Source organism: Pseudomonas sp. P5_B3, from assembly GCF_056400405.1.
In genome coordinates, this window is record NZ_JBFULI010000003.1 from 1 (window position 1) to 115,343 (window position 115,343).

The following is a 115,343-nucleotide window of genomic DNA, read 5'->3' on the forward strand; positions in this document are numbered from 1 at the left end:
GCTGCGAGCTGCGAGATGCGAAGAGCTGTCCGAGCTTGTATTAATCCGAGATTGTTCATTAGCGATTTGCCCGCGAGAGGTCGACGGGCTCACCGRCATTGCCCCACAAGCCCTCAAACCTGAAATGGCTTTTAGATTTCTGTGCCTGCCTCTCAACTCAAAAATCATCGATTTTTTGAAATCACACCACTCATGTATTGATTTAAATCGCGCAGATCTTTAATCCTCCATGAGTACGGCGATAGCTTTACACCATTCTCTCGCAAAGTTTTTGGAATCAAGTCTCCATTTGGACGAAGTATTATCGATGATACAATCACGCCCGGATAATCATTTAATCGTTTTTTGAAAGCGGATGTTGTTAGATCAGGTGTAGGAGGATTGCTTTTATTAGCCAATGGTCCTGTTGCTTTGAGATCTATTCCGTGGCACATGGTGCATCGCTGTAAATAGAGACTTTTTCCATTAACATTATCCGCGAAGGATAGTGATGTTTGAATTAGCGATAAAATTCCTAGCGAAGCGATGAATAATATTTTCATTATTTTTATCTTCCTTGATGGGTCAGCGTCGATTGGAGGCGATTTGGTGCGCGGGAAAAATATCAGCCATCGTATCGGCGCACACAGTCATTTCTGAGCCCATTGAATCAACTCGTTTTCCAGGCGCATCCCATTGCTTCTGGCCGATTTCTACCTGTCATGACGGACCGCAATCGACCGTAGCTGTGTAAAAACGTAGCCACTGCTTTGAAGTCTGAGTCGCTATGTAAAATCTATCCAATCGTCGCCGCTCAGATGTGCCGTTTGCATATGCCCGTTTGGAGATTAGGTCAAGCGCGCCGGCGCGATTCAGGGTGTAGCTGAGTCGCTCGACTTCGGCGTCAGAACTATCGCGCCGTCGATCACTTCAATGGTCAGCACGTCGCCGATGCTCAATCCTAAACTGGCGAGTAGGTCAGGCGGCAAGTCAATGATGACGTCGTTGCTTCCATCCKCAGGATCTTGGCATTTCACTGTCCAGCGCTGGGCTTCGGTCATGATGTTACTCACACTTTGGTCTTGGCGGGGATGATTCATTATGATCGCAATGTATTCGCCAGTTGAAGCGTGATGCTGACTGCTAATGACTTCTTCTGGTCGGTTGTGGCCATTGGCGACAGGCAGAAACCGGCCAAAAGCGGACCATGGACACGCTACGAATGAATCAGTAATGTACGTAGAGGTTGTCGTTTCTCATCCTCGTCTGATGTCGCGTTTGTGGCGCGCCTCTCAAGCCGAGTGAGGAGTGACCCGTGGGGCAGAGAGCGTTATTAGGTACATCCGGCGAAAAATATTAGTTTCGCATGTGTCTTCTACTAATGGTTAGCCGCAGGAACTATGCATGGAGTCTACGTGGAATACATTGCAAAATCGCCACGACTACGACTGTCGGTGACGCTACTGTTAACAGTGGCAATTGGTGTGTTATCAAGCATCATGGCAAGTCAAATAATGCCACAAGGTGTACTAACTTGGTCGCTACTACCTAAAGTTTCTTCTTTTTGGTTGTTAGCGCTATTTTCCGGGGGGTGGATTTTTATCCATGTAAAATTTCTGAATTACGATGAAGATATCATGAGATATGCAGATGACCAGCACTGTATTGCCCTCATCCGGAAAGCAAAACTTGAAGGGCTTGCTGCTCTCATACAGAGAAATCCAGAGCAGGCCTCTTTAGTTGATGCAAAGACATTCCTAAAAAATCTGGGGATAAAATGAGCATACTCCTCTCTAAGCCAGCGCAAGAAAAACTACAGCGAAGTGAAGTGCGCGATCAGGTTTCGTTACGTCAACTAATGTCTAAGCTTGAAGCTTTAAACGTATCAAGACTAGAAAGTGACCCATCAGTTCGACGGGTGACAGGTACGACCGAAGAGATTTATGTAATGCGGATAGGTGGCAATCTCSGTGCTTTTCTCACGAAGAAAGGAAAAGATATTGTTCTGCTTAGCATTGAGAACGGTTAGTCATTCGCTCAACTGTAGCTCACTGGACGTCTAAAAGCTGTGCTTTTTAATGTTCGGCGGTTTAATCATTAGGTTTCATATGCATTTACCATCTAGCCATGTATTTGATGTTCTTGCGGCAAAGGGCGTTGACCAATTGCACCACGCAAACAGCGTCGCGACCGCATGCCAGTTTTTAAGATCGCGCGCGCTATTATCCAGGGGCACGATTGAGCGTCTTGGTATAACTCAAACGCCTCAGGACTCTGATGATATTGATCGCCGGTACAGTATTTGGTTTGATGTATTCATGGACTCTGTTGACATCCATCATCGTGCGCGCCGTGCAAATGCATACGGTCCCGTGCTTTTGGTTTTCAGTATAGATTTAATAGATCGAACCGGTACTGGACGGCTATGGGTAACCAAACTAAATCCAACGAAGTGGGCTGGCAAATCAGAAAAACAGCGCTGGTTTCAAGATAGGGATGATCTAGAAGAAAATTTCATGCTGGGGCAATTTGATCAAATGGTCCTAGCCCGCCACAGTGGGGGAGAGCTTCCGTTCAAAGGGCATTTGATAAAAATAGTAATAGATGACCCCCGCCATGAGGACGACGATGGAGTAGACACCTACAGTATGGCTGTAGGCGCCCTTCGACTGGCAATGCAAGACGCGGGGCTTGATATCCCTATCGAACGACGAACTTGTAGGCAAGGTTGTACGTGCAGGCGATACTGGACGGAAAACGATGATCGAATCCTTAAAATGTTCAGCCCTAAAATTTAACAGGTGATACAAGCCTTCTCTGCTCTTATTGGAACGGTCTAAAGCCCCTTCACCAAACGTAAGGCTCTACCGATAATACGCAACCCAGTTAACAACAGATGATACCCGCAGGTGGGACTAATCTGTACATTGAGCGGACGACCGCTTCTGGCCGATTACGCCCCTTCGTGGCAGGAAACAACCAGCAAAAAACGGTTTCGTTGACTCCAAAAACCAAGAGTGAATTCAGCTAGCCAACCCATCTGTAACAGATATGATCGCACTGAATGGGTTCTTCAAATTTGCGAGATCTTGGAATGCCGCAACTACGTAAAGACAATCACTACGTACCGAAGCTTTACCTGAAACAATGGGCAAACAACGGCAAAATCCCCACTTATCGCTTGCTGGTACAGAATGAAAACGTTCCCCTCTGGAGGGAGCAATCCCTGAAAGGAATCGCCTACMATCAACATCTCTACACCTACTTGGCAGGGCAAGAAGAGACGGATGAGTTCGAACGTTGGCTCGACAGTGAATTTGAAAATCCTGCTGAAGAAGCCATCCGCCGAGTTGTCCGTGAAGAGCGCCTTTTTCCTGAACATTGGAGACGGCTTGTACGTTTCGCGGCTGCTTTAGATGTCCGCACTCCCGCTCGCCTTAGGCAGTTCATTCGTAACCAGAACGAGACATTGGAAGCGTTGATGGATGAGACCATGCAACGTTCAGTCCGCGATATGGAAGAGGCAGTTGGAAGGAACGAGCGGCTTGCATGTGGCTCAGAGGATGACGATGCTCTCTCCCTCTTCAAGATATCTATCGAGCCTCTACAGGATGGCGGCGGACAGGTAAAAGCCGAGACCATCATCKGCAGACGAATGTGGATATGGCAAATGAGGCATTTGTTAACAAAAACTTTAGGTCGTGTACCGGCCCACAAATGGACAATTTTGCATGCTCCGCCTGGCATGTCATGGCCGACATCAGACAACCCACTGATACGTCTTAATTTCCAAGACTCAGAAAACTATGACTTTGGTGGAGGCTGGGGTGTCAAGAACGGAGACATACTCCTGCCTTTGAGCCCGAAACACCTTCTTCACACGTCCATCGGTAACCGACCATGGCGTCGAGGTACAACACCCAATTTTGAGATCTATCGGTTGATGCGGAAGATCATAATCGAGCACGCTGATCGATATGTCTTCGCTCAAGACCCTAGTGATATCCACTTGATTAGACCCAGACTGGTCTGCCCGAAGGCCTATGAAAATGAACTGGAATCCTGGCAGAACTGGCATCGCTCGCAGTGCCAAGCCGAGATAGAGCTACAGCGGTAAAGTGTCGGTCTCGTCAAGCGCGTGACCGCTTTTGGCCGAGAGCTGCCCGCCGTGAACGGCTGCTTCTGGCCAGAAGCGGCTCGTAGTCTGTTCAAGATGAACCACAGCTCTAAAGCTATACGCATCTGATTGGTCAACTCATCAATTCGGCCAGGGAAGCGATCCTAAGCTATATAAGCCTCAAGTTTGGAGAGCCCTTCTTAACTGCAGACCCATTAGTTACATTTCCTGAAACCACTGACAACCTTGTCAACTGGAAGGTTAAAGCATTAATTTCATCTATGCTTACACTCAAGCTTTCTGCAATTTCACGACGACCTTGCTTTCGGCTTTGCAAAGCGTCTAACACTTTAGTGAGTAACTGCGATGTCTCTCGCTCCATCGGCTCTGGTTCATTAGCCCGATATCCACTTTTAGCGATATCTATACAAAGACTGCGGTAATTCCACTCACTGACCAACCCCAATGAATTAAAACGGTATGCCATAGCTGCAAGCGACACACCCCAATAATGCTTGAGTTTCATCAGATACTTAATAGAGTAAGTGGGTGGCTGATTAGCAGCCACACTCTCCTTAGGCATTAGAAAGGCTGCAGCAAATGCATCAGCCTGGCGTTCCATTTCAGGTCCATGGGCTTGGCCGTGCTGCATGGTGTAAACGTCGCGCACCAAATGGCCTAGCTCATGTGCCGCGTCAAAGCGGCTCCGCTCCGCGGACTTGATGGTGTTAAGGAAAACAAATGGCTTGCCCTCATACCACGTACAGAAAGCATCAACCTCTCGGGTTTCTTCGGCCAGCGAAAAGACACGAATACCTTTCGACTCAAGCAAGTGAATCATATTGGGAATGGGTGCATTACCTAGTCCCCATACGCGGCGGAGCGTGGCAGCTGCCTCTTCAGGCGCTAGATCGCTCAGGTCGGGTAACCCTGCCGAGGGAAGATTAAACCTTTCCTCTATCCAATGGTTGACTCTAAACGCGATGGCACCTGCTGCAAATGTGCAAGCTTTTAACGCATCAGTCATTTTTGAAAGTTTACGAAAACTTACCGAATGCTCCCTCAATTCTGGCATATCTTCATCAATGAAAAAAAACTGCTGAGGGAAGTTCAATAGTTTCGCGATTTTTTCCAAGGCCGCTGGCTCAGGACAAGAAGCACCACTTTCGTAGTTCTGTAGACTACGACTAGTGATACCTAACTCCTTTGCCAGCTGAGCTTTAGTGAAGCGTCTTCTCACCCTGGCAAATGTGATTTGCTTGGGATTTACTTCGGACATAGCAATTTACTCACAACATGCCTATTTTAGGCTCTACTTCCACCGAAATCTGAGAATTTGATTCATCTTTACGAATGGTGAAATCATCGGGATTATTAGAAACACTTCCTAAGAGTATACGGACACCCCAGTTAGTAATTTTTTTATTACCGAACCCGGTCGGCAAAGACAACTCATATCGAACTTCCTTAAGCACCTTATCATAGTGATAAAGCAACGCCCAGACTTGGGTCTCTTTCTGATGTTCCTTGGCGAACTGGAACGAGACACTATTGAATAGCTCTAACTGACGATTATTTTTATAAACAAAGCCCTCAGCAACCGCTCCTTTCTCAGCCTGGTTCGTCGGCTCATCAATTCCATTCTTGCCGGTTTCGCTGTTGCCAGTCATGACCACGATGGAAATGCTCCGATCAGGCGAGCTGATGAAAGGGCAGTTCTGCTGTTCATGGATATGCCAGTGAGCTGTCGCCAATAAAGTGCGTAGGTCTTCAACGGTCTTCAACCATTGCTGAACGCCAGCCGCAGTCGGCGCGGACGCACGATTGGTCTCATTGCGTCCTCGGAGACCGCCAGTAATGGCATCACGGAGCAGGACTGGGCCCAAGTCAGAATGCAGCTCCCGCAAACGTACATCCACGTCCGCGGGCTCATCAATAATCGTCGCTCGCCGAGTGAAAGCGTTTGAGGCCGTCAGTTCAAATGTGCTCATCGCCGCTCCGTACCTGTTTCCGAAAATGGTCCCTCATGTTGAGGTATAAAAAGCGGAAACACAAGGACCGCTAGCCTAGAATACTTGGTAGTCCGCTCAAGGCCATTTACTGGCAAGCGACCATCGTCCTCGTCCGCGATTGCTGCCTATCGGCGGCTCTCCCTCTGGCCAGTTTGGAGCGATCAATAGCCGTCGATTGCGCACAGCAATCTATGGGTAAAAATTGCTCTCCAGCCCATATCAGTCCCATACGGCCATTTTTCGGACGCCAAAAACCAAAACACCAAACATTCTATTTTAAAATCAGTTACTTGCGTTTTCAGAGTGTGGCGATGCAGGAGAAATTCGAACCCCATGCAACCTTAACAATCGGTTTATCGGCACTCTGATGCAACAGGCCGCTATTGGCCGTTTTCGGCCTGTCACGACTAATCAGTTTGGGTTGTTTTTTGCCATTGCGGCGGTGTTTTTCGAGCAGGTTTATCCGCAAGAGAATATCCACGCTGAGATAGATGAAGGCGGGCAAGTGAGACTGGGGGGCTGCCTAGCTACGACTAGTCGAGCTACCAATCAGCAATTGCCAGTCATTCCCTAATCGCTTCCAGACCAATAGAGCGGTGAGCCGATAGTAATACTGGGTGGCCTCGGAGTGATCTCTCAGGTGCTGAGTAAGAAACCAGCGCACATGCTTGAGCTGCCAGGTCCAGGGATTGTCTCGCTGCCATCGCTGTTGAATGGCCGCTTGCATGATTCGGGCTTGCCGTAGGTGTCGTTGCTGCGTGACCTGCGAGCCGGTCAGTACGCCGCTCAGGAACAGCGCTATATCGAATGGTTTGGTCACTCTCGACCTCCAATGTAGGCCGAAACCACATCGATCCGGTTATGCCCGAGCTCTAGGCTGATTTGTTGGCGCGCCTGTTGATCAAGGTCGCGGTCAATGCGATAGCAGTGGCCACCATTGACTGGTGCGGCGTGCCCCGTGAGCTGTTCGTAGCGCTCGCAGGCGTAGGCTGCTCGCAGTTCATGGAAACCCTTCAGCCCTTGTTCATGCAGCGTTTCTCGGGCGGGGAGCAGGGTCTGTTGCAGAAACGCGGAGTAGCTTTCGTCGCGGGCCAGTAAGTTGCGGCTGCGGGGCGGCGATGCCTTACGAGCAAACTGCAGCGCCGCCTTCACCTCTTCATTTACCGCGACCCATCGCGGCGCTGATGCGCCTGAGCGGCCGCCTTTGGTGCCGTCCTGGATGTTGATGCGGCCTAAGTGTTCGGCTTCGCGCTGCAAGCGTGGCAGGTCGGCCAGGATCGCTTCGCGCAGGCGCATGCCGGTTGTTCGGGCCAACAGGACAATCGCGGCCACCCGCTCGTGTTGCTGTTCGCCAAGCGCCTCGAGTACTCGCCGCACCTGTTGGTGGTCTTGGCCATCCGGCGCACGGGTGCGTACGCTCGAGCGCTGTTGTCCCAACGCCTGACTCGGGCTGGCGATCCTCACGTCCTGATCACCGCGCAGCGCCGCGAGGGCACGGTTGACGCTGCTCAGGCGGTTCTGCGCGGTCGCGATGCAGAGTTCACCTTGCTGGATCTGCTGGCGCAGATACGCGGCGTAGTCTTGCAGCGTCCGGCGATCGATCTGGCGCGCATCGTTGTAACCGGGGCCGTTCTCTGACCGACACCAACGCACAAACGCTTGCCAGCGATCGCTATGCGCTTTGACCGTGGCGAAGTGGCCGCCGCCAAACAGATCCTTGAGCGCTTGTGGGCCGGCGTAGCTCAGCTGGCGGCCATAGCCAAAGTTGCGACCCTCACGCCGACCGACCAGTGCCATCGTCATCACCGTTTTCGTTTGTTTGCAGAAAGAGCAGTAGGGCTTTCCAGTGAGGGCTGAGCCTGTCCAGCTGCCGCCAGTGCGTCGGGCGGATCAGGAGGGTGTTCTCGTGGTGTTGCAGCAGTGCCCCTTCCTCGCGCAATTGCTCGATCAGCCGGGCGAGGTGAGCAGGCTCCAAGGGTGGTGTGGCGACAGCGGCGACAGTGGCGACAACCCGCGTCGTTTCTGGCCTGGCGCGTGGCGACAGGGTGGCGACAGAGGCGGCGACACACCGCAATTCTGGCTGTGGTTGATGTTGCGCCTGGTAGCGGCGCACCGAGTCATTGAGGCGGAACATGGCGGACCTTGAAGGTTCTTCCATCGCGACTGCTCAGCCAGCGATGAGTGATCAGTACGACCAATAAAGAGGCGGTATGGTCAGCGCTCTTGCGGGCAAAACGAGGGCCGTTGCGATTGACGTCTCGGATGCTGAAGTGGGTCCAGCCTTTCTGCACCAGCCAGCGCAACAGCCGATCCGCCTCTTCGCGTCGGCTATTGACTGGCTCCAGTTCTGTCAGGCGCTGGATCTCGGCCAGGTAGTAATCCATCAACGTGGAGGCGCGCTGGATGTGTGCTTCATCCAACTGACTGGCCTCTTCAACCATGGCTAGCACGCCTGCGATGCGCAGCACATTCGCCGGGGCTTTGCCCGCGAAAGGCTGGACGCCGGCTAGCTCGCCGAACTCGCCAGACTGGCACTCAATGGTGTCGTGAATATCAATCCAGGCACGACGGGCACGGGCAGTCAGCTCCAGCGTGACAGGATTGAGTGAGCCATCCTTGTGAAGCGACCAGGGCTTTTGCAGCAGGGCGGTGATCCGCTGTTGGTAGCGCTGGACTTTGGCATCTCGGGTTAGGTCGATCGCCTTGTAAAGTCGCTGGCCGGCCAGGCGCTCGGGCCAACTGATCAGGCATCGGCCGAGGATGCCTTGGCCATTGATCACCGGGTCTTTGAACAGCTGGTTGGCTAGGTAGGGCTGCAGCATCAGATGCAGGCTGAGGCGGCGGTCATAGGCCCGCAGACTTTCCCCTGTCATGGAGCGCGCCCGGTCGATCGGGCTGCCATCCCACAGTGTCGACAAGGTGGTGATCGCCTTGAGCAGATTCTCTTTGCTCATGGTGCTGCTGCCCAAGAACTGGCCACCTTCATCATTGAACAAGCCCATGCTGGGCAAGCCATTGCACAGACTTTTGACCAGGGCCTCAATGGTGGGCTCGGCAATGATCAGTCTCGGCGGTACGGGCTCGGACAGCTCACCGCCTTTCGCCTCTGCACGCTCCGTTGAGGTTTTGGGTTTGGCCATGATGCTGGTAGCGGCGCGATAGGCTTTGAGCTTTTCCGCATACAGGGTCCACTGTTGCCGCTCCCATTCGCGCGCCGCCCTTAATGCCAGGTGATCCACCGCGCTTTTGCGATCCCCCGAGGACGCCACCGTCAGTAGGTAGAGGGACAGCGGATAGGTTCGACCATCGAGTTGGGCATTGGCGTGGCCCTGGCTCACCAAGGCAGTGGTAGCCAGCACCGACTGTGCAGCCATGGCGCAGGGCACGCCGATCACCTCGGCCAATCGCTCGACCGCAGGGCCCAACAGATCCCCGAGTGCTTCGACCGGGTAGGGCAGTGGCGCCTGTTGGTATTCCAGCAACGGTTGTGGTGGCTCGAACGCTTCGCACAGTTGCATCGCTATTCTCCTGAAATTATCGACTTCGTCCTCACTCATCCCGCCACGGTTGTTGAGTGTTATCAGGGATCAAGGCCCCTGCGACCTGTGAGGGTTGTCCACTGACGCGGGACTGACGGCTCCTTACGGCCGGGAGCTTGGGCATCTCATGATCTGGCCTCCTGAGCACCGATAGCGGTGGGCGGGTGGAGGCTGCACTGGCTGACGAGACCGGTGCCGCGAGATCCTGAGTCAGGTGAAGGCAGTGATGTGATGACTGGGGCATGCCTGACTGTCAGTCAGGTGCAGTCCATTCCGTGGGCTGCGGCACCATCATCGGCATCGCTGTGGCGAGTGAGCATTCGGTGTTTGTCACGCCGATTGTCACGAGGAGGAAAGCCGCAAAGGCCCGTGCGAGCAGGGCTGCAGCAGGGCGAGATGCGCTAAGGGAGGAGGTTGCTGCAGGGCAGTTGGTGATGAGGCAGGTAGTCTGCTGCACAGACGCATTGGAGTAGTCGGCATCCATCACAACGGCGTTGTGACCGTGCGAGCCACCGGACGCTGATCGCACTTAGGGAGAACCACCACACTGTGGCGTAGCCTTGAAGGTTCGGGTTACCTGGGCTGGTGCTGTCAGCGACAGCTATCCTCAGGGCTTGGTTTAAGCCATGTCTCGCTGTGGGTCAACCGCTGTTTTGGGAGGCGCGTTGCGCCAGTTGAGACCACTGGAAGGTCTTGGGAATCTGTGGACTTCGGTGGCGATGTAGCCATTCGTCGTGTTTGTCGTGTGAGCCTTCATCGCTGGGAATGCGGAGCCTTCCCAGCGATGAAGGCTTGGCCGGAAGAGCGAAGCAGCGAACCTGAAAGTGGCGACTGTCGCCAACACTGTCGCCACCTTCCAGCCCAGCGCCGACGCGGATTGTCGCCGCTGTCGCCAGTAGGTAAAGGAGCTATTTGCTACCGATTGGCACTTCGACTGAGAGGTGTGATGTTGCTTTCGCCGAGAATCCATACATCAAGCATGTCTGCCCACTGCTGCATCATCTTCGTACGATCCGCCAGGTACGCCGCATGGTTATAGGTACGCCGTACCGCATTGGGCTCGGCGTGGGCGAGTTGCCGCTCGATCCAGTCGGCGGGATAGCCCATCTCGTTGAGCCGGGTACTTCCCGTGGTTCTGGTGGCGTGGGGGCTGTATTCTGAGCCAGAGTTGCCAATGGATCAGGGTTTGGCTGAAGTTCATAACGTGCGGGCTGTCGCGTCCTGATGGATATGGGAAAACATCCAGTCGATAAAGACCTGCGTTTCAGCCACCGCCTCCTGGGAGACGCCGTAGTAATAGCGGGTCAATGGCAGGCGCAAGGAGGGAAACGGGCAGATCAGGCGTCTAGTGGACAAGTCCTTGCCCAGCAGTGACGCCGGGCACAGGGCCACGCCGAGGCCATCGACGGCGGCCTGCAACACCAGGTGCATGTGATCGAATTGCAGGATCGGCTGATTGCGCAATTGAGCGATGCCAGCGTGCTCGACCCAGTTTTGCCAGTCGCTGCTGCGGGTTCTGCCCGACAACAGTGTGTGGTGGACCAGATCGTGGGCGCTGTTTAATGGCACGCTTTGCAGCAGCGACGGTGCTGCGACCAGCACCAAGTCATCTTCCAGCAATATTTGTGGTTGAACATTGGACGACCATCCGGACTGTCCACGGCGGATTACCACGTCGAATGTCTCCCGCGATTGATCCGGTGGCAGGGTGCTGGTGACCACTTCGGGCTGGATATCCGGATACAGCGCCATGAAGTTCGGCAGCCGCGGGATCAGCCATCGCACCGCAAAGGATGGGCGCACGTTGATGGTCACCTTGCGCAGCGAAGCGCCCCGGGTCAGGGCGGTGGCGGCGTTGGCGATCTGCGCCAGGGCCACGCTGACTTGCTCATAAAACGTCTGGCCGGCCGGCGTGAGCAAGGATTGCCGGGTTCGACGCTCGAAAAGCAACACCCCCAGGTGTTCTTCGAGCAGCTTTATATGACGGCTGACGGCGCTGTGGCTGACATGCAGTTCTTCGGCCGCACGGCTGAAGCTCTGATGACGAGCGGCAGCGGCGAAGGCCCGGACGGCGTTCAAGGGGGGGAGGTCGGAAATCATGTGTCTAATTTAGTCACATCCGAGGTGCAATTAAAGCGTTTGTCAGCGTTCTCGCTTCACGCCAATCTGAAGGCCGCACTTTGTCTCGCCGGCCGTTGATCCAATGTCAGTCAAAAACACCCATACTGCTGATCGGGCCTCGATGCGAGCCGCGTCAATATTAGGCCTTTGTCTGCCCGCAGATACCTTGCTGTATTTGCTGTTGCCCATGCAGCCAGAGGCGTTCGGCATCAGTTTGCCGCAGGCGGGCCTGTTGCTGGCGGCCAACCGACTGGTGAGGATTTTCGGTTACCGCTACGTAATGAGTTTTTATGCCAGCAAGGGCGATCGTCCGGCCTCATTGCTGGCCGCCGGGACCGCTGCGTTGTGTGCCTTGGGTTACGCGACGCTTTCGGGGTTCTGGGCCTTGCTGCTTTTGCGCCTGGGCTGGGGCTTGTCTTATGCGGCGTTGAACTTGTCCACGCAAGTCATGGCAACCGCCGCGCCTACGGACGCCGCGCGTCGCACCGGCCGTTCGCGGGCGTTGATTGCCACCGGCCCCATGCTGGCGTTGCCGCTGGGGGCGATGCTTTGCCTGGCCTATGGGCCGCGAGTGATTTTTTTCCTGATGGTCGTGACTTCGTTGCTTGGCATGTGGCTGGCAAACGGTCTGCCGTCGGCGCCGCATCCGATGTCGGCGTCGACGAGGCGATTCCAGCGTCCCGACAGCGTGGCGGTCTGGTCGTTTATCGAAGGGCTGACCCTAGACGGGCTCTTTATCATCGGCCTTTCGTTACAGGCTCAGCAGTTGATGGCGGGCGATGCGGTGATGGTGGCCGGGACGCTGCTGGCCTTGCGTTACGTATCGGAGATGCTGCTCAGCCCGCTGGGCGGGGTGGTGGCGCAGCGCTGGGGAGCGACGCGCATGCTGATTGTTTTCTCGTTGATGACCTCGATTGCACTCGTGGGGTTTGGCAATCACTGTTTGGTAGTGGGCGGGGCCCTGGTGTTGCTGTTGCGCGCGCTGCAATTGCCGCTGGTGGTGACAGTCGTTGCGCAACGCCACCCCGGTGCCGGGCGTGTCCGGGCGCTGGCGGCGAATGCGGTCTGGCGTGACATCGGGGCGGGTGTCGGACCCTTGCTGGCCGGTTTGCTGCTACCAGTGGCGGCATCGGTGTGGGTGTATTCGATGGCAGCACTGTGTCTTGCCGTCAGCGCATTGGCCTGCGCACAACGAAACAGGGTGGCGGTAGAGATAACGCAGTAGTCAGGGCGCGACTTTGCGGGTTTAGCCATTTTTGCCCTCGCCATTATTCAAGTTGAGAAAGAGGGTGGCGACGCAAACTCAGCAAGACCCTCGTAAGTCGTGAGGCGTGGCATGAACAAACAGTCGGATTGAAGAAAATAATAAGTAAACGAATCTATGCTTGAGAGGTGCATCATGTATTCGGGTCTTCAAGAAACGTTAATCAAAATGTAAGAATTTATTGCGTTCGAATGGCGGCTGTGTTTTTTTACGCTTGCGTTCAGCGCACTTTTAAAGGGTATGGCCAGTGATGAAGGGAATCATGTGAGTATGTGTTCTAGTTATTAGCCAGGCTTGTACTAAGTAAAACAATCGCACTCTCTGATCGTCGAACTTTAGATTTTGACGTAACAGCCAACTATTGCCTGGGGAAAAGTAATGAGCCGTGAAACCGTATCCAAGTTTATTTCTGCCGATCGCCGCGGAGCGACACTAAGGAACTTGCTGGCCGAAAAGCGTTGCCTGCGCTTTCTTGAAGCGCATAACCCGATATCCGCGATATTGGCCGAGAACGCATCGCAAACGGTCGGCGGGCAAAAGCGCGAATACGACGGTTTCTGGTCCAGTTCCCTGACAGACTCCACTGCTCGCGGAAAACCGGATATCGAAGTGCTGGATATCAAGGAGCGCCTGGGAAATGTAAACGATATTTTCGAAGTGACCCGCAAGCCGTTGATCATGGACGGCGACACCGGCGGCAAGCCCGAACACTTTGCCTATGACGTCCGTTCGCTGGAGCGTCTGGGGGTCTCGGCGGTGATCATCGAAGACAAGACCGGATTGAAGAAGAACTCGTTGTTCGGCAATGACGTATTCCAGCAACAAGAAAGTATCGAAGACTTCTGTAATAAGATTCATATCGGTAAACAGGCGCAGATATCCACTGACTTCATGATTATTGCGCGCATCGAAAGTTTGATTCTCGATGCCGGCATCGAAGATGCACTGACTCGCGCCGATGCCTATGTTGGCGCCGGTGCCGACGGCGTGATGATTCATAGTCGCAAAGAATCACCCGATGAAATATTTGAATTCGCCAAGCGCTTCCGTCAACAACATCCAACGGTTCCATTGGTCTGTGTGCCGACCAGTTATTCAAGTATATCGTTCGAGGCGTTAGAGGCTGAAGGCTTTAATGTGGTTATTTATGCGAACCATATGTTGCGTTCGGCTTATATGGCGATGAAAACCGTTGCCGATAGCATCTTGTTTTCGGGCCGAACACTGGAAGTTGAGCCCGCCTGCCTGTCGATCAAAGAAATCCTCGAACTCATTCCGGGAACAAAATAATGACCAGACCAACCTTGGCCGATCGCAACGCTCAGGTGGTTGCGCCTAGCACTTCTCGCATGCGCAGCATAGCCAACGAGCTGAAAGAAAAGGGTGAGTCGATCATCAACTTCGCCGCTGGCGAACTCGACTTCGACACCCTCGATAGCTTGAAAAAAGCTGCGATCGAGGCCATTCAGGGCAAGTGCAACACCTACACACCAGCGCTGGGCGAGAAGAAGATTCGCGAGCAACTGGCCGCCTATATCTCGGCGGAACTGGGTGTCAATTACGCCTGGAACGAAGTGGGCATGACCGCTGGTGCCAAACAGGCGTTGTACAACACTGCCATGGTGCTGATCAATCCGGGTGATGAAGTCATCATTCCGATCCCTTACTGGGTGACGTTCCCTACTCAAATCGAGCTGGCGGGCGGTAAACCGGTACTGGTCGATACCAAACCGGACAGCTACAAGTTGACGGCCGATCTGATCAGCACCGCGATTACGCCGAGCACCAAAGCGATCCTGATCAACACACCGAATAACCCGACCGGCGCCGTTTATGACGAGGCCGAACTGCGCAAGATCGGCGAACTGGCGATCCGGCACGACCTGTGGATTATCTACGACGAATGCTATTCCCGACTGATTCGTAACGGCGGGCAGCACCACAACATCGTCTCGCTCATTCCACAGCTGAAAGAACGCACCGTCATCATCAATTCGTTCTCCAAGAGCATGGCCTTGACCGGCTGGCGACTGGGTTACGCCAGCGGTCCGGTGGACGTGATCAAGGCCATGGAAAACCTTCAGGGCCATACCACGTCCAACCCGAACGTGGTTGCCCAAGTGGCTGTGTCCAAGGCTTTGGACCAGTCCACGGATTTCATCACTACCGCTAACGCGATCCTCGATCGGCGCTTGCAGGTCATTCAAAAAAACCTGACCCACATCGAGCATCTCAGCGCTGCCCGAGCGGACGGTGCGTTCTACGTGTTCGCCAATATCCAGTGGTTTATCGGGCGGCAGTACAACGGCAAGGTTGTTCAGACCACCGATGCCCTGGTCGAGTTGATCCTGGCTGAAGCCAAGGTGGCGGTAGTGTCCGGCGCAGGGTTTGGCGACTCCAGCGGCATTCGGATTTCCTACGCCGTGAGCGATGCCGATGTTGAAACCGGTATGCAGCGTCTGACTGAGTTTTTCGGAAAATTTAACTAAGGAGAGCCCTAAAATGAAAAAGGAAAACCCTGTTTCTGTGATTGTCCTGGCGGCGGGTCTGGGTTCTCGCCTGGAAGATCAGACGCTGTCGAAAAACAAATGCCTGATTGAAGTGGCCGGCAAAACCATCATTACCCGTTTGCTGACTCAACTGCAGTCGCAAAACGTGGCGAACGTCATTATGGGCGTCGGCTACTTGAGTGACGTGCTGGAAAGTTACATCCGCAGCAACCATCCAGAGATCAAGAGCGTGTTCGTCCATAACCCGATCTACGCGCGGTCGGGTTCGGTTTACTCCCTGAGCCTGTGCCTGGACGCGGTGCCGGAAGGTCACGATGTCGTGGTGTTCGAGGGCGATGTGGTGGTCGAGGACTCGCTGGTGGCGCGCTCATTGGCGTCATTGAAAACCTTGGGCGAACAGGAGTTTTCCACGGTGCTGGCGCCTTATTCGAGCGAACTGACCGGCACCTTCGCCTTGATCAACAGTGAGAAAGTGACGGCGTGGCGGCATGAGTCGGTGCGCGATGCCGACTTCCCGCTGTTGTCGTCATTCAAGACCGTAAACATTACGGCGATGACCGCCCCGGCGGTCGCGACCTTGCAGGAGCATATCAAGATCACGGTTCATCTCAATGGGGTCAAGGCTCCGCTGGAGTATGCAATGGACAGTCTGATCAAGAACGACTACGTGATCCGGCCGGTGGTGGTTACCCATGAGAAATGGTTCGAAGTCGATACGGCCGAGGACCTGGAAATCGCCAACGAAATTTTCAGCACCTCGGCGTTGGTTCTTTCCTGAGGTGAGCCATGTTTGTTGTTCTCTATGAGGTCTTGATCCTGCCCATCGCCCATTGTTTTCAATGGGTGCTGGACACCAGCTACACACGAACCCAGAGCTTCGGGACGTCAATTGTCGTCCTCAGCCTGGTGTTCAACTTTGTGTTGCTGCCGGTCTACCACTTTGCTGAAAAGGTGCAGAACAAAGAGCGCGCGGCCCGGGCAAAAATGGAGCCGAAAGTTCAAGAGTTCAAACGCTGCTTCAGCGGTTATGAACGGCACATGATGATCTCGGCCCTGTACCGGCAACATCATTACCACCCGGTCTTCGCACTGCGAGGCCTGGTGCCGTTGTTGATTCAGGTGCCGGTGTTCATCGCCGCCTATGGCTTGCTGAGCCATTACCCACCGATCTGGGAAAAGAGCTTTCTGGGCATCGCCAATCTCGGCGCGCCGGATGGTTTGTTGGACGGCGTCAACCTGTTGCCCATCGTCATGACCGTGATCAATCTGATCTCGGCCTACATTTACAGCCGAGATCTTTCGTCCCAGGAGCGGATGCAAACGTGGATCGTGGCGATGGTGTTTTTTGTGTTGCTGTACACCTCTCCATCGGGGCTGGTGCTGTATTGGATCTGCAACAACCTCTTCTCGCTAATAAAAAATATTGTCTATCGAGTTGCCCGATCTGGCTCGACACTTCGAAGGATTTCCAATGCTTAATTCGACGAGCCCCGCGTATGCCGTGGGGGCGAATGCCGTGGCGCAGACCCGGGAAAAACCACTCAAGCTGTTTCTCCTGGCTTTCGCGGGGCTTTATCTACTKCTGTTTCTGGCCACGCCTTTGGCGCTGACCAGTTTCGAGGATGATGTCACTGGCCTCGGTGGTTACTTGACGATCTATGCCGCGACTCATGCGGTGGTGTTTGTTGCGTACCTGGCGCTGATCTTTGTCATCGGCGCGGTTTCACACCGCCATGTGCTTTCTGTCCTGACGGTGATTGGGTTGTGGGCGTTGATCGTCGGTATCGTCTATAGCTTCTTCCTGCCGCTGGATGCGGGGATGATCGACAACTTCAAGTTCTCTGACCCCAAGGCCCTGGTGGTTTCCCGGGAGCACTTGATTGTCGATGTTGCCGTGTGTGTCGGTGCATTGCTGGCCGCGTTGATCGTGCTGAAAAGTTTCGCCGTGCAGGCAGGTAAGTTCCTCACGCTATTTGTGTTGATCTGCGCGGCATATGCCTTGTTCTCGGGTTACACGCTGGCCTCGAAAATCGCTGCAATACCTCCGCCCGGTAACGACGGCAAAGAAACGATCTCGTTCTCGAAAACTGAGAAAAACATCGTCGTGTTGATGATTGACGGCTCCATGGCCGGTTACATCCCCAAGTTGCTGAAAAGTGATGCAAGCATGGCCGAACGCCTGAGTGGTTTCACCTGGTATTCCAACGTGGTGTCCACCGGCAACCGGACTTTCAACGCATTACCGGCGGTGTTTGGCGGGTTCGATTACACCGCGGCCAACATCAACGATCGACCGGGCAACCTGGAAGACAAGGTCAACCAGGCTTACATGCTCTATCCGGAAAACTTTGCCGCCAAGGGCTATGGCGTTAAATACGTCGACCCGTTCTGGTATGGCTTCGCCCGTCGTGGTGACTGCAACAAATTCGTTGAGGGGCGTGCCGGCGATTGCATTCACGTCATCGACACCATCGGTCGGCAGGAAACCAACAAACATATGTCCGGCAAACACACCGAGTACTTGTGGGGAGTGTTCAAGCAGTACCTGGCGATTTCGATTTACAAGGCGGTGCCCAACGCCATGAAGGGGCAGGTGTATGACGCCGGAAACTGGCAAGGTGCCTCGCTGTCCTGGTGGAAGCGTGAAGACAAGTTTCTCGAGAACTACTTCTCGCTATTGGCACTTCCGAGCATTTCCGATACCGCAGCACCTGGCCCGACCTTTACCTTCATGGCCAACAACATCACCCGCGCGGTGCTCAAGCTGGACGAGAGCTGCGTGCCGAACAAGAGCCTGAAAACCACCCCTCAGGAACTTGAGTTCTTCAAGAGCGAAGACACCGCCGAGATCTACGACACCTTTTATTGCGCCATGAGCGGTGTGACCAAATACCTGGACTGGTTCAAACAGCAGGGCATCTACGACAACACCATGTTTGTGCTGGTCTCGGACCATGGCTGGCCTTCGCGCAACCCACTGCTGGATGGCTTCCATGACGCCGAAAAACAGGAAGTGTATTCGCAGTTCCAGAACCTGTTGCTGATCAAACCGTTCGGCGCCCACGGAGTGCCACAAGAAAGCCGCGAGTTCATTTCCAATGCCAGCGTGCCGGGCATTGTCTGTCAGGTGATCGGCGGTTGTGTGGACCGTAACACCGGCAACCGCATCACCTACAAACCGCTGACGGAACCGGTGAAGTTGTACGAAACCCCGTGGCAACCCCAAGGGCAGAACGCCGACTCTTACAAGATTCTCAACACGTATGAAGTGAAGGACGACGTCTCGATTCCGGCCAACTGGAGCAAGTTGCAATGACCATCCTGCTTGAACACGCCGTGGCGATTCCTTATGTCGGTCTTTACCTTGATCCGGGCACTGGCAGCCTGCTGTTCTCGCTGATTGCCGGGGTGGTCACGACGGTTTTTTATTCTGCCAAAGGCCTCTACTACAAGTTGAGCGGCTCGGCCAAAGGCGCGGAAGGCACCGCCGAACGAAGCGTGCTGGACACCTGGTCGGTGGTGATTTACTCCGAGGGCGCGCGGTATTACGGCACCTTCAAACCCCTGTTGGCGCAACTGGCTAAGGCTCGTATAAAAACGCTGTACCTGACCTCGGACAGCAACGACCCCGGGCTGACCGCCCATGCCGACCTGACCACGTGCTTTATCGGCGATGGCCATAAAGCCTGGGCGCTGCTCGGACGGATCAAGGCTGACGTGTGCATCTCGACCACGCCGGGGCTGGACGTGATGCAGTTCAAACGCTCAAAACAGGTGAAGCACTACATGCACCTGGTTCACGCACCGACCGACAAGGCCTTCAACCGGCCTTACTCCTTCGATTACTTCGACTCTGTCGTCATCAACGGTCCTCACCAGGAGCGCACCTTGCGTTTCCTGGAGAACTTGCGTGGCTCCAAGCCCAAGCAACTGATCATGGGCGGGTGCCTTTATTACGATGATCTGGTCAACCAGTTACGCAACCTGACCCCGGAGCGCGTCAGCCCTGTCAAAACGGTCCTGCTGGCGCCAACCTGGGGACGCAATGGTCTGTTGAGCCTGCACGGCAGCAAGTTTCTCCATGGGCTGACGCAGCAAGACATCAACCTGATCATCCGTCCTCATCCGCAAAGCCTGGTGTCGGAGCCGGCATTGATCCAGGAGTTGCAAGCGTTGTTCCCCGGCAACCTGCGCCTGGAGTGGGACTTTTCGCCGATTCCGTTCGAGGCCATGGCCAAAAGCGACGTGATGATTTCCGATATCTCCGGGGTGATTTTCGACTACGCGTTTCTGTTCGAGAAACCGGTGATCACTGTGGGCATCGAGCCGGTACGCGAAGGCACCGAAGCCAGCGATCTGCCCTACGATCCCTGGGAATTAACGGTGTTGAACGACATCGGTCTGCGGCTGACCGAGCAGGACATCGACCGGTTAACTGACTATCTGCCGACACTTACCCAGGACGAACGGTTCAAGCGCAACATCCGCGCCTTGCGCGCCGAGTACGTGGTGAACTTCGGCTGCGCGGTCCAGCCGATCATGAAGGCTATCAAGCCACTGATTGAGGATCACGCAAACGTGACTCAGCCGTTTGCCGCCCTTGAGCAGCGTGCGGAGTAGGGAGGGGAGGTCATGGCTAATCTGCTCGCTGGACTGTCGATATTGATCCCGGCGCTGGTCCTGGCCGTGACGGTGCACGAGGCTGCCCATGCGCTGACGGCCGCGCTGTTTGGTGACAGGGCGGCGGTGGCGGGCGGGCGTGTTTCCCTCAATCCACTCAAGCATTGCTCGTTGCTGGGCACGGCGGTGGTGCCGTTTTCGCTATTCATCCTGACGTCGCTGATGACCCTGCCCGGGATGTTGGTGGGTTGGGGCAAAGCGGTGCCGATCAGCGAGCATTTGTCCTCTCGCAAGGCCGGGCTATTGTGCACCGCACTGGCCGGGCCGGTGGCAAACCTGCTGCTGGCCGCACTCTGCATCGGTGTGCGCAACCAGGTGCAGGAACACGCCTGGTTGGTCGCGTTTCTGGAGACCTGCGCGTCTCTCAATCTATTCCTCTGTGTGGTCAACATGCTGCCCGTGATGCCACTGGATGGCGCGACGTGCATTCAGGCCCTGAGCAGTGAGCGCGTGTGGAATTACTACAAGCACATTCAGCCCTGCCTCTATGTCACCGGCGCCGGGTTGTTGTTCACGGGTTTGTTAAGCAAGTACATCGTTTGGGCTACACAGAGTCTTCTGAGTTCCCTGCCTAGTGGAGTGATTCATGGCTAGTTACGGACTGTTTCTAATTCTGGCAACCCTGACCGTGCTCAGCCCCGGTCCTGGGGTGGTGCTGACGATTTCCAACTCGCTGCGTCACGGCTGGACCGGTTCGCTGCCCGGCATCTTCGGTATCGCGTTGGGCGCTTTTGTCGTGGCGGGTATTTCCGCCAGTAGCGTAGGGTTGATCCTGGCCGCCTCGGCCACTGCGTTCACCATTCTCAAATACATCGGCGCACTGTACTTGTTGTACCTGGGGATCAAGATGTGGCGTACAAAGAGTTTTATCCCCGAACTCAAAGTCACTTCGTCGCGTCCGTGGCGTCGATTCGTCGAGGCGTTGTCGATCCAGTTGCTGAACCCCAAGGCCGGTTTCTTCTTTCTCGCAGTATTCCCTCAGTTCATCAAACCGGAGGGTAACTACTACAGCCAGTTCTTCTTGCTGGTGTCGTCCTATAGCTTGCTCGTCGTACTGGTTCATACCGGATATGCCCTCATGGCCAACGGCGCAAGAGGCTGGCTCTCCACGAACAAGGGCGCCAGGATTGTCGGTAAACTGTCGGGTATCACCTTCTTTTGCTTTGGCGTGCTGATGGCTTCAGCCAGCAAATAAACAGACTTGAATGATTTAACCAAGGAGGCTTCATGGCCAGAAAGGCAATCAACTTTTTACTATTGGACGAAGACCGCGAGCGACTGAAGAAAATCGCCCGTTCCGGACTTCTGCCGTATAGAAGTGTCACCCGGGCTTCGATTCTGCTGTTACTGGAAAGCGGACTCTCCCCCAAGGAAATCAGCTTCCGGCTGAACATCTCGGCACCGGTAGTGTTCAAGTGGCGTAGCCGTTACTTGGCGTCCGGTATCGATGGGTTGGAGGATCTTCCTCGCAGCGGATTGCCGAAGGTGTTGCCGATGGTCGTGGGTGGATAACGCGCTTCGGTATCGCTCAGACGGGCTCTTGAGGCGCAATCATTCGGGTTTTTGGTGAGCCGTTTGAGTTGTGCTGGAAGATGTCCTGTGGCTGTCCCTTGTCATTGAAAAACACTGCCCGATCCCCGCCGAGTGCCTTTTCCCAGACGCTTGTAGATCAGTTTTACAGTGAGCAGATAGTAGTACCGAGTGGATGGGGTGTGATTTTCCAGATGCCGATCTATAAACCATTTCACGTGTTTGATATTCCAGTTCCAAGGGGTGTCTCGTTTCCAGCGTTTTTGAATCGCCATTTGCATGGTCCTGGCTTGTCTGATATGGCGCCGCCGAGTGGCATATGAGCCGCTGAACACTCCGCTGAGGAATAACTTCATGTCGAAGGGGTTGGTAACTTTCGGCCTCCGATGTAAGCAGAGACCACTTCAATTCGGTTGGCACGCCCATCACCTCGGCCATGCGTTCGACGGCTGGTCCCAGCAGATCACCGATTGCGGCCACCGGATAATCCAATGGCGCCTGGCTGGCCTCCAGCAACGGTTGCGGCGGTAGTCGCCATGTTGATTGCAGCATCACCTGTCTCCTGTTCTCCCAGTGTTGTCCTCACGTTCCCGCCACGGATGTTGAGTGTTATCAGGGATAGAGGCCCCTGCGGCCTGTGAGGGTGTTCACTGACGCGGAACGGACGGCTCCTTACGACCAAGAGCACGGGCATTCCCCATCGATCTGGCCTCCTGAACGCATCTGAGGATGCGGGCGGGTGAAGGCTGCACCGGCTGACGAGTCCGGTACCGCGAGACCATGGGCGGGAAAAGGCATCAACGTTGCGAGCGGGGCATGCCTGACTGTCAGTCAGGTGCAGCCTGTCCTGGGCTGCGGCACCGTTGCCAGCGTTAATGCGAGAGGTGTCGAATCGGTTTTGTCATGCCGATTGTCACGCGGTGAAGTGCCACAGAGCCCGATCAGGCGTGGGTTGCAGCAGTGGGATGAGCGCCCGTCTCTTTAGGGGGCAAAGAGACGGGCAATAGGTTGGCGCAAGAAATGGCCAAGCGAATAAGTTGCTGCAGAGCAGCCAGGAGGGGGCATGAGTTGCCGCAGTGGGCATTCTGGAAGAAGTGGCATCCATCACATCGCTGTGACCGTGCGAGCCGCCGGACGCTAATCGCACTTCGGGGAGAACCACCACGATGCGGCGTAGCCTTAAAGGTTCTGGCTACCTGGGTGCTGTCGAGGACAGCGCTTGTACGGTTCTGGTTTAGTGCTCGTTTTGCTCGCGGTCAACAGCATTTTGGGGGCGACTCTTGCGCCAATCGGTAGCGCTGGAAGACCTTGGAGGCCGGTGGTTTTCCATGGCCAGGTGGTCGTTCGTCGGTTTTTAATGTGAGCCCATGCGAGTGGGAATGCGGAGCCTTGCCGCTCGCGTGGGCTTGGCCGAAAAAGCCCCACGAGCGAGGCTTGCAACGGCGACAGTCGCCACCGCTGTCGCCATGCTGCAGGCCAGGTATTACGCGGGTTGTCACCGGTGTCGCCGCTGTCGCCAAATCAACCATCACTCCATCTAGGGAGTCATTCTCGGTTACCGGCGGCGTCCGGTGAGCGCTCACCGTATCGGCACGACATTGTGGTCCCTGGTTTGATTGATCGCAGATGCCGACAGGTTGCCAGTGGCCGCTTTCTGAATGTGCTCACTCCACCAAGCCATCATCGGACGCCGGCGTTCGATGTAGTCCGCTCGGTTGTAAGCGCTTCGGACTTCGTCCTTGTCGACATGCGCCAGCGCGACTTCGATCAGCTCCGGATCCCAGCCATGCTCGTTCAGGATGGTGCTGGCCATGGAGCGCATGCCGTGGCTGACCAAGCGGTCCTGGAACCCCATGCGTTTCAACGCCATGTTGGCGGTCTGGCTATTGGCGTGGGTGCGCGGGTTTCTATCTGCCGGGAACACGTACTCCCTGTGGCCGCTGTGGGGCTTGAGCGTCTCCAGTAACGCGAGTGCCTGTTCGGTCAGCGGGATGGTGTGCGGACGACGCTTTTTCATGCGCTCCGGCGGGATGGTCCAGATGCGTTTGTCGAAGTCGATGTCTGCCCATCGGGTGGTAGCCGCTTCAGCAGGACGGGTCATGGTGTGCAGTTGCCATTCGATCAGGCAGCGGGTGATCCGCTTGATGCTGGCGTTCGCGATTTCCACCATGAGCTCGGAAAGCTCATCGGGTCGTAGCGCGGCCATGTTCTCTTTCTTGGGCTTCTTGAATACCGCTCGAATGCCGCTGAGAGGGTTAGCGAAAATCAGCCCGGAGTTCACCCCGTAAGTCATGATCTCGTTGAGCCGTTGGCTCAACCGCTTCACTGTCTCGAGACTGCCTTTGGCTTCGATTGGGCGAAGCAGTTCGATGATCAACGGTGCGGTAATTTTCGAGAGCGGCGTTGTTTTCATGTCTGGGAATACGTGCAGCGTGAGCGATCGCCAAATGTCCTCTGCGTACGCCGGCGTGACGGAGTCCTTCTTCAGCTCGAACCAAGCGGTGGCCACGTTCTCGAACGTGTGTTCCGTCTCCGCTCGTTTGGCTTCGTCCTGTGCATTGCGTTGCACCTTGGGGTCAATGCCTTGTGCCAGCAGCTCGCGCGCTTCAACCACTTTTTTCCTGGCGTTCGCTAATGAGAGCTCTGGGTACGTGCCCAGCCCCATATTGATACGGTTTTTGGTTACCGGCTCGCGGTAGTTGAAGTTCCACAGCATCGAGCCATTGCTCCTGACTCGGAGCTGAAGGCCGTCACCATCGCTAAGGACGTAATCCTTGTCTTTTGCCTTGACTGCCTTGAGCTGGCGGTCGGAGAGGCGAAGGGCTGGAGCAGGCATGAGAGCTTCCTCTGACACCGTTTTGGTATTCCAAAAAATAGCACCGGATGGCTTGGAATACCATTTGGAATACCCAAACGGCTGGAACTCAGAAAACCTCTACGGAGCCCAATAGCGCTTAAACCCTTGATTTTGCTGAATTTCAGGCACAAAAAAAGACGTCCGTGGACGTCTTTAGATGATGAAGTGGTGGAGCCGGGGGGATTTGAACCCCCGTCCGCCAGTACTCCGCTGTCGGTACTACATGCGTAGCCGTGTCTATTAAGTTAACCCTCAGCGACCCGACGGGCAGGGTGCTTTGGGCGAGTTGTGTAAGTTTTAGCCGCTTCGTCCACAACGTACTGCACGGCGATTCTGTTCTATATGACAATCACTTTGGGTTTACAGACATCCCCTGGTGATTGCTGGACCCGAAGGTACCAGAAGCTCAGGGCTAAGGCTGCTTACGCAGCGAGAGCGAATTCCTGGCCGTAGTTTTCGTCATTGGCAACTATAAGTAGTTGCAACAGTGGATTTACGAGTTCTGTTACCAACTCGGCATGCACCTAAAGTTTCGCAACCGGCGTCGAATCCTAAACGGCCCCGAGCCTGATGCTCTGTGAATCAAGTGAGCAGCAGGCATGTACAGTGTACGTCATCACGCCCCGGAAGGCCAACCCGAAGGTTGACCACCACAGATCATGGGTTTGGCTCGTTGCTCTGTTTGTCAGCGAGTGCCAATGCCTGGGTGGCCTCGGTGACGCATTTTTTGTCGTCTCCGGAGGCTTGTGAGGCCTCGGCGCTGGACATCAGTCTTTTGATCTCCATTGAGGTGTTTCCGGAGGTCGCCGGCAGCGCATTCACTTTGCCTTTGAGCTCTTGCAACTTGCTCGTACAAAGGTTGTTGTCCGCAGCAAATACAGGAGAGGCGAGCATTGCAGCAGAAATGAACAGACCAGCGAGTGTGCTGCGTTTCATGGATATCTCCTTGAACTGATGGTCTCGGTGCTGCCGTATGAGTGGACGGCCAGGCCGAGCCGGAAAAATCAGCCACGATCGGATGGGGCTTACTTCAAAGACTACGATTCAACGCAAGAATTCGGTTTTTTCAGAAAACGTGTCGAGCTTTTTCCAGCGATGCGGACGGTTACACATTTCCAGGCCCCAAATGCAACAAAACCCGCAACTGGCGGGTTTTGGTTTGCTTCGTGTCGGACGCAGCCGGGCTTTGAACTCCCGGCTGGCAGTACTCCGTTGTTGATGTACGCCGACAAGGCCAACCCGAAGGTTGGCCTTGAACTGAGTTACTTCGCGCCTTTGTGCGCGTTCGTGACGTCCATGATGGTTTGGTTGGTCTCGGCGATGCAATCATCAATACCTGCCTTGGTGCCTTTTGCCTGGTCGGCTTTGGCTTTCTTGATGGAGGCATCCACCTGGTCAAGCATTTCCCCGGGAATCTGTGCCTTGCCGTTTTCGATGGTTTGCAGGTTGACCGCGCATTGGTCTTTTTCGGCCGCAAACGAAGTGGAAGCCATCATGGAAGCAACAACGAAAAAACCTAACAGCACAGAACGATTCATGTGTATCTCCTTGGACTGAAGGGCCAGGCTTTGCTGGCCATCAAATCGGACTACCGAGTGTAGGGAAGGTCCCGCATTAGCGGGACTTGATCAGTGAACTGCGGCGGCACGTCAGGGTTCTGTTTGTCTACTGTAGAGCTGTCGATTCCGGCAAATAGCGTTAAGGAATGCACCTCTATGCACCTTCCTGTAGATCCTGCTATCAGGGCACCCTAGCCTGGGTAACGCGGTCCACGAGATAGACTAGTCCGTGGTAGTCAATGCCGCCATGTTGCGTCAGACCGATCTCACAGGTGCGGCTGGTAGATATCCCCTCGCTGCACTGTTGCACCGCGTCCTTGAGCGTGCGCAGCGAATGGGCGTTCAACTCCGGCGTGGTGAAACCCTTGTCGCCGGCGAAGCCGCAGCAGTGAATGCCTTCGGGAATGACCACGTTTTTGCTGCATTTGCGCGCCAGATCGATCAGCGCCTGACTTTCGCCAAGGTGCTGAGTGCTGCAAGTGACGTGCACCGCAATCGGCGCTTCCTGCGGTGTGAAGTCGAGGCGATCCATCAAGTGCGTGCGAATGAAGCGCACCGGGTCATACAGGTCCAGACGGTTTTCGCTCATATCCTGAACCAGGCGCAAGGTGCAGGGGCTGGTGTCGCAGTAGATCGGGTCGAGCCCGCCGCGGCTGGCGTGCAGCAACGCGCCAATCAGCTCCTGGCGTTTGTGTTCGGCTTGTTTGGCGTAGCCTTTGGACGCGAACGGCTGACCGCAGCACAGGTTGTCGAGGTTGGCCGGGAAAACTACCTGATAACCGGCCTTTTCCAGCAGGCTTCGGGTCTTGTCGTGCAGCGACATTTGTTCCGTGTCGCCCGCCGCCGGCCCCATGGCCCTTGATACGCAGGCGGCGAGATACACCACACGCGGGCGTTCATCGGTGATCGCCGGGCTGAAGCGAATTGGCCGTTCAGGCTGGGGCATGGCGTTGGTCCACAACGGGACCTGCCCCTTGGACAGCTTGCTGACGGCAGCGGAAAGTTTTGTCAGTCTTGGCGTCCCCAGCAACATCCGCGCACCATTGGCCACGTGCAGGGTGAAGCGCGCACCTTGCAGTGCCGTGGCGAAATTTCCTTCAAGCCAGTTGGCGGTTTTCGTATGCGTCGCCTTCCGGCTGCGCAGCTTTTTCACCAGTTCGCCGGTATTGATGCCGACCGGGCAACGTTGCGCGCACAGGCCGGTGGCGGCACAGGTATCGATGCCCTGGTATTCGTACGCGGCTTCGAGTTCGGTGGTGTCGATGCCGGCGCGTTTTCGCGCCTGAATGTCGCGCCAGATCACGATGCGTTGGCGTGGGCTCAGGGTCAGACCTTTTGACGGGCAGACCGGTTCGCAGAAGCCGCATTCGATGCACTTGTCTACAATCTCGTCGGCGGCCGGCAATGGCTTGAGGTGCTTGAGGTGGATCTGTGGATCTTCGCTGAGCACCACGTCCGGGTTGAGTATGCCGTTGGGGTCGAGCAGACGCTTGAGTTGCCACATCAACTGGTAGGCATCGCTGCCCCATTCCAGTTCGACGAACGGCGCCATGTTGCGCCCGGTGCCGTGTTCGGCTTTCAGCGAGCCACCAAATTCCACCGCCACCAGTTGCGCCACGTCGTCCATGAACGCCTGATAGCGTGCGACTTCTTCCGGGTTGTTGAAGCCCTGGGTGAAGACAAAGTGCAGATTGCCTTCCAGGGCGTGTCCGAAAAGGATCGCTTCGTCGTAGTGATGTTTGTCGAACAGTTCGATCAGGCGGTTAACGCCGATGGCCAGTTGTTCGACCGGGAAGGTGACGTCTTCGATGATCACCGTGGTGCCGGTCTTGCGTACCGCGCCGACGGCAGGGAAGGTGTCTTTGCGGATGGCCCAGAGACGGGCGTTTTCCTGTGGATCCTCAGTGAAATCGACTTGTTTTTCCACGGGGAACGTTTTCAGCGACGCCATGATCTGCACCAGTTGTTCGTGCAGCAAGGTGGACGATGCGGCGCGTGACTCGATCAGCAAGGCGCAGGCATTGTTCGACAGATGCTGTACGAAAGGCGGCATGCCGGGTTTGTCCTGCACTGAACGCAGGCTGCGCCGGTCCAGCAGTTCCACGGCCGACACCGGTTGGCTCTTCAGCACGGTGACCGCGTTGCAGCAGGTCTCGACATCGGGGAACACAATCAGGGCCGAGGCCTTGTTCGGGTGGTCGATCACCGTGTCGTAGGTCACGGCACTGATGAACCCGAGCGTGCCCTCGGAGCCCACCAGCAAGTGGCTCAAGATATCCACAGGCTCGTCGAAATCCACCAGGGCATTGAGCGACAGGCCGGTGGTATTTTTCAGACGGTATTTGTGGCGGATTCTCGCAGCCAGCTCGGAGTTGGCGCGAGTCTCGCGACCCAGGGTCGCCAAGCGCTCCAGCAGGGCGGCGTGGCTTTGGCGAAACGCCGTGACGCTTGCTGCATCCTCGGTGTCGAGACGGCTGCCGTCGGCCAGCACCAGGCGAATGCCAGCCAGGGTGTGATAGGTATTTTGCGCCGTGCCGCAGCACATGCCGCTGGCATTGTTGGCGACGATACCGCCGATCTTGCAGGCGTTGATCGAGGCCGGGTCCGGGCCGATCTTGCGTCCGAAAGGCGCCAGCCAGGCGTTTGCCTGGGCGCCGATCACGCCCGGTTGCAAGCGAATCTGTGTGCCTTGCCCGCGAATCTCGCGCGCGTTCCAGTTATCCCCAAGCACGATCAAAACCGAATCGCTGATGGCCTGACCAGAGAGGCTGGTGCCGGCGGCGCGGAAAGTCACCGGGACTTGATCGCGTTGCGCCAGTTGCAACAGTGCCACCACTTCGTCTTCGGACTCGACGCGGATCACCAATTGCGGAATCAAACGATAGAAGCTGGCGTCGGTGCCGAAGGCCAGGGTCGACAGCGGGTCGTCGAAACGTCGCTCTTGGGGAATCAGTTGTTGTGCATCACGCAGGAAAGCCGCCGGTAGACTCATTGGTCCTCCAGGATCAGTACCACCAGGTCTTTCGGTCCGTGGGCGCCGTACGCCAGCACTTGCTCGATGTCGGCAGTCTTCGACGGGCCGGACACCAGCAACGCGTTGGTCGGCATGCCCTGGGCCCATTCGAATTCCTGTTGCACCTGATAGAAGTTGTCGCGGATTTCGCTGGCCTTGAGCAGGGCGAAATGCACCGGTGGCGCCAGGCTCATCAGACGCGGTTCTTCCCGGGTCGGCCAGAGAATCAGGCTGCCGGTCGCCGCGATGGCACCGAGGGTGGTGGTCAGACTCGCCGGGGTGTCGTTGAACAGCTCGGCTTTCCATTCTTCAACCGGGCGGTCGTAGGCTTTTAGCATCGGCAAATCGGGACTGTTCGCCCAGTGCTGCGTGATCCGTTGACCGTGGGGCGTTGTCGGTGCAATCAGCAGACTCGGCAATTGGCGGTCCCGCAGCAATTGCGCCAGCAGCGCCGGCCACTCTTCGCCGGACGTCAGATGGATTTCCGTGTGCACCGCTTCCATCAATTTGCACAGTTGCGCAATGCGTTGTTCAGGTGCGTACGTGTAAGGCTGAGTCACCAAATCGACATCAAAGTTGTCGGCCACTGGCGTGGTACCTGTCAGGCTTTTACGCAGTTTGGCGAGGATATTTTGCTTGGCGCTCATCAGCGGTCTCCCTGTTTTGCCAAATGCTCGCGGGCCATGTCATGCAGTGAGCGGGCGGCGGGTTTGGGGGCGCTGTGGTTTTGCGTCCACGGGCCGACATTGCTCGGCGTGAGGGCGCGCAAACGGGTGGCGAAGAAACCGAACAGACGGTACAGCGTCGGCGAACTGTTGAGCTTCGCCCAGGCGTTCCAGATGAACCGCTCCTTGCGCGAATACTTGCTGCCTTGGCCACGCATCACTTGGTGGGGGCTGTCGGGAGCCTTGACGTTTTCTTCCCGCAGGCGCCGCAACAGAGCAGGGATCGGGATTTTCACCGGGCAAACTTCACCACAGGCACCACACAGCGACGAGGCGCTCGGGTGATCCGGGACTTTCGCCAGGCCAACCATGTGCGGGGTGATGATTTTTCCGATAGGGCCGGGGTAAACCTCCCCATAGGCATGGCCGCCGATTCGGGTATAGACCGGGCAATGATTCATACAGGCGCCACAGCGAATGCAGTTCAGGGTCTGGCGCAATTCGCTGTCGGCAAACGCCTGGCTGCGGCCGTTGTCGAGCAGTACCAGGTGCACTTCCTGCGGGCCGTCTAGCTCATGTTTCTTGCGCGGGCCGGAGATCATGTTGACGTAAGTGGTGATCGGGATGCCCAGGGCCGAACGAGTCAGCAGCGACAACAGCGGTACCACATCGCGCAGGTTTTCCACGACTTTTTCGATACCGGTGACGGCGATGTGCACGGGCGGCACGGTGGTGGTCATGCGGCCGTTGCCTTCGTTTTCCACCAGCAGCAGGGTGCCGGTTTCGGCCACGGCGAAGTTGACACCGGAGACGCCAATGTCCGCTTCGAAGAATTTCTGCCGCAAGACCTTGCGACCGATCTGAATGAGTTGGTCAACGTCCTTGGTGTATTCCACGCCAAGTTTGTCGTGGAACAAGGACGCGACCTGACCGGCATTCTTGTGGATCGCCGGCATGATTATGTGTGAAGGCTTCTCGTGGTCGAGCTGGACGATGTACTCGCCCATGTCCGATTCCAGGCATTCAATGCCCCGATCAGCGAGGAAATGGTTCATCTCCATCTCTTCGCTGACCATCGATTTGCCCTTGATCACTTGCCGCCCCTCGTGAGTGCGGATGATCGAGAGGACGATGCCATTGGCCTCGTCCACCGTTTCCGCCCAGTGCACTGTCACACCGTTGCGGGTCAGGTTCTGTTCCAGTTGCTCGAGCAGGTCGGGCAACCTGGAGAGCGCACGGGCACGGATTGCATTGCCCAGTGAGCGCAAGTGTTCTCTTTCATGGGCATCGCTGAACGCCGCTGCCCGTTTGCTCATCAGTGAATCCATCGCCTTGCGAAAGTTGCCTCGCAATTGCGCGTCACCCAACGCCTTGTGGGCGCGGGTGCGGAAATCTTCTTCTACGGCAACCGTAGGAATAATCGTGGAAGTGCTCATTGGGCACCTCCGGTACGCTGCCAGAGGAAGCTGGCCAGATGCTGTCCGCGCAACGCTTCCTKCTGTTTTTCCAGCGAGCCGTTGATGTTCATCAAGCAGCCGCAGTCGGCACTCAATATCTTGTGCGCGCCGGATTCCTTCAACGCCCGGGTCTTGTCAGCCACCATCGCGCCGGAAATGTCTGGCATACGGACGCTGAATGTCCCGCCAAAGCCACAGCATTCACTTTCGTGATCGTGATTGACCCGTTCCACATTGCTCAGTTGCGCCAACAACTCGCGGCCGTGCAGATGGGTGTTCATTTCACGGCGTGCCGAGCACGAGGTGTGCAGCGCCACTTTTACCGGCTCGCCGCTGTCCTTGAGCTGCACCTTGCAGACAAACAACAGGAACTCGGCCAGTTCATAGGTTCTGGCAGCCAGCGCCTGAACCTGCTTCAACGTTTCCGGCTCGTCCTTGAACAAGTCGGCATAGTGTTCGCGCAACATCCCGGCGCAAGAGCCCGACGGCACCACCACCGGATAATCCCCGGCAAACAACGCCAGTTGCGAGCGCGCCACGGTCCGTGCCTGTTCGGTGTAACCCGAGGTGTAGGCCGGTTGTCCGCAGCAACTTTGCCCTTGCGGGTACTCGACTCGAATGCCTTCGCGCTCGAGCAGGTGGATCGCATCCATTCCGGCTTCGGGGTAGAACAAATCCACCACGCAGGTTCCGAACAGGTAGACCCGTGACGGTTTCTCGCTGGGGTATTGCCGAGGCTCGGGCAGTGGCGGGGCGACACGGGTCGCATTCGGCACAGCGTTGTAAAAAAGCTCGCTCATCAGGCGTGTCTCCGGGTGGTCCCGGTTATTCGTCTGTTGAGGCCGCTGAATATAGAGAGGGAAGCTTTCAGCAGCCTTACAGACCGGGGTGTGAATAGCGGACGCCGGGGGCATGGCCCGGCATCGGTTTTTACTGTACTGCGTGTAGCTTTTAGTGCACCAGCATGCCGGTGAACCAGTAAGCCTGAGCCAGAGTGATCAAGCCGACAATCGTTGCAAAGAATAGGCTGTGCTTGAGGGTGAAGCGGAACAGATCCGATTCCTTGCCCACCAGGCCGGTCGCGGCACAGGCCACGGCGATCGATTGTGGCGAGATCATCTTGCCGGTCACGCCACCGCTGGTGTTCGCCGCCACCAGCAAGGTGTCGTTGACACCGATCTGGTGTGCGGTGGTCGCTTGCAGCGAGCTGAACAGGGCGTTGGACGAGGTATCGGAACCGGTGAGGAACACGCCCAGCCAGCCAAGGAATGGCGAGAAGAACGGGAAGGCCGCACCCGTCGCCGCTAGTACCAGGGCCATGGTCGAGGACATGCCCGAGTAGTTGGTGACGAAGGCAAACGCCAGCACCATGCCGATGGACAGGATTGGCCAACGCAGTTCGTAGAAGGTCTCTCTTAAAGTGGTAAGACCAGTTTTGAAATTGACCTTCAGCACCAGCATCGAGATCAGGGCCGAGAAGAAAATCGCCGTGCCGGTGGCGGAAATCGGGTCCAGTTTGAACACGGCTGGAAGGGCGGTTGGCGCGGCCACGATGGGTGCGACCTTGATCACCATTTGATCCAGGTGCGGGATGGCGAAGTTGAATACGAAGCTGTACATCGAACCACCGGCGGCGAACATCGCCTTGAACGGCTTCAGGGTCCAGATGGTCACCAGTACGGTCAGGATCAGGAACGGCGACCAGGCCTTGAAGATTTCCCCAAGGCTGTAGGGCGAAGCCACGGTGGTGCGCTTCTGGCCGAAACCACCGACGCTGGCGCTCACCACGGAGGCCGAGACAGCGCCGACGATGTGTTGGCCGGCGGCGCGTTTTGGCTGCCAGACTTTCAGGAACAGGGTCAGGGAAATCAGGCTGGCCAGGGCCGAGGTGATGTCCGGCAGTTCCGGGCCGATGAAGTTCGAGGTGAAGTACTGGGTCACGGCAAAGCTCAAGCCGGCCACCAGGGCGGCGGGCCAGGTTTCCCGCACGCCGCGCAGGCCATCCATCATGAACACCAGCCAGAACGGCACGAACATCGACAGCAGCGGTAGTTGGCGACCGGTCATGGCGCCGATCTTGAAAGCGTCGATACCGGTCACTTGCCCGGCAACGATGATCGGAATACCCAAGGCACCGAAGGCTACCGGCGCGGTATTGGCGATCAGGCACAAGCCGGCTGCGTACAACGGGTTGAAGCCCAGTCCTACCAGCAGCGCGGCGGTAATCGCCACCGGAGCGCCGAAACCGGCCGCCCCTTCGAGGAAGGCACCGAAGCAAAAGCCGATCAGCAGGACCTGCAGGCGCTGGTCATCGGTGATCGACAGGACCGAACTGCGGATGACTTCAAACTGGCCACTCTTGACCGTCAGTTTGTAGAGGAACACCGCTGCCACAATGATCCAGGCAATCGGCCACAGGCCATAAGCGAAGCCATACCCGGCGGCGGCGAACGCCATATCGACCGGCATCTGGAACGCGAAGATCGCCACCAGAATCGACAAAGCGAGGGTGATGCTGCCGGCCACATGCCCTTTGAGGCGGAACACGGCCAAAGCCAGGAAGAAAAACACGATGGGGATAACGGCTGCGAGTGCGGACAGGCCGAGGCTGCCGAGCGGGGTATAGAGCTGTTGCCAGGTTTGCATATGGGGTGGCCCCTAATTGTTGTTGGTCAGGCACTGATCAGCGTTCTTGGATAATTGGTAAGACCAATTTACAATCGCTGTTGGCTAGGGTAAAAGCCTTGTAGGCGGTGTGTCAATTTGCCGCCCTAAAACTTTTGTCGAATGGAAAGTGCGCAGGTCGTCTGTCTGGTATGACCAAATGCGCTATGGCAGGTGCTGGCGCGGCGCCGATAGGCCAGAATAGAGCCCCGGCGAGCCGTCGGATCGTGGAGAAATCGAGTTATGGGGTTTGATCAGATTCGTCAGCGCCGTTTGTCTGACGATATTGTCGAGCAGCTTGAGGGCATGATCCTCGAGGGCACGCTGAAGGCGGGTGAGCGCTTGCCGGCCGAGCGCGCGTTGGCCGAACAATTTGGCGTGTCACGCCCTTCGTTGCGCGAAGCCATTCAGAAGCTGACCGCCAAGGGCCTGCTGGTCAGTCGCCAGGGCGGCGGAAACTATGTGGTGGAATCACTGGGTAGCACCTTCAGTGATCCCTTGTTGCATCTGCTGGAAAGCAATCCTGAGGCGCAGCGCGATCTGCTGGAGTTTCGCCATACGCTGGAAGCGTCTTGCGCCTACTACGCGGCGCTGCGTGCCACTGATGTGGATCGCGAGCGGCTGACTGCTGCGTTCAACGAATTGCAGGACTGCTATTCCCGTCACGAAGAGGTGAGTCGTGCCGAAGAGGGGGCTGCGGACGCAAAGTTTCACCTTGCGATCGCCGAGGCCAGCCACAATGCCGTGTTGCTGCACACCATTCGCGGGCTGTTTGACCTGCTCAAGCGCAACGTGGTGACCAACATTGGTGGTATGTACAAGCAGCGCACTGAAACCCGCGACATGTTGATCGCGCAGCACCGGGAGTTGTATCAGGCGATTATCGAGGGGCGGGGGGAGCAGGCGCGGGAAGTTTCCAGCCGGCACATTCTGTATGTGCAGGAGGTGCTGGAAGAAGTGCGTCAGGAAGTGCAGCGAATGGCCCGGGCGGAGCGGCGCAAGGGGATGTAGTCAGTCGGTTTTGTAAGGCTTGTGGGATTGCTTTCGTCGGATCGCCGCCCGGACCAAGCCCGCTCCCACAGTTACACCGAAACCCTGTGGGAGCGGGCTTGCCCGCGAAGGGGCCTCAAGGCGAAAGAATTACTCTTCCTTGCCCTTGTTGCGCACCGCACGCTGCAACTCGCGACCGGCGTCGCGTTCGCGCTCGGTATCGCGCTTGTCGTATTCCTTCTTGCCCTTGCCCAGCGCGATCTCGCACTTGACCATGTGCTTGCTCCAGTACCAGGACAGGCACACGCAGGCGTAACCCTTTTGCTGCACGGCGGCGGCCAGCTTTTCCAGTTCGCGCCGGTTGAGCAGCAATTTACGGGTCCGCACCGGGTCAGCGATGACGTGGGTACTGGCGGTCGTCAGGGGCGTAATGTGGCTGCCGAGCAGCCAGGCTTCGCCATCCTTGAGCAGCACGTAACTGTCAACCAGCTGCAGCTTGCTTGCCCGCAGACTTTTTACTTCCCAGCCGGCCAGGACCAGACCAGCCTCGAACCGATGTTCGATGAAGTAATCGTGTCGCGCCTTTTTATTTTGCGCGATGGTCCCTGTTGGGTGTTTCTTCTGTTTAGCCATAGGGGCGGCATTATAGGGAGTTGCACGCGAGTCGGCTACGGTGTTGCTACGTGCTTGAGCAGGTTGATTGAATCCCGGACAATGCGGCCTCTTTTTTGAACGCTTGGGCGTGATAACGATGTCGACAGACAAGGTTTCTGTCCACGGCAGTTGGGCTAGCCGCTGGGTCTTCATACTCGCCGCGACTGGTTCGGCCGTGGGGCTGGGTAGTATCTGGAAATTCCCGTACATGGTCGGCGTCTATGGCGGCGGCGCCTTCGTGCTGATGTTTCTGGCCTGCATCGCGCTGATTGGCGTACCGGTCATGCTGGCCGAAACCCTGATCGGCCGGCGTGCCCGGCAGAGCCCGGCCAATGCCTTGAAGACGCTGGCGGTCGAGGCGGGGCACTCGACGAAATGGTCCTGGGGCGCATTTGCCGGGATGATCACAGCGTTGTTGATCCTGTCTTTCTATAGCGTTGTCGGCGGCTGGTCGCTGGATTACATCATCGACATGGGGCGTGGCGACTTTCAGGGGGTAACGGCGGATCAGGTGGGGGCCTACTTCGGCAATGTGATCGCCGATCCATGGCGCCTGACACTTTGGCACACGATTTTCATGCTGTTATCAGCGGTGGTGATTGCCAGGGGCGTGGTCGCCGGGCTTGAGCGCAGCCTGCGCATCATGATGCCGCTGCTGTTTGTGATGGTCCTGGTGCTGTTGGGCTACAGCATGACCACCGGGCATTTCATGGAGGGCGTGCATTTCATGTTCGACTTCCACCCGGAAAAGGTCCTGGACGGCTTGTTGCCCGCGATGGGGCATGCGTTCTTTTCCCTGAGCGTGGGCGTCGGCTCGATCATGATCTACGGCGCCTACATGCCAAAGAACTCGTCGATTTCAGGGACGGTCGTTGGCGTGGCGCTGCTCGATACTTTCGTTTCCCTGGTGGCCGGCCTGGCATTGTTTCCGATTGTTTTCGCGGCGGGTCTGAATCCGAGCGAAGGGCCGGGGCTGATGTTCGTCAGCCTGCCGTTTGCCTTTGGTAACGTGGCTTTCGGGCAGTTGATGGGTGTGGTGTTTTTCGTGCTGGTGGCGGTCGCTGCCTGGAGTTCGGCGATTTCCCTGCTTGAGCCGATGGTGGCCTACCTGGTCGAACGCACTAAGGTGAGCCGTGCATGGGTCACCTTCTGGTTGGCTTTCAGCTGCTGGTTTGTCGGTCTGGGCACGGTGTTCTCCTTCAATATCTGGAAGGAGGCCAAGTTCTTCGTGAACGAAGGCGGGATGTTCCACCTTTACCAATGGGGAGCAGCCGGTGGTCTCGACTTCTTTGGCGTGATCGATTTCTTCACCTCGCGACTCATGTTGCCGCTTGGCGGTTTGTGTTTCGTGGTATTTGCGGGCTGGATCATGGGGCGTAAAGCGGTGCGCGACGAGTTGTCGATCCGCAACCCTGCGCTGTTTGGCCTGTCCTTGTTCTTGATGCGCTATGTGGCGCCCATCGGCATCCTCGTAGTGTTTGCCGCCCAGCTGTGGAAGTGACGCTGACATGACGACACACATTTCACGTTCGGCCTTGCTGCCTTACCCGGCACAAGCGCTGTATGACCTGGTCAACGACGTGGCGCGCTATCCGGAGTTTCTGCCGTGGTGTTCGTCGGCCGAAGTCCTGGAAAGCTCCCCTGAGCATATGCGCGCGAGCGTTGGTGTGGCGAAGGGCGGCCTCAGTCAGCACTTCGTGACGCGAAACGCTCTGGTTCCCGGTCAATCGATCGAAATGAATCTTGAAGAAGGCCCGTTCAATCAATTGCATGGTGTGTGGGTGTTCAAGCCGCTGGGCGAGAAGGCCTGCAAGATCAGTCTTGATCTGTCGTTCGATTATGCCGGGCCGCTGGTTCGTGCCACGTTGGGGCCATTGTTCAATCAGGCCGCCAATACGCTGGTGGATGCGTTCTGTCAGCGCGCCAAGCAGATTCATGGTTGAAGCCGTGATCGATATCGAAGTGGTGTACGCCGCTGTGGACAGGCAGGTGCTGCTTTCACTCGCGGTGCCGGTCGGCACTACGGTTCGGGCGGCCGTGCTCAAGTCTGGTGTAGGGGCAGAGTTTCCTGAACTGGATCTTGCCGCCTGCCCGGTGGGTATCTTTGGCAAGGTAATCACCGACCCGGACACTCGAACGATTCAGGCGGGGGACCGAATCGAAATCTACCGGCCGCTGCTGGCGGATCCGAAAGAGGTCCGTCGCCTGCGTGCAGCAAAAGCGGCCGAGGCCAAGGCGCGGAATCAATGATTGAATTGCGCGCCAGGCACTAAAATTTCCGCCCACAGGTGGTTAAATCCCTGAGTGTAAATATGCCTTGTAGGCTTTTTATCGGGGAAATGTAGGATTGGTTTGAGTATTGAAGAGAATTTTCTCTTTGTTTCAATCTTGATTGAATGTGGTTCCGATTAAGCCTAAATCAAGTCTTGCCCTCGTTATGTGAGGGGCAAATAAACTCATTTAGGGATAAATCTGAAATGGACTTGATCAAGTCGTTGAAGCATACAAGTGTGCTGGCAGCAATGGGTGCGGCTTTCACTGTCATGCCGGCCAGCGCAGCCTCCAATGTGTTAACCGCCACGATAAGCGCACAAGGCAAGGTGGTGGCTCAGGCGCCCGAGTGGATCTCTGCGGTAGAGTACTTCTCCCAGCCTGATTATTTTGCGAACTATAAGGTTAACTTCAAGCCGGATGTCTTCATCCAGGCTCCACGGTTCTGCTCTGTATCCCTTACGAACAGCCGTTCCGAAGATGATATTTATTATGGGCGGGCGCGACTTGGGTCTACACCCAAGCAGGATAATTTGAGTGTGATCACTCAACTGGCAGGAATGAAGGGCCCTTCCGGTGATGGTTCCCAAGACTTTATGCTGATGTGTATTAAATAAGCGGGAATCATCGATAGTGATTCCGGCAAGCGATCCGGATCGATCACTATTGCCGGTACATAAAAAAATCCGCCGCCAGAGGTCTGGCAGCGGATTTTCAGAGCAGCCTTGCTGGAGCTTGATGCCCAGGCAAGCGGCATCATTCGCCAATTACTGCGGCGAGGTGTCCAGCGGTTCAGGCGTCGGGACTGGAGCGGTTTCTACACCGTCGACGTCCTTCTGGATCTGATCCAGCAACGAACCTGGCTTGACCGGTTTTTCCGGTTTTGGTTTTTCGACGTTTTCTGCCGGGGCAGCCACTGTCGTGCCGCTGTCCTTGCCAAGGATGGCTTCGTCACGGCTCACGCCTGGCATGAAATCACCAGAGAGGCTGACAAGCTGATCATTTGGGTTGAAGATAACGCTGATGCGTTCCTGTTGGCGTTCACCGCCACCGGGTTGCAGGCTGTACAGATAATCCCAGCGATCGGCATGGAACGTGTCAGTCAGCAGAGGGTTGCCCATGATAAACCGTACTTGCTTACGGGTCATTCCCGGGCGTAACTGGTCTATCATGTCCTGCGTGACGACATTGCCCTGCTGGATGTCGATTTTGTAAACCCCGGGGAATGAACAACCGGCGAGTGCGAGCAGTCCCACAAAGGTGAAACTGGTTAGCAAGAGCTTGGTGTTTTGCATCGGTGGGCGACTTCCACTATCTTGGCTGGGACAACGTAAACGCCGATCATACCCGCATTAAGAGAAGCTGCGAAGCAGCATCGCGAGAAAGCTGACCATGGTTGAAAATAGCGAACTACGCAAAGCCGGCCTCAAAGTGACCCTGCCACGGGTCAAAATTCTGCAAATGCTCGACTCCGCCGAGCAGCGCCACATGAGTGCCGAGGATGTCTACAAGGCCCTTATGGAGGCTGGTGAGGACGTCGGTCTGGCCACGGTTTACCGTGTTCTGACCCAGTTCGAGGCAGCTGGCCTTGTGGTGCGGCACAACTTCGACGGAGGCCATGCGGTCTTCGAACTGGACGACGGCAAGCATCACGACCATATGGTCAACGTCGAAACCAGCGAAGTGATCGAATTCTTCGACGAAGAAATCGAGCGGCTTCAGAAAGCAATCGTCGACAAGTATGGCTTCGAGATGGTTGATCACAATCTGGTGCTGTACGTGCGCAAGAAAAAGTAAGCATGTCGCGCGAACGCAAGGTTCGCGAAACGAACGAAGGCGACCCCAGGGTCGCCTTCGTGCTTTCTGCCTTTATTTATTCAAGCTTTTGCGGCCACCACCATTTTTTTGGCATGCGCCAGGGATTCCTTGGTGAGATCGATGCCGCCCAGCATTCGTGCGACTTCTTCGACGCGGTCGTTTTTGCTCAGTTTGGAAACGGCCGTGCGGGTGGCATCTTCGCCGCGCACTTTATGTACAAACAGATGTTGATGACCTTGCGCCGCCACCTGCGGCAAGTGGGTCACGGTCAGTACCTGCCCGCGCTCGCCAAGCCTGCGCAGCAACTGGCCGACGATTTCCGCGGTCGGGCCGCCAATGCCGACATCGACTTCGTCGAACACCAGGGTCGGGACACGAGAGGTCTGTGCGGTGATCACCTGGATCGCCAGGCTGATCCGTGACAGCTCGCCACCGGATGCGACTTTTGCCAAGGCTTTTAATGGTTGTCCCGGGTTGGCGCTGACCAGCAGTTCAACTTGTTCAAGTCCGTTAGGCATCAGTTCGTCGCTGCTGTTTGGACGCAGTTCGATGGTGAAGCGCCCGCCAGGCATGCCCAGGCGCTGGATTTCCTGTTCCACTGCGCTGGCCAGGCTGCTCGAGGCTTGATGACGCAGGTCGCTCAGTTCCCGGGCCTTTTCCTGATAATGGCGAGCGTATGAAGACAGCTCATCACTCAGCCGCTCGATGGATTCGTCGTTGGCGTTGAGGGTTTCGATTTCATCCAGCAGTTTCTGCTGCATCTCGGCGACTTCGGTCGGCTGGATGCGGTGTTTGCGCGCCAGGGTGTAGATCGCGTCGAGGCGTTCCTCAAGGTATTGAAGGCGCGACGGATCGGCGTCGAAGTTATCGAGGAAGCGGTTCAGTTCACCGACAGCCTCTTCAACCTGGATCTGTGCACTGGTCAACAAGCTGCTGGCTTCGCCCAGTGCACCGATCGAGCTGTTCACGCTCGACAGGCGATTGAGGCTGGCGGTGAGGGCGTTCAGTACATTTCCGGAATCACTTTCACTGCATTGCTCGACGACTTGCCGGCAGATGCCGAGCAAGGTCTCGGCGTTGGTCAGGTTCTTGTGTTCCTGCTCTAGCTGCTCGAGTTCGTTGTCGCCAAGGCCGAGGTTTTCCAGCTCTTCGAGTTGGTAGCTGAGCAATTGGTGACGAGCGCGTTGTTCGTCGCCGGAGTTGGAGAGTCGATCCAGCTCCTGGCGAGTCTGGCGCCAGCGCTGTGCGGCAAGCTGCACCTGGCGGGCAAGGTCCGTGGCCCCGGCGTACTCGTCGAGCAGGCGGCGATGGGTGTCGGTCTTGAGCAGGGATTGGTGTTCGTGCTGGCTGTGAATGTCGATCAGCAGCTCGCCCAGCGCCTTGAGATCGCCAAGCGGGCAGGGCGTGCCGTTGATGTAGCCGCGGGAGCGTCCTTCGGATGTGATCACCCGGCGCAGGATGCACGGGCCGTCGTTTTCGAGGTCGCGTTCGGCCAGCCAGGCGCTGGCTTCCGGAATGTCGGCCAGATCGAAGGTGGCCAGGATGTCGGCCTTGTCGGTGCCGGGGCGAACCACGCCGCTGTCGGCGCGATCACCCAGGGTAAGGCCCAGCGCGTCGAGCATGATCGACTTGCCCGCGCCGGTTTCCCCGGTGATCACGCTCATCCCGCGATCGAGTTCGAGATCGAGATGTTCAACGATGGCGTAGTTGTGTACGGACAGGTGCACCAGCATATGGGCCGCTCCCAGGTGTTAGGTCTGGTTATTTATACAGTGTTTTGTTTCTGGCTGACAATGCCCCTCGTTAGCTCGATTCGCTCGGTCCGACGAAAGCCTTATCGCAACCGGGAATGACAAAGCAGTTGTTTTTTGTAGGGTTAATCGTCGGTGCCCCTTGAAGCCGGATTTTGCGGCCCCATATAGCTGGGCAGAAGCGCGAGTTGAGCTCGCGGACGATATTGAAAGGAGAAATCTATGGCTGACGAACAGACAGTGGATACGCAAAACCCAGACGCCAACCAGGCGCCCGAGGCTTCGGGTGAAGACCTGGCGGCTCGTGTACAAGTGCTCGAAGAGCAACTGGCAGGCGCTCAGGATCAGGCTTTGCGTGTAGCCGCCGATCTGCAGAACGTCCGCCGTCGCGCCGAGCAGGATGTGGAGAAGGCTCACAAGTTCGCGCTGGAAAAATTCGCCGGCGACCTGCTGCCGATCGTCGACAGCCTGGAGCGCGGCCTGGAGCTGTCCAGCCCGGACGACGAAAGCATCCGTCCGATGCGCGAAGGCATCGAGCTGACCCTGAAAATGTTCCAGGACACCCTCAAGCGTTATCAGCTTGAAGCGATCGATCCGCATGGCGAGCCGTTCAACGCCGTTCAACATCAGGCGATGGCCATGCAGGAAAGCGCCGATGTCGAGCCGAACAGCGTTCTGAAGGTGTTTCAGAAGGGCTATCAGCTCAATGGTCGCTTGCTGCGCCCGGCGATGGTCGTGGTCAGCAAGGCGCCTGCGCCGGTTTCGCCTTCGATTGACGAGCAGGCTTGAAATCCGCCGCAAGGCCCCCATTTATAAGTCAAGCGTTTAAGTGCTACCGCAGTTAGCCACCACTGCTGCGGCAACCAAATCCAAAGTTTCGGGAGAGTGAACATGGGCAAAATTATCGGTATCGACCTGGGGACTACCAACTCCTGCGTCTCCGTGCTGGAAAACGGCAAGGCAAAAGTTATTGAAAACGCTGAAGGCGCGCGTACCACGCCGTCGATCATCGCTTACGCCAACGATGGCGAAATTCTGGTTGGCCAATCGGCCAAGCGTCAGGCTGTGACCAATCCGCACAACACCCTGTATGCGGTGAAGCGTCTGATCGGTCGTCGTTTCGACGAAGAAGTCGTGCAGAAAGACATCCAGATGGTCCCTTACAAGATCGTCAAGGCTGACAACAGCGACGCCTGGGTTGAAGTGAACGGCCAGAAAATGGCACCGCCACAAATCTCGGCTGAAATCCTGAAGAAAATGAAGAAGACCGCCGAAGACTACCTCGGCGAGACCGTGACTGAAGCGGTGATCACCGTTCCGGCCTACTTCAACGATAGCCAGCGTCAGGCGACCAAAGACGCCGGCCGCATCGCCGGTCTGGACGTAAAACGTATCATCAACGAACCAACCGCAGCTGCTCTGGCTTACGGTATGGACAAGGCGAAGGGCGATCACACCGTGATCGTTTACGACCTGGGCGGCGGTACTTTCGACGTTTCCGTGATCGAGATCGCTGAAGTCGATGGCGAGCACCAGTTCGAAGTGCTGGCCACCAACGGTGACACGTTCCTGGGCGGTGAAGACTTTGACATTCGTCTGATCGACTACCTCGTCGACGAATTCAAGAAAGAAAGCGGCATGAACCTCAAGGGCGACCCGCTGGCCATGCAGCGCCTGAAAGAAGCTGCTGAAAAAGCCAAGATCGAACTCTCCTCGAGCCAGTCGACCGACGTGAACCTGCCGTACATCACTGCAGACGCCACCGGTCCAAAGCACCTGAACGTGAAGATCTCCCGCGCCAAGCTCGAAGCGCTGGTGGAAGACCTGGTTCAGCGCACCATCGAACCTTGCCGCATCGCAATGAAAGATGCCGGTATCGACGTTGGCGCGATCAACGACGTGATCCTGGTGGGCGGTCAGACCCGCATGCCGCTGGTTCAGAAGCTGGTGACCGAGTTCTTCGGCAAAGAAGCTCGTAAAGACGTCAACCCGGACGAAGCGGTTGCCATGGGTGCTGCTATCCAGGGCGCGGTACTGGCCGGTGACGTGAAAGACGTTCTGCTGCTCGACGTCAGCCCGCTGACCTTGGGTATCGAAACCATGGGTGGCGTGATGACCGCGCTGATCGAGAAAAACACCACGATTCCTACCAAGAAATCGCAAGTGTTCTCGACTGCCGACGACAACCAGGGCGCCGTGACCATCCACGTGCTGCAAGGCGAGCGTAAGCAAGCCGCACAGAACAAGTCCCTGGGCAAGTTCGACCTGGCCGACATTCCACCGGCTCCACGTGGTGTGCCGCAGATCGAAGTGACCTTCGACATCGACGCCAACGGCATCCTGCACGTAGGTGCGAAGGACAAGGCTACCGGCAAGACTCAGTCGATCGTGATCAAGGCCAACTCCGGTCTGTCCGACGAAGAAATCGAGCGCATGGTGCGTGATGCCGAGGCTAACGCCGAGGAAGACCGCAAGTTCGAAGAGCTGGCCACTGCCCGCAACCAGGGCGACGCACTGGTTCACTCGACGCGCAAAATGGTTACCGATGCCGGCGATAAAGTGACCGCGGAAGAGAAGACTGCAATCGAAGCTGCCGTAGTTGCCCTGGAAGCCGCCGTCAAAGGCGACGACAAGGCTGCTATCGACGCCAAGGTTGAAGAGCTGTCGAAAGTCTCCGCTCCAGTGGCGCAGAAGATGTACGCCGAACAGGCTCAGCCTGCTGAAGGCGCGGCACCGCACGACGACAAGGCGGAAAAGGCTGATGACGTTGTCGACGCCGAGTTCGAAGAAGTCAAAGACCACAAGTAAGTTGTTGGTCGGCCGGTTGACTGCCTTCAGGCGGTGACTGGTAGGATGTCGCCGCGCGGGAGCTTGCTCCCGCGTTGGCGTATCTGGAATACGCGAATTTTTACAGCATGCGACAGCGTTTGTGTGTTGTTGGTATGGTCGGAAATGCTCCTGCTTTTCGCGCCGCAAGTACCGCAAGAATCAAAGACCAGGATCGTTGAATTGACGTGAGTTGGGTCCGGGCCTGTATTGGGGCTCAACGAGTTCGGCAGACTCAGGAGGGTTGTGCCGGACGTCCTTAAGAGTGCAAAGACTTATGGCAAAGCGTGACTATTACGAAGTGTTGGGTGTTGAGCGTGGCTCAAGCGAAGCAGACCTGAAGAAGGCCTACCGTCGCCTGGCGATGAAGCATCACCCGGACCGTAATCCCGATGACAAGGCGTCGGAAGAGATGTTCAAGGAGGCCAACGAGGCCTACGAAGTGCTGTCCGATTCCAGCAAGCGCGCGGCATACGACCAGTACGGTCATGCCGGTGTCGACCCGAGCATGGGGGGTGGCGGTGCCGGTTTCGGCGGTCAGAACTTCTCCGACATCTTTGGCGATGTCTTCAGTGACTTCTTCGGTGGCGGTCGCGGCGGTTCCCGTGGTGGCGCTCAGCGCGGCAGTGACTTGCGCTACACCCTGGAGCTGGACCTCGAAGAGGCAGTACGCGGTACGACCGTGAATATCCGCGTTCCGACGCTGGTCAACTGCAAGCCTTGCGACGGTTCCGGCGCCAAGAAGGGTTCTGCTCCGGTGACCTGCCCGACTTGCGGCGGTATCGGCCAGGTGCGCATGCAACAAGGCTTCTTCTCGGTGCAGCAGACCTGCCCGCGCTGCCATGGCCAGGGCAAGATCATTTCCGATCCGTGCGACTCCTGCCACGGCGAAGGTCGTGTCGAAGAGTACAAGACCCTGTCGGTGAAAGTGCCGGCCGGTGTCGATACCGGTGACCGCATTCGTCTGTCCGGCGAAGGCGAGGCGGGTGCCCAGGGTGGGCCAACTGGCGATCTGTACGTGGTGATCAACGTGCGCGAGCACTCGATTTTCCAGCGCGATGGCAAGCACCTGTTCTGCGAAGTGCCGATCAGCTTCGTCGATGCGGCGCTGGGTGGCGAGCTGGAGATTCCGACCCTTGATGGTCGAGTCAAACTGAAGATCCCTGAGGGGACCCAGACCGGCAAGCAGTTCCGCGTTCGCGGCAAGGGCGTTGCGCCTGTGCGCGGCGGTGGTGCCGGTGATTTGATGTGTCGTGTGGCGGTCGAGACTCCGGTCAACCTGAGCCGTCGCCAGCGTGAAATGCTTGAGGAGTTCCGTAGCTCCCTGGCGGACGACAACAGCCATTCGCCGAAAACCACCGGTTGGTTCGAAGGCGTGAAGCGCTTCTTCGGTGATTTGTAAGGAGACAGGCATGCGACGTATTGCTGTGATGGGTGCCGCCGGGCGCATGGGTAAAATCCTGGTCGAGGCGGTGCAGCAGCGTGCACCGCTGACCGGTCTGACGGCCGCCATCATCCGACCGGGCAGCACGCTGATTGGTGTGGATGCGGGTGAGTTGGCGTCCTTGGGGCGTATCGGTGTGCCGTTGTCCGGCAACCTGGATTCAGTGGCGGAGGAGTTCGATGTGTTGATCGACTTCACGCTGCCGGAAGTCATGCTGAAAAACCTGGCGTTCTGCCGCAAGGCAGGTAAAGCCATGGTCATCGGCACCACCGGGCTGGATGCTGCACAAAAGCAGTTGCTGGCCGAGGCGGGCAAGGATATTCCGATCGTGTTCGCGGCCAATTTCAGCGTAGGTGTGAACCTGTCGCTGAAGTTGCTCGACATGGCGGCGCGCGTGCTGGGTGATGAGGCGGATATCGAAATCATCGAAGCGCATCACCGGCACAAGATCGACGCGCCTTCAGGCACCGCGCTGCGTATGGGCGAGGTGATCGCCAGCGCCCTGGATCGTGATCTGCAAAAGGTCGCGGTCTATGGTCGTGAAGGTCATACCGGCGCGCGTGAGCGTGAAACGATCGGTTTTGCCACCGTTCGTGGTGGCGATGTGGTCGGCGATCACACTGTGCTGTTCGCCTGTGAGGGGGAGCGTCTGGAAATCACGCATAAAGCGTCCAGTCGCATGACGTTCGCCAAGGGCGCGGTACGTGCTGCATTGTGGCTGGACGGGCGCGAACCTGGCCTTTACGACATGCAAGACGTGCTCGATCTGCGTTAAGATGCACCCGAAATCGGGCTCGCGCACAGCGTTTGAGCCCGGTTTTGTTCCGTCAAGCGACGTCCTGTCGCATTCTCCAGCCTTTAAGGCTCATTGGCGGTAGACCAAAAAAGCCTTTTTCTGTAAGCTACAGCTTTAGTGTGTCCACTAAAAGCGCGCAGAATAATTCGGTGAAGAAGCGGGGTGACGTGTCCATACGTCACTCCGCTTTTTTACAACCTGCGATCGCCCTTTCAGGCTTTATTTACGGGAGGTCTTCTTGACTAAGCCAGCCATACTCGCCCTTGCTGATGGCAGCATTTTTCGCGGCGAAGCCATTGGAGCCGACGGTCAAACCGTTGGTGAGGTGGTGTTCAACACCGCAATGACCGGCTATCAGGAAATCCTTACCGATCCTTCCTACGCCCAACAGATCGTTACCCTGACTTACCCGCACATCGGCAACACCGGCACCACGCCGGAAGACGCCGAGTCCAACCGCGTCTGGTCTGCCGGCCTGGTCATCCGTGACCTGCCACTGGTGGCAAGCAACTGGCGTAACACGATGTCCCTGTCCGACTACCTGAAGGCCAACAATGTTGTGGCCATCGCCGGTATCGACACCCGCCGCCTGACGCGCATCCTGCGTGAAAAAGGCGCGCAGAACGGCTGCATCATGGCCGGCGACAACATTTCCGAAGCCGCCGCCATCGCCGCCGCCCAGGGTTTCCCTGGTCTCAAGGGCATGGACCTGGCGAAAGTCGTCAGCACCAAGGAAAGCTACGAGTGGCGCTCGACTGTCTGGGATCTGAAAACCGACAGCCACGCGACCATCGAAGCCTCCGAGCTGCCGTACCACGTGGTTGCCTACGACTACGGCGTCAAGGTGAACATCCTGCGCATGCTGGTCGAGCGCGGTTGCCGCGTGACTGTCGTGCCTGCGCAAACCCCTGCCGCCGATGTGCTGGCGCTGAAGCCGGACGGCGTGTTCTTGTCCAACGGCCCTGGTGATCCGGAGCCTTGCGACTACGCGATCCAGGCGATCAAGGACGTGCTGGAAACCGAGATTCCGGTCTTCGGTATCTGCCTCGGTCACCAGCTGCTGGCCCTGGCCTCCGGCGCCAAGACCCTGAAAATGGGTCACGGCCACCACGGTGCCAACCACCCCGTCCAGGACCTGGACAGCGGCGTGGTGATGATCACCAGCCAGAACCACGGTTTTGCCGTAGACGAAGAGACCCTGCCAGCCAACGTTCGCGCGATCCACAAATCGCTGTTCGACGGCACCCTGCAAGGTATCGAGCGTACCGACAAGAGCGCCTTCAGCTTCCAGGGTCACCCGGAAGCCAGCCCTGGCCCGAACGACGTAGCGCCATTGTTCGATCGCTTCATCACCGAGATGGCCAAGCGACGCTGATCGCTCGCCCTGATGTAGCAAAGCTTGAGGGTGGCCCCGCACCGGCGGCCCCCTCAACTCTTCAGAGATTGAACAAGACGGCTTGCCGACTGACCTGCGGATTTGAGTGACAAACCCATGCCAAAACGTACAGACATTAAAAGCATCCTGATTCTTGGCGCTGGCCCGATCGTGATCGGCCAGGCCTGCGAATTCGACTACTCCGGCGCCCAGGCCTGCAAAGCCCTGCGCGAAGAGGGTTACCGCGTCATCCTGGTGAACTCCAACCCGGCCACTATCATGACCGACCCGGCCATGGCCGACGCCACCTACATCGAGCCGATCAAGTGGCAGACCGTTGCCAAGATCATCGAGAAAGAGCGTCCGGACGCGCTGCTGCCAACCATGGGTGGCCAGACCGCTCTGAACTGCGCCCTGGACCTGGAGCGCGAAGGCGTTCTGGAGAAGTTCGGCGTAGAAATGATCGGTGCCAACGCCGACACCATCGACAAGGCTGAAGACCGTTCGCGTTTCGACAAGGCGATGAAGTCCATCGGCCTGGCGTGCCCGCGTTCCGGTATCGCCCACAGCATGGAAGAGGCCAATGCGGTCCTCGAGAAGCTCGGCTTCCCGTGCATCATCCGTCCGTCCTTCACCATGGGCGGCACCGGTGGCGGTATCGCTTACAACCGTGAAGAGTTCGAAGAAATCTGCGCCCGTGGTCTGGACCTGTCGCCGACCAAAGAGCTGCTGATCGATGAATCGCTGATCGGCTGGAAAGAATACGAAATGGAGGTTGTCCGCGATAAGAAGGACAACTGCATCATCGTCTGCTCCATCGAAAACTTCGACCCGATGGGCGTGCACACCGGTGACTCGATCACCGTGGCTCCGGCACAGACCCTGACCGACAAGGAATACCAGATCCTGCGTAACGCCTCCCTGGCGGTACTGCGCGAGATCGGCGTGGAAACCGGCGGTTCCAACGTTCAGTTTGGTATCTGCCCGAACACCGGCCGCATGGTCGTGATCGAGATGAACCCACGGGTATCCCGTTCGTCGGCACTGGCCTCGAAAGCCACCGGTTTCCCGATCGCCAAGGTCGCGGCCAAGCTGGCAGTGGGTTACACCCTCGACGAACTGTCGAACGACATCACCGGTGGCAAGACCCCGGCGTCCTTCGAGCCGTCCATCGACTACGTCGTCACCAAATTGCCGCGTTTTGCCTTCGAGAAATTCCCGAAAGCCGACGCCCGCCTGACCACTCAAATGAAGTCGGTCGGTGAAGTCATGGCCATCGGCCGTACCTTCCAGGAATCCCTGCAGAAAGCCCTGCGCGGCCTGGAAGTCGGTGTTTGCGGTCTGGACGAGAAGGTTGATCTGGCCAACCCGGAAAGCATGAGCGTACTCAAGCGCGAGCTGACCGTACCGGGTGCCGAGCGTATCTGGTACGTGGCGGACGCGATGCGCGCCGGCATGAGCGTTGAAGACATCTTCGGCATGACCATGATCGATCCTTGGTTCCTGGTGCAGATGGAAGACCTGATCAAGGAAGAAGAGAAGGTCAAGACCCTGGGTCTGACCAGCATCGACCGCGATCTGATGTTCCGCCTCAAGCGCAAAGGCTTCTCCGATATGCGCCTGGCCAAGTTGCTGGGTGTGACCGAGAAGAGCCTGCGCGCTCACCGTCACAAGCTGGAGATCTTCCCGGTCTACAAGCGCGTCGACACCTGCGCTGCCGAGTTCGCCACCGACACCGCGTACCTCTACTCGACGTACGAAGAAGAATGCGAAGCCGCGCCATCGGGTCGCGACAAGATCATGATCCTGGGTGGTGGTCCTAACCGCATCGGCCAGGGTATCGAGTTCGACTACTGCTGTGTACATGCGGCTCTGGCACTGCGCGATGACGGTTACGAAACCATCATGGTCAACTGCAACCCGGAAACCGTTTCCACCGACTACGACACTTCCGATCGCCTGTACTTCGAACCAGTGACCCTGGAAGACGTGCTGGAAATCGTCCGCGTCGAGAAGCCAAAAGGCGTGATCGTCCAGTACGGTGGCCAGACCCCGCTGAAACTGGCGCGTGCCCTGGAAGCCGCCGGCGTGCCGATCATCGGCACCAGCCCTGACGCCATCGACCGTGCCGAAGACCGTGAGCGTTTCCAGCAGATGGTCCAGCGCCTGAACCTGCGTCAGCCGCCAAACGCCACCGTGCGCAGCGAAGACGAAGCGATTCGTGCCGCCAGCAAGATCGGTTACCCGCTGGTGGTGCGTCCGTCCTATGTACTGGGCGGCCGTGCGATGGAAATCGTCTACGAAGAAGAAGAACTCAAGCGCTACCTGCGCGAAGCGGTTCAAGTGTCCAACGACAGCCCGGTGCTGCTGGACCACTTCCTCAACTGCGCCATCGAAATGGACGTGGATGCGGTCTGCGACGGCAAGGACGTGGTAATCGGCGCGATCATGCAGCACATCGAGCAGGCTGGTGTTCACTCCGGTGACTCCGCGTGCTCGCTGCCGCCGTACTCGCTGCCTGCGCACATCCAGGACGAGATGCGCGAACAGGTCAAGAAAATGGCCCTGGAGCTGGGCGTGGTCGGCCTGATGAACGTTCAGTTGGCGCTGCAAGGCGACGACATCTACGTCATCGAAGTCAACCCGCGCGCTTCCCGTACCGTACCGTTCGTGTCCAAGTGCATCGGTGTTTCCCTGGCAATGATCGCGGCTCGCGTCATGGCGGGTAAGACCTTGAAGGAAATCGGCTTCACCAAGGAAATCATCCCGAACTTCTACAGCGTGAAAGAGGCGGTGTTCCCGTTCGCCAAATTCCCTGGCGTTGACCCGATCCTCGGCCCAGAGATGAAGTCCACCGGTGAAGTGATGGGCGTGGGCGACACCTTCGGTGAAGCGTTCGCCAAGGCCCAGATGGGTGCCAGCGAAGTGTTGCCGACTGGCGGTACTGCGTTCATCAGCGTACGTGACGACGACAAGCCACTGGTTGCGGGCGTGGCCCGTGATCTGATCAACTTGGGCTTCGAAGTGGTTGCCACTGCCGGTACTGCCAAGCTGATCGAGGCTGCAGGCCTGAAAGTGCGCCGTGTGAACAAGGTGACCGAGGGTCGTCCACACGTGGTCGACATGATCAAGAATGACGAAGTCACCCTGATCATCAACACCACCGAAGGTCGTCAGTCGATCGCTGATTCGTACTCCATTCGTCGTAATGCCCTGCAGCACAAGATTTACTGCACCACCACCATTGCTGCTGGCGAAGCCATCTGTGAAGCGCTGAAGTTCGGTCCCGAGAAGACCGTGCGCCGCTTGCAGGATCTACACGCAGGATTGAAGGCATGAGCATAACGAAGTACCCAATGACCGTTCAGGGCGCTCGCGCCCTGGAAGAAGAGCACACTCACCTGACCAAGGTCGTTCGTCCGAAGCTCAGCCAGGACATCGGTACGGCCCGCGAGTTGGGTGACTTGAAGGAAAACGCCGAATACCACGCTGCCCGCGAGCAGCAGGGTATGGTCGAGGCGCGGATCCGTGACATCGAGGGCCGGATTCAGAATCAGGTCATCATTGATGTCACGACCATTCCTCATACTGGCAAAGTGATTTTCGGCACCACTGTTGAAATCGCCAACGTCGAAACTGACGAGCGCGTCACCTATCACATCGTTGGTGAGGATGAGGCTGACTTCAAATTGGGCAAAATCTCTGTTGGTTCGCCACTGGCCCGCGCCTTGATTGCCAAGGAAGAGGGTGATGTGGTCGCCGTGAAAACGCCTGGCGGCGTTATCGAGTACGAGATCGTCGAAGTTCGCCACATCTGAAGGCCGGCGCCCGTTTCGTACGGGCGCCATGCTTTGGCAGCTGACCCGGATGTTGTAGGTCGGCGGCTTGTGGCTGTTGCAAACTGGTCTGTTGCCGGTGCTGGGTCGAATGGGCCTGGCACCGCTGCTGATCGACGAAATTGCAGTCATGCTGAAGGCGCCGATGGCGGGACTTGCCGCAGCGTGCGTGATTTTTCAGGCTTTGGTGCTGATTAAGGCCGAGGGCCCTGTCAGTCTATGGCGGGATTTTCGCGGGTGGAGCGGCAGGGTGCGCGAAGCACACCCTTGACCCTTGCCATCACTTGAAGCGATGGACGTTCGACAGTTGCTTGTTGACGCTGAAGTTCTTGCGGTAGATCAGTGCCATCTTGCCGATGACCTGAACCAGATCCGCTTTGCCGACCTTGCAGAGCTCTGCAATGGACGCCAGGCGCGATTCGCGATCGAGGATGTTGAGCTTGATCTTGATCAGCTCGTGATCCGCCAAAGCGCGTTCGAGTTCGGCTAACACACCTTCAGTCAAACCATTGTCTGCCACAATCAATACTGGTTTCAGATGATGGCCAATGGATTTGTACTGTTTCTTCTGCTCTTGAGTGAGCGGCATAATCTGACCCCTGCGTCTGATCTTGTAAAAAGCGGCGGCCAGTTTACCCGAGCGAGTCCGGGACCGCCCAGTTAATCACGACCCGTTTTATTTCCGAGGTATCCCGTGGCCCGTTCCAAGACAAGCCTTAACTGGCTGAAAGAACATTTCAACGACCCATTCGTCAAAATGGCACAAAAAGACGGGTACCGCTCCCGCGCCAGCTACAAACTGCTGGAGATCCAGGAAAAGGATCGTCTGATCCGTCCGGGCATGAGCGTAATCGACCTTGGTGCGGCCCCCGGTGGGTGGTCCCAGGTGACCAGTCGTCTGATTGGTGGGCAGGGGACACTGATCGCTTCTGACATTCTGGAAATGGACAGCATTCCGGACGTGACCTTCATTCAGGGCGACTTTACCGAGGATGCCGTGCTGGCTCAGATCCTCGAGGCCGTCGGAAATAAAGACGTAGACCTTGTGATTTCCGACATGGCCCCCAATATGAGTGGATTACCGGCCGTGGACATGCCGCGAGCGATGTTCCTGTGCGAGTTGGCACTGGATCTTTCGACGCGGGTGCTCAAGCCCGGTGGTGATTTTTTGATCAAAATCTTCCAGGGCGAAGGCTTCGACGAGTTCCACAAGAGCGTTCGCCAGCAGTTCGAGAAGGTGCAGATGCGCAAGCCGACCTCGTCGCGCGACCGTTCTCGCGAGCAGTACCTGCTGGGCCGCGGTTTCCGCGGACGCAGTGAGGGTTGAGTGAATTTTTGATCGGGGCGATAGGATTTTTGTATTACGCCTTGTCAGAATTAGCGAATATTGTGTAGGAAGTGTTTCACAAAGGGTTACAGACGACGCCTGCCAAGTCGTAGGTAATGTAGTAAGTTAGGCCGGTGAATATCATGCGAAGCGCGCGTCAGTAGCGGAGCTTGCTTCAGAGGGTAGTTAATTGAACGATATGGCAAAGAATCTGATCCTGTGGTTGATCATCGCGGCTGTCCTGGTGACGGTGATGAACAACTTCTCCAGCCCTAACGAGCCACAGACCCTCAACTATTCCGACTTCATCCAGCAGGTCAAGGATGGCAAGGTCGAACGCGTGGCGGTTGATGGCTACGTGATTACCGGCAAGCGCAACGATGGCGACAGCTTCAAGACCATTCGCCCGGCGATCCAGGACAACGGCCTGATCGGCGACCTGGTGGATAACCACGTCGTGGTCGAAGGCAAGCAGCCTGAACAGCAAAGCATCTGGACTCAGCTTCTGGTTGCCAGCTTCCCGATCCTCGTGATTATCGCCGTGTTCATGTTCTTCATGCGGCAGATGCAGGGCGGTGCCGGTGGCAAGGGCGGGCCGATGAGCTTCGGTAAAAGCAAGGCGCGTCTGCTCTCCGAGGATCAGGTGAAAACAACCCTGGCTGACGTTGCCGGTTGCGACGAAGCCAAGGAAGAAGTCGGTGAGCTGGTCGAGTTCCTGCGCGATCCGGGCAAGTTCCAGCGCCTGGGTGGCCGCATTCCTCGCGGCGTGCTGATGGTCGGTCCTCCGGGTACCGGTAAAACCTTGCTGGCCAAGGCCATCGCCGGCGAAGCCAAAGTACCGTTCTTCACCATTTCCGGTTCCGACTTCGTCGAAATGTTCGTCGGTGTTGGTGCCAGCCGTGTTCGCGATATGTTCGAACAGGCCAAGAAACACGCTCCATGCATCATCTTCATCGACGAAATCGATGCGGTCGGTCGCCATCGTGGTGCTGGCATGGGTGGTGGTCACGACGAGCGCGAGCAGACTCTCAACCAATTGCTGGTGGAGATGGATGGCTTTGAAATGAATGACGGCATCATCGTGATCGCCGCAACCAACCGTCCTGATGTACTGGATCCTGCGTTGCTGCGTCCAGGCCGTTTCGACCGTCAGGTTGTGGTCGGTCTGCCGGACATCCGTGGTCGCGAACAGATTCTCAAGGTTCACATGCGCAAAGTGCCGATGGGCGACGACGTTGCCCCGGCCGTGATCGCTCGTGGTACTCCAGGGTTCTCTGGTGCTGACTTGGCCAACCTGGTGAACGAGGCATCGTTGTTCGCTGCCCGGGCCGGCAAGCGCATCGTCGAGATGAAAGAATTCGAACTGGCGAAAGACAAGATCATGATGGGCGCCGAGCGCAAATCCATGGTCATGTCCGAGAAGGAAAAACAGAACACGGCTTATCACGAAGCGGGCCACGCCATCGTGGGTCGTGTCGTGCCTGAGCATGATCCGGTGTACAAGGTGTCGATCATTCCGCGCGGTCGTGCGCTGGGTGTGACCATGTTCCTGCCGGAAGAAGATCGTTACAGCCTGTCCAAGCGTGCGTTGATCAGCCAGATCTGCTCGCTGTACGGCGGTCGTATCGCTGAAGAAATGACTCTGGGCTTCGATGGCGTGACCACCGGTGCTTCCAACGACATCATGCGCGCCAGCCAGATTKCGCGGAACATGGTGACCAAGTGGGGACTTTCGGAGAAACTCGGGCCGTTGATGTATGCCGAAGAAGAGGGTGAAGTGTTCCTTGGGCGCGGCGGTGGCGGTCAGAATGCAAGCTTCTCTGGTGATACAGCCAAGCTGATCGACTCTGAAGTACGCAGCATCATCGATCAGTGCTACGGCACGGCGAAGCAGATCCTCACGGACAACCGTGACAAGCTCGATGCGATGGCCGATGCCTTGATGAAGTACGAAACGATCGATGCCGAGCAGATCGACGACATCATGGCGGGGCGTACACCTCGCGAGCCACGCGACTGGTCGGGTGGCACGGGTACTTCCGGCACCCCTCCGGTGGTGCAGGATGAGCGTCCGGAAACACCGATCGGCGGTCCTGCTGCTGACGTATAAGGTTTGAAATGACTTCTGTTCAGTCCTCGACCCGGTTGCCTTGCGGCAACCGGGTTCTTGATTTGGCCCAGACACATGTCATGGGTATTCTCAATGTCACTCCTGATTCTTTCTCCGATGGTGGCCAATACAGCCAGCTCGACGCGGCAATGCGTCACGCCGAAGCCATGGTGGCGGCCGGCGCGACGTTGATCGATGTCGGCGGCGAGTCCACCCGTCCTGGTGCCAGGGCGGTGTCGCCACTGGAGGAGCTGGAGCGCGTAGCGCCCATTGTCGAGCGCATCAGCCGCGAGCTGGACGTCATCATCTCGGTCGACACCTCCACGCCAGCGGTCATGCGTGAAACCGCGCGCCTGGGTGCCGGGTTGATCAATGATGTGCGTTCGTTGCGTCGCGATGGCGCCCTGGATGCAGCGGCGGCCACCGGGCTACCGGTTTGCCTGATGCATATGCTGGGAGAACCGGGCGATATGCAGGACAATCCGCAGTACCAGGACATTACGAAAGAAGTGGGTGGGTTTCTCGCCGAGCGCATGCATCAGTGTTCATTGGCGGGTATTCCAGCCGAACGGATCATTCTTGATCCGGGCTTTGGCTTCGCCAAAACCTTGCAGCACAACCTGAGCTTGTTCAAACATATGCAAGCCCTGCATGCCTTGGGGCGGCCCCTGTTGGTCGGGGTTTCGCGAAAGAGCATGATTGGCCAGGCGTTGAATCGTCCGGTGGGGGACCGATTGTATGGTGGTTTGGCGCTTGCGGCGCTGGCATCGACGAAAGGTGCGCGTATATTGCGCGTCCATGATGTAGCCGAAACAATGGATGTGGTGCGGATGATTGCCGCAGTGGAATCAGCCGAATAAGAATGATGGAGCACTTATGAGCAAAAAATATTTTGGCACCGATGGTATTCGTGGGCGTGTCGGTGAATACCCGATCACTCCTGATTTCATGCTCAAGCTCGGCTGGGCTGCAGGTATGGCGTTCCGCAAGATGGGCACCTGCAAGGTATTGGTAGGCAAGGACACCCGGATCTCCGGCTACATGTTTGAATCGGCACTTGAAGCCGGGCTGACGTCGGCAGGTGCTGATGTGATGCTTCTGGGGCCTATGCCGACCCCGGCCATTGCCTATCTGACGCGCACCTTTCATGCCGAAGCTGGCATCGTGATCAGTGCGTCGCACAATCCGCATGATGACAATGGCATCAAGTTCTTCTCCGGCAAAGGCACCAAGCTGCCGGATGAAGTCGAGCATATGATCGAAGAGTTGCTCGACACTCCAATGACTGTGGTGGAGTCGAGCAAGATCGGCAAAGTGTCGCGAATCAATGACGCGTCGGGTCGGTATATCGAATTCTGCAAGAGCAGTGTGCCGACCGGTACCAGCTTTACCGGCCTCAAGATTGTGATCGACTGCGCCCATGGTGCGACCTATAAAGTGGCGCCGAGTGTGTTTCGTGAGTTGGGTGCCGAAGTCGTGGTCTTGTCCGCGCAGCCCAATGGTTTGAATATCAATGACAACTGCGGCTCGACCCATATGGGGCAACTGCAGGCCGCTGTGCTGGCTGAGCACGCCGATCTGGGTATCGCCTTCGATGGTGATGGTGACCGGGTGTTGATGGTGGATCACACGGGGGCCATCGTCGATGGTGATGAGTTGCTGTTCATCATTGCTCGCGACCTGCATGAGCGAGACAAGCTGCAAGGTGGTGTAGTCGGTACGCTGATGAGCAACCTGGGATTGGAGTTGGCCTTGGCCGACCTGGCGATTCCATTTGTTCGCGCCAATGTTGGTGATCGTTATGTGATTGCTGATCTGCTGGAGCGCAACTGGCTGGTCGGTGGCGAAAATTCGGGTCATATCGTTTGCTTCAATTACACCACCACTGGTGATGCGATTATCGCCGCGTTGCAGGTGCTGAAGGCGTTGAAAGCCCGTGCGCAAGGTTTGGCTGAAGCGCGTCAGGCGCTGCGCAAATGCCCTCAGGTGCTGATCAACGTTCGCTTCGGCGGCGGCGCAAACCCTCTCGACCATCCGTCGGTCAAGGAGGCCAGCGAGCGTGTGACCAAGGCGATGGCGGGTCGGGGGCGTGTGCTGTTGCGCAAGTCCGGAACCGAACCACTGGTGCGTGTGATGGTCGAAGGCGAGGACGAAACGCAGGTTCGTAGCTATGCCGAAGAGCTGGCAAAACTGGTTACTGAAGTTTCTGCCTGAATTCGGCTTGCCAGCCATGATTGTGTTGGGTAACATCTGCGCCCACTTTGACCGACGAGGTACAGCATGCGTCGCCCTATGGTAGCTGGTAACTGGAAGATGCACGGTACCCGCGCCAGCGTCGCTGAGCTGATCAACGGCCTTCGTGACTTGGCCTTGCCGAGCGATGTTGATGTCGCGGTATTCCCGCCTTGCCTGCATATCAATCAAGTGATTGATGGCCTGGAAGGAAAGTCGATTTCGGTCGGCGCGCAGAATTCTGCGGTGGAATCCGGGCAAGGTGCGTTGACCGGTGAAGTTGCACCGAGTCAGTTGGTGGATGCAGGTTGTTCCCTGGTGCTTGTCGGGCACTCCGAGCGCCGCCAGATTATGGGCGAGCAGGACGCAATGCTGATCCGCAAGTTCGCAGCGGCACAGGCATGTGGCTTGATTCCGGTGTTGTGCATAGGGGAAACCCTTGAGCAGCGTGAAGCCGGAAAGACTCTTGAGGTTGTCTCGCATCAGCTGGGCAGTATCATTGAGGAGCTGGGTGTCGGTGCCTTTGCCAAGGCAGTGATCGCTTACGAGCCGGTCTGGGCCATTGGCACCGGGCTGACTGCAACGCCACAACAGGCGCAGGATGTGCACGCAGCCATTCGCGCCCAGTTGGCGGCAGAGAATTCTGAGGTCGCACAAGGTGTGCGGCTTCTATACGGCGGCAGCGTGAAGGCGGCCAATGCGGTCGAACTGTTCGGCATGCCGGATATCGATGGGGGTCTCATTGGTGGGGCTTCCCTGAATGCAGATGAGTTCGGTGCGATTTGTCGCGCCGCGGGAAACTGAAAAAATGCTGGAAACAGTCGTAGTCGTTTTTCATCTGCTGGGTGCATTGGGCGTAGTAGCTCTGGTTTTGCTGCAGCAGGGTAAAGGTGCGGATGCTGGCGCGTCTTTCGGAGCAGGTGCTTCAAATACTGTGTTCGGAAGCCAAGGTTCCTCTACCTTTCTTAGTAAGTTTACTGCTATACTTGCCGCAGGTTTTTTCATAACCAGCTTGGGGTTAGGTTACTTTGCTAAAGAGAAGGCTCACCAGCTGACTCAAGTAGGTCTCCCAAATCCAGCGGTACTGGAAGTTCCAAAGCAACAACCGGCTTCTGATGATGTCCCGGTGCTTCAAGAGCAAAAGTCGGCTACTCCAGCGACTGACGTGCCTCCAGCTCAAGAGCAGAAGTAAGAAGGGTTTCAAACGTAGTATTGCCGAGGTGGTGGAATTGGTAGACACGCAACCTTGAGGTGGTTGTGCCCATAGGGTGTAGGGGTTCGAGTCCCCTTCTCGGTACCAATTAGTCAGGAGAGCCCGCTGTTGCGGGCTTTCTTGCAGGTGGAAGGTTACATTGACCCTGTAGGGGATCGGTCGTATACTTCCGCCCCAGCTTTGTCGCGGGGTGGAGCAGTCTGGTAGCTCGTCGGGCTCATAACCCGAAGGTCGTCGGTTCAAATCCGGCCCCCGCAACCAGTTTAAGGAGCCCCTTTTAAGGGGCTTTTTGTTAGCTGGACACTTTCAACGCCGCTGTTCGACGGCGTTTCAAGGATGGGCGTTTCGCCCATTTTTTTATTTTGCATAGCATGCACATACATGCACTAGGGGGTTCAGGTGTCGAGCAAGCTAGAAGAGTTGCAGGCCTTGCTGGCCCCGGTGGTCGTGGCCCTAGGCTATGAATGCTGGGGTATCGAGTTTTCGGCTCAGGGTCGTCACTCGATGTTGCGCGTTTATATCGATAAAGAAGGCGGCGTGCTGGTGGACGATTGCGCCATCGTCAGCCGTCAGATCAGCGGTGTGCTGGATGTTGAAGATCCAATTTCCGTTGAATACACCCTTGAAGTTTCCTCGCCTGGCATGGAACGCCCGCTGTTCACTCTTGAGCAGTTTGCAAAATTTGCCGGTGAACAAGTGAAGATCAAGCTGCGCTCGCCTTTTGAAGGACGACGCAACTTTCAGGGCCTTCTGCGCGGCGTAGAAGAGCAGGATGTCGTGGTGCAGGTAGAAGACCACGAGTTCCTGTTGCCGATCGATATGATCGACAAGGCCAACATTATTCCCAGTTTTGACTGAGGCGTGCCAGATACTGCGGATCCCGCGGATCCAATGGCTTGCGAAAGGCGAGGCGTACGATGAGCAAAGAAGTACTGCTGGTTGTTGAGTCGGTATCCAATGAAAAGGGCGTACCGGCAAACGTTATTTTTGAAGCGCTGGAGCTGGCTCTGGCCACTGCTACCAAAAAGCGTTTCGAAGACGAAGTTGATCTGCGTGTGGAAATCAATCGCCACACGGGTGCATACGAGACATTCCGTCGCTGGACGGTCGTCGAAGAAGCAGACCTGGACGATCCGGCCATCGAAACCTGGCCGAGCAAGGTTGCCGAAACGCATCCTGGCGCCAAGGTCGGTGATGTCGTAGAAGAGAAAATCGAGTCCATCGAGTTCGGCCGCATCGCTGCACAGACTGCCAAGCAAGTCATTGTGCAGAAAGTTCGCGAAGCCGAGCGCGCTCAGGTGGTTGACGCTTATCGCGAGCGCCTGGGTGAAATCATCTCCGGCACCGTGAAAAAAGTCACCCGCGACAACGTGATCGTTGATCTGGGCAACAACGCTGAAGCGTTGCTGGCTCGTGAAGACATCATTTCTCGCGAAACTTTCCGGGTTGGCGTGCGTCTGCGTGCGCTGCTCAAGGAAATCCGCACCGAGAACCGCGGCCCGCAGTTGATCCTGTCGCGCACCGCGCCGGAAATGCTGATCGAGTTGTTCCGCATCGAAGTGCCGGAAATTGCCGAAGGCCTGATCGAAGTGATGGCTGCGTCCCGTGATCCGGGTTCGCGTGCCAAGATCGCCGTTCGCTCCAAGGACAAACGCATCGACCCGCAGGGCGCTTGCATCGGTATGCGCGGTTCGCGCGTCCAGGCAGTGTCGGGTGAGTTGGGCGGTGAGCGTGTTGACATCGTTCTGTGGGACGACAACCCGGCTCAGTTCGTGATCAACGCCATGTCCCCGGCCGAGGTTGCGGCAATTATCGTTGACGAAGATGCCCATGCAATGGACATCGCCGTTGGCGCAGACAATCTGGCTCAGGCCATCGGTCGCGGTGGTCAGAACGTGCGTCTGGCTAGCCAGTTGACTGGCTGGACCCTGAACGTGATGACCGAATCGGACATCCAGGCTAAACAGCAAGCGGAAACCGGCGATATCCTGCGCAACTTCATCGACGAGCTGGAAGTCGACGAAGATCTGGCGCAGGTGCTGGTGGACGAAGGCTTTACCAGCCTGGAAGAGATTGCCTACGTACCGTTGGAAGAAATGCTCAACATCGACGGCTTTGACGAAGACACCGTCAACGAGCTTCGCGCTCGGGCCAAGGATCGCTTGTTGACTAAAGCCATCGCTACTGAGGAAAAGCTGGCAGACGCCCATCCGGCCGAAGACCTGCTCTCGCTTGAGGGTATGGACAAGGATTTGGCGATGGAACTGGCGGTGCGCGGCGTAATTACCCGCGAAGACCTGGCCGAGCAGTCTATTGACGACCTGCTCGACATCGACGGCATTGACGATGATCGTGCCGGCAAGTTGATCATGGCCGCCCGAGCCCACTGGTTCGAGTAATTAGGCGCGGCCTGAGGAGAGAAGTGCATGACGCAAGTCACGGTGAAACAACTGGCCGATGAGGTCAAAACACCGGTAGAGCGCCTGTTGCAGCAGATGCGTGAGGCAGGTCTGCCGCACACCGCCGCCGAAGAAAGTGTGACTGACAGTGAGAAGCAATCGTTGCTGACTCACTTGAAAAGCAGCCACAAGGCGAAAGTGGAAGAACCACGCAAAATTACGCTGCAGCGTAAAACCACCAGCACCCTGCGGGTTGCTGGCAGCAAAAGCATCAGCGTTGAAGTACGCAAGAAGAAAGTCTTCGTACAGCGCAGCCCGGAAGAAATCGAAGCCGAGCGCAAGCGTGAACTGGATGAACGTCGCGCAGTAGAAAATGCTGCTCGTCAGAAGGCTGAAGAAGAAGCCAAGCGCCGCGCCGAAGAAGAAGCGCGTCGCCAGCCTGCTGCTGCGCCGACCGCTCAAGCCGTACCTGTTGCAGCGCCTGCTGTGGTGGCCGAGCCAGTTCGCGAAAGCGCACCGGTTGTGGCAGCCGCTCCAGCTCCTGCGGTCGATGCCCGCAAGCGTGACGAACAGCGTCGTCCGGACAAGCCACGTGCCGACGACAACAATCGTCGCGGTAGCGGCGATGGCGAGCGCAAAAACGCTCCGCATCGTGCTTCGGTCAAGGAAAAGGCGCCTGCTCCGCGCGTTGCCCCACGTACTACCGACGAAGAAAGCGATGGCTTCCGCCGTGGTGGTCGCGGCAAGGCCAAGCTGAAGAAGCGCAACGCCCACGGTTTCCAGAGCCCGACCGGCCCTGTCGTGCGCGAAGTGAAGATCGGCGAAACCATCACTGTTGGCGATCTCGCCCAGCAGATGTCGGTGAAGGCTGCTGAAATCATCAAGTTCATGTTCAAACTGGGTACTCCAGCGACCATCAACCAGGTACTGGATCAGGAAACTGCCCAACTGGTTGCCGAAGAGCTGGGCCACAAAGTGACCCTGGTCAGCGACACCGCCCTGGAAGATTCCCTGGCCGAGTCCCTGAAGTTTGAAGGCGAGGCAGTTTCCCGTGCACCAGTCGTGACCGTAATGGGCCACGTTGACCACGGTAAGACTTCCCTGCTCGACTACATCCGTCGTGCCAAGGTTGCTGCTGGCGAAGCCGGTGGTATCACCCAGCACATCGGTGCTTACCACGTTGAAACCGACCGTGGCATGGTGACGTTCCTCGATACCCCTGGTCACGCTGCGTTTACCGCAATGCGTGCCCGTGGTGCCAAGGCGACCGACATCGTGATCCTGGTGGTTGCAGCGGACGACGGCGTGATGCCGCAGACCATTGAAGCTGTTCAGCATGCCAAGGCTGCGGGTGTTCCGCTGGTCGTGGCGGTGAACAAGATCGACAAGCCGGGCGCCGATCTCGATCGCATCCGTAGCGAGCTGTCGGTACACGGCGTGACGTCGGAAGAGTGGGGTGGTGACACGCCGTTCGTACCGGTCTCGGCGAAGATGGGTACTGGCGTCGACGAATTGCTCGAAGCGGTACTGCTGCAAGCCGAAGTCCTGGAATTGACTGCAACTCCGTCGGCTCCTGGCCGTGGCGTCGTGGTTGAATCCCGTCTCGACAAGGGCCGTGGCCCGGTGGCTACCGTTCTGGTTCAAGACGGTACCCTGCGTCAGGGCGACATGGTCCTGGTCGGTTCGAACTATGGCCGTGTACGTGCCATGCTCGACGAGAACGGCAAGCCAATCAAGGAAGCCGGTCCGGCCATCCCTGTCGAGATCCTCGGCCTGGACGGTACCCCGGACGCTGGCGACGAGATGAGCGTGGTTGCCGACGAGAAGAAAGCCCGTGAAGTGGCTCTGTTCCGTCAAGGCAAGTTCCGCGAAGTCAAACTGGCTCGCGCTCACGCCGGCAAGCTGGAAAACATCTTCGAAAACATGGGCCAGGAAGAGAAGAAGACGCTCAACATCGTCCTCAAATCTGACGTCCGTGGTTCGCTCGAAGCGTTGAACGGTGCCTTGAACGGCCTGGGTAACGACGAAGTGCAAGTGCGTGTGGTCGGTGGCGGCGTCGGTGGTATCACCGAATCCGATGCCAACCTGGCACTGGCCTCCAACGCTGTACTGTTCGGCTTCAACGTGCGTGCCGATGCCGGCGCGCGCAAGATCGTCGAGCAGGAAGGTCTGGATATGCGTTACTACAACGTGATCTACGACATCATCGAAGACGTCAAGAAAGCCCTGACCGGTATGCTCGGCAGCGATGTTCGCGAGAACATTCTGGGCATCGCCGAAGTGCGTGACGTGTTCCGTTCGCCGAAGTTTGGCGCGATCGCCGGTTGCATGGTTATCGAAGGTGTTGTGCACCGTAACCGTCCGATCCGTGTACTGCGTGAAGACATCGTTATCTTCGAAGGCGAGCTGGAATCCCTGCGCCGCTTCAAGGATGACGCTTCCGAAGTACGTGCCGGCATGGAATGCGGTATCGGCGTGAAGAGCTACAACGACGTCAAGGTCGGTGACAAGATCGAAGTCTTCGAGAAGGTGCAGGTTGCTCGCAGCCTCTAATTCGCGCACTTCAAGAGCCGTGACGGGCCGCCGCATGCAAGTGCGCAGTTCGTCACCCGGACTCTAAACGCAACGCCCGGTCTGGCTTCTGTCAGGCCGGGCGTTTGCCGCTTTCAGACCACACGGGTTTCACCGTGGGGCAGTTACAGGTAACAAGACATGGCAAAAGAATATAGCCGTACCCAACGTATCGGCGATCAGATGCAGCGCGAGCTGGCACAACTGATCCGTCGTGAAGTCAAAGACCCGCGCGTCGGCCTGGTCACCATTACCGCGGTGGAAGTCAGCCGTGACGTCGGTCACGCCAAGATTTTCATCACCGTGATGGGCCAGGACAGCGCTGAAGAAATTGCCCAAAGCATCAAGGTGCTGAACTCTGCCGCCGGTTTCCTGCGCATGCAGTTGGCTCGCGAGATGAAGCTGCGTAGCGTTCCTCAGTTGCACTTCCACTACGACGAAAGCGTCGTACGCGGTGCGCATCTGTCGGCCCTGATCGAGCGCGCAGTGGCTGAAGACAATCAGCATCCGGTTGCGGCAGAAGCCGAAGACACCAAGGAGTAATCGGTGGCTCAGGTCAAACGTATCCGTCGTAACGTCAGCGGCATCATCCTGCTCGACAAGCCGCTGGGGTTCACCTCCAACGCGGCCTTGCAGAAGGTTCGCTGGTTGCTGAACGCCGAAAAGGCAGGTCATACCGGCAGTCTCGATCCCCTGGCCACCGGCGTGTTGCCGCTGTGTTTTGGTGAGGCGACCAAGTTCTCGCAATACCTGCTCGATTCCGACAAGGGTTATGAAACCCTGGCGCAACTGGGCAAGACCACCACCACGGCGGATGCCGAAGGTGAGGTTTTGCAGGAGCGCCCGGTGACCGTTGGTCGCACCGATATCGAGGCTGTACTGCCGAAATTTCGTGGGCAAATCAGTCAGATACCGCCGATGTACTCGGCGCTCAAGCGTGATGGCCAGCCGCTGTACAAGTTGGCTCGTGCAGGCGAAGTAGTGGAGCGCGAACCGCGTTCTGTTACTATTACGCGCTTGGAATTGCTGGCCTTCGAAGGTGATACTGCGCGGCTGGCGGTGGATTGCACTAAAGGCACCTATATCCGCACCCTGGTGGAGGATATTGGTGAGCAACTCGGTTGTGGCGCTTACGTTGCAGAACTGCGACGTACCCAGGCCGGGCCATTCACCCTGGCGCAGACGGTTACCCTCGAAGAGCTGGAAGCAGTACATGCCGAAGGCGGCAACGAAGCGGTCGATCGCTTCCTGATGCCATCGGACAGCGGCCTGCTGGATTGGCCACTGTTGCAGTTCTCGGAAGCGAGCGCGTTCTACTGGCTCAACGGCCAGCCGGTACGTGCCCCGGATGCTCCGAAGTTCGGCATGGTGCGGGTACAGGATCACAATGGTCGCTTCATCGGTATCGGTGAAGTGAGCGAAGACGGGCGCATCGCGCCGCGTCGTTTGATTCGGTCAGAGTGACCGAAACCAGTCTGTGTAACAGCAGGCTGGCGAGGGTGGCTGTCAACAGGCACGGTCACTACTCATTTTTAGATACAGGGATTTGTCCCTGGCCTGTTGAAACTGTTTTTCTGAAACGGTTTCCTGATAAAAGGATTGCCTCATGGCTCTCGACGTTCAAGAAAAAGCTCAAATCGTAGCTGACTACCAGCAAGCTGTTGGTGACACTGGTTCGCCAGAAGTGCAAGTTGCACTGCTGACCGCCAACATCAACAAACTGCAAGGTCACTTCAAGGCCAACGGTAAAGACCACCACTCCCGTCGTGGTCTGATCCGCATGGTTAACCAGCGTCGTAAGCTGCTGGACTACCTGAAAGGCAAGGACGTGAGCCGTTACAGCGCTCTGATCGCTCGCCTGGGTCTGCGTCGCTAATAAGCGATTGCGCTAGAGGTTGGTTGTCTGTCGTACGTCAGTGGGTTTCCCGCCGGCGCATGGCAGGCTCCCAGCCTCAAGTTTTATCTGGATACCTGCTTTACCCGAGTAACACCTGGACAATCCAGTCGGGCCGACTCCCGGCGTTGCCCAAGAATTTCGCAAGAAACCAGTTCCCCCAAGAGCCACAAAGAAGGTAGGACACCGTGAACCCGGTAATCAAAAAATTCCAGTTCGGTCAGTCGACCGTTACCCTCGAGACTGGCCGTATCGCCCGTCAGGCCTCCGGCGCAGTATTGGTCACCGTTGACGACGACGTCAGCGTATTGGTGACCGTAGTCGGTGCAAAACAAGCCGATCCAGGCAAGGGCTTCTTCCCTCTGTCTGTTCACTACCAGGAAAAGACTTACGCTGCCGGCAAGATCCCTGGCGGTTTCTTCAAGCGCGAAGGCCGTCCTTCCGAGAAAGAAACCCTGACTTCCCGACTGATCGACCGTCCGATCCGTCCGCTGTTCCCGGAAGGCTTCATGAACGAAGTGCAGGTCGTCTGCACCGTCGTTTCCACCAGCAAGAAGACCGATCCGGACATCGCTGCGATGATCGGTACCTCGGCTGCCCTGGCTATCTCCGGCATTCCTTTTGATGGCCCGATCGGCGCTGCCCGCGTTGCCTTCCACGAAAGCACCGGCTACCTGCTGAACCCGACTTACGAGCAACAGGCAGCTTCCAGCCTGGACATGGTCGTTGCCGGTACTTCGGACGCCGTACTGATGGTTGAATCGGAAGCCAAAGAGCTGACCGAAGACCAGATGCTGGGCGCGGTACTGTTTGCTCACGACGAGTTCCAGGTTGTGATCAACGCCGTTAAAGAACTGGCCGCCGAAGCTGCCAAGCCAACCTGGACCTGGGCTCCTGCGCCAGAAGCCACCGAACTGCTGGCCGCTATCCGTGCCGAGTTCGGCGAAGCGATCTCCCAGGCCTACACCATCACCGTCAAGGCCGACCGTTACGCTCGCCTGGGCGAGTTGAAAGACCAGGTCGTTGCCAAGCTGTCCGGTGAAGAAGGCCAGCCTTCTTCCAGCGAAGTCAAAGCGGCTTTCGGCGAAATCGAATACCGTACCGTTCGCGAAAACATCGTCAACGGCAAGCCACGTATCGACGGTCGCGACACCAAGACTGTACGTCCGTTGAACATCGAAGTTGGTGTTCTGCCAAAAACCCACGGTTCGGCTCTGTTCACCCGTGGCGAAACCCAGGCTCTGGTAGTCGCAACGCTGGGTACTGCCCGTGATGCACAGCTGCTCGATACCCTGGAAGGCGAGAAGAAAGACCCGTTCATGCTGCACTACAACTTCCCTCCGTTCTCGGTAGGCGAGTGTGGTCGCATGGGTGGCGCTGGTCGTCGCGAAATCGGTCACGGCCGTCTGGCCCGTCGTTCGGTTTCGGCCATGCTGCCTGCCGCTGACGTGTTCCCGTACACCATCCGCGTGGTTTCGGAAATCACCGAATCCAACGGTTCGAGCTCGATGGCTTCCGTTTGCGGCGCTTCCCTGGCCCTGATGGACGCCGGTGTGCCGATGAAGGCGCCGGTCGCCGGTATCGCCATGGGTCTGGTTAAAGAAGGCGAGAAATTCGCCGTCCTGACCGACATCCTGGGTGACGAAGACCACCTGGGCGACATGGACTTCAAGGTAGCCGGTACCGCCAAAGGCGTCACTGCGCTGCAGATGGACATCAAGATCAAGGGCATCACCGAAGAAATCATGGAGATCGCTCTGGGCCAAGCCCTGGAAGCGCGCCTGAACATCCTCGGCCAGATGAACCAGATCATCGGCCAGTCGCGTACCGAACTGTCGGCCAACGCTCCGACCATGATCGCGATGAAAATCGACACCGACAAAATCCGTGATGTCATCGGTAAAGGCGGCGCGACCATTCGTGCGATCTGTGAAGAAACCAAGGCTTCGATCGACATCGAAGACGACGGTTCGATCAAGATCTTCGGTGAAACCAAGGAAGCGGCTGAAGCGGCACGTCAGCGCGTTCTGGGCATCACCGCTGAAGCCGAGATCGGCAAGATCTACGTTGGCAAGGTTGAACGCATCGTCGACTTCGGCGCATTCGTCAATATTCTGCCAGGCAAGGACGGTCTGGTTCACATCTCCATGCTGAGCGATGCTCGCGTCGAGAAAGTGACCGACATCCTGAAAGAAGGCCAGGAAGTGGAAGTACTGGTACTGGACGTGGACAACCGCGGCCGTATCAAGCTTTCCATCAAAGACGTGGCAGCAGCCAAGGCTTCGGGCGTTTAATCACGCCCCACGCCTGACCGCTTCAACGTTATAAAAAATGCCCCGCCGTGAAAACGGTGGGGCATTTTTTTGTCTGCAGGAAATTGAGACGTTCCGGAAGTTGCCTGCCCCTGAAGTCAGTGCTAGGTTTAGCCCACCGCCCGTGTAGCTCAGCCGGTAGAGCAGCGCACTCGTAACGCGAAGGTCGCAGGTTCGATTCCTGTCTCGGGCACCAGCAAGACTTGTTTTCAGATGATCCCGAATGGTTCTGAAGGCCAGACAAACCGCGCTTCATACGGTTTTTTGCGTCAGAGAGATCCTTGATGATCCAGATCCATCTTCCATTCCCCAGATCAACGAGAACGCCATGACAATAAAAGAATTGACCCAAGAAGCCAGACACGAAGAAGCGCTGAAGAAGTACGTGCTTGATAACCACGAACTAATGGACGAGATCAAGGACCTGAGTGCCGATGATCAGAAGGACCAGATTCAGTGGGCGTTCGAGGATGAAGCCGAAGCCCAGGGCCTGCAGCCGTGGGAGCTGACGCTCAAGTACACCTCAACGCCGGAAGAGTACGAAGCAGAACGCCTGAAGCTGCATAAAGAAGCTGCCGAGGTGTTGGGTGTCGGGTGGGAAGAGTACTGCGAGATGAACAATCTGGTGGTCTGACAATCATGTAGGAGCGAGCTTGCTCGCGATGGTCGTTAACGATAGCGCGTGTTTACTGGTTAAACGTGGCGCTCTCAGGTGCATCGCGAGCAAGCTCGCTCCTACAGTTTTGGCAATTCACACGTGGGATCAGAGACTCAGTCGCATCGACAGATCGACCGCCTTCACATCCTTGGTCATCGCACCGATCGAAATGTAATCCACCCCGGTCTGTGCAATCGGTAGCAACGTACTTTCGTTGATCCCGCCGCTGGCCTCCAGTTTGGCCTTGCCGGCATTCAGGCGCACGGCTTCGCGCATGTCGTCCAGGCTCAGTTCGTCGAGCATGATGATGTCGGCACCGGCCGTCAGCGCTTCTTTCAGTTCATCCAGGCTTTCCACTTCAATCTCGACCGGTTTTCCCGGAGCGATCTTGTGCGCGGCGGCGATGGCCTGCGCGATGCCGCCACTGGCGGCGATGTGGTTTTCCTTGATCAGGAAGGCGTCATACAGGCCGATGCGGTGGTTATGGCAACCGCCGCAGGTCACGGCGTACTTTTGCGCCAGGCGCAGCCCCGGCAGTGTTTTGCGGGTGTCGAGCAGCTTGACCTGAGTCTCGGCCACGAAGTCCGCCAGGTACTGCGCGCGGGTCGCCACGCCGGAGAGCAATTGCAGGAAGTTCAGGGCGCTGCGTTCGCCGGTCAGCAGTGAGCGCGCAGGGCCTTCGAGGTGGAACAGCACCTGATTGGGCGTCACCCGTTCACCGTCGGCAACCTGCCAGTGCACCGCCACCCGTGGGTCCAGTTGCAGGAACACGGCATCCACCCAGGCGGTGCCGCTGATGACGGCCGCGTCGCGGGTAATGATGGTGGCTTTGGCCAGGCGTTCGGCCGGGATCAACTGTGCGGTGATGTCGCCGCTGCCGATGTCTTCACGCAACGCACGGCGCACGTTGGCTTCGATTTCGGCGGTCAGATCGGCGAGACGTAGATTCGGCATAACGGACTCCACAAACAAAGTGGCTCGATTATAGGGCCATGGCAGCGACCAACCCAAGGCATCAGCGCGTTACATTGGTGCTGGCGCCTGCATTTGGTCGAATCCCTGTCGTAGTCGGCGTTGGCCGTCGATGCCGAGCAAACGCCTGTTTGAGTTCGGCAATCTCCAGCGCTTCAATCGCGGCAAGTGATCGCGCCCCAGGGGATTATCGCGGCATACTGTGCCAACACAGTCGACGTCGAAGGAATCGGTATGCAGTTGGACCCCGCGAGCGGTTGGATTCAGGGTGTGCATGTCTGCCCCTCACCCAACTTCAATGCGCGCCCCACAGGCGAAATTTCCCTGCTGGTGATCCACAACATCAGCCTGCCACCGGCGCAGTTCGCCACCGGCAAGGTGCAGGAGTTTTTCCAGAATCGTCTGGATGTCACCGAACATCCCTATTTTGAAGGGATCGCGGATTTGCGGGTGTCCGCGCACTTTCTGATCGAGCGTGACGGTACCGTCACCCAGTTCGTTTCATGCCTTGAGCGTGCGTGGCATGCGGGTGTTTCGAGCTTCGAGGGACGGGAAACCTGTAACGATTTTTCCGTGGGCATCGAACTGGAAGGCACGGATGATCTGCCGTTCACCGACGCGCAATACAGCGCGTTGACAGCCCTGACCCGCCAGTTGCAGCAGGCGTTCACGGCAATCACCACAGAGCGCATCTGCGGGCACAGCGACATTGCACCGGGGCGCAAAACCGATCCAGGGCCGGCGTTCGACTGGGCACGCTATCGTGCCGCCCTGGCACAAGAGGAAGGACGATGAGTTTTCTGGTGTTGCTGTTGGCGGTGTGGATCGAGAAGTTCTCGGCCTTGCGTCATCGGGTTCAGCGTGACAGGGGCTGGACACAGGAGCTGAACAAGCTTGAGGCCAGCCCGCGACTTTCTGGCCGACCCTGGCTGGTGTTGTCGGTACTGGTTTTGTTGCCGGTGGCGTTGCTGGGTTTGCTGTTGGTCGTCATCGAGCCGGTGGCCTACGGGTTGCTGGCGTTGCCGATTCATTTGCTGGTGGTGATTTACAGCCTGGGGCGCGGTGATCTGCTGGGCGATCTCGGGCCGTTCCGCGATGCCTGGCGTCGGGAGGACCTGCAAGCAGCGGCCCATGTCGCCAACCGCGATCTGGACATTTGCGCCGACAGTGGCGAGCAACTGCTGGAACAGGTCGAAGGGCATTTGCTGTGGGAGGCCTACCATAGTTTTTTCGCGGTGATTTTCTGGTACTTCCTGCTGGGGCCGGTCGCGGCGCTGAGCTATCGGTTGCTGGCGCTGGCCGAAGAACACGGGAAAAACCCGGCGGTGGTCGAACGCGCCGGGCAATTGCGTCACGCCTTCGACTGGGTGCCGGTGCGTCTGCTGGCGGCGAGCCTGGCATTGGTCGGCAATTTTGTCGCGGTCAGCCGGGTCATGCTGCATGAGCTACTGAACTGGAACATCAGCGCCACGCAATTGATCGTGAAAGTCGGGCTGGTGGCCGGTGAAATTCCGGCGCCGGTGGCTGGCGCAGAAGGTATCAACAACCTGGACCGCATCTGGGAACTGCTGCTGCGTGCCGCGGTGCTCTGGTATGCCGGATTTGCGTTGTGGACGGTTTTGCCTTAGCGCTGTCGTCAGAAATCAGAGCAAACCCCCTCGCCATAGGGCGATCACTTGTCCGAAGTGCTTCGCCCTGTCGTTAACCTTAAGTTACAAAACCCCCTGTCGATTTAAGTTATACAGAGATAGCGCCGAATAGTGGCTATCTGCTTTCTGTCTGCGCCCGCCAATAAAAAAAATAAGAAATTGAAGGGAGACATCCAGTGAAGAGCTTGCTCTATCCCGCTGTCGCACTGATGAACCGCCTGAGCTTCGGCATGAAGTTCAGCCTGATCAGCGTACTGTTCCTGGTGCCGATGCTGGTGACCAACTTCTATCTGGTACGTGACTCCTACCGAGAATTCCAGGGCACGCGCATCGAACTGCAAAGTCTCGACCTGTTGGGCAGTAGCCTGACGCTGCGGCGCGATCTGGAAACCCTGAACAACCTGGTGCAGATCAATGTCAGCCTCGGCCAGTCCGGCAAGGCCGGCAATGTCGAATCGAAAATCAGCACCCTTGAGCAGAATATTCTGACTCGCCTGCAAGGGCTGACGGCGATGACCAGCGACCCGGAACAGGTCGCGGTGTTTGATGGCAAACGCGATGAAATGATCGCCGCGTTCAAGGCCCAGCAAACGGAAAACTCCCTGCAAAGCAAAAGTGCCCTGATTGGCAAACTGGTCGGCAGCGCGCAGATTTTCAGCCAGCTCATCACCAGCCAGTCCGGCCTCAGTCGCGACAACCAGAGCGACATGCGCCAGTTGAGCGAGCTCGTCACCCTCGTAACGCCACGTGTCACCCAGATCCTGGGGGAAGGTCGGGCAATGGGGTCCTATTCGTTGGGGCAGGGTTTTATCAACTCGGCTTCGAGTACCCGTTTCGATGAGTTGCTGGCGCAGATTGAAAAACTCCAGAGCGAATATGGTCTGAAGTTGCAGGATGCCCTGGGTTCCAGCAAGGCTGCGCGCGAGACTTTGGCTGCGCAGGCCGAGGTCAGCCGGGCGTCGCTGAAAAAAGCCAGCGAGCTGTTCGAAGAACAAGTGGTCATGGCCGACACCCTCGATGCGCCGTGGCAGGGCTTTTACGATCAGGTCAGCGCCCTTATGGACCAGACCTACCAACTCAACGAAGCAACCCTGAAGTATCTGGGCCCGCAGTTGCAGCAACGCCTGGAACAGAACCGCACGCACATGGTTTTGCAGGCCGTGGCGCTGTCAGTCGTATTTGTGCTGATCTTTTATCTCTACGGCGCGTTCTATGCCTCGACCCGTACCACGCTCAAGCGCCTCGGAGCGGTGATGGACAAGGTGGCGGCCGGCGACATGACCGTGACCTTCAGCGCCCACAGCCGCGATGAGCTGGGGGAGCTGGGTGAGGTGTTCAACGGCACCGTGAAGAAGATCCATGACCTGATCGAGCGGGTGGGGCAGACCGTCAGCGAAGTCGAGCGTCAGGCCGGGCAAGTGGAAAACGTTTCCGCGCAAAGCAACCAGGCCGTCGCCGGGCAGCGCACGCAAATCGAACAAGTGGCCACGGCCATGAACCAGATGTCGGCCACTTCCCAGGAGGTGGCGCGCAGTGCCGCGGCGGCGGTGAGCAGTGCCCACAGTGTCAACGATGAGACCATCAGTGGTCGCGGCTTGGTGGAGTCGCAGCAAGGCAGTATTGCCGCGCTGGCCAGCGAGATCGATCAGTCGGTGCTGGTGATCAATCAACTGGCCAGCGACAGCCAGTCCATCAGCCGCGTGCTCGAAGTGATCAAGAGCATCGCCGAGCAGACCAATCTGCTGGCGCTCAATGCCGCCATCGAGGCCGCACGGGCCGGTGAGCAGGGCCGTGGTTTCGCCGTGGTAGCCGATGAAGTCCGGACCCTGGCCAAACGAACCCAGCAATCGACCGAAGAAATCGAGCAGATGATTGCCAGGCTTCATGGCGGAGTCGGCGCGGCGGTCAAGGCCATGGGCACCAGCCATGAAATGGCCAACGGCACGGTGGGGCAGTCGGAGAAGGTCCAGCGGGCGCTGGAAAACATCCTGGGCGCGGTTGGCATGATCGTCGACCAGAACCAGCAGATTGCCGCCGCCGTGGAGCAGCAAACCGCCGTGGCTCACGACATCGACCAGAACATCGTCGAGATCAATCGCGCCGGCGAGCGTACCGCTGAAGGTGCACATCAGACCGAAGATGCCAGCCGGGCGTTGTCGGCCCAGGTCATGGAGTTGAAACAGTTGATCAGTGCATTCAGGGTTTGAAAGTCTCCTCGCTCCCACAGGTTTGATGTACTGTGGGAAGGTTTCGTAATACTTTTTCCTTTTCCCGGTGAGAGTCCTCCTGATTCTTTCCGTGCGCTGGATTTTGGATGTCAATCAAGGAAGAGTTACGCGGCTTACTTCATGGAGGAACTTGGTTATGTCTGTTGCAATATCAGGAGTCCAGGGACGCTGTGCGCATTGTCAGCGCACATTGCTGCTTCAACCCTGGCAGCTCAACGCCATCGCGATCAATGAAGCGTTTGCCTGTGCCCACTGCCAGAAACACCTTCAGTTATGTTGTCCGGAGCAGATCAGGCGCTTCAAGTCCCTCGACTCTTTTTCGCTGTTGCGCGCCAGTCTGCGGATGATGGTCTGCATCACCTTGCTGGTGGCGTTGGTGATGGAGTGGTTGGGGATGCTCAGCGTCATCGAACAGCTGAATGCTTCGCTGATCGTCATATTCGTGTACTTCGCGGTGGTCCGTTATTTCCGCCGGCGCCAGCACTTGACGCTGATCCTGGAGGCCGCCAGGGCTCACGTCGACTGATTACCAGCCGAACACTTCGCAGCTGTTGGCGGTGCTGGCAGCCGCCAGTCGTTCCGGGCTGATTGCCATCCATTGCGCCAGTGCCGTGCAGATCGCCGGCAAGTGTGCCGGACTGTTGCGCTGGCCGGGGAACATGGCAGGGGCCATGTCCGGCGAGTCGGTTTCCAGCACCACCGAATCCAGTGGCAGTGCGCCGAGCACTCGGTGCATGCGCTGCGCCTGCGGCCAGGTCGGGGCGCCACCAAGGCCGAGCTTGAAACCGAGCTTGATGTATTCCCGCGCTTCTTCCTGGCTGCCGGCGAAGGCGTGGATGATGCCGGCCCGTTTCAAACGAAACCGTTTGAGCGTGGCAATCACCGCCGCATGGCTGCGCCGCACATGGATCAATGCCGGAAGATTGAAATCCACCGCCAGTTGTAATTGCGCCTCGAACAACGCCTGCTGGCGGTCGCGGTCCAGGGTTTCGATGAAGTAGTCCAGGCCGATCTCGCCTACCGCACACAGTTGCCGATGGCCGGCCAATCGAGTCAGCCAGTCACCGAGTTCGCTCAGGTGTTGCGGTCGATGATCATCCAGGTACACCGGGTGCAATCCGAACGCGGCGTGCAGATCGGGATCACTCTGCACCAACTCCCAGACCCGCTGCCAATTGGCCTGATAAACCCCCAGCACCACCATTCGCCGCACCCCGAGGGCGCGGCTTTCGGCCAGCAGCGCCTGGCGGTCGGCGTCGAAGTCCGGAAAATCCAGGTGGGTGTGGGTGTCGATCAGCTCCACGGTTCAGTCCTGGCGAATACGCTGCTTGAACGTGCGCGCGATGGCTTGCACGCCGGGCCGGTAATCCGACTGTTCGATGGCCGCCAGGGCCAGTGCAAGGGCCTTGTCGGCGATCAACTGGTGTTGCTGGGCCATGGCGTTGACCGGCAGCGGCAGGAAGTCCAGCAACTGGGTGTCACCGAATGTGCCGAGGCGCAGCGGACGGTTTTTCAGCGGGAAGTCGTGCAGCGCATCGAACACACCCTGAAGCAGCACGTAGGATGTGGTCACCAGGGCCTCGGGCAAATGGCCCAGGCGCTGCAGCAGCTCTTCCATCAATTGTTTGCCGCACTCGCGGCTGAAGGACTCGCCTTCTTCGATCAGCACCTCGCAGTCGAATCCGGTGAGGGCCTCTTTGAAGCCCGCGGCACGTTCCCGGCTGATGCTCAGCTCCGGGCGGGCGCCGATCAGTGCGATCTGCCTGGGCAGCGGCTCCAGCAGGCTGCGGGTCAGTTGCAGGCTGGCCTCACGATCGTCGCTGATCACCGAGCAGAAGTGCTCGGGTTCCATGACCCGGTCGATGGCGATGATCGGAATGCCCTTGGCCTGCAATTGGCGATAGCTGTCGTCGCCGGCCGGCAGGCAGCTGGCAACGATCAGTGCGTCGCAGCGCCGGGCGCGGAACAGTTGCAGCAATTGCCGTTCGCTGTCCGGTGCATCGTCGGAGCTGGCGATCAGCAACTGATAACCCCGGGCCCGCGCGCCTTGCTCCAGCAATTTGGCGATTCGCGCGTAACTGGGGTTTTCCAGATCCGGCAGAATGAACCCCAATGTGCGGGTGTGTCGGCTGCGCAAACCGGCGGCCTGTGGGTTAGGCGTGAAGCCATGCAGTTCGACGACCGCGCGCACGCGTTCGACGGTAGCGCTGCTGATGCGTTGTTGTTCGGCCTTGCCATTGATGACATAGCTGGCGGTGGTGACGGACACACCGGCCAACTGGGCGATATCACTGAGTTTCAACCCGCTGTTTCCTTGTTTTTTCGAGGTTGCCTCGACATTTTCGTCAATCCTAACCGATTCAGGCAGGCGACCATTGTCGTAACGCATCCGACAAGTTGGGCTTCAAGGATGGGACATTATCGAGTAACGTGCCATTCATTCTAGATTAAACGATTCAGCAAGCGTATTTTCTACGTTAATAGGTGCCTTTGGCCGGTTCTGCCGCGAAACCGCCAAAAGTGACGAACAAGCGCCTAAGCTGGCTCATTCAAAACAATACCTGGCGCCCCAAGGCGCCAAAAAGGAGAAAGCATGCTCGAGCTCACTGTAGAGCAGATATCCATGGGCCAGTCGGCTGTGGATAAATCCGCAGCGCTGCAACTGCTGGCCCGGCATCTGGTCGCCGACGGCCTGGTTACCGAGGGTTATCTCGCCGGATTGCAGGCGCGGGAAGCCCAGGGCTCGACCTTTCTTGGTCAAGGTATTGCGATCCCCCACGGTACACCCGAAACCCGCGACCTGGTGTTCACCACCGGTGTGCGCCTGATGCAGTTCCCTGAAGGTGTGGACTGGGGCGATGGTCATATCGTTTACCTGGCGATCGGAATCGCTGCCAAATCCGATGAACATCTGCGCCTGTTGCAATTGCTGACCCGCGCCCTCGGCGAGACTGATCTGGGCCAGGCCCTGCGTCGCGCCGGTTCCGCCGAAGCATTGCTGAAGTTGCTGCAAGGCGCGCCACAGGAGCTGGCGCTGGATGCGCAGATGATCGGCCTCGGTGTGGCGGCCGAAGATTTCGAAGAGCTGGTCTGGCGCGGCGCTCGTCTGCTGCGGCAGGCCGACTGCGTGAGCAACGGTTTCTCCGCCGTGCTGCAGCAGGTTGAAGCGCTGCCCCTGGGCGATGGTCTGTGGTGGCTGCACAGCGAGCAAACGGTGAAGCGCCCGGGACTGGCCTTCGTCACCCCGGACAAACCGCTGCGCTATCTCGGCCAGCCACTCAATGGACTGTTCTGCCTGGCCAGCCTCGGTGAGGCCCATCAAGCGCTGCTCGAACGCCTGTGCGCGTTGTTGATCGAAGGGCGTGGCCATGAATTGGGGCGCGCCACCAGCAGCCGCAAAGTCCTCGAAGTGCTCGGTGGTGAAGTGCCCGCCGACTGGCCCAGTGCGCGTATTGTGTTGGCCAATGCCCACGGTTTGCATGCGCGGCCGGCGAAAATCCTCGCGCAACTGGCAAAGAGTTTTGAAGGTGACATCCGCGTGCGCATTGTCGATGGTCACGACAGCGCGGTGTCGGTAAAGAGTTTGAGCAAGTTGCTCAGCCTCGGCGCCCGTCGGGGGCAGGTTCTGGAAATCATTGCCGAACCGGGCATCGCGGCTGACGCGTTGCCGGCCCTGTTGGCGGCCATCGAAGAGGGCCTCGGTGAGGAAGTCGAACCGCTGCCGCCAGTAAGCCAGGCACGCGAAGTCGTTGCCGAGATGGCCGAAGTGGTCCTCGCCCCGGTGTCAGGCAGTGTGGTTCAGGCAATTGCCGCCGCGCCGGGGATCGCCATCGGCCCGGCGCATATTCAAGTGCTGCAAACCATCGATTACCCGTTGCGCGGCGAGTCCGCCGGCATCGAGCGTGAGCGCCTCCAGCAGGCACTGGCGCAGGTGCGCCGTGACATTCAGGGCTTGATCGAGCGCAGCAAAAGCAAGGCCATTCGCGAAATCTTCATCACTCACCAGGAGATGCTCGACGACCCGGAACTGACTGATGAGGTCGATGCGCGCCTCAAGCAGGGCGAAAGCGCCGAGGCGGCGTGGATGGCCGTAATTGAAGCGGCGGCCCGGCAGCAGGAAGCGTTGCAGGATGCCTTGCTCGCCGAGCGCGCAGCCGACTTGCGCGACATCGGGCGTCGGGTACTGATGCAACTCTGTGGCATCGAAACCCCAAGCGAACCGGATCAACCATACATTCTGGTGATGGACGAAGTCGGCCCGTCCGACGTCGCGCGTCTCGACCCCGCTCGCGTGGCCGGGATTCTCACCGCCCGGGGTGGTGCTACGGCGCACAGTGCGATTGTCGCCCGGGCCCTGGGTATTCCGGCACTGGTCGGCGCCGGCCCTGGCGTTTTGCTGCTGGCACCGGGCACGCCATTGCTGCTCGATGGCCAGCGTGGTCGTCTGCATGTGGACGCTGACGCGGCGACCTTGCAGCGCGCAACCGCCGAACGCGATACCCGCGAGCAGCGCTTGAAGGCGGCTGCTGAACGGCGCCATCAACCCGCGCTGACCACCGATGGCCACGCCGTCGAAGTGTTCGCCAACATTGGTGAAAGCGCTGGCGTGACCGGCGCGGTGGAGCAGGGCGCCGAAGGCATTGGCCTGTTGCGCACCGAACTGATCTTCATGGCCCACTCGCAAGCGCCCGACGAAGCGACCCAGGAAGTCGAGTACCGTCGCGTTCTCGACGGTCTGGCCGGGCGACCGCTGGTGGTGCGTACCCTCGATGTCGGTGGCGACAAACCGCTGCCGTACTGGCCGATTGCGAAGGAAGAAAACCCCTTCCTCGGCGTGCGCGGCATACGCCTGACCTTGCAGCGCCCGCAGGTCATGGAAGCGCAATTGCGCGCCTTGCTGCGGGCGGCCGACAACCGGCCGCTGCGGATCATGTTCCCGATGGTGGGCAGCGTCGACGAGTGGCGTCAGGCCCGTGACATGACCGAACGTTTGCGCCGGGAAATTCCGGTTGCCGACCTGCAACTGGGGATTATGATCGAAGTGCCGTCGGCGGCGTTGCTGGCGCCGGTGCTGGCCAAAGAGGTCGACTTTTTCAGCGTCGGTACCAACGACCTGACCCAATACACCCTGGCCATCGACCGTGGCCATCCGACGCTGTCGGCCCAGGCCGATGGCTTGCATCCGGCGGTGCTGCAACTGATCGACATCACCGTGCGCGCGGCCCATGCCCACGGCAAATGGGTCGGTGTGTGCGGCGAGCTGGCGGCTGACCCGCTGGCGGTGCCGGTGCTGGTCGGCCTCGGCGTGGACGAACTTAGCGTCGGCGCTCGCAGCATTGCCGAAGTCAAGGCGCGGATTCGCGAACTGGGCTTCACTCAGACTCAAACCCTTGCCCGACAGGCCTTGGCCGTGGGCAGCGCCAATGAAGTGCGCGCATTAGTGGAGGCCCTGTAATGGCCCGGATTCTCACCCTGACCCTCAACCCGGCGCTGGACCTGACCGTACAGTTGCCGCGCCTTGAAGCCGGCCAGGTCAACCGCAGCGATGTGATGCACACCCACGCCGCCGGCAAAGGCGTGAACGTGGCGCAAGTGCTGGCCGACCTTGGGCATCAGTTGACCGTCAGTGGTTTTCTTGGCGAAGACAACCTGCAAGCGTTCGAAGCGTTGTTCGCCAAACGCGGTTTTGTCGATGCGTTCATCCGCGTTCCCGGTGAAACCCGCAGCAACATCAAACTGGCGGAAAGCGACGGTCGCATTACCGACATCAATGGGCCGGGGCCGCAGGTCAGCGAGGCGGCGCAGCAGGCCTTGATTGATCGACTGGAGCAGATTGCCCCGGGTCACGATGCGGTGGTGGTTGCTGGTAGTTTGCCCCTGGGCGTTAGCGCGCAGTGGTTGCAGGCGTTGGTCCTGCGTTTGAAAAGCCTGGGGCTGCGCGTTGCCCTCGACACCAGCGGCGAGGCGTTGCGTGCGGCGCTGAAAGCGGGACCCTGGCTGATCAAACCCAACACTGAAGAGCTGGCCGAGGTGCTGGACTGCGAGGTTGTGTCGGTCAGTTCCCAGTCCATAGCGGCGGAGCGTTTGCACGCCCAGGGCATCGAACATGTGGTGATTTCTCATGGTGCCGAGGGTGTGAACTGGTTCAGCGTCGGTTCGGCACTGCATGCCACTCCGCCCAAGGTCAGCGTCGCCAGTACGGTGGGCGCGGGTGATTCGTTGCTGGCGGGGATGCTCCACGGTTTGCTCAGTGCCGATACGCCGGAGCAGACCTTACGCACCGCCACGGCGATTGCCGCGATGGCAGTGACCCAGATCGGTTTCGGCATTGGCGATGCAGCGCAATTGGCGCAGCTCGAACAGGGTGTGCGCGTGCGTCCCCTGACAGAACAATAAGAGGGTTTGTCATGAAATTAGCCATCGTTACGGCCTGCCCGAACGGCATGGTCACCAGTGTGCTGTGTGCCCGGCTGCTCGATGCCGCGGCTCAGCGTCAGGGCTGGAGCACCAGTGTCGAAATCACCGATGCCGCGCATCCCGAAAAACAACTGTCGGCGGCCACTCTCGATGCGGCCGAGTGGGTGCTGCTGGTGAGCAGCGCGCCGGTGGACATGTCGCGGTTTGTCGGTAAGCGGCTGTTCCAGAGCACCCCGGCCCAGGCCCTGCAAGACGTGGAAGCCGTGTTGCGGCGTGGAGCGCAGGACGCTCAGGTTTATGTTGCTGACGAAGCCGTCGTCGAACCTGTGACGGTGGCTAAAAACGCGCCGCGACTGGTGGCCGTCACCGCGTGCCCGACGGGTGTCGCTCACACGTTCATGGCTGCCGAGGCCTTGCAGCAAGCGGCCAAACGCCTGGGCTATGACCTGCAAGTGGAAACCCAGGGTTCGGTCGGTGCGCGCAATCCATTGAGCGCGCAAGCGATCGCCGAGGCCGATGTGGTGCTGCTGGCGGCTGATATCGAAGTCGCCACCGAGCGTTTCGCCGGCAAGAAAATCTATCGCTGTGGCACCGGTATCGCTCTCAAGCAAGCTGAAGCGACTTTGAAAAAGGCCTTGGCCGAAGGCCAGCAGGAAAGCGCTTCGAGCAGCGCCAAGGGCCCAGCCAAATCAGAGAAAACCGGTGTCTATAAACACCTGCTGACCGGTGTGTCATTCATGTTGCCGATGGTGGTGGCCGGCGGCTTGATGATCGCCTTGTCGTTCGTATTTGGCATCACCGCATTCAAGGAGCAGGGCACGCTGGCGGCGGCGTTGATGCAGATCGGTGGCGACACCGCGTTCAAGCTGATGGTGCCGCTGCTGGCAGGCTATATCGCCTATTCCATCGCTGACCGTCCGGGCCTCGCGCCGGGGATGATCGGCGGTCTGCTGGCGAGCACCCTGGGCGCCGGTTTCATCGGCGGGATCATTGCCGGTTTTCTGGCCGGTTATGCGGCCAAGGCGATCAACCGTTATGCGCGATTGCCGCAAAGTCTTGAGGCGCTGAAGCCGATCCTGATCATTCCGTTGCTGGCGAGTCTGTTCACCGGTCTGGTGATGATCTACGTGGTCGGTAAACCGGTCGCCGGGATGCTTGCCGGGCTCACGCATTTCCTCGACAGCATGGGCACCACCAACGCGATTCTGCTGGGTGTATTGCTGGGTGGCATGATGTGCGTCGACCTCGGCGGGCCGATCAACAAGGCGGCCTATGCGTTCTCGGTGGGCTTGCTGGCGTCGCAGAGCTACGCGCCGATGGCGGCGACCATGGCGGCCGGCATGGTGCCGCCGATCGGTCTGGGCATCGCCACATTCATTGCGCGGCGCAAGTTCGCCCAGACCGAACGCGAAGCCGGTAAAGCGGCGCTGGTGCTGGGGCTGTGCTTCATCTCCGAAGGGGCGATTCCGTTTGCGGCGAAAGACCCGCTGCGGGTGATTCCGGCGAGCATCGCCGGCGGTGCGCTGACCGGTGCGCTGTCGATGTATTTCGGCTGCAAACTGATGGCGCCCCACGGTGGGTTTTTCGTGCTGGCGATCCCGAATGCAATCAACCATGCGCTGCTTTACTTGTTGGCGATTGTGGCGGGGAGCCTGTTGACGGCGGTGGTGTATGCGCTGGTGAAGCGGCCGGAGGTGGTGGAGTTGGCGGTAGAGCCCGTCACAGCCTGACACCTGCCCCTGTGGTGTTGGGAAGATTTGTGTCATGCCAGGGTCATAGGTCCATGCTTTAGTTTTTCCTTTTTCAGGGAGAACACCATGAGCGATTTCAACCTCGGGCGTCGTCGTGTGATGCAAGCGGTCGGCGCCGGGTTGTTGTTGCCAGGGCTGGCGCCGGCGGTGATCGCTTCGGTCAAGGATCGGCCGCAACTCACCGACGGTGTGCAGTCCGGCGACCTGCTGGGCGACCGGGCGATCATCTGGAGCCGCTGCGACCGCCCCGCACGGATGGTGGTGGAGTGGGACACTCGCAGCCTGTTTCCCAACCCTCGGCGATTCGTCTCGCCCCTGGCCGATGCGCGCACCGATTTCACCGCCCGGGTCGAACTCACCGGGCTGCCTGCCGGCCAGGCGATTTTCTACCGTGTGCAGTTTGAAGACGCCCAGAGCGGCGTTGCCAGCGAGCCCTGGTTCGGTCACTTGCGCAGCGTGCCACAGACCCGGCGCGACCTCCGTTTTGTCTGGAGTGGCGACACCGTCGGCCAGGGTTTCGGCATCAACCCGGACATTGGCGGTATGCGGATCTACGAGGCGATGCGCCGGCGTCTGCCGGACTTTTTTATCCACAGCGGCGACACCATTTACGCCGACAGCCCGATACCGGCGCAGCTCACCACAGAAGGCGGACGGGTGTGGCGCAACATCACTACCGAGGCCAAGAGCAAAGTCGCCGAGACCCTCGATGAGTACCGTGGCAATTACCGCTACAACCTGATGGACGAAAACATCCGTCGTTTCAATGCCGAGGTCCCGCAGATCTGGCAGTGGGACGACCACGAAGTGGTGAACAACTGGTCGCCGGGCAAGCAGCTGGATGCGCGTTACCAGAGCAAAGATATCCACAGCCTGGTGGGCCGCGCACGCCAGGCCTGGCTCGAATACGCGCCGATGCGTTTGCAGAGCGCCGATGGCGGCGGGCGGATCTATCGCAAGCTCGGTTACGGTCCGCTGCTCGATGTGTTCGTGCTGGACATGCGCAGCTATCGCGGGGCCAACGATGACAATCTGGGCGCTGCAAAACCCTTCCTCGGTCGTGAGCAACTGGACTGGCTCAAGCGCGAACTGCAGGCCTCGAACGCGCAATGGAAAGTGATCGCCGCCGACATGCCCATTGGCCTCGGCGTGCCCGACGGCGAGGTCAGCCCCGGTGTCGCGCGCTGGGAAGCCGTGGCCAACGGTGACCCCGGCCCGGCCCAGGGGCGTGAACTGGAAATCGCCGAACTGCTCGGTTTCCTGCGGGCGCAGCAGGTGCGCAATTTCCTGTTCCTGACCGCGGATGTGCACTACTGCGCCGCCCATCATTACCACCCGGATCGGGCGGCGTTTCAGGACTTCGAACCGTTCTGGGAGTTCGTCGCCGGGCCCTTGAATGCCGGCAGTTTCGGGCCTAATCCGCTAGATAAGACCTTTGGCCCGGAAGCGGTATTCGAGAAGGCGCCGCCCGCGCAGAACGTCTCGCCGTTTGCCGGGTTTCAGTTTTTTGGCGAGGTGAATATCGATGGGCAAACGGGGGAGTTGAGCGTGGTGTTGCGGGATCTGGACGGGGTTTCTGTATTCGAGCAGAAGTTGCAGCCGGTTTGACCGACACATCCCCCCCTGTGGGAGCGAGCTTGCTCGCGATGGCGTCATCACTTTCAACGGTGATGTCGCCTGACACTCCGCTATCGTCGGAACGCCGCCCGGAGCAAGCTCGCTCCCACAGGGAACTCAGTGAATCAGTACACGTCTCGGCGGTAGCGGCCCTGTTCGATCAGGCGCTCCACTTCGGCGTCGCCCAGCACCTCGTTGAGCACCTGGTCCACGCCCGAAGCCATGCCTTGAAGGCTGCCACAGATGTAGATCACCGCACCGTCCGCCAGCCACTTCTTGAGCTCGGCTGCCGATTCACGCAGGCGATCCTGTACGTAAATCTTTTCGGCCTGATCGCGGGAAAACGCCAGGTCGAGGCGCGCCAGATCACCATTGATCAGCCACTCTTCCAGCTCCTTTCGGCACAGGTAGTCGTGCTCGCGATGGCGCTCGCCAAACATCAGCCAGTGACGTTGCTGACCGTCGGCAATCCGCGCCTTGAGCAGGCTGCGCAACCCGGCCAGCCCCGTGCCATTGCCCAGCAGGATCATCGGCACCGGCTGCGACGGCAGATGGAAACCACTGTTGCGCCGTACGCGCAGGCTGATGGAGCTGCCTACAGGCGCGTGTTCGGTCAACCAGCCGGAACCGACGCCGAGGTTGCCGTCGGCATACACTTCCTGACGCACGATCAATTCCAGCACGCCATCGGCCGGGATCGACGCAATGGAGTACTCGCGCATGGCCAACGGCACGAGTGCCTCTGCCAGCGCCTGCGCGTGCAGGCCGACCAGATGGGCGCGGTTCTCCGGCAACTGGCGGCTGGCCAGGGCCTGTTCGAGGGTTTCCTCCAGGCCATTGAGCTGCACCTTGGTCTCACCGTGAATCCCCAGGCCGTCGAGGAAATGCTCGATGGCCCATGGGCAATTGCGCGGCAATACTTCCACCAGGTCGCCCGCCAGCCAGCTGCTGGTGGTCGGGGCACTGAGGCCCAGCAAGTACACAGGGGATCCGCTGCTGTCCGGGTTGAGCAGTTCACGGCGGGCCAGGGTCCAGTTGTCATAGCTGGGCGCTTGCCAGGTGTCGACGGGCGTGTGGCCGGTCAACAGGCCCAGTTGCTGTTGCCAGTGACGCAAGGCGTAAGGGTCACCGCTGTCGACCTCCACCGGCGTGAACAGGGTCTTGCCGCCATGTTCACCGAGCCAGGTGTGCAGGCGTTTGGCGAAACCGCAGAAGTGTTGATACTGCCGGTCACCGAGGCCGAGGATCGCGTAGTTCAGGCGTTCCAGGCTTGGCGTGCGGCCCAGCACCTTGCGTTCGAAACCTCTGGCGCTGTCCGGCGCTTCGCCGTCACCGAAGGTGCTGACGACGAACAGTGCGTTGCTCGAGTCTCGCAAATCCTGCTCGCTGACGTCCGCCAACGGTTGCACCTTCACCGGTAGCCCTGCGGCCTGCAATTGTCCGGCGGTCTGCCAGGCCAATTGCTCGGCAAACCCGCTCTGGCTGGCGAAACCGATCAGCCATGCCGGCGCATCGTTACCCGGTTGTACAAGGCCTTGGCGAGCGTCCTTGATCTGGCGTTTTTTGCGTCGACGATCCAGGTACAGCAACCAGCCGGTGACGAAGAACAGCGGCATGCTCAGCGCGGTGAGGGTCAGGATGATCCGACCGACGATGCCGAAGTAACTGCCGACGTGCAGCGCATAAATGCTGGTCAGTAGTTGCGCCTTGAGGCTCTTGTCGCTGTAGCGGTCAACCCGTTTGACCACGCCGGTGGCCGGGTCGAGGGTGATCTGGTTCAAGGCGCGGTCGTGAGGCGAGGTTTTCAGCAGGAAGAAAACGGTCGCTGGTTGGCCGGCCACCGGCGGCATGCGCACGTTATAAGAACTGAGTTGCGGACCGGCCGCGCTGTAGATGCTGCTCCACATCGCCGCGTAATCGGCTGTCGGTGCCGGACCGCTTGGCGCTGGGCCACGTCCGGCGCGAACGCGCTCGTTCTGCGGTGAGTCGGAGAGCAACCGGGTCAGGCCTTTGTTGTACCACTCGTATGACCAGGACAACCCGGTCAGCGCCGCCAGGAGGTAAAACACCAGGCACCAGGTGCCGGCCACCGAATGCAGGTCCCAGTTGAAGCTGCGGCCCTTTTTCTTCCAGTCCAGGGTCAGCCAGGCGCGCCAGCTTTTCCACTGGCGAGGCCAGCGCAGGTACAGGCCGGACAGGCAGAAGAACACCAGAATCAACGTGCACGCACCGGTGATTTGCCGACCCGTGTCGCCCATGGCGAGGAAGCGGTGCAGTTGCAGCATCAGGCCGAAGAAGTCCTGGCCGGTGGCGTCGCCCAGGAACTCGGCGGTGTACGGATCGAAGTAGCGCATCTCGCCACGGCGTTCACCCGGTGGTGGGGTGAACCACACTTTGGCGGCATTGCCGCTGTCGGTTTCCACCGTGAGCATCGAGACTTTTTTGCCCGATGCGGCTTCGATGTGCTCCACCAGTTCGGCGGGCGGCAGCACACCGGCGACCTGTTTCTCGACCTGCAACACGGAAGGGTTGAGCACACTCAGGATTTCATCCTGAAACGACACCGTCGCCCCGGTGATGCCCATCAGGGCCAGGACCAGCCCGGCGCTGATGCCGAAAAACCAGTGCAACTGGAACAGGGTTTTCTTCAACACGTCGCTCGCCTTGTTCGTTCAAATTGATTCATCACGGTGTGCATTATGCCGTGGGGTTGTCGAGAAGCATTCTTTTTTACGCACAAAGGCCCCGTTCATGTGGGTGAACGGGGCCTTGTCTGATTTCAGCCTTCACCCTCTCCTGTGGGAGCGAGCTTGCTCCGGGCGGCGATCCGACGATAGCGGTGTGTCGGTCAACATAAATGTTGAATGTGGCGACGTCATCGCGAGCAAGCTCGCTCCCACAGGGATTGCAGTGTGAGTGGCAATCAGAAGTGGAAGTTGGTGCTCAGCAAAGCGGTACGACCGGCCGCCTGGTTGGCGAAGTGAGTCGAGAACGCCTTGTCGTAATAGGTTTCGTCGGTCAGGTTCTGCACGTTCAGTTGCAGGTCGACGTTTTTGCTCAGCTTGTAGGCTGCCATCGCGTCGTAACGAACGTAGGAATCAACCATGGTGGTGTTGGCTGCACTGCCGAACACGTCATCGACATAGAACGCACCGCCACCGATGGTCAGCCTTGGCGTGACCTGATAGGTCGTCCACAGGCTGGCGCTGTTTTTCGGCGTGTTAGGCAACTCGTTGCCATCGTTGGCTTTGTTTGCCGGCAGGTCACCGCCATCGACTTGCTCGCTGTCCATGTAGGCGTAGCCGGCGAAGACTTGCCATTTGTCGGTGAGCTTGCCGCTGGCCGACAGTTCGACACCCTGAACGCGGGTTTTACCGACGTTTTCGAAGGTGGTGGTGTTGGTCTGCACACGAGCGTTGTCTTTCTCGGTGCGGAAGATATCGGCGGTCAACGACAGGCGATCGTTCAGCAGATCCCACTTGGTACCGATTTCGTAGTTCTTGGTGGTTTCCGGCTCCATGTCGCTGCTCAGCAGGTTGCCGTTGCGATCGGTGGTGCCGCCCAGCGGGTTACCGTCCATGCCTTCACCCAGAGTGTTGCCCGGTGGGGTGGCGGATGTTGCGTAGGAGGCATAGATGCTGCCGTTTTCCGCTGGCTTGTAGACCACGCCGAACTGGCCAGTGACGAATTCGCTGGTGTCCTTGCCTTTGGCGGCGGTGCCTTTGGTCACGACGGTGGCGCCGGAACCGTCAAAGGTGCGGTACTGGGTATTGAAATGGTCATACCGCAGGCCCATGTTCACCAGCCACTGCTCGGACAACGTCAGGGTGTCGAACACGTACAGCGCGTAGGTGTCGGCCTTGGTGTTGGTGCCGGCGTAGTTGCGCGAGATGGCGCCGTTCCACGGATCATTCTGGTTCGGGTTGGACAGCGAGGTGCAGTTGAAGCCGCTTGGCGCGCCGATCAGTGCCGGCGAGCAGTTGGTGGTTACCGCTGCCGTTCCCGGGGTGGTGTCCGTGTTGACGTTGTACGAGGATTTTTCACTTTCCTCGTGGGTGTATTCGACACCGGTGGCGAAGCTGTTCTTGAACCCGGCGATATAGACATCACCAAACAGGTCGGTCTGGTTGGTGGTGGTCTCGGTGTTGCTCACGCGGGTGTTCGCGCGACGCCAGACGCTGCCGTTGTTGACGTTGCCTTTACTGTCGTCCGGCTGAGTCAGGATGTAATCCTGCATGCTGGTGCCGTGACGCAGGGTGTTCTTGATGGTCAGCGAGTCGCTCAGGTCGTGCTCGATGGCGAAGGTCGCCGTGTCGGCGCGGGTCTTGCGGAAGTCGCGGTCGTTCAGACCATACCAGTTGCTGCTGTTGCCACCGTCATTCGGCTTGTCCGGGTTGGCCTTGGTACGGGCAGCCGAGCCTGCCGTCGGGATGGAGTAAGGAATGCCCGAATCTGGCGTGTCGTTGCTTTCGAGGTGGTAGTAGTCGAGGTTGACGCGAGTGTCCGTGCCCAGGCCGAAGGCCAGGGACGGTGCCACACCCCAGCGGTCATAGTCGATGCTTTGACGGCCGGCGACGTTGCTCTCGTGGCTCAGCAGGTTCAGACGGCCAGCGGCGGTGTCGGTGAACTGGTAGTTGCCGTCGAAGGTGTAGCGCTGGGTCTGGTCGGAGCCCCAGGTGAAACCACCGTCGAGTGAATCGCCCAGGTGCGCTTTCTTGCTGACCAGGTTGATGCTGCCGCCGGCTGCGCCACGGCCGCCGATCGCGGAGTTCGGGCCTTTGCTGACTTCGATCGATTCAACGGCGAAGATCTCGCGGCTCTGGGAACCGGTATCGCGCACGCCGTCCAGGTAAGTGTCGCCCTGGGCGTCGAAGCCGCGGATGAACGGACGGTCGCCCTGCGGGTTGCCGCCTTCACCGGCACCGAAGGTGATGCCCGGCACAGTGCGCAGTGCGTCCTGCAAGTTGAGCGAGCCGGTGTCTTTCAGGACCTGTTGCGGAACAACGGTCACCGAGCGCGGCGTGTCGATCAGCGGCGCGGTGTACTTGGGGGAGGAGGCTTTCTCGACGTTGTAGGTCGTCTCGTCCTGGGCTTCACCGGTGATGGCGGTGGCGCCCAGCGAAATCACTTTGTCCGGTGCTTTTTCGTCGGTTTTTTCCGCCGCGAAAACCATGTGGCCCGCAGAGCCGGCAGTAATCGCCATGCCGATGGCGGATGCGAGCAGACGTGGTGAACTGACCGGTACTTGTGGCTGTTGACGTGACATTTGAATTCCCCTCCCCAAGGATTTGAGGCGGCGGAATATAGGGTAAACAGTTATTTGTAACAATTGCGAAATATTACTATTCGCACTTAATTTACATTCTTTACAATTTACCCTTACGGTTTTTGCTGACTCCCCCGTCAGATGTGTTTTACACAGGCAATAAGAATCAATACCATTGGCGTCCCTTTGGTTTCAGGCGCCTTTGTCATGCTGCTGCACATTCCCGCCCTGTTCGATAAAGACGAGGTGCAGCGCATTCGCGAGGCTCTGGAACAAGCCGATTGGGCGGATGGCAAGATCACCGCCGGCTACCAGTCGGCCAAGGCCAAGCACAATTTGCAGTTGCCGGAAGGCCATCCGCTGGCCAAGGAGATCGGCGCGGCGATGCTGGAACGGCTGTGGAAAAATCCGCTGTTCATGTCGGCTGCGCTACCGCACAAAGTCTTTCCTCCGTTGCTGAACTGTTACACCGCCGGTGACAGTTTCGACTTCCACATCGACAATGCGGTGCGTCAGCCCAAAGGCAGTATCGAACGGGTACGCACAGACTTGTCCGCCACGCTGTTCTTCAGCGAGCCCGAGGATTACGACGGCGGCGAGCTGGAAATCCAGGACACCTTCGGCACCCAACGGGTGAAGCTGCCTGCCGGTGACATGGTGCTGTACCCCGGCACCAGCCTGCACAAGGTCAATGCGGTGACGCGCGGAACGCGACTTGCCTCGTTTTTCTGGACGCAAAGCCTGGTGCGCGAAGACAGCCAGCGCGCCCTGTTGTTCGAGATGGACGGGGCGATTCAGCAACTGACCCGCGATGTGCCCGATCATCCATCGCTGATCCGCCTCACTGGCACGTATCACAACCTTCTGCGTCGCTGGGTCGAGGTATAAGTGGCGGATTTTCGTTTACGCCGCGAGGAAATGCTCGACGGTGAGCGCCTGCGCGCGATGCTCGACGAAAGCCCGGCCCGCGCGGCCCAGGCCATCCTGATTGCCGCACGAGAAGGAGAGGTCGAGGCTCAGGCCTTGCTCGGGCAGATTCTGCTCGATGGCCAAGGGATCGCCCAGGACCAACCGCTGGCGCTGAGCTGGTTCGGCATCGCCGCGCGCCAGGGGCATGTGATGGCGCGCAACATGCTCGGCCGTTGTCATGAGCATGGTTGGGGCTGTGCTGCCGATGCATCGCTAGCAGCCAGGCATTACCGACTTGCCGCCACTGCAGGGCTGGATTGGGCGATGTACAACTACGCCAATCTGCTGGCGACCGGTCGCGGGGTGGTTGAGGATCAGCTTCAAGCACTGAGTCTCTATCGCCGTGCGGCTGAGTTGGGCCATGCAAAATCGATGAATCTGTTGGGGCGGTATCTGGAAGAAGGGCGGGTCTGTCCGGCGGATCCGGCAGCGGCTCGTAACTGGTATCGACGTTCGGCCGAGGGCGGGGATTTTCGCGGGCAGTTCAGCTTTGCAGCCGTACTGACTGACGAAAGGGATATCGAAAATGCATTGGTCTGGCTGCGCAAGGCATTGGCCGATGGCAACCTGAATTTTTTGCGAGTGGCCTGTAAGGCATTGTCAGCCGCCAATGATCCACAGATTCAGGCGATGGCTGTGGATTACAAACAACGTACTGAACAGCTGCAAACTCTGTAGGAGCGAGCTTGCTCGCGATGGTCGTTAACGATAACGCGTGCTTTCTGGATGCCCGCGTCGCCCYCAGGTCCATCGCGAGCAAGCTCGCTCCTACAGTGGTGAGTGTTAAACGTAGAACGACTTCAGCGGCGGGAAGCCATTGAACTCGACGGCGCTGTAGCTGGTGGTGTACGCACCGGTCGACAGCCAGTACAGGCGATCACCGATGGCCAGGTTCAGTGGCAGGCCGTACTTGTAGTTCTCGTACATGATGTCGGCGCTGTCGCAGGTAGGGCCGGCGATGACCACTTCTTCCATCTCGCCCTTTTTCTCGGTCCAGATCGGGAACTTGATGGCTTCGTCCATGGTTTCGATCAGGCCGGAGAACTTGCCCACATCCGTGTACACCCAACGCTCGACGGCGGTGCGGGATTTACGCGCGACCAGCACCACTTCGCTGACCAGGATACCGGCGTTGGCGATCAACGAACGGCCCGGCTCCAGGATGATTTCCGGCAGGTCGTCACCGAAGTCTTCCTTCAGGAAGCGGATGATTTCTTCAGCGTAGGTTTCCAGGCTGTTGGTGCGGGTGATGTAGTTGGCCGGGAAGCCACCACCCATGTTGATCAGCTTCAGGTGGATGCCATCTTCTTCCTTCAGGCGTTCGAAGATCACTTTGACCTTGGCGATCGCCGCGTCCCAGACGCTGATGTCACGCTGTTGCGAGCCAACGTGGAACGAGATGCCGTAAGGCACCAGGCCCAAGTCGCGGGCGAGGATCAGCAGGTCCATGGCCATATCGGTCTGGCAGCCGAATTTGCGCGACAGTGGCCAGTCGGCGGTGGTCGAGCCTTCGGTCAGGATGCGTACATAAACTTTTGCACCCGGTGCGGCCTTGGCGATGTTGCGCAGGTCGGCTTCGGAGTCGGTGGCGAACAGACGCACGCCCTTCTCGTAGAAGTAGCGGATGTCCTTGGATTTCTTGATGGTGTTGCCGTAGCTGATGTGGTCGGCGCTGACGCCGCGATCGAGCACCTTGTCCAGTTCGTAGATCGAGGCGATGTCGAAGCTCGAGCCTTTCTCTTTGAGCAGGTCGATGATTTCCACGGCCGGGTTGGCCTTGACCGCGTAGTAGACCTTGGCGAATTCGAAACCGGCGCGCAGGTCGTCATAGGCCTGGCTGATCATCGCGGTGTCGATCACCACGAACGGGGTTTCCTGTTTGTCGGCGAACGCCTTCATTTTCTGAAAGGTTTCACGCGCGAAATAGTCTTCGACCTGGATCGACATACTTGGGAGCTCCTAGTGGCAAACGTAGTTAATCAATGGGTGCAAATGAACGTCCTCCGTATCCCCACTTTGGTTCGCCTACTTCCCAAGGCATGTCGCCGAAAGCAAAAAGGCCATGGGAAGTGCAGCTTTCCCTTGGCCTTGCTGTCTCGTCGTCAGTACTTGAGCCGGATGGATCGTTTCCAGCATGGACGTTCGGCGCGAACTTTAGGGCGTGAGGGGCTTGAGATCAACAAAAAATGTCGCGTTTTTGCACTCTTCTGACGCGCGTTACGGGCATCACTCTTTGTAACCGACACAGATGACAGTCGGATGTTCCCGAAGATTTATGAAGTGTTAAAAATACCTGCACGTTCGACGCTTTTGTGCGCCAAGTCACTAGGAAGTGCGATGGCGACAATATAGGCGACGTTGGCGGCGAAAAGGTAGGTTGAGAGGAGATTTGACCATTTCAGAGCGTGTTTCCGGGTGGCTTTTACAGACGTTACTGTTGATATTTTTTTCCGGCTTACCGATTACTCAAAAAATGCACAAACCTTGTAGGAACGAGCCTGCTCGCGATGGCATTTTCACTGCCAACATCGTCGTTGACTGACATCGCGCCATCGCGAGCAGGCTCACTCCTACAAGTTTTGCGTTTTTTACCGGGCGATATGAGTGATCAGGCGATCACCGCCTCAGCTGGCGAGACGATATTGGTCTTCATCCCGCGCGAACGACCCGAGCTCAGATACGCAGCAATCGACTCCTGCGTCACCTCACCCAAAAACACCCGCTCGGCATCCATCACTGGCAGCCACGCCCGATTGAACTCGTACATGCGCGACAGCAGGATGCGCAAATGTTCGTCGTACGCCGCCGTGGCATTGAAGTCGCGTTGGTACTGCGCGCAGGTGCCGGTCTGACGGTGCAGGTCGCGACGTCGTACGTAACCCAGGGCTTTGTTCCCGGCACAAGTGACCACCACATAGCGTCGGTCATGCTCGTCCATCAACTCCAGCGCTTCGACCACCGGTGTATGCGGGCTGACGGATGGCGCGTTGTCCGCCGCATCTTCGGCTTTCACCAGCAGCAGGCGCTTGAGCGTGCTGTCCTGGCCGACAAAGTTGCTGACAAAGTCATCCGCCGGGTGCGCGAGCAGAGTGTCCGGGTGATCGATCTGCAGCAGCTTGCCGGCGCGGAAGATCGCGATCTTGTCGCCGAGCTTGATCGCCTCGTCGATGTCGTGGCTGACCATGATCACCGTCTTGTTCAGCGCCCGCTGCATTTCGAAGAACTCGTTCTGGATCATCTCGCGGTTGATCGGGTCGACCGCGCCGAAGGGTTCGTCCATCAGCAACAGTGGCGCATCGGCGGCCAGTGCGCGAATCACGCCGATCCGCTGTTGTTGGCCTCCGGACAACTCCCGCGGATAGCGATGCAGGTATTGCTTGGGTTCGAGCTTGATCATGCTCATCAACTCGCGGGCGCGGTCGTGGCACTTTTGCTTGTCCCAGCCGAGCAGTTTCGGCACCACGACGATGTTCTCCTCGATGGTCATGTTCGGGAACAGACCGATCTGCTGGATGACGTAGCCAATGTTGCGGCGCAGGGTCACTTCGTCGAGGCCCGTGGTGTCTTCGCCATTGATCAGGATCTTGCCCGAGGTCGGTTTGATCAGGCGGTTGATCATTTTCAGCGTGGTGCTTTTGCCGCAACCCGATGGCCCGAGGAACACACAGATTTCGCCTTCATTGACGGTCAGGCTCACCGAGTCCACGGCTTTCACATCTTTGCCGTTGCTTTGGAAGGTCTTGCTGAGGTTTTGAAGTTCGATCATTTGAGCAGTCCAAGTAGGGGGTGTTCGCCGCAAATGGCGGAGCGCGTTGGAGCTGTGATCTCGCCGGGCAAGGCGTGGGACGCAGGAAATGTCGTTTCCTTTTCAAGTCCCACAACGCAGCCCGGCGAGATCACAGCTCCAACCCGGAGGGCCGTGCCCCACAAAGCGCAATCCGTCGTTGCTCGTCGTTCATTTGAAGAAACCAAATCTCTCTCCTCGCGCCTAGTCTTGCGCTTTGTGGGGCGACGGCGCGCCCGTCATTTGCGGCGAACACCCCCTACTCGTCAGCGAACGTTGCAGCACTTGCAGGATCAGGTCGGCGATGATCGCCAACACACTGACCAGTACGGCGCCGACAATCAGCATCGACATGTCGCTGCGGCTGATGGAAGCGAGGATGAGTACGCCGAGGCCGCCGGCGCCGATGGTGGCGGCGATGGTCATGACGCCGATGTTCATCACCACGGCGGTGCGCACACCGGCGAGGATCACCGGCACGGCGATGGGCAATTCGACCATGCGCAGGCGCTGGCCGAAGGTCATGCCGATGCCGCGGGCGGCTTCGCGGATACCCGGCTCGACATTGGTCAGGGCCAGGTAGGTGTTGCGCATGATCGGCAGCAGCGAGTACAGGAACACCGCGGTAATCGCCGGCATCGGCCCCAGGCCCTGGCCGAACTTGGAGTAGAACGGCAGCAGCAGGCCGAACAGGGCAATCGACGGTACGGTCAGCAGCACCGTGGCGCTGGCTTGCAATGGCCCGGCGAGGGTCGGGAAGCGTGTCATCAAAATGCCCAATGGCACGCCGACCAGAATCGCCAGGGTCACGGCAATGCCGACCAGGGTGATGTGTTGCCACGTCAGGTGTAAGACCAATGGCCAGTCGAGATGGGAAAAGGCGTTCAGGAATTCCATGACTTCTCCTCCTTAATTGATCGGGTGCTGGCGCAGGAAATCGGCGGCAACGGCTGAAGGACTTTGGTGCTCGACGTCGACCCGGGCGTTGAGCTCGCGCATGGTGTTGTCGTCGAACAGTTCCGCCAGCGGCTTGAGCTGTGCGGCCAATTGCGGATGCGCATCGAGGTAGGCCTGACGCACCACCGGCGCGGCGGTGTAGTCGGGGAAGTAGTGCTTGTCGTCCTCCAGCAGCTTCAGCTTGAAGGCGTTGAGGCGACCGTCAGTGGTGTAGACCAGACCGGCAAACACTTGCCCGTTACGCAGTGCGGTGTAGACCAGGCCGGCATCCATCTGCCGGATGTTCTTGCGGGTCAGGTTCATGTCGTAGAGCTTGACCATGCCATCCAGACCGTCCGAACGGTTGGCGAACTCGGTATCCAGCGCCACCAGGTTGTTGGTATCGGCTTCCTTGCGCAGCACCGTGTTCAGCTCACTGATGGTGTTGATGTGCGGGTATTGGTCGGCGACGTTCTTCGGCAGGGCGAGGGCGTAGGTGTTACTGAATTTCGACGGGGTGAGCCAGACCAGGCCTTTTTTTCCGTCGAGTTCTTTTACTCGTGCGTAGGACTGTTCGCTGTCGAGTTTTTCAGTGACATGGTTGTAGGCCACCAGCGAAACGCCAGTGTATTCCCAGAGCATGTCCAACTGGCCACTTTCGTGGGCGCTGCGGGCCAGATTGCTGCCCAGGCCGCCGGTCACTTGCACCTCGTAACCCTTGGTGCGCAGGTACTGCGAAGTGATTTCCGCCAGCAGGGTCTGTTCGGTGAACACCCGGGCGCCGATGCGGATCAAGGGTTTGTCAGCGGCTTGGGAAAATCCTGCGAACAGCAGGACGCAGCCTAGTAAAAAGCTTGAAGTTTTCATGACGATTCCTTTGCCGAGGCTTAAGACGGGCGCAAGCCGCGTTCGAGCCAGAGGCGGCTGGCGAGTGTCACCAGGCCGTCGAGCAACAAGGCCAGCAGGGCGGTGCAGGCCGCGCCGAGCAGCAATTGCGGCTGATTGTTCAGGGCGATGCCGGGGAAGATCAGGCTGCCGAGACTGTTGGCGCCGATCAGGAACGCCAGCGGCGCCGTCCCGACATTGATCGCCAATGCCACGCGCACGCCACCGATGATGATCGGCACGGCGTTGGGCAATTCGACTTTCCACAGCACCTGGAGCGGGGTCATGCCGATGCCGACGGCGGCTTCCTTGAGCGAGCCCTGAACGTTTTTCAGGCCTTCGTAGGTGTTGCGCACGATGGGCAGCAAAGAGGCGAGGAACAGAGCGAAGATGGCCGGGCCGCTACCGATGCCGAGAATGCCCAAGGCGATGGCCAGGACGGCCAGGGGTGGAACGGTGTTGCCGATGTTGAAGAACTGCATGAAGCGTTCGGCACGGCCGACCATGGACGGGCGGCTGAGGAAGATACCGGCAGGAATGCCCACGACAAGGGCGGCCAGCATGGACGCGAGGACGAGAACCAGATGAGCTTGCAGGTAAAACAACAAATCGTCGCGGTAAAGTTCGATCGTATTGATGCCGATCCAGTGGATCAGCAGGGCCAGAAGGGCGATTACCAGCGCGCCTCCTATCAGCCCTTTGCCATAGTGGATAGCCACAGGCGGACTCCTTTTTTCAGTCGGCGAACACTTTTTCGTGTGGCAACGCCATTCCTGGCTGCCGAAAAAATGCTCGCGATAAGCAGCTCATGCCGAGCGCATTCCAATGTAGGAGCGAGCTTGCTCGCGATGGGCGTCAACGATAACGCTGGGTACCTGAATGTACGCGTTGTCTGGACGTTTTTCGCGAGCGAGCTCGCTCCTACCGTGTAATGCGTACGGCTTATCGAGCCATGAGCACAGCCTCGTCAGGCCGAATTGCAGGTGTTTCAGGCCCCCGACGAGTGGTCGTAACGGGGGAGTGGACGTCTCCGTGCTTTAAAAGGTTCCCATCTGAAGCAGCATTTGGCCACCCCTGATGTGCTCAACGGTTCGGTTCTTCGATCAACTTGGGCTATAATCTGCGCCCTTTTTTGAATCACCTGCCAGGCGATTTCCCATGACCAAACAGGCCGCCGAAGTCGCGAAACGCCGCACTTTCGCCATTATTTCCCACCCCGATGCCGGTAAGACCACCATCACCGAGAAGCTCTTGCTGATGGGCAAGGCGATTGCGGTAGCCGGTACGGTGAAATCGCGTAAATCCGATCGCCATGCCACCTCCGACTGGATGGAAATGGAAAAGCAGCGTGGTATCTCCATTACCACGTCGGTCATGCAGTTCCCGTATCGCGAGCACATGATCAACCTGCTCGACACCCCGGGCCACGAAGACTTCTCCGAAGATACCTACCGCACCCTGACGGCGGTGGACTCGGCGTTGATGGTGCTCGACGGCGGTAAGGGTGTAGAGCCACGGACCATCGCCCTGATGGACGTCTGCCGTCTGCGTGACACGCCGATCGTCAGCTTCATCAACAAACTCGACCGTGACATCCGCGACCCGATCGAACTGCTCGACGAAATCGAAGCCGTCCTCAAGATCAAGGCGGCGCCGATCACCTGGCCGATTGGTTGCTACCGTGACTTCAAAGGCGTGTATCACCTCGCCGATGACTACATCATCGTGTACACCGCCGGTCACGGCCACGAGCGCACCGAAACCAAGATCATCGAGAAGCTCGATTCCGATGAAGCCCGTGCGCACCTGGGTGACGAATACGAGCGTTTCATCGAGCAGTTGGAACTGGTGCAGGGCGCCTGCCACGAGTTCAACCAGCAGGAGTTCCTCGACGGTCAACTGACCCCGGTGTTCTTCGGTACGGCGCTGGGCAACTTCGGTGTCGACCACGTACTCGACGCCGTCGTTGATTGGGCACCCCGTCCGCTGGCACGCGTGGCCAACGAGCGCACCGTGGAGCCGGTGGAAGAGAAGTTCTCGGGCTTCATCTTCAAGATCCAGGCGAACATGGACCCGAAACACCGCGACCGTATCGCCTTCATGCGTATCTGCTCCGGCAAGTACGAAAAAGGCATGAAGATGCGCCACGTGCGCACCGGCAAGGACGTGCGGATCGGCGACGCGCTGACCTTCTTCTCCTCCGAGCGTGAGCAGCTGGAAGAAGCGTTTGCCGGCGACATCATCGGCCTGCACAACCACGGCACCATCCAGATCGGCGACACCTTCAGCGAAGGCGAAGCCCTGGGTTTCACCGGCATCCCGCACTTCGCCCCGGAACTGTTCCGCCGTGTGCGTTTGAAAGATCCGCTGAAATCCAAGCAATTGCGCCAGGGCCTGCAACAGCTGGCCGAAGAAGGCGCGACCCAGGTGTTCTTCCCGGAGCGCAGCAACGACATCATCCTCGGCGCCGTCGGTGTGCTGCAGTTCGATGTGGTCGCCAGCCGTTTGAAAGAGGAATACAAGGTCGAATGCTCCTACGAGCCAATCACCGTTTATTCCGCGCGCTGGATCGAATGCAGCGACAAGAAGAAGCTTGAGGAATTCTCCAACAAGGCTGTGGAAAACCTGGCACTGGACGGCGGCGGTCACCTGACCTACCTCGCGCCTACGCGGGTCAACCTGGCACTGATGGAAGAGCGCTGGCCGGATGTTAAATTCCGTGCGACGCGTGAGCATCACTAAGCACTGAGCTGCAAAATTCAAAAGCCCCGTTGCGAAAGCCTCGGGGTTTTTTATTGTCCGCATTTCCATGATTGACGATGGATCCCTGTGGGAGCGAGCTTGCTCGCGATAGCGGTGTGTCAGTCGACATTAATGCTGGCGGCAGGTCCGTCATCGCGAGCAAGCTCGCTCCCACAGGATTCTTCGGTGTTAGTTGAATTTGGAATCGCCCCTATTCCAAACCAGTCTCCAATCCAAGGGCATTTCCGCGGGTTCGACAACGTCCAATCTGGAGAACCCGGCTGATCGGAACTAGATTTCACTCAGCACCAGACAGGCACTCTACGAAAGGAAGGAATCGGCTATGAACAGGTTGTTTCGCGTTTTACTGCTGTTGAAGGTGATGGTGATGCTCTCGCTCGGAACTTCGATGGCGTGGGCCGAGTGTATCGATCATGGGGAGCAGGCTTCGAGCGGGCAGGCGGGTTATGCGGGGTTGATGCTTGCCAAGTCCGAATCGGAACCGGGAGATCAAGGGCAGGGTGGCGCTGACAACGACGATGACTCGACTACCGACGAGCCGGACTCCGATGAAGAAGAAGGTGACAGCCAGACCTAGTCGCTCAATGGCAAGTAAAAGAAAACCCCTTCTGCCTGACTGATGCGCAATCGAGGCGGAAGGGGTTTGGTCAACGCATCAAGAGTTTGAGCAGCTCAATCCCTGTAGGCGCTAGCCTACTAGCGATTGCGGTTTGTCAGTAAACAGAAATGTTGACTGGTATGTCGCAATCGCCAGCAGGCTGGCTCCTACAGTTTTTTATGCCGCGCCGTCGAGGAATTGCTCGGCGTAGTGGCAAGCCACCTGGCGAGTGTCGAGCAGGCGCAGGGCCGGCTCTTCAGTGCTGCAACGCTCGGTGGCGTACGGGCAGCGCTTGTGGAAAGCGCAGCCGGACGGCGGGTTCAGCGGGTTGGGCAATTCGCCGACGATCTTGATTTTCGGCTTGTTCGGATCCGGGTGGATGGCTGGCGTCGCCGACAACAGCGCCTGGGTGTAGGGGTGCAGAGGACGGGAGTAAATATCCTCTTTCGGGCCCATTTCCACCGGGCGACCGAGGTACATCACCATCACGTGGTCGGCAACGTGGCGTACCACCGCCAGGTTGTGCGAGATGAACACATAGGCGGTGTTGAACTCCTGCTGCAAATCCATGAACAGGTTGAGCACCTGCGCCTGAATCGACACGTCCAGCGCCGAAGTCGGTTCGTCCGCTACCAGCACTTTCGGTTGCAGCATCATCGCCCGGGCCAGGGCGATCCGCTGGCGTTGACCGCCGGAGAACATGTGCGGATAACGCTGGTAGTGCTCGGGACGCAAGCCCACCTGCTTCATCATCGCCTGGACTTTCTCGCGACGTTCCGCGGCGCTCAGGTTGGTGTTGATCAGCAGCGGCTCACCCAGTTGATCGCCGACTTTCTGCCGAGGGTTCAACGAGGCGTACGGGCTCTGGAACACCATCTGCACGTCTTTGCGCAGTTGTTTGCGCTGGGCCTTGTCGGCACCGGCGACTTCCTGGCCGGCGATTTTCAAGGACCCGGAGGACGGCTCTTCGATCAGGGTCAGGGCACGGGCCAGGGTGGACTTGCCGCAACCCGACTCGCCGACGACGGCGAGGGTCTTGCCGGCTTCCAGTTCGAACGACACGCCGTTGAGGGCGCGCACAGTGGCGTGACCCTTGAACAGGCCTCGGGACACCTCGTAGTGACGGGTCAGGTCGCGGGCGGTAAGAACGACGGCCATTACGCCACCTCCTGGTTCAGCGGGTAGAAGCAGCGAGCGAGGCTGTTGCTTTTCTGGTCTAGTGCCGGACGTTGTTGACGGCAGTTGTCTTTCACGTAAGGGCAGCGCGGCGACAGCAGGCAACCCTGCGGGCGGTCGTAGCGACCGGGCACGATGCCTGGCAACGTCGACAAACGCGCGGCGCCCAGGCTGTGTTCCGGAATCGCCTTGAGCAGCGCTTCGCTGTACGGGTGTGCCGGAATGTCGAACAGTTGCGGCACCTGACCGACTTCGACCGCTTGCCCTGCGTACATCACGCACACGCGCTGGGCGGTTTCGGCAACGACCGCGAGGTCGTGGGTGATCAGCACCAGGCCCATGTTCTGCTCTTTCTGCAACGCCAGCAGCAGGTCCATGATCTGCGCCTGAATGGTCACGTCCAGCGCCGTGGTCGGTTCGTCGGCGATCAGCAGTTTCGGTTCGCCGGCAATCGCCATGGCAATCGCGACGCGTTGGCTCATACCACCGGACAGTTGATGCGGGTAGGCGTCCATTCGGCTGGCGGCACCCGGGATTTCAACTTTTTCCAGCAGTTCGATAGCGCGCTTGCGCGCGGCCTTGCCGGACATTTTCAGGTGCAGGCGCAGCACTTCTTCGATCTGGAAACCCACGGTGTAGCTCGGGTTCAGCGCGGTCATCGGATCCTGGAAGACCATGGACAGGTCTTTACCGACGATCTGTCGACGCTGGCGATTGTTGAGCTTGAGCATGTTCTTGCCGTCGAAATTCAGGGCGTCGGCGGTGACGATCCCCGGATGCTCGATCAGGCCCATCAGCGCCATCATGGTCACGGACTTGCCGGAACCCGATTCGCCAACGATGGCCAGCACTTCGCCCTTGTCCACTTGCAGGTCGAGGCCATCGACCACTGGCGTGGCGTTTTTGTCGCCGAAGCGAACGTTGAGATTCTTGATTTCTAACAGTGACATGGGAATCTCCTCAGGCGGCGTTCTTGAGTTTCGGGTCCAGCGCATCGCGCAGGCCGTCGCCCATCAGGTTGATTGCCAGCACGCTGAGCAAAATGGTCAAACCAGGCAGGCTCACCACCCACCAGGCGCGTTCGATGTAGTCGCGAGCCGAAGCCAGCATGGTGCCCCACTCAGGGGTTGGCGGTTGTACGCCAAGGCCGAGGAAGCCCAGTGCGGCGGCATCGAGGATCGCCGAGGAGAAGCTCAGGGTGGCCTGAACGATCAGCGGCGCCATGCAGTTAGGCAGCACGGTGACGAACATCAGGCGTGGCAGGCCGGCACCGGCCAGGCGCGCGGCGGTCACGTAGTCGCGGTTCAGTTCGCCCATCACCGCAGCGCGGGTCAGACGAACGTAGGACGGCAGGGACACCACGGCGATGGCGATCACGGTATTGATCAGGCCAGGGCCGAGGATGGCGACGATCGCCACGGCCAGCAGCAGGGACGGCAGGGCCAGCATGATGTCCATCAGGCGCATGATGGTCGGGCCGACCACGCGCGGGAAGAACCCGGCGAACAGGCCCAGCAGGATGCCCGGAATCAACGACATCACCACCGATGACAAGCCGATCATCAGTGACAGGCGCGAGCCAGTGATCAGGCGCGACAGCAGGTCGCGGCCCAGTTCGTCGGTACCGAGCAGGAATTGCAGTTGCCCACCTTCCAGCCAGGCCGGCGGGGTCAGCAGGAAATCGCGGTACTGCTCGCTCGGGTCGTGGGGGGCAACCCACGGGGCGAAGATCGCGCAGAAAATCACCAGCAACATGAACATCAGGCCGGCGACGGCACCTTTGTTCTTGGAGAACGCTTGCCAGAATTCTTTGTACGGAGACGGGTACAGCAGGCTTTGATCGACTGCTACCGATGGAATTGGAGTGGTCATGGTCATGATCTCAGCGCTGGTGACGGATGCGTGGGTTGGCAAAGCCGTAGAGGATGTCCACTACGAAGTTGACCACAATCACCAGGCAGGCGATTAACAGGATGCCGTTTTGCACGACGGGGTAATCCCGCGCGCCAATGGCTTCGATCAGCCATTTGCCGATGCCCGGCCACGAGAAGATGGTCTCGGTCAGAACCGCGCCGGCCAGCAGGGTGCCGACTTGCAGGCCGACCACCGTCAGCACCGGAATCAGCGCGTTGCGCAGACCGTGCACGAATACCACGCGCGACGGAGACAGACCCTTGGCCTTGGCAGTGCGAATGTAGTCTTCACGCAGCACTTCGAGCATCGACGAACGGGTCATCCGCGCGATCACCGCCAGCGGGATGGTACCCAGCACGATGGCCGGCAGGATCAGGTGGTGCAGGGCATCGAGGAACGCGCTGACGTCATCGGCCAGCAGTGTATCGATCAGCATGAAGCCGGTGCGTGGCTCGATGTCGTAGAGCAGGTCGATCCGCCCGGACACTGGGGTCCAGCCCAGCGACACCGAGAAGAACATGATCAGGATCAGGCCCCACCAGAAGATCGGCATCGAATATCCCGCCAGGGAGATGCCCATCACCCCATGGTCGAACAGGGATCCTCGCTTGAGTGCCGCGATCACCCCGGCCAAGAGGCCCAGGACACCGGCGAACAACAGCGCGGCCGAGGACAGTTCCAGGGTCGCGGGGAACAGAGAGGTGAATTCGGTCCAGACGCTTTCACGGGTACGCAGGGATTCACCGAGATCGCCGTGGGCCAGTTTGCCGATGTAATCCAGGTATTGGGCATACAGGGGTTTGTTCAGACCTAGGCGTTCCATTGCCTGAGCGTGCATTTCGGGATCGACCCTGCGTTCTCCCATCATGACTTCCACGGGGTCGCCCGGGATCATGCGAATCAACGCGAAAGTCAGCAAGGTGATACCGAAGAACGTGGGGATCAGTAACCCCAGTCGGCGGGCAATAAAACTAAACATCGTGTGTTGTACCTCATCAGCCGGTTAGGCGTGCCCGGCATGCCTGGGTCAGGCATGCCGGGAGTTTTCTTATTACTTCACCTGGGTGGTGGCGAAGTTATTCGTGGTGAGGGGGCTAATGTGATAGCCCTCTACGTTGTTGCGCATTGCGGTAAACATTCGAGTGTGCGCCAGGCTGATCCACGGCTGGTCCTGGTTAAAAATAACCTGGGCCTGCTCGTACAGGGCTGCACGCTCGGCCGGGTCGGTTTTTTCCCGGGCCTGATCGATCAGGGCCTGGAACTTGTCATTGCACCAGCGTGCGTAGTTTTCGCCGTTCTTGGCCGCCTCACAACTGAGCATAGGCGTCAGGAAGTTATCCGGGTCGCCGTTATCGCCCGCCCATCCGGCGGAAACCATGTCGTGCTCGCCGTTTTTGGCGCGCTTGAGCATTTCGCCCCATTCCATCACGCGAATGTCGATCTTGATCCCGACCTTGGCCAGGTCGGCCTGCATCATTTGTGCACCGAGCATCGGGTTCGGGTTGGTTGCACCGCCTCCGTTGCGGGTGAACAGGGTGAAGGTGGTGCCTTGCGGTACGCCGGCTTCCTTGAGCAGGGCACGGGCCTTCTCCAGGTCACGGGCCGGGTTCTTCAGTGTGTGGTTGTAGCCCAGCAGGGTGTCCGGGAACGGGTTGACTGCGGCTGTTGCGTTGCCCTTGCCGAACAGCGTGTTGACAGCAGCTTCCTTGTCGAAGGCGATATCGATGGCTTTACGCACCCGTACATCGCTCAGGTACTTGTGCGTGGTGTTGATGGCGATGTACGCGACAGTCATCGCATTCAGCTCATCGACCTTCAGCTTGTCGTCTTTCTTGATGCTCGGAATGTCATCCGGTTTTGGATACAGCGCGACCTGGCACTCGTTGGCCTTGAGCTTCTGCAGGCGCACGTTGTTGTCGGTGGCGATGGCCAGGATCAACGCATCGGCCGGTGGCTTGCCACGGAAGTACTCCGGGTTGGCCTTGAAGCGAACCTGGGCGTCCTTGTTGTAACGCTGGAAGACGAACGGGCCGGTGCCGACTGGTTTGTTGTTCAGGTCGCCGGTCTTGTTGGCCTTGAGCAACTGGTCGGCGTACTCGGCGGAGTAGATCGAAGAGAAGGCCATGGCAATGTCGGCCAGGAACGGTGCTTCAGGACGGGTCAGGGTGAACTTGACCGTGTTGTCGTCGACTTTCTCGACGCTCTTGAGCAGCTCCTTGAAGCCCATGCTTTCAAAGTACGGGAAGCCCACGCTCGACAGTTTGTGCCACGGATGATTCGGGTCCAGCTGGCGCTGGAAGCTCCAGACCACATCGTCGGCATTCATGTCGCGGGTCGGCTTGAAGTATTCGGTGGTGTGGAACTTGACGCCTTTGCGCAGGTGGAACGTGTAGCTCAGGCCGTCTTCGCTGATATCCCAGGAATCGGCCAGCGCCGGAATCACTTCGGTGGTACCGGGTTTGAAGTCTGCCAGGCGATTGAAGATGGTTTCGGCCACCGCATCGGCTGTGACTGCAGTCGTGTACTGGACCATGTCGAAGCCTTCGGGGCTGTTTTCGGTACAAACCACCAGCGGTTTGGCCGAGACACCGACAGCGACACTGAGCAACGCAGCCGCGATGGCCGCACGTAGGGGAAGCATTTTCATCAAGAACCCTCTGCAATCAGTTAAAGGACAAAAGCCGAACGGCCAATTCGTCAATGAATCAGCCGTTCGGCAGCGGCATTACAGGATGTTGAACGGAACCGTGGTCACGAGACGGAACTCGTTGATGCTGCCGTCAGCCTGGTTTTCGCTGGCACGGTGAGCGGTGTAGGTGCCGCGGATCGTGGTGGCCTTGAGCGGGCCGCTCTGCACGGCGTAGGTTGCGCCGATGCCGTATTCATAGTGGTGTTCGCCATCCTGGGACTGGATGCCGTCGTAACCCTTGCCGGCCACGCCGCCGTTGCCGGTGTAGTGAGTACCGTCGATACCCCAGCCGCGAGCCTGGTAGATGTTGAACTTCAGGCCCGGCACGCCGTATTCGGCCATGTTCAGACCGTAGGCAACCTGGAACGATTTTTCGTTCGGGCCGTTGAAGTCCGACAGCAGGGAGTTGGCCAGGTAGATGCCGTTGGTTTCGTGCAGGTAGTCGAAGTACTCGTTACCGTTCACTTCCTGGTACGAGAAGGTCAGGGTGTGGGCCTGGTGGGTCAGACCGAACGACAGCGAGTAGGTGTCGTTGTCGATATCGCCGATCAGGGCTTTACCGGTTTCCTTGGTTTTGTAGTAGTTCAGGCCGGTGGTCAGGCTCAGTACCTGGCTGTCGCCCAGTACGTGAGAGGCGCCGAAGTAGTACTGGTTCCAGATGTCTTCAGCCTGGGTCGCCCAGAGGCTGGTGGTCAGGCTGGCGAGCGGGTTGTAAGTGATACCGCCGGTGTAGATGTGGTCGGATTCGACGATGCCGTTGGCGTATTCGGTGCGGAATTTGCGCAGGCTTTCTTCGGTACGCGGAGAGTTGCGGTCGAAGGTGGCCAGGTCGAAGGCCAGGTTGTTCAGTTCTTCGCTGTGGATGGCCACGCCCTGGAAGCTCGAAGGCAGTGCACGGTTACCGATCACGTCGACCATCGGGCTGCTGAAGTTCATGCGGCCGGCGGTCAGGGTGCTGTTGGAGACACGGGCCTTGACGTTGGCCAGGCCCAGTTTGCTCCACTGGCCTTGAGCGTCGCCGCCTTCCTTGGTCAGGGTACGGTTGTTGCCCGCGCCTGGACGAGAGCCCGGTGCGCCACCGTTGTTGGACGCCAGGTCTTTGCGGTCCCGGTCCAGGGCAACGGCGTTGTAGGCGGCGACTTCAGTGCTGAAACCGACAGTGCCTTCGGTGAAGCCCGAGTTGTACTTGAGGATGGTGCCCTGGACCCAGTTGATCCGGCGATCGGTCGGGGTCGAAACGCCGTCCTTCTTGTAGGCGAACTTGGCGCCGCGTTGCAGTTGTTCGTTGGCGTACCAGTTACGCGTGGTGCCGGTGATCGACTGGCCTTCGACAAAGCCGGTGGCTTCACTTTGGGCGCTTTTCTCGTTCACGGTAACCGGGGTGAAGGCCTGGCTTTGGGTTTCTGCGTAAGCCGTGGCGGTTACGCTGCTTATGGCCAAGGCCAATAACGCGGTGCTGCTCAGTTTCATGGGTAAAGCTCCTTACTTTCTATTTTTATGCCGGTCTTTTTTTGTGATCCGGCTATTGGTTTAGAACTCATTCACGGCATCGCAAACGTTTGCTGTCGGCCAAATTGGCAAAAGACGGCAAAGCGTCTGCGTGAGGGCGGAAAATCTGCCCCCCGGCATTTCTGGCTAATCGGTTATTTTTCTATGCTGACACCCGAGAAAACGTTGCGACCGAACGGGCTCACTTTGAACCCTTCGATTTTGGCGCTCAGCGGCTGGTTGACCGTTGAGTGGGCGACTGGCGTGATCGGCACTTGCTGCTTGAGCAACTGCTGCGCCTGTTTGTAGAGCAGGGTGCGCTGGTCGCGATCGGTGACGACCTTGGCCTGCTTGATCAGCTTGTCGTAGGCCGGATCACACCACATCGAGTAGTTGTTACCGCCAATGGCGTCGCAACTGTAGAGCGTGCCCAGCCAGTTGTCCGGATCACCATTGTCACCGGTCCAGCCGATCAGGCTGATGTCGTGTTCGCCGTTCTTGGTGCGCTTGATGTACTCGCCCCACTCATAGCTGACGATCTTGACCTTGAGGCCGATCTTCGCCCAGTCAGCCTGGAGCATTTCGGCCATCAACTTGGCGTTGGGGTTGTACGGACGCTGGACCGGCATGGCCCAGAGGGTGATTTCAGTGCCCTCCTTGACGCCGGCAGCCTTGAGCAGCTCCTTGGCTTTTTCCGGGTTGTAGGCGGCGTCCTTGATCGTGTCGTCGTAGGACCATTGGGTCGGCGGCATGGCGTTGACCGCCAGTTGTCCCGCACCCTGATAAACGGCATTGAGAATGCCTTGCTTGTTCACCGCCATGTCCAGCGCCTGGCGTACTTCGAGCTGGTCGAACGGTTTGTGGCGCACGTTGTAGGCGATGTAGCCGAGGTTGAAGCCAGGCTTCTCGATCAGTTGCAGGGCCGGGTCGTTCTTCAGCGCGGTCACATCGGCAGGGCGCGGGTGCAGGGTGATCTGGCACTCGCCGGCCTTGAGTTTCTGCACGCGCACCGAGGCGTCGGTGTTGATGGCGAAAATCAGGTTGTCGAGCTTGACCCGGCTCGGGTCCCAGTAGTGCTGGTTGCCGGTGTAACGGATGTTCGAGTCTTTCTGGTAGCTCTTGAACACGAACGGTCCGGTGCCGATCGGCTTCTGGTTGATGTCGCTCGGCTTGCCTTCGGCGAGCAGCTTGTCGGCGTATTCGGCCGAAAGGATCGCGGCGAAGCTCATGGCGATGTTCTGGATGAACGCGGCGTCCACGCTGTTGAGCGTCATGACCACGGTCAGCGGCCCGTTTTTTTCGACCTTGGCGATGTTCTTGTTCAGGCTCATGCCGTTGAAGTACGGAAACTCTGTCGGATATGCCTTACGGAAAGGCTGTTGCGGATCGAGCATGCGATTGAACGTGAACAGCACGTCATCGGCATTGAGATCGCGGGTCGGCGTGAAGTATTTGGTGGTATGAAACTTCACCCCTTCGCGCAGGTGAAAGGTATATTTGAGGCCGTCCTCGGAAATATCCCAGCTCGTGGCCAGGCCCGGTACGACGTTGGTTGCGCCTTTTTCAAACTCTGCCAACCGGTTGTACAGCGGTTCGGCGGCGTCGTTGTCGGTCGCAGTGGTGTACTGCGCCGTGTCGAAACCGGCGGGGCTGCCTTCGGAGCAGAACACCAGGCTGTTGTTGGCGGCCTGGCTGATGGAAGTGGCGGCCAACAGGCCGGTGCCCAGCAATGCGGATAAAACCAAGGTATGGCGCATAACGCTTCCTTTTCTCTCAAAGTGTTGTCAATGAGCCGCCGTCCCGTCTGCGGACGTAGAGGCATCATTGATTTCAAGCCATGCACGCAGCAGTAACCGATGACCCACGCATGCGCTGGTCGGATCCCGACGGTATGAGCCACGGGTCCGGCAGTAAATGCGTAAAGTCCTAAAGGCTCGTAGGAAATGGCGACGCGTCCTCCCCCGATGCTGTAGTCAGCTGCGGATTTGGATGTAGGCAAATTCCTGCTTGCTCGGTAGATAAAGCAACGGCGACGTCAGAAACGTCGCCGTTGCAATGTCTTACTTGCTGACGCTGACGCCGTAGAAGGAGTTCAAGCCAAATGGGCTGATCTTGAAATCCTGCACGTTGTCGCGCATGGGTTGGAACACCGTCGAGTGAGCGATAGGTGTCATAGGCACAGCATCTTTGAGCACGTGTTGCGCCTGCTTGTACAGTTCGGTGCGTTTGGCCTGATCGGTCGTACGCTTGGCTTCCTTGACGATGCCGTCGAACTTCTTGTCGCACCATTTGGAGAAGTTGTTGCCTTCCAGCGAGTCGCAGCCGAACAGCACGTTCAGCCAGTTGTCCGGATCACCATTGTCACCGCTCCAGCCAATCAGCATCGCCTGGTTCTCGCCACCTTTGGAGCGCTTGATGTACTCGCCCCACTCGTAGCTCTGGATCTTGACCTTGAGGCCGATCTTGGACCAGTCGGACTGCAGCATTTCTGCCATCAGTTTGGCGTTCGGGTTGTACGGACGCTGTACCGGCATCGCCCAGAGAACGATTTCGGTGCCATCTTTCACGCCGGCTTCCTTGAGCAGCTCCTTGGCTTTCTCAGGGTTGTACGGCGCATCCTTGATGGTGGTGTCGTAGGACCATTGGGTCGGCGGCATGGCGTTGACCGCCAGTTGGCCGGCGCCCTGGTACACGGAGTCGATGATCTGTTGCTTGTTGACCGCCATGTCCAGCGCCTGGCGCACCTTCAGCTCGGCCAGCGGGTTCGCATCGGTTTGTCCCTTGACCTTGGGCATCACGTTGTAGGCGATGTAACCGAGGTTGAAGCCAGCCTGGTCAGGCACCTTCAGGGTCTTGTCTTCCTTCAGCGCTTTCAGGTCGGCCGGACGAGGGAACAGGGTGACCTGGCACTCGTTCTTCTTCAGCTTCTGAATACGCACCGACGGGTCGGTAGTGATGGCGAAGATCAGGTTGTCGATCTTCACGTCGTCAGGCTTCCAGTAGTCCTTGTTCCCGGTGTAGCGGATGTTGGAGTCTTTCTGGTAGCTCTTGAACACGAACGGGCCGGTGCCGACCGGCTTCTGGTTGATGTCGGCGGCCTTGCCTTCCTTGAGCAGCTGGGCGGCGTACTCGGCGGACTGCACGGAAGCGAAGCTCATGGCCATGTTCTGGATGAACGCGGCATCAACTTCTTTCAGAGTGAACTTGACCGTGTGGTCATCGACTTTATCGATCTTGGTGATGTTGGTATCCATCCCCATGTCGGTGAAGTACGGGAATTCGGTCGGGTACGCTTTGCGGAACGGGTCATCCTTGTTAATCATGCGATTAAAGGTGAACAGCACGTCGTCGGCGTTGAACTCACGAGTCGGCTTGAAATACGGGGTAGTGTGGAACTTGACGCCTTCACGCAGGTGGAAGGTGTAGGTCAGGCCGTCATCGGAGACGTCCCAACTGGTTGCCAGACCAGGAGTAACGGCGGTGCCGCCGCGCTCGAACTGGGTGAGGCGGTTGAACATGGTTTCTGCAGAGGCGTCGAAGTCGGTTCCGGTGGTGTATTGACCTGGATCGAAACCGGCCGGGCTCCCTTCGGAGCAGAACACCAGGTTAGTCGCTGCTTGGGCGAACGGTGCGCTGGCTAGCAAGCTTGCGCCAACTAAGAACGGAATGACCGCGTGTTTAAGCATGGTGGCCTCATGATTTGTTGTCATTTTTGGAATTTGAGGACGACCTCGTGAGTCGTGCCTGCGGATACTTATGCAGGGGCCATACCCAATGCAAGATCCAGAGTGACTACAAGCCTGAAACGGTGGTACGAACGTACCTTAATGTCGCATTTGTATAAATCCTGCCGCATTTAACCGTTTGCGCGGCATTTTTACGGTGCAAACGACGCACTTTCACGGTGCGTCCTGAGCGCAGGGTGCTCCCGATCAGGGCGGGGTGTTACTTATTCATACCCCGTTTTGTGGGGTGGGTATGGCGTGAATAAGAGTGGTTATTGTTGCACCGATAGTGGCCAGTCAATCTCAGTTGCACCCGGTGCAACTGCCGGCTTTTCCCGGTGGACTCTCCAGTTATAGCTCATGCCTGAAAACAGTCCCCTCCAAAAAAATAAAAAAACGGCGATCATGTGAGTGATCGCCGTTTTTTTTTTAAAAAGGCTATCGATTCAAGGCATCAGCACTTCAATCGATCCATCGGCGGTCATGCTGACCTGGCTGGTGCCGGCTTCAACATCTGGCGTCACCGGTGCGGCGTCCATGGCGGCGGCTTTCATCATCATCGGCGCGCGCAGGTAAGGCTGTGGATAACCGTTGCTGTTGAGGTTCAGGTTGACGATTTTGTAGCTCTTGCCGCCCAGAGCATCAGTCGCAAGCTGGGCGCGGGCCTTGAAGGCGGTCACGGCGTCCTTGAGCAGGGCGTCTTCGCTGGCTTTGCGGGTCGGGGTGGCGATGGCGAAGTCCATGCCGCCCATTTTGAGGTCGGTGAGCAGCTCGCCGGTCAGCTTCGACAGCGCGGCGAAGTCCGAGCTTTCCAGGCGCAATTCGGCGCGCTCGCGCCAGCCGGTGATTTTCTGGCCCTTGGTATCGTAGATCGGGTAGCTGTTGCGACTGCCCTGACGCAGGGTGATGTCCTTGACTTTCTTGGCCTGGGCCAGCGCCTTGTTCATTACAGTGCTGACGTCGGCGGCGAGTTTGGCCGGGTCGCTGTTCTGTTCTTCGGTGTAGAGGGTCACGATCATCAAGTCGCGGGCCACTTCCTGACTGACTTCGGCGCGCAGGGAAATCTGGTTGTAATGCAGCTCGTCGGCGGCCAGGGCCGGGAGGCTGGCGACGGTGCCAACACTCAGGGCGAGGAGGGCGGCGCTGCGGCGGAATGTGTGCATGAAGGCTCCTTGGAAGGTGCGCAGGGGTATGGTCCGGGCCTGCGTGAAACCATCAGACTCTAGCTTTTATGCTCCGGTTCGCACAGTTACAACTTCTATACAGATGGGTCGTTAGGGGCCGCTTCGCGGCCAATCGCGAGCAAGCTCGCTCCCACAGGAGTGCGCATTCCAAATGTGGGAGCGAGCTTGGTCCGGGCGGCGTTCCGACGATGGCGGCCTTACAGGCGCAGCGGATCTTCCGGTCCTGTGGCCGTTTGCCGCACTTTTGCCTGTCAGCCCCCGTGCTTGGTTATACTCCCTGCGATCCGCCTGGAGCGCTCATCAGGAGAGCTCATGCTCGCCCCCGTTCAAATCACTTCCGCCACTCGCCAGAATCTCTGGCGGCTGACGTTCATCCGCACCTTGGTGCTGGCCGCACAGGCCGGTTCCGTGGGCCTGGCCTACTGGCTCGAATTGCTGCCACTGCCCTGGTTTCAATTGGCCGCGACCCTCGGTTGTTCGATGCTGTTGTGCGTGTTCACGGCGATTCGCCTGCGTACCTCGTGGCCGGTGACCGAGCTCGAATACGCCGTACAACTGGCCTGTGACCTGTTTATCCACAGCGCCTTGCTGTATTTCTCCGGTGGCTCGACCAACCCCTTCGTCTCCTATTACCTGGTGCCGTTGACCATTGCCGCGGTGACGTTGCCATGGCGTTACTCGGTGATCCTGTCGGGTATCGCGCTGACGATGTACACGCTGTTGCTGGCACAGTTCTACCCACTGCAAACCTTCCCGATCGCTCGGGAAAACCTGCAGGTGTACGGGATGTGGTTGAGCTTCGCCCTCGCCGCCGCGGTGATCACGTTCTTCGCCGCGCGCATGGCCGAAGAGCTGCGCCGTCAGGAAGAGCTGCGCGCCATTCGTCGCGAAGAAGGCCTGCGCGATCAGCAACTGCTGGCCGTCGCCACCCAGGCCGCCGGCGCGGCCCATGAACTGGGCACGCCGCTGGCGACCATGAGTGTGCTACTCAAGGAAATGCGTCAGGACCACCATGACCCGATGTTGCAGGATGACCTGAGCGTGCTGCAGGATCAGGTCAAGTTGTGTAAAGAGACCCTGCAGCATCTGGTGCGCGCCGCCGAGGCCAATCGCCGGTTGGCGGTGGAGATCCAGGACGTCACCGATTGGCTTGATGAAGCCCTCAATCGCTGGCACCTGATGCGCCCGGAAGCCAGTTATCGCTTCCAGCGCCTCGGCCAGGGCCCGGTACCGCGCATGGCGCCGCCGCCGGACTTGACCCAGGCCTTGCTGAATCTGTTGAACAACGCCGCCGATGCCTGCCCCGAAGGGCTGCAAGTGACGCTGGACTGGGATTGGGAAAACCTCACCATCAGCATTCGTGATCATGGCGCCGGTGTGCCGCTGGCCATCGCCGAGCAAATCGGCAAACCGTTTTTTACCACCAAGGGCAAAGGCTTCGGCCTGGGCCTGTTTTTGAGCAAGGCCAGCGTGACACGCGCCGGCGGCTCAGTGAAACTCTACAGTCATGAGGAAGGCGGTACGCTCACCGAGCTGCGCCTGCCCCGTGTCGCCCGAGGAGACGAACATGAGTGAAGAGATCCAAGTCGAAGGCGAAGAACTGCCGCATTTGTTGTTGGTCGATGACGACGCCACATTCACCCGTGTCATGGCCCGCGCCATGGCCCGCCGCGGTTTTCGCGTCAGCACTGCCAGTTCCGCCGAAGAAGGCCTGGAACTGGCCAAGGCCGATCTGCCGGATTACGCCGCCCTGGACTTGAAAATGGACGGCGATTCCGGCCTGGTGCTGCTGCCCAAGTTGCTGGAAATGGACCCGGAAATGCGCGTGGTGATTCTCACTGGTTATTCGAGCATTGCCACCGCTGTCGAGGCGATCAAGCGCGGTGCCTGCAATTACCTGTGCAAACCGGCGGACGCCGACGACGTGCTGGCGGCGCTGCTGTCCGAACACGCCGACCTCGACAGCCTGGTGCCGGAAAACCCGATGTCCGTGGACCGCCTGCAGTGGGAGCACATCCAGCGCGTGCTGACCGAGCACGAAGGCAACATCTCGGCCACCGCCCGTGCCTTGGGCATGCACCGCCGCACTCTGCAGCGCAAACTGCAGAAGCGCCCCGTTCGTCGCTGAACCTGCGCTGAACGAATGCAGGCCGTATCTCACGATAAACCGAACCGATCATCTATGATCGGTTCGTTTGTGTTCTTTTCTCTATCGAGCCTTATCCATGAATCAGAACGCTGAGTATTCCGCGGTCAACGACGCCGTGCGCGGGCAGTTTTTTCGCAAAGTGTGGGCGATGATCACGCCTTACTGGCGCAGTGAAGAGAAGGTCAAGGCCTGGACACTGCTGATCGCGGTGATTGCATTGTCGCTGATCAGCGTGGGGATCTCGGTGTGGTTCAACACCTGGTACAAGGATTTCTATAACGCCCTGCAAAAGAAGGACGAGGCGGCGTTCTGGCAACTGATCCTGTACTTCTGCGCGATTGCGGCGGTGGCGATCGTCGGCGCGGTATACCGGCTCTACCTGACCCAGATGCTGACGATTCGCTGGCGGGCATGGCTTACGGAAAAGCACTTTGCGCGCTGGCTCGCCGACAAGAATTACTACCAGCTGGAGCAGGGCGGTTACACCGATAACCCGGACCAGCGGATTTCCGAAGACCTCAACAACTTCACCTCCAACACCCTTGAGTTGGGGATCGGGTTGCTGCGCAATATCGTCAGCCTGGTGTCGTTCTCGATCATTCTATGGGGCGTGTCGGGCAGCATTGAAGTATTCGGCATCACCATTCCCGGCTACATGTTCTGGTGCGTCCTGGTTTACGCCGTGGTGGGCAGTTGGCTGACGCATTTGATCGGTCGTCGCCTGATCGGCCTGAACAACCAACAACAACGCTTCGAAGCCGATCTGCGTTTCTCCATGGTGCGGATTCGCGAGAATGCCGAAAGCATCGCGTTGTACAACGGCGAGCCGAACGAAAATCGTCGGTTGAGCGGCCGCTTCGGGATGGTCTGGCATAACTTCTGGGACATCATGAAGGTGTCCAAGCGCCTGACGTTCTTCACCGCCGGTTACAGCCAGGCCGCCATCATCTTCCCCTTCATGGTTGCCGCGCCGCGTTACCTCTCCGGAAAGATCGAACTGGGCGAGCTGATGCAAATCAGCTCGGCATTCGGCAATGTGCAGGAGAGTTTCAGCTGGTTCATCAGTGCGTACCAGAGCCTCGCTTCCTGGCGCGCCACCTGCGATCGTCTGCTGAGCTTCCACCAGGCCATGCGTGACAACGAAGAGCGTGCGCCGGCCATCGACGTACAGAATTCGGGCTCGGTGCTGAAGGTGCACAACCTCGGCCTCGACCTGGCTGAAGGTCGTCACCTGCTGACCAACGCCGACATGACCGTGGAGGAGGGCGACCGTGTGATGCTCAGCGGTCGTTCCGGCAGCGGCAAGTCGACCCTGCTGCGGGCGATGGGCCATCTGTGGCCGGCCGGCCACGGCAGTATTCGCCTGCCAGCGGCGCGTTACCTGTTCCTGCCGCAAAAACCGTATTTGCCGATTGGCACCCTGCGCGATGTTCTCAGTTATCCACAGGCTGGCGATATCTATCCGAACGAACGCTACGTGCAGGTCCTGGAAACCTGTCGCTTGCCGCACCTGATTGCCCGTCTCGACGAAGCCAACCACTGGCAGCGCATGTTGTCGCCGGGTGAGCAGCAGCGCCTGGCCTTTGCCCGTGCGCTGCTTTATGCACCGCAATGGCTGTACATGGACGAAGCGACCTCGGCGATGGACGAAGAGGACGAGGCCACGCTGTATCAGGCGCTGATCGACGAGTTGCCGGGGCTGAGCATTGTCAGCGTCGGCCATCGCAGCAGCTTGAAGCGCTTCCACCCACGGCACGTTCGTATCGAGAATGGCCATTTGGTGGACCAGGCCGTGACCGCATAAACACCACTTACCCTGTGGGAGCGAGCTTGCTCGCGATGGCTGACTGACATTCAACGACGATGTTGCCTGACAGATTGTCATCGCGAGCAAGCTCGCTCCCACAGGGGGCAGTGCTCATCTTGACGGTGATCGTACAACTGCGTTGCGCTATGATGTGCTTTCAGCAGCCGAACTTTTCGAGACAGATGTTCACCATGGAAAACCTGAACGACGCACCACGCCTCCCACGCAAGCGCCGCAGCCTCGCTCAGGAACTGGTGACGGTGCTGTCCGAGCAGATCCGCGACGGTCATCTCAAGCGTGGCGACAAGTTGCCTACCGAGTCGGCCATCATGGATGCCCATGGCGTCAGCCGCACCGTGGTGCGCGAAGCGATTTCCCGTTTGCAGGCGGCAGGGCAGGTGGAAACCCGCCACGGTATCGGCACCTTCGTGCTCGACACGCCGAGCCCGAGCGGTTTCCGTATCGATCCGGCGACCGTGGTGACCTTGCGCGATGTGCTGGCGATCCTGGAACTGCGCATCAGCCTGGAAGTGGAGTCCGCCGGGCTGGCAGCGCAACGTCGCAATCCGGAACAACTGGCCAACATGCGCGCCGCCCTCGATGCGTTGAACGAAAGCGCCGCTCATGCCAGTGATGCCGTGGCGTCGGACTTCGCCTTCCACCTCGAAATCGCGCTGTCCACCGGCAACCGCTACTTCACCGACATCATGACCCACCTGGGCACCAGCATCATTCCACGTACACGGTTGAACTCCGCGCGCCTGGCCCATGACGACCAGCAGCACTACATGAGTCGCCTGAGCCGTGAGCACGAGGAAATCTACGACGCCATTGCCCGTCAGGATTCCGATGCGGCGCGGGCCGCCATGCGTTTGCACCTGACCAACAGCCGTGAGCGGTTGCGTCATGCCCATGAAGAGGCTGAGGCGCAG

97 protein-coding genes, 3 tRNA genes, 1 other RNA gene and 2 pseudogenes (1 of these 103 running past the window's edge) are annotated in these 115,343 nt (G+C 58.4%); 60 read left to right on the top strand and 43 right to left on the bottom strand.

The window, feature by feature from the left end:
• Positions 1-164: 164 nt before the first annotated feature.
• Both AC1DRN_RS02920 and AC1DRN_RS02925 read right to left on the bottom strand, forming a co-directional pair.
• Positions 165-542 (bottom strand): c-type cytochrome, encoded by a 378-nt coding sequence (locus AC1DRN_RS02920; protein WP_223458514.1) that lies wholly within the window; start codon positions 540-542, stop codon positions 165-167.
• Between the two features lie 309 nt (positions 543-851).
• Positions 852-1,040: an AbrB/MazE/SpoVT family DNA-binding domain-containing protein gene (locus tag AC1DRN_RS02925; RefSeq protein WP_477786622.1), complete on the bottom strand. Its 189-nt coding sequence runs from the start codon at positions 1,038-1,040 to the stop codon at positions 852-854.
• 354 nt (positions 1,041-1,394) lie between these two features.
• On the opposite strand from AC1DRN_RS02925, the gene AC1DRN_RS02930 reads away from it, so the two are divergent.
• The 3 genes from AC1DRN_RS02930 (at position 1,395) to AC1DRN_RS02940 (ending at position 4,096) form a co-directional block, all read left to right on the top strand.
• Positions 1,395-1,760, top strand: a complete 366-nt coding sequence (locus AC1DRN_RS02930) for a hypothetical protein (RefSeq protein WP_223458518.1) — start codon at positions 1,395-1,397, stop codon at positions 1,758-1,760.
• Between the two features lie 297 nt (positions 1,761-2,057).
• Positions 2,058-2,777, top strand: a complete 720-nt coding sequence (locus AC1DRN_RS02935; protein ID WP_223458520.1) for a hypothetical protein — start codon at positions 2,058-2,060, stop codon at positions 2,775-2,777.
• 296 nt (positions 2,778-3,073) lie between these two features.
• Positions 3,074-4,096, top strand: a complete 1,023-nt coding sequence (locus AC1DRN_RS02940; RefSeq protein ID WP_477786623.1) for a DUF4238 domain-containing protein — start codon at positions 3,074-3,076, stop codon at positions 4,094-4,096.
• 169 nt (positions 4,097-4,265) lie between these two features.
• On the opposite strand, the gene AC1DRN_RS02945 is transcribed toward AC1DRN_RS02940, so the two are convergent.
• The 8 genes and pseudogenes from AC1DRN_RS02945 to gcvA all read right to left on the bottom strand — a co-directional run bounded on the left by AC1DRN_RS02945 (position 4,266) and on the right by gcvA (position 11,747).
• A complete protein-coding gene (locus AC1DRN_RS02945) occupies positions 4,266-5,375 on the bottom strand; it encodes an XRE family transcriptional regulator (protein ID WP_223458524.1) in 1,110 nt (369 codons plus the stop codon).
• A gap of 10 nt (positions 5,376-5,385) precedes the next feature.
• Entirely contained in the window at positions 5,386-6,087 is a 702-nt protein-coding gene (locus AC1DRN_RS02950; RefSeq protein ID WP_223458526.1) for a hypothetical protein, read from the bottom strand.
• 544 nt (positions 6,088-6,631) lie between these two features.
• Positions 6,632-6,928: a hypothetical protein gene (locus tag AC1DRN_RS02955; protein WP_223458528.1), complete on the bottom strand. Its 297-nt coding sequence runs from the start codon at positions 6,926-6,928 to the stop codon at positions 6,632-6,634.
• On the bottom strand, positions 6,925-7,905 hold the full coding sequence (locus tag AC1DRN_RS02960; RefSeq protein ID WP_223458724.1) for an integrase domain-containing protein: 981 nt from the start codon (positions 7,903-7,905) through the stop codon (positions 6,925-6,927). The genes AC1DRN_RS02955 and AC1DRN_RS02960 overlap by 4 nt, the downstream gene beginning before the upstream one ends.
• Positions 7,883-8,242: a hypothetical protein gene (locus tag AC1DRN_RS02965; RefSeq protein ID WP_223458530.1), complete on the bottom strand. Its 360-nt coding sequence runs from the start codon at positions 8,240-8,242 to the stop codon at positions 7,883-7,885. Before AC1DRN_RS02965 ends, AC1DRN_RS02960 begins: the two co-directional genes overlap by 23 nt.
• Positions 8,226-9,626 carry a YfjI family protein gene (locus AC1DRN_RS02970; protein WP_223458532.1) on the bottom strand — a complete coding sequence of 467 codons (1,401 nt, stop codon included), beginning with the start codon at positions 9,624-9,626 and terminating at the stop codon, positions 8,226-8,228. The genes AC1DRN_RS02965 and AC1DRN_RS02970 overlap by 17 nt, the downstream gene beginning before the upstream one ends.
• Before the next feature lie 936 nt (positions 9,627-10,562).
• Positions 10,563-10,811: pseudogene (locus AC1DRN_RS02975) on the bottom strand (tyrosine-type recombinase/integrase); the annotation flags it as partial.
• Between the two features lie 33 nt (positions 10,812-10,844).
• Positions 10,845-11,747, bottom strand: a complete 903-nt coding sequence (gene gcvA / locus AC1DRN_RS02980) for a transcriptional regulator GcvA (protein WP_223458534.1) — start codon at positions 11,745-11,747, stop codon at positions 10,845-10,847.
• Positions 11,748-11,850: 103 nt separating this feature from the next.
• On the opposite strand from gcvA, the gene AC1DRN_RS02985 reads away from it, so the two are divergent.
• The 10 genes from AC1DRN_RS02985 (at position 11,851) to AC1DRN_RS03030 (ending at position 21,734) form a co-directional block, all read left to right on the top strand.
• Entirely contained in the window at positions 11,851-12,993 is a 1,143-nt protein-coding gene (locus AC1DRN_RS02985) for an MFS transporter (protein ID WP_223458536.1), read from the top strand.
• A gap of 417 nt (positions 12,994-13,410) precedes the next feature.
• Positions 13,411-14,322 carry a phosphoenolpyruvate mutase gene (gene aepX / locus AC1DRN_RS02990; RefSeq protein WP_223458538.1) on the top strand — a complete coding sequence of 304 codons (912 nt, stop codon included), beginning with the start codon at positions 13,411-13,413 and terminating at the stop codon, positions 14,320-14,322.
• Positions 14,322-15,521, top strand: a complete 1,200-nt coding sequence (locus AC1DRN_RS02995; RefSeq protein WP_223458540.1) for a pyridoxal phosphate-dependent aminotransferase — start codon at positions 14,322-14,324, stop codon at positions 15,519-15,521. The genes aepX and AC1DRN_RS02995 overlap by 1 nt, the downstream gene beginning before the upstream one ends.
• Positions 15,522-15,534: 13 nt before the next feature.
• Positions 15,535-16,320: a phosphocholine cytidylyltransferase family protein gene (locus tag AC1DRN_RS03000; protein WP_223458542.1), complete on the top strand. Its 786-nt coding sequence runs from the start codon at positions 15,535-15,537 to the stop codon at positions 16,318-16,320.
• Positions 16,321-16,328: 8 nt separating this feature from the next.
• Entirely contained in the window at positions 16,329-17,021 is a 693-nt protein-coding gene (locus AC1DRN_RS03005; protein WP_223458544.1) for a YidC/Oxa1 family membrane protein insertase, read from the top strand.
• On the top strand, positions 17,014-18,858 hold the full coding sequence (locus AC1DRN_RS03010) for a sulfatase-like hydrolase/transferase (RefSeq protein WP_223458546.1): 1,845 nt from the start codon (positions 17,014-17,016) through the stop codon (positions 18,856-18,858). Before AC1DRN_RS03005 ends, AC1DRN_RS03010 begins: the two co-directional genes overlap by 8 nt.
• Positions 18,855-20,162, top strand: a complete 1,308-nt coding sequence (locus AC1DRN_RS03015; protein WP_223458548.1) for a CDP-glycerol glycerophosphotransferase family protein — start codon at positions 18,855-18,857, stop codon at positions 20,160-20,162. The genes AC1DRN_RS03010 and AC1DRN_RS03015 overlap by 4 nt, the downstream gene beginning before the upstream one ends.
• A 12-nt stretch (positions 20,163-20,174) precedes the next feature.
• Entirely contained in the window at positions 20,175-20,816 is a 642-nt protein-coding gene (locus AC1DRN_RS03020; RefSeq protein ID WP_223458550.1) for a site-2 protease family protein, read from the top strand.
• The gene (locus tag AC1DRN_RS03025; RefSeq protein WP_108219795.1) at positions 20,809-21,417 is read left to right on the top strand and encodes a LysE family translocator; all 609 of its coding nucleotides are present in this window, start codon (positions 20,809-20,811) and stop codon (positions 21,415-21,417) included. Before AC1DRN_RS03020 ends, AC1DRN_RS03025 begins: the two co-directional genes overlap by 8 nt.
• A gap of 32 nt (positions 21,418-21,449) precedes the next feature.
• Entirely contained in the window at positions 21,450-21,734 is a 285-nt protein-coding gene (locus AC1DRN_RS03030; RefSeq protein ID WP_411740698.1) for a helix-turn-helix domain-containing protein, read from the top strand.
• 101 nt (positions 21,735-21,835) lie between these two features.
• Here AC1DRN_RS03030 and AC1DRN_RS03035 read toward each other — a convergent pair whose 3' ends face one another.
• The 10 genes from AC1DRN_RS03035 to AC1DRN_RS03080 form a co-directional block, all read right to left on the bottom strand.
• The gene (locus tag AC1DRN_RS03035) at positions 21,836-22,027 is read right to left on the bottom strand and encodes a hypothetical protein (RefSeq protein WP_317851112.1); all 192 of its coding nucleotides are present in this window, start codon (positions 22,025-22,027) and stop codon (positions 21,836-21,838) included.
• Between the two features lie 1,304 nt (positions 22,028-23,331).
• Positions 23,332-24,588, bottom strand: coding sequence for an integrase domain-containing protein (locus AC1DRN_RS03040; RefSeq protein ID WP_223458553.1), 1,257 nt, complete (start codon positions 24,586-24,588; stop codon positions 23,332-23,334).
• A 187-nt stretch (positions 24,589-24,775) separates the two neighbouring features.
• Positions 24,776-25,172: a transfer-messenger RNA gene (gene ssrA / locus AC1DRN_RS03045) on the bottom strand.
• A gap of 94 nt (positions 25,173-25,266) precedes the next feature.
• On the bottom strand, positions 25,267-25,545 hold the full coding sequence (locus tag AC1DRN_RS03050) for a hypothetical protein (protein ID WP_223458555.1): 279 nt from the start codon (positions 25,543-25,545) through the stop codon (positions 25,267-25,269).
• Positions 25,546-25,871: 326 nt separating this feature from the next.
• Complete coding sequence (locus tag AC1DRN_RS03055) at positions 25,872-26,147, bottom strand: hypothetical protein (protein ID WP_223458557.1); 276 nt, start codon at positions 26,145-26,147, stop codon at positions 25,872-25,874.
• 202 nt (positions 26,148-26,349) lie between these two features.
• Positions 26,350-29,160 (bottom strand): FAD-binding and (Fe-S)-binding domain-containing protein, encoded by a 2,811-nt coding sequence (locus tag AC1DRN_RS03060; RefSeq protein ID WP_223458560.1) that lies wholly within the window; start codon positions 29,158-29,160, stop codon positions 26,350-26,352.
• Positions 29,157-29,828: a LutC/YkgG family protein gene (locus tag AC1DRN_RS03065; protein WP_457265825.1), complete on the bottom strand. Its 672-nt coding sequence runs from the start codon at positions 29,826-29,828 to the stop codon at positions 29,157-29,159. Before AC1DRN_RS03065 ends, AC1DRN_RS03060 begins: the two co-directional genes overlap by 4 nt.
• The gene (locus AC1DRN_RS03070) at positions 29,828-31,282 is read right to left on the bottom strand and encodes a LutB/LldF family L-lactate oxidation iron-sulfur protein (protein ID WP_223458564.1); all 1,455 of its coding nucleotides are present in this window, start codon (positions 31,280-31,282) and stop codon (positions 29,828-29,830) included. The genes AC1DRN_RS03065 and AC1DRN_RS03070 overlap by 1 nt, the downstream gene beginning before the upstream one ends.
• Complete coding sequence (locus AC1DRN_RS03075) at positions 31,279-32,103, bottom strand: (Fe-S)-binding protein (RefSeq protein ID WP_477786624.1); 825 nt, start codon at positions 32,101-32,103, stop codon at positions 31,279-31,281. Before AC1DRN_RS03075 ends, AC1DRN_RS03070 begins: the two co-directional genes overlap by 4 nt.
• Before the next feature lie 151 nt (positions 32,104-32,254).
• Positions 32,255-33,949: a lactate permease LctP family transporter gene (locus AC1DRN_RS03080; RefSeq protein WP_223458569.1), complete on the bottom strand. Its 1,695-nt coding sequence runs from the start codon at positions 33,947-33,949 to the stop codon at positions 32,255-32,257.
• Between the two features lie 261 nt (positions 33,950-34,210).
• Between AC1DRN_RS03080 and AC1DRN_RS03085 the strand changes: the two genes are divergently transcribed.
• On the top strand, positions 34,211-34,978 hold the full coding sequence (locus tag AC1DRN_RS03085; protein ID WP_218429207.1) for an FCD domain-containing protein: 768 nt from the start codon (positions 34,211-34,213) through the stop codon (positions 34,976-34,978).
• Between the two features lie 129 nt (positions 34,979-35,107).
• Here the strand turns inward: AC1DRN_RS03085 and smpB are convergent, their stop codons facing one another.
• Positions 35,108-35,590 (bottom strand): SsrA-binding protein SmpB, encoded by a 483-nt coding sequence (gene smpB, locus AC1DRN_RS03090; RefSeq protein ID WP_007993569.1) that lies wholly within the window; start codon positions 35,588-35,590, stop codon positions 35,108-35,110.
• Between the two features lie 118 nt (positions 35,591-35,708).
• Here smpB and AC1DRN_RS03095 point away from each other — a divergent pair, with 118 nt between their 5' ends.
• The 4 genes from AC1DRN_RS03095 (at position 35,709) to AC1DRN_RS03110 (ending at position 38,499) form a co-directional block, all read left to right on the top strand.
• Entirely contained in the window at positions 35,709-37,112 is a 1,404-nt protein-coding gene (locus AC1DRN_RS03095) for a sodium-dependent transporter (RefSeq protein WP_223458571.1), read from the top strand.
• 7 nt (positions 37,113-37,119) lie between these two features.
• Positions 37,120-37,554 (top strand): type II toxin-antitoxin system RatA family toxin, encoded by a 435-nt coding sequence (locus tag AC1DRN_RS03100; RefSeq protein ID WP_108218128.1) that lies wholly within the window; start codon positions 37,120-37,122, stop codon positions 37,552-37,554.
• The gene (locus AC1DRN_RS03105; RefSeq protein WP_108218129.1) at positions 37,547-37,861 is read left to right on the top strand and encodes an RnfH family protein; all 315 of its coding nucleotides are present in this window, start codon (positions 37,547-37,549) and stop codon (positions 37,859-37,861) included. The genes AC1DRN_RS03100 and AC1DRN_RS03105 overlap by 8 nt, the downstream gene beginning before the upstream one ends.
• A 227-nt stretch (positions 37,862-38,088) precedes the next feature.
• Positions 38,089-38,499, top strand: a complete 411-nt coding sequence (locus tag AC1DRN_RS03110; protein WP_223458573.1) for a hypothetical protein — start codon at positions 38,089-38,091, stop codon at positions 38,497-38,499.
• A gap of 150 nt (positions 38,500-38,649) precedes the next feature.
• Here the strand turns inward: AC1DRN_RS03110 and AC1DRN_RS03115 are convergent, their stop codons facing one another.
• The gene (locus AC1DRN_RS03115) at positions 38,650-39,177 is read right to left on the bottom strand and encodes an outer membrane protein assembly factor BamE (RefSeq protein ID WP_223458575.1); all 528 of its coding nucleotides are present in this window, start codon (positions 39,175-39,177) and stop codon (positions 38,650-38,652) included.
• Positions 39,178-39,274: 97 nt separating this feature from the next.
• Between AC1DRN_RS03115 and fur the strand changes: the two genes are divergently transcribed.
• Complete coding sequence (gene fur, locus AC1DRN_RS03120) at positions 39,275-39,679, top strand: ferric iron uptake transcriptional regulator (protein ID WP_003197684.1); 405 nt, start codon at positions 39,275-39,277, stop codon at positions 39,677-39,679.
• Between the two features lie 80 nt (positions 39,680-39,759).
• On the opposite strand, the gene recN is transcribed toward fur, so the two are convergent.
• Positions 39,760-41,433 (bottom strand): DNA repair protein RecN, encoded by a 1,674-nt coding sequence (gene recN, locus AC1DRN_RS03125; RefSeq protein WP_223458577.1) that lies wholly within the window; start codon positions 41,431-41,433, stop codon positions 39,760-39,762.
• 240 nt (positions 41,434-41,673) lie between these two features.
• Between recN and grpE the strand changes: the two genes are divergently transcribed.
• From grpE to AC1DRN_RS03165, 8 genes and pseudogenes are all read left to right on the top strand, one after another.
• On the top strand, positions 41,674-42,240 hold the full coding sequence (grpE, locus tag AC1DRN_RS03130; protein ID WP_223458579.1) for a nucleotide exchange factor GrpE: 567 nt from the start codon (positions 41,674-41,676) through the stop codon (positions 42,238-42,240).
• A 102-nt stretch (positions 42,241-42,342) separates the two neighbouring features.
• Entirely contained in the window at positions 42,343-44,259 is a 1,917-nt protein-coding gene (gene dnaK / locus AC1DRN_RS03135) for a molecular chaperone DnaK (protein ID WP_223458581.1), read from the top strand.
• Between the two features lie 295 nt (positions 44,260-44,554).
• Entirely contained in the window at positions 44,555-45,679 is a 1,125-nt protein-coding gene (dnaJ, locus tag AC1DRN_RS03140; protein ID WP_057716482.1) for a molecular chaperone DnaJ, read from the top strand.
• 10 nt (positions 45,680-45,689) lie between these two features.
• Positions 45,690-46,496, top strand: coding sequence for a 4-hydroxy-tetrahydrodipicolinate reductase (gene dapB, locus AC1DRN_RS03145; protein WP_223458582.1), 807 nt, complete (start codon positions 45,690-45,692; stop codon positions 46,494-46,496).
• A gap of 259 nt (positions 46,497-46,755) precedes the next feature.
• Positions 46,756-47,892: a glutamine-hydrolyzing carbamoyl-phosphate synthase small subunit gene (carA, locus tag AC1DRN_RS03150; protein ID WP_223458584.1), complete on the top strand. Its 1,137-nt coding sequence runs from the start codon at positions 46,756-46,758 to the stop codon at positions 47,890-47,892.
• A gap of 117 nt (positions 47,893-48,009) precedes the next feature.
• Complete coding sequence (gene carB / locus AC1DRN_RS03155; RefSeq protein ID WP_223458586.1) at positions 48,010-51,231, top strand: carbamoyl-phosphate synthase large subunit; 3,222 nt, start codon at positions 48,010-48,012, stop codon at positions 51,229-51,231.
• A 2-nt stretch (positions 51,232-51,233) separates the two neighbouring features.
• Positions 51,234-51,710, top strand: a complete 477-nt coding sequence (greA, locus tag AC1DRN_RS03160; RefSeq protein ID WP_034148383.1) for a transcription elongation factor GreA — start codon at positions 51,234-51,236, stop codon at positions 51,708-51,710.
• A gap of 28 nt (positions 51,711-51,738) precedes the next feature.
• A pseudogene (locus tag AC1DRN_RS03165) lies at positions 51,739-51,966 on the top strand (MFS transporter); the annotation flags it as partial.
• 42 nt (positions 51,967-52,008) lie between these two features.
• On the opposite strand, the gene AC1DRN_RS03170 reads toward AC1DRN_RS03165, so the two are convergent.
• Positions 52,009-52,317, bottom strand: coding sequence for a YhbY family RNA-binding protein (locus AC1DRN_RS03170; protein ID WP_007942889.1), 309 nt, complete (start codon positions 52,315-52,317; stop codon positions 52,009-52,011).
• 105 nt (positions 52,318-52,422) lie between these two features.
• Between AC1DRN_RS03170 and rlmE the strand changes: the two genes are divergently transcribed.
• The 17 genes from rlmE (at position 52,423) to AC1DRN_RS03255 (ending at position 68,420) form a co-directional block, all read left to right on the top strand.
• Positions 52,423-53,055, top strand: a complete 633-nt coding sequence (gene rlmE / locus AC1DRN_RS03175; protein ID WP_223458588.1) for a 23S rRNA (uridine(2552)-2'-O)-methyltransferase RlmE — start codon at positions 52,423-52,425, stop codon at positions 53,053-53,055.
• Positions 53,056-53,254: 199 nt separating this feature from the next.
• Positions 53,255-55,165 (top strand): ATP-dependent zinc metalloprotease FtsH, encoded by a 1,911-nt coding sequence (gene ftsH / locus AC1DRN_RS03180; protein ID WP_477786629.1) that lies wholly within the window; start codon positions 53,255-53,257, stop codon positions 55,163-55,165.
• 8 nt (positions 55,166-55,173) lie between these two features.
• Positions 55,174-56,025 carry a dihydropteroate synthase gene (folP, locus tag AC1DRN_RS03185; protein ID WP_223458590.1) on the top strand — a complete coding sequence of 284 codons (852 nt, stop codon included), beginning with the start codon at positions 55,174-55,176 and terminating at the stop codon, positions 56,023-56,025.
• A gap of 16 nt (positions 56,026-56,041) precedes the next feature.
• Entirely contained in the window at positions 56,042-57,379 is a 1,338-nt protein-coding gene (gene glmM, locus AC1DRN_RS03190; protein ID WP_223458593.1) for a phosphoglucosamine mutase, read from the top strand.
• Between the two features lie 66 nt (positions 57,380-57,445).
• Positions 57,446-58,201 (top strand): triose-phosphate isomerase, encoded by a 756-nt coding sequence (gene tpiA / locus AC1DRN_RS03195; protein ID WP_223458595.1) that lies wholly within the window; start codon positions 57,446-57,448, stop codon positions 58,199-58,201.
• A 4-nt stretch (positions 58,202-58,205) separates the two neighbouring features.
• Entirely contained in the window at positions 58,206-58,589 is a 384-nt protein-coding gene (gene secG / locus AC1DRN_RS03200) for a preprotein translocase subunit SecG (RefSeq protein ID WP_017336473.1), read from the top strand.
• Positions 58,590-58,611: 22 nt separating this feature from the next.
• Positions 58,612-58,697, top strand: a tRNA-Leu gene (locus AC1DRN_RS03205).
• Between the two features lie 97 nt (positions 58,698-58,794).
• Positions 58,795-58,871: transfer RNA gene (locus tag AC1DRN_RS03210), tRNA-Met, on the top strand.
• A 138-nt stretch (positions 58,872-59,009) separates the two neighbouring features.
• The gene (rimP, locus tag AC1DRN_RS03215) at positions 59,010-59,468 is read left to right on the top strand and encodes a ribosome maturation factor RimP (RefSeq protein WP_007973115.1); all 459 of its coding nucleotides are present in this window, start codon (positions 59,010-59,012) and stop codon (positions 59,466-59,468) included.
• Between the two features lie 59 nt (positions 59,469-59,527).
• A complete protein-coding gene (gene nusA / locus AC1DRN_RS03220; protein ID WP_008057419.1) occupies positions 59,528-61,009 on the top strand; it encodes a transcription termination factor NusA in 1,482 nt (493 codons plus the stop codon).
• Between the two features lie 27 nt (positions 61,010-61,036).
• Positions 61,037-63,562 (top strand): translation initiation factor IF-2, encoded by a 2,526-nt coding sequence (gene infB / locus AC1DRN_RS03225; RefSeq protein WP_223458598.1) that lies wholly within the window; start codon positions 61,037-61,039, stop codon positions 63,560-63,562.
• A gap of 159 nt (positions 63,563-63,721) precedes the next feature.
• Complete coding sequence (gene rbfA, locus AC1DRN_RS03230) at positions 63,722-64,123, top strand: 30S ribosome-binding factor RbfA (RefSeq protein ID WP_007973108.1); 402 nt, start codon at positions 63,722-63,724, stop codon at positions 64,121-64,123.
• A 3-nt stretch (positions 64,124-64,126) separates the two neighbouring features.
• Positions 64,127-65,044 (top strand): tRNA pseudouridine(55) synthase TruB, encoded by a 918-nt coding sequence (truB, locus tag AC1DRN_RS03235; protein ID WP_108218143.1) that lies wholly within the window; start codon positions 64,127-64,129, stop codon positions 65,042-65,044.
• Between the two features lie 142 nt (positions 65,045-65,186).
• Positions 65,187-65,456, top strand: coding sequence for a 30S ribosomal protein S15 (gene rpsO, locus AC1DRN_RS03240; RefSeq protein WP_011332409.1), 270 nt, complete (start codon positions 65,187-65,189; stop codon positions 65,454-65,456).
• Positions 65,457-65,662: 206 nt separating this feature from the next.
• A complete protein-coding gene (gene pnp, locus AC1DRN_RS03245; protein ID WP_223458600.1) occupies positions 65,663-67,768 on the top strand; it encodes a polyribonucleotide nucleotidyltransferase in 2,106 nt (701 codons plus the stop codon).
• 138 nt (positions 67,769-67,906) lie between these two features.
• A tRNA-Thr gene (locus AC1DRN_RS03250) sits at positions 67,907-67,982 on the top strand.
• A gap of 132 nt (positions 67,983-68,114) precedes the next feature.
• A complete protein-coding gene (locus AC1DRN_RS03255) occupies positions 68,115-68,420 on the top strand; it encodes a DUF6388 family protein (protein ID WP_223458602.1) in 306 nt (101 codons plus the stop codon).
• Between the two features lie 129 nt (positions 68,421-68,549).
• Here the strand turns inward: AC1DRN_RS03255 and nadC are convergent, their stop codons facing one another.
• The gene (gene nadC / locus AC1DRN_RS03260; protein WP_223458605.1) at positions 68,550-69,398 is read right to left on the bottom strand and encodes a carboxylating nicotinate-nucleotide diphosphorylase; all 849 of its coding nucleotides are present in this window, start codon (positions 69,396-69,398) and stop codon (positions 68,550-68,552) included.
• A gap of 252 nt (positions 69,399-69,650) precedes the next feature.
• On the opposite strand from nadC, the gene ampD reads away from it, so the two are divergent.
• From ampD to AC1DRN_RS03280, 4 genes are all read left to right on the top strand, one after another.
• Positions 69,651-70,211 (top strand): 1,6-anhydro-N-acetylmuramyl-L-alanine amidase AmpD, encoded by a 561-nt coding sequence (gene ampD, locus AC1DRN_RS03265; protein ID WP_218429220.1) that lies wholly within the window; start codon positions 69,651-69,653, stop codon positions 70,209-70,211.
• The gene (gene ampE, locus AC1DRN_RS03270; RefSeq protein WP_223458607.1) at positions 70,208-71,044 is read left to right on the top strand and encodes a regulatory signaling modulator protein AmpE; all 837 of its coding nucleotides are present in this window, start codon (positions 70,208-70,210) and stop codon (positions 71,042-71,044) included. The genes ampD and ampE overlap by 4 nt, the downstream gene beginning before the upstream one ends.
• Before the next feature lie 1,523 nt (positions 71,045-72,567).
• Positions 72,568-73,272 (top strand): methyl-accepting chemotaxis protein, encoded by a 705-nt coding sequence (locus AC1DRN_RS03275; RefSeq protein ID WP_411740699.1) that lies wholly within the window; start codon positions 72,568-72,570, stop codon positions 73,270-73,272.
• Between the two features lie 157 nt (positions 73,273-73,429).
• Entirely contained in the window at positions 73,430-73,819 is a 390-nt protein-coding gene (locus AC1DRN_RS03280; protein WP_223458611.1) for a hypothetical protein, read from the top strand.
• On the opposite strand, the gene AC1DRN_RS03285 is transcribed toward AC1DRN_RS03280, so the two are convergent.
• Entirely contained in the window at positions 73,820-74,596 is a 777-nt protein-coding gene (locus tag AC1DRN_RS03285; protein WP_223458613.1) for a TatD family hydrolase, read from the bottom strand.
• Between the two features lie 3 nt (positions 74,597-74,599).
• Complete coding sequence (gene cra / locus AC1DRN_RS03290; protein WP_223458615.1) at positions 74,600-75,595, bottom strand: catabolite repressor/activator; 996 nt, start codon at positions 75,593-75,595, stop codon at positions 74,600-74,602.
• Between the two features lie 291 nt (positions 75,596-75,886).
• Here cra and ptsP point away from each other — a divergent pair, with 291 nt between their 5' ends.
• From ptsP to AC1DRN_RS03310, 4 genes are all read left to right on the top strand, one after another.
• Positions 75,887-78,748, top strand: a complete 2,862-nt coding sequence (ptsP, locus tag AC1DRN_RS03295; protein ID WP_223458617.1) for a phosphoenolpyruvate--protein phosphotransferase — start codon at positions 75,887-75,889, stop codon at positions 78,746-78,748.
• The gene (gene pfkB / locus AC1DRN_RS03300; RefSeq protein ID WP_223458619.1) at positions 78,748-79,689 is read left to right on the top strand and encodes a 1-phosphofructokinase; all 942 of its coding nucleotides are present in this window, start codon (positions 78,748-78,750) and stop codon (positions 79,687-79,689) included. Before ptsP ends, pfkB begins: the two co-directional genes overlap by 1 nt.
• Positions 79,690-79,700: 11 nt before the next feature.
• Positions 79,701-81,440: a PTS fructose-like transporter subunit IIB gene (locus AC1DRN_RS03305; RefSeq protein WP_223458621.1), complete on the top strand. Its 1,740-nt coding sequence runs from the start codon at positions 79,701-79,703 to the stop codon at positions 81,438-81,440.
• Between the two features lie 87 nt (positions 81,441-81,527).
• Positions 81,528-83,069, top strand: coding sequence for an alkaline phosphatase D family protein (locus AC1DRN_RS03310; RefSeq protein WP_223458624.1), 1,542 nt, complete (start codon positions 81,528-81,530; stop codon positions 83,067-83,069).
• 134 nt (positions 83,070-83,203) lie between these two features.
• On the opposite strand, the gene AC1DRN_RS03315 is transcribed toward AC1DRN_RS03310, so the two are convergent.
• Together AC1DRN_RS03315 and AC1DRN_RS03320 are read right to left on the bottom strand one after the other, a co-directional pair.
• Positions 83,204-85,732, bottom strand: coding sequence for a PepSY domain-containing protein (locus tag AC1DRN_RS03315; RefSeq protein WP_223458626.1), 2,529 nt, complete (start codon positions 85,730-85,732; stop codon positions 83,204-83,206).
• A 269-nt stretch (positions 85,733-86,001) separates the two neighbouring features.
• Positions 86,002-88,344, bottom strand: a complete 2,343-nt coding sequence (locus AC1DRN_RS03320; protein ID WP_223458628.1) for a TonB-dependent receptor — start codon at positions 88,342-88,344, stop codon at positions 86,002-86,004.
• Positions 88,345-88,551: 207 nt separating this feature from the next.
• On the opposite strand from AC1DRN_RS03320, the gene AC1DRN_RS03325 reads away from it, so the two are divergent.
• Complete coding sequence (locus tag AC1DRN_RS03325) at positions 88,552-89,232, top strand: Fe2+-dependent dioxygenase (RefSeq protein ID WP_223458630.1); 681 nt, start codon at positions 88,552-88,554, stop codon at positions 89,230-89,232.
• A gap of 30 nt (positions 89,233-89,262) precedes the next feature.
• Complete coding sequence (locus AC1DRN_RS03330; protein WP_223458726.1) at positions 89,263-89,991, top strand: tetratricopeptide repeat protein; 729 nt, start codon at positions 89,263-89,265, stop codon at positions 89,989-89,991.
• Positions 89,992-90,096: 105 nt separating this feature from the next.
• Here the strand turns inward: AC1DRN_RS03330 and AC1DRN_RS03335 are convergent, their stop codons facing one another.
• The 5 genes from AC1DRN_RS03335 to AC1DRN_RS03355 all read right to left on the bottom strand — a co-directional run bounded on the left by AC1DRN_RS03335 (position 90,097) and on the right by AC1DRN_RS03355 (position 95,637).
• Complete coding sequence (locus tag AC1DRN_RS03335) at positions 90,097-91,260, bottom strand: type III PLP-dependent enzyme (protein ID WP_095942382.1); 1,164 nt, start codon at positions 91,258-91,260, stop codon at positions 90,097-90,099.
• A gap of 661 nt (positions 91,261-91,921) precedes the next feature.
• Complete coding sequence (locus AC1DRN_RS03340; protein ID WP_223458632.1) at positions 91,922-93,079, bottom strand: osmoprotectant ABC transporter ATP-binding protein OsmV; 1,158 nt, start codon at positions 93,077-93,079, stop codon at positions 91,922-91,924.
• A gap of 222 nt (positions 93,080-93,301) precedes the next feature.
• A complete protein-coding gene (locus AC1DRN_RS03345; RefSeq protein ID WP_223458634.1) occupies positions 93,302-93,994 on the bottom strand; it encodes an ABC transporter permease in 693 nt (230 codons plus the stop codon).
• 12 nt (positions 93,995-94,006) lie between these two features.
• Positions 94,007-94,900 carry a glycine betaine ABC transporter substrate-binding protein gene (locus AC1DRN_RS03350; RefSeq protein ID WP_223458635.1) on the bottom strand — a complete coding sequence of 298 codons (894 nt, stop codon included), beginning with the start codon at positions 94,898-94,900 and terminating at the stop codon, positions 94,007-94,009.
• 20 nt (positions 94,901-94,920) lie between these two features.
• Positions 94,921-95,637, bottom strand: coding sequence for an ABC transporter permease (locus AC1DRN_RS03355; RefSeq protein ID WP_223458637.1), 717 nt, complete (start codon positions 95,635-95,637; stop codon positions 94,921-94,923).
• Between the two features lie 439 nt (positions 95,638-96,076).
• On the opposite strand from AC1DRN_RS03355, the gene AC1DRN_RS03360 reads away from it, so the two are divergent.
• On the top strand, positions 96,077-97,660 hold the full coding sequence (locus AC1DRN_RS03360) for a peptide chain release factor 3 (protein WP_056728283.1): 1,584 nt from the start codon (positions 96,077-96,079) through the stop codon (positions 97,658-97,660).
• A gap of 343 nt (positions 97,661-98,003) precedes the next feature.
• A complete protein-coding gene (locus AC1DRN_RS03365; RefSeq protein WP_223458639.1) occupies positions 98,004-98,258 on the top strand; it encodes a hypothetical protein in 255 nt (84 codons plus the stop codon).
• Between the two features lie 198 nt (positions 98,259-98,456).
• On the opposite strand, the gene AC1DRN_RS03370 is transcribed toward AC1DRN_RS03365, so the two are convergent.
• The 9 genes from AC1DRN_RS03370 to AC1DRN_RS03410 form a co-directional block, all read right to left on the bottom strand.
• On the bottom strand, positions 98,457-99,437 hold the full coding sequence (locus AC1DRN_RS03370; RefSeq protein WP_223458641.1) for a peptide ABC transporter ATP-binding protein: 981 nt from the start codon (positions 99,435-99,437) through the stop codon (positions 98,457-98,459).
• Positions 99,437-100,405 (bottom strand): ABC transporter ATP-binding protein, encoded by a 969-nt coding sequence (locus AC1DRN_RS03375; protein WP_008051721.1) that lies wholly within the window; start codon positions 100,403-100,405, stop codon positions 99,437-99,439. The genes AC1DRN_RS03370 and AC1DRN_RS03375 overlap by 1 nt, the downstream gene beginning before the upstream one ends.
• Before the next feature lie 10 nt (positions 100,406-100,415).
• Positions 100,416-101,327, bottom strand: a complete 912-nt coding sequence (locus tag AC1DRN_RS03380; RefSeq protein ID WP_223458643.1) for an ABC transporter permease subunit — start codon at positions 101,325-101,327, stop codon at positions 100,416-100,418.
• Positions 101,328-101,337: 10 nt separating this feature from the next.
• Complete coding sequence (locus AC1DRN_RS03385; protein ID WP_223458645.1) at positions 101,338-102,348, bottom strand: ABC transporter permease subunit; 1,011 nt, start codon at positions 102,346-102,348, stop codon at positions 101,338-101,340.
• Between the two features lie 72 nt (positions 102,349-102,420).
• The gene (locus tag AC1DRN_RS03390) at positions 102,421-104,016 is read right to left on the bottom strand and encodes an ABC transporter substrate-binding protein (protein ID WP_223458648.1); all 1,596 of its coding nucleotides are present in this window, start codon (positions 104,014-104,016) and stop codon (positions 102,421-102,423) included.
• Between the two features lie 78 nt (positions 104,017-104,094).
• Positions 104,095-105,528, bottom strand: a complete 1,434-nt coding sequence (locus AC1DRN_RS03395) for an OprD family porin (RefSeq protein ID WP_223458650.1) — start codon at positions 105,526-105,528, stop codon at positions 104,095-104,097.
• 173 nt (positions 105,529-105,701) lie between these two features.
• Positions 105,702-107,303, bottom strand: a complete 1,602-nt coding sequence (locus AC1DRN_RS03400) for an ABC transporter substrate-binding protein (protein ID WP_223458653.1) — start codon at positions 107,301-107,303, stop codon at positions 105,702-105,704.
• A gap of 303 nt (positions 107,304-107,606) precedes the next feature.
• Entirely contained in the window at positions 107,607-109,232 is a 1,626-nt protein-coding gene (locus AC1DRN_RS03405; protein ID WP_223458655.1) for an ABC transporter substrate-binding protein, read from the bottom strand.
• 485 nt (positions 109,233-109,717) lie between these two features.
• On the bottom strand, positions 109,718-110,434 hold the full coding sequence (locus tag AC1DRN_RS03410) for an SIMPL domain-containing protein (RefSeq protein ID WP_223458658.1): 717 nt from the start codon (positions 110,432-110,434) through the stop codon (positions 109,718-109,720).
• A 333-nt stretch (positions 110,435-110,767) separates the two neighbouring features.
• On the opposite strand from AC1DRN_RS03410, the gene AC1DRN_RS03415 reads away from it, so the two are divergent.
• From AC1DRN_RS03415 to AC1DRN_RS03430, 4 genes are all read left to right on the top strand, one after another.
• Positions 110,768-112,030, top strand: coding sequence for an ATP-binding protein (locus AC1DRN_RS03415; protein ID WP_223458661.1), 1,263 nt, complete (start codon positions 110,768-110,770; stop codon positions 112,028-112,030).
• Entirely contained in the window at positions 112,023-112,583 is a 561-nt protein-coding gene (locus tag AC1DRN_RS03420; protein WP_007981466.1) for a response regulator transcription factor, read from the top strand. Before AC1DRN_RS03415 ends, AC1DRN_RS03420 begins: the two co-directional genes overlap by 8 nt.
• Before the next feature lie 97 nt (positions 112,584-112,680).
• Positions 112,681-114,408: an ABC transporter ATP-binding protein/permease gene (locus tag AC1DRN_RS03425; protein WP_223458663.1), complete on the top strand. Its 1,728-nt coding sequence runs from the start codon at positions 112,681-112,683 to the stop codon at positions 114,406-114,408.
• A gap of 194 nt (positions 114,409-114,602) precedes the next feature.
• A protein-coding gene (locus tag AC1DRN_RS03430) for a FadR/GntR family transcriptional regulator (protein WP_223458665.1) crosses the window boundary here: on the top strand, positions 114,603-115,343 show its 5' portion. The gene runs 9 nt beyond the window's last position; only the first 741 of its 750 coding nucleotides appear in the window; the start codon lies at positions 114,603-114,605; the stop codon falls past the right edge of the window.

Bases quoted from the DNA above. Each gene is read 5' to 3' on its own strand.
- folP (WP_223458590.1), top strand. From the start codon at position 55,174: ATGACTTCTGTTCAGTCCTCGACCCGGTTGCCTTGCGGCAACCGGGTT.
- glmM (WP_223458593.1), top strand. From the start codon at position 56,042: ATGAGCAAAAAATATTTTGGCACCGATGGTATTCGTGGGCGTGTCGGT.
- AC1DRN_RS03340 (WP_223458632.1), bottom strand. From the start codon at position 93,079: ATGATCGAACTTCAAAACCTCAGCAAGACCTTCCAAAGCAACGGCAAA.
- AC1DRN_RS02995 (WP_223458540.1), top strand. From the start codon at position 14,322: ATGACCAGACCAACCTTGGCCGATCGCAACGCTCAGGTGGTTGCGCCT.
- AC1DRN_RS03035 (WP_317851112.1), bottom strand. From the start codon at position 22,027: ATGGCGATTCAAAAACGCTGGAAACGAGACACCCCTTGGAACTGGAAT.
- AC1DRN_RS03345 (WP_223458634.1), bottom strand. From the start codon at position 93,994: ATGGAATTCCTGAACGCCTTTTCCCATCTCGACTGGCCATTGGTCTTA.
- AC1DRN_RS03095 (WP_223458571.1), top strand. From the start codon at position 35,709: ATGTCGACAGACAAGGTTTCTGTCCACGGCAGTTGGGCTAGCCGCTGG.
- AC1DRN_RS03350 (WP_223458635.1), bottom strand. From the start codon at position 94,900: ATGAAAACTTCAAGCTTTTTACTAGGCTGCGTCCTGCTGTTCGCAGGA.
- AC1DRN_RS03255 (WP_223458602.1), top strand. From the start codon at position 68,115: ATGACAATAAAAGAATTGACCCAAGAAGCCAGACACGAAGAAGCGCTG.
- AC1DRN_RS03310 (WP_223458624.1), top strand. From the start codon at position 81,528: ATGAGCGATTTCAACCTCGGGCGTCGTCGTGTGATGCAAGCGGTCGGC.
- AC1DRN_RS03080 (WP_223458569.1), bottom strand. From the start codon at position 33,949: ATGCAAACCTGGCAACAGCTCTATACCCCGCTCGGCAGCCTCGGCCTG.
- grpE (WP_223458579.1), top strand. From the start codon at position 41,674: ATGGCTGACGAACAGACAGTGGATACGCAAAACCCAGACGCCAACCAG.
- rbfA (WP_007973108.1), top strand. From the start codon at position 63,722: ATGGCAAAAGAATATAGCCGTACCCAACGTATCGGCGATCAGATGCAG.
- AC1DRN_RS03115 (WP_223458575.1), bottom strand. From the start codon at position 39,177: ATGCAAAACACCAAGCTCTTGCTAACCAGTTTCACCTTTGTGGGACTG.
- aepX (WP_223458538.1), top strand. From the start codon at position 13,411: ATGAGCCGTGAAACCGTATCCAAGTTTATTTCTGCCGATCGCCGCGGA.
- AC1DRN_RS02950 (WP_223458526.1), bottom strand. From the start codon at position 6,087: ATGAGCACATTTGAACTGACGGCCTCAAACGCTTTCACTCGGCGAGCG.
- AC1DRN_RS03000 (WP_223458542.1), top strand. From the start codon at position 15,535: ATGAAAAAGGAAAACCCTGTTTCTGTGATTGTCCTGGCGGCGGGTCTG.
- AC1DRN_RS03365 (WP_223458639.1), top strand. From the start codon at position 98,004: ATGAACAGGTTGTTTCGCGTTTTACTGCTGTTGAAGGTGATGGTGATG.
- AC1DRN_RS02985 (WP_223458536.1), top strand. From the start codon at position 11,851: ATGTCAGTCAAAAACACCCATACTGCTGATCGGGCCTCGATGCGAGCC.
- AC1DRN_RS03400 (WP_223458653.1), bottom strand. From the start codon at position 107,303: ATGCGCCATACCTTGGTTTTATCCGCATTGCTGGGCACCGGCCTGTTG.
- AC1DRN_RS03100 (WP_108218128.1), top strand. From the start codon at position 37,120: ATGACGACACACATTTCACGTTCGGCCTTGCTGCCTTACCCGGCACAA.
- pfkB (WP_223458619.1), top strand. From the start codon at position 78,748: ATGGCCCGGATTCTCACCCTGACCCTCAACCCGGCGCTGGACCTGACC.
- tpiA (WP_223458595.1), top strand. From the start codon at position 57,446: ATGCGTCGCCCTATGGTAGCTGGTAACTGGAAGATGCACGGTACCCGC.
- AC1DRN_RS03020 (WP_223458550.1), top strand. From the start codon at position 20,175: ATGGCTAATCTGCTCGCTGGACTGTCGATATTGATCCCGGCGCTGGTC.
- AC1DRN_RS03330 (WP_223458726.1), top strand. From the start codon at position 89,263: ATGCTCGACGGTGAGCGCCTGCGCGCGATGCTCGACGAAAGCCCGGCC.
- AC1DRN_RS02965 (WP_223458530.1), bottom strand. From the start codon at position 8,242: ATGTTCCGCCTCAATGACTCGGTGCGCCGCTACCAGGCGCAACATCAA.
- AC1DRN_RS02960 (WP_223458724.1), bottom strand. From the start codon at position 7,905: ATGGCACTGGTCGGTCGGCGTGAGGGTCGCAACTTTGGCTATGGCCGC.
- AC1DRN_RS03070 (WP_223458564.1), bottom strand. From the start codon at position 31,282: ATGAGCACTTCCACGATTATTCCTACGGTTGCCGTAGAAGAAGATTTC.
- AC1DRN_RS03030 (WP_411740698.1), top strand. From the start codon at position 21,450: ATGGCCAGAAAGGCAATCAACTTTTTACTATTGGACGAAGACCGCGAG.
- AC1DRN_RS03375 (WP_008051721.1), bottom strand. From the start codon at position 100,405: ATGTCACTGTTAGAAATCAAGAATCTCAACGTTCGCTTCGGCGACAAA.
- AC1DRN_RS03170 (WP_007942889.1), bottom strand. From the start codon at position 52,317: ATGCCGCTCACTCAAGAGCAGAAGAAACAGTACAAATCCATTGGCCAT.
- AC1DRN_RS02970 (WP_223458532.1), bottom strand. From the start codon at position 9,626: ATGCAACTGTGCGAAGCGTTCGAGCCACCACAACCGTTGCTGGAATAC.
- AC1DRN_RS03395 (WP_223458650.1), bottom strand. From the start codon at position 105,528: ATGAAACTGAGCAGCACCGCGTTATTGGCCTTGGCCATAAGCAGCGTA.
- AC1DRN_RS03325 (WP_223458630.1), top strand. From the start codon at position 88,552: ATGCTGCTGCACATTCCCGCCCTGTTCGATAAAGACGAGGTGCAGCGC.
- AC1DRN_RS03110 (WP_223458573.1), top strand. From the start codon at position 38,089: ATGGACTTGATCAAGTCGTTGAAGCATACAAGTGTGCTGGCAGCAATG.
- rpsO (WP_011332409.1), top strand. From the start codon at position 65,187: ATGGCTCTCGACGTTCAAGAAAAAGCTCAAATCGTAGCTGACTACCAG.
- gcvA (WP_223458534.1), bottom strand. From the start codon at position 11,747: ATGATTTCCGACCTCCCCCCCTTGAACGCCGTCCGGGCCTTCGCCGCT.
- AC1DRN_RS03015 (WP_223458548.1), top strand. From the start codon at position 18,855: ATGACCATCCTGCTTGAACACGCCGTGGCGATTCCTTATGTCGGTCTT.
- AC1DRN_RS03335 (WP_095942382.1), bottom strand. From the start codon at position 91,260: ATGTCGATCCAGGTCGAAGACTATTTCGCGCGTGAAACCTTTCAGAAA.
- AC1DRN_RS03385 (WP_223458645.1), bottom strand. From the start codon at position 102,348: ATGTTTAGTTTTATTGCCCGCCGACTGGGGTTACTGATCCCCACGTTC.
- nusA (WP_008057419.1), top strand. From the start codon at position 59,528: ATGAGCAAAGAAGTACTGCTGGTTGTTGAGTCGGTATCCAATGAAAAG.
- carB (WP_223458586.1), top strand. From the start codon at position 48,010: ATGCCAAAACGTACAGACATTAAAAGCATCCTGATTCTTGGCGCTGGC.
- AC1DRN_RS03370 (WP_223458641.1), bottom strand. From the start codon at position 99,437: ATGGCCGTCGTTCTTACCGCCCGCGACCTGACCCGTCACTACGAGGTG.
- AC1DRN_RS03005 (WP_223458544.1), top strand. From the start codon at position 16,329: ATGTTTGTTGTTCTCTATGAGGTCTTGATCCTGCCCATCGCCCATTGT.
- AC1DRN_RS02920 (WP_223458514.1), bottom strand. From the start codon at position 542: ATGAAAATATTATTCATCGCTTCGCTAGGAATTTTATCGCTAATTCAA.
- dnaK (WP_223458581.1), top strand. From the start codon at position 42,343: ATGGGCAAAATTATCGGTATCGACCTGGGGACTACCAACTCCTGCGTC.
- AC1DRN_RS03060 (WP_223458560.1), bottom strand. From the start codon at position 29,160: ATGAGTCTACCGGCGGCTTTCCTGCGTGATGCACAACAACTGATTCCC.
- AC1DRN_RS03380 (WP_223458643.1), bottom strand. From the start codon at position 101,327: ATGACCACTCCAATTCCATCGGTAGCAGTCGATCAAAGCCTGCTGTAC.
- infB (WP_223458598.1), top strand. From the start codon at position 61,037: ATGACGCAAGTCACGGTGAAACAACTGGCCGATGAGGTCAAAACACCG.
- AC1DRN_RS03065 (WP_457265825.1), bottom strand. From the start codon at position 29,828: ATGAGCGCCAAGCAAAATATCCTCGCCAAACTGCGTAAAAGCCTGACA.
- AC1DRN_RS03085 (WP_218429207.1), top strand. From the start codon at position 34,211: ATGGGGTTTGATCAGATTCGTCAGCGCCGTTTGTCTGACGATATTGTC.
- AC1DRN_RS03320 (WP_223458628.1), bottom strand. From the start codon at position 88,344: ATGTCACGTCAACAGCCACAAGTACCGGTCAGTTCACCACGTCTGCTC.
- AC1DRN_RS03390 (WP_223458648.1), bottom strand. From the start codon at position 104,016: ATGAAAATGCTTCCCCTACGTGCGGCCATCGCGGCTGCGTTGCTCAGT.
- dapB (WP_223458582.1), top strand. From the start codon at position 45,690: ATGCGACGTATTGCTGTGATGGGTGCCGCCGGGCGCATGGGTAAAATC.
- AC1DRN_RS03415 (WP_223458661.1), top strand. From the start codon at position 110,768: ATGCTCGCCCCCGTTCAAATCACTTCCGCCACTCGCCAGAATCTCTGG.
- AC1DRN_RS03360 (WP_056728283.1), top strand. From the start codon at position 96,077: ATGACCAAACAGGCCGCCGAAGTCGCGAAACGCCGCACTTTCGCCATT.
- AC1DRN_RS03280 (WP_223458611.1), top strand. From the start codon at position 73,430: ATGTCTGTTGCAATATCAGGAGTCCAGGGACGCTGTGCGCATTGTCAG.
- AC1DRN_RS03305 (WP_223458621.1), top strand. From the start codon at position 79,701: ATGAAATTAGCCATCGTTACGGCCTGCCCGAACGGCATGGTCACCAGT.
- dnaJ (WP_057716482.1), top strand. From the start codon at position 44,555: ATGGCAAAGCGTGACTATTACGAAGTGTTGGGTGTTGAGCGTGGCTCA.
- secG (WP_017336473.1), top strand. From the start codon at position 58,206: ATGCTGGAAACAGTCGTAGTCGTTTTTCATCTGCTGGGTGCATTGGGC.
- recN (WP_223458577.1), bottom strand. From the start codon at position 41,433: ATGCTGGTGCACCTGTCCGTACACAACTACGCCATCGTTGAACATCTC.
- AC1DRN_RS03055 (WP_223458557.1), bottom strand. From the start codon at position 26,147: ATGAATCGTTCTGTGCTGTTAGGTTTTTTCGTTGTTGCTTCCATGATG.
- ampD (WP_218429220.1), top strand. From the start codon at position 69,651: ATGCAGTTGGACCCCGCGAGCGGTTGGATTCAGGGTGTGCATGTCTGC.
- AC1DRN_RS03420 (WP_007981466.1), top strand. From the start codon at position 112,023: ATGAGTGAAGAGATCCAAGTCGAAGGCGAAGAACTGCCGCATTTGTTG.
- AC1DRN_RS03405 (WP_223458655.1), bottom strand. From the start codon at position 109,232: ATGCTTAAACACGCGGTCATTCCGTTCTTAGTTGGCGCAAGCTTGCTA.
- AC1DRN_RS03425 (WP_223458663.1), top strand. From the start codon at position 112,681: ATGAATCAGAACGCTGAGTATTCCGCGGTCAACGACGCCGTGCGCGGG.
- AC1DRN_RS03410 (WP_223458658.1), bottom strand. From the start codon at position 110,434: ATGCACACATTCCGCCGCAGCGCCGCCCTCCTCGCCCTGAGTGTTGGC.
- AC1DRN_RS03025 (WP_108219795.1), top strand. From the start codon at position 20,809: ATGGCTAGTTACGGACTGTTTCTAATTCTGGCAACCCTGACCGTGCTC.
- AC1DRN_RS02935 (WP_223458520.1), top strand. From the start codon at position 2,058: ATGTTCGGCGGTTTAATCATTAGGTTTCATATGCATTTACCATCTAGC.
- fur (WP_003197684.1), top strand. From the start codon at position 39,275: ATGGTTGAAAATAGCGAACTACGCAAAGCCGGCCTCAAAGTGACCCTG.
- ptsP (WP_223458617.1), top strand. From the start codon at position 75,887: ATGCTCGAGCTCACTGTAGAGCAGATATCCATGGGCCAGTCGGCTGTG.
- ampE (WP_223458607.1), top strand. From the start codon at position 70,208: ATGAGTTTTCTGGTGTTGCTGTTGGCGGTGTGGATCGAGAAGTTCTCG.
- smpB (WP_007993569.1), bottom strand. From the start codon at position 35,590: ATGGCTAAACAGAAGAAACACCCAACAGGGACCATCGCGCAAAATAAA.
- AC1DRN_RS03275 (WP_411740699.1), top strand. From the start codon at position 72,568: ATGTCGGCCACTTCCCAGGAGGTGGCGCGCAGTGCCGCGGCGGCGGTG.
- AC1DRN_RS03040 (WP_223458553.1), bottom strand. From the start codon at position 24,588: ATGCCTGCTCCAGCCCTTCGCCTCTCCGACCGCCAGCTCAAGGCAGTC.
- AC1DRN_RS03105 (WP_108218129.1), top strand. From the start codon at position 37,547: ATGGTTGAAGCCGTGATCGATATCGAAGTGGTGTACGCCGCTGTGGAC.
- AC1DRN_RS03050 (WP_223458555.1), bottom strand. From the start codon at position 25,545: ATGAAACGCAGCACACTCGCTGGTCTGTTCATTTCTGCTGCAATGCTC.
- AC1DRN_RS02945 (WP_223458524.1), bottom strand. From the start codon at position 5,375: ATGTCCGAAGTAAATCCCAAGCAAATCACATTTGCCAGGGTGAGAAGA.
- nadC (WP_223458605.1), bottom strand. From the start codon at position 69,398: ATGCCGAATCTACGTCTCGCCGATCTGACCGCCGAAATCGAAGCCAAC.